This is a genomic window from Photorhabdus heterorhabditis (assembly GCF_001280945.1).
GTDB classification, from domain to species: Bacteria; Pseudomonadota; Gammaproteobacteria; order Enterobacterales; family Enterobacteriaceae; genus Photorhabdus; species Photorhabdus heterorhabditis.
On the sequence record NZ_LJCS01000004.1, the window covers coordinates 57,672 to 142,364 of the forward strand.

The 84,693-nt window shown below is 42.0% G+C and carries 77 protein-coding genes, 1 tRNA gene, 3 pseudogenes and 1 riboswitch; of the genes and pseudogenes, 30 read left to right on the plus strand and 51 right to left on the minus strand.

Annotated elements, in window-relative coordinates; translation table 11 throughout:
* Positions 1-14 precede the first annotated feature (14 nt).
* The 3 genes from AM629_RS02755 to AM629_RS02765 all read left to right on the plus strand — a co-directional run bounded on the left by AM629_RS02755 (position 15) and on the right by AM629_RS02765 (position 3,577).
* The gene (locus AM629_RS02755; protein WP_054475931.1) at positions 15-2,093 is read left to right on the plus strand and encodes an ABC transporter permease; all 2,079 of its coding nucleotides are present in this window, start codon (positions 15-17) and stop codon (positions 2,091-2,093) included.
* Positions 2,094-2,108: 15 nt separating this feature from the next.
* Positions 2,109-3,164 (plus strand): ferric ABC transporter ATP-binding protein, encoded by a 1,056-nt coding sequence (gene fbpC, locus AM629_RS02760; RefSeq protein ID WP_054475934.1) that lies wholly within the window; start codon positions 2,109-2,111, stop codon positions 3,162-3,164.
* 206 nt (positions 3,165-3,370) lie between these two features.
* A complete protein-coding gene (locus AM629_RS02765) occupies positions 3,371-3,577 on the plus strand; it encodes a hypothetical protein (RefSeq protein WP_054475936.1) in 207 nt (68 codons plus the stop codon).
* Between the two features lie 268 nt (positions 3,578-3,845).
* Here AM629_RS02765 and AM629_RS02770 read toward each other — a convergent pair whose 3' ends face one another.
* Positions 3,846-4,466, minus strand: a complete 621-nt coding sequence (locus AM629_RS02770; RefSeq protein ID WP_054475938.1) for a TetR/AcrR family transcriptional regulator — start codon at positions 4,464-4,466, stop codon at positions 3,846-3,848.
* A gap of 235 nt (positions 4,467-4,701) precedes the next feature.
* Between AM629_RS02770 and AM629_RS02775 the strand changes: the two genes are divergently transcribed.
* Together AM629_RS02775 and AM629_RS02780 are read left to right on the plus strand one after the other, a co-directional pair.
* Complete coding sequence (locus tag AM629_RS02775) at positions 4,702-5,922, plus strand: Tm-1-like ATP-binding domain-containing protein (RefSeq protein ID WP_054475940.1); 1,221 nt, start codon at positions 4,702-4,704, stop codon at positions 5,920-5,922.
* A gap of 480 nt (positions 5,923-6,402) precedes the next feature.
* Positions 6,403-6,834: a bleomycin resistance protein gene (locus AM629_RS02780; protein ID WP_054475942.1), complete on the plus strand. Its 432-nt coding sequence runs from the start codon at positions 6,403-6,405 to the stop codon at positions 6,832-6,834.
* Between the two features lie 139 nt (positions 6,835-6,973).
* Here AM629_RS02780 and AM629_RS23195 read toward each other — a convergent pair.
* The 8 genes and pseudogenes from AM629_RS23195 to AM629_RS21780 form a co-directional block, all read right to left on the minus strand.
* A pseudogene (locus AM629_RS23195) lies at positions 6,974-7,075 on the minus strand (aromatic amino acid transport family protein); the annotation flags it as partial.
* A 20-nt stretch (positions 7,076-7,095) separates the two neighbouring features.
* Complete coding sequence (locus AM629_RS02785; RefSeq protein ID WP_054475943.1) at positions 7,096-8,532, minus strand: carboxypeptidase M32; 1,437 nt, start codon at positions 8,530-8,532, stop codon at positions 7,096-7,098.
* Positions 8,529-9,407 (minus strand): DMT family transporter, encoded by an 879-nt coding sequence (locus AM629_RS02790; RefSeq protein WP_054475944.1) that lies wholly within the window; start codon positions 9,405-9,407, stop codon positions 8,529-8,531. The genes AM629_RS02785 and AM629_RS02790 overlap by 4 nt, the downstream gene beginning before the upstream one ends.
* Positions 9,400-10,071, minus strand: coding sequence for a 2OG-Fe(II) oxygenase family protein (locus AM629_RS02795; RefSeq protein WP_054475945.1), 672 nt, complete (start codon positions 10,069-10,071; stop codon positions 9,400-9,402). The genes AM629_RS02790 and AM629_RS02795 overlap by 8 nt, the downstream gene beginning before the upstream one ends.
* Positions 10,061-10,252, minus strand: coding sequence for a hypothetical protein (locus tag AM629_RS02800; protein WP_054475946.1), 192 nt, complete (start codon positions 10,250-10,252; stop codon positions 10,061-10,063). Before AM629_RS02800 ends, AM629_RS02795 begins: the two co-directional genes overlap by 11 nt.
* Positions 10,249-11,358 carry an ISAs1 family transposase gene (locus tag AM629_RS02805; protein ID WP_054475947.1) on the minus strand — a complete coding sequence of 370 codons (1,110 nt, stop codon included), beginning with the start codon at positions 11,356-11,358 and terminating at the stop codon, positions 10,249-10,251. Before AM629_RS02805 ends, AM629_RS02800 begins: the two co-directional genes overlap by 4 nt.
* A 55-nt stretch (positions 11,359-11,413) precedes the next feature.
* Entirely contained in the window at positions 11,414-12,418 is a 1,005-nt protein-coding gene (locus AM629_RS02810; RefSeq protein WP_083451859.1) for a HesA/MoeB/ThiF family protein, read from the minus strand.
* A 46-nt stretch (positions 12,419-12,464) separates the two neighbouring features.
* Positions 12,465-12,566, minus strand: coding sequence for a pantocin A family RiPP (locus AM629_RS21780; protein WP_071823668.1), 102 nt, complete (start codon positions 12,564-12,566; stop codon positions 12,465-12,467).
* 1,154 nt (positions 12,567-13,720) lie between these two features.
* Between AM629_RS21780 and AM629_RS02815 the strand changes: the two genes are divergently transcribed.
* On the plus strand, positions 13,721-15,061 hold the full coding sequence (locus AM629_RS02815) for an MATE family efflux transporter (RefSeq protein ID WP_054475948.1): 1,341 nt from the start codon (positions 13,721-13,723) through the stop codon (positions 15,059-15,061).
* A 344-nt stretch (positions 15,062-15,405) separates the two neighbouring features.
* Here AM629_RS02815 and AM629_RS02820 read toward each other — a convergent pair whose 3' ends face one another.
* From AM629_RS02820 to AM629_RS02835, 4 genes are all read right to left on the minus strand, one after another.
* On the minus strand, positions 15,406-16,083 hold the full coding sequence (locus AM629_RS02820; protein ID WP_054475949.1) for a DUF799 domain-containing protein: 678 nt from the start codon (positions 16,081-16,083) through the stop codon (positions 15,406-15,408).
* A complete protein-coding gene (locus AM629_RS02825) occupies positions 16,080-16,439 on the minus strand; it encodes a DUF4810 domain-containing protein (protein ID WP_054475952.1) in 360 nt (119 codons plus the stop codon). Before AM629_RS02825 ends, AM629_RS02820 begins: the two co-directional genes overlap by 4 nt.
* Before the next feature lie 21 nt (positions 16,440-16,460).
* Positions 16,461-17,132 carry a CsgG/HfaB family protein gene (locus AM629_RS02830; protein WP_054475954.1) on the minus strand — a complete coding sequence of 224 codons (672 nt, stop codon included), beginning with the start codon at positions 17,130-17,132 and terminating at the stop codon, positions 16,461-16,463.
* Positions 17,133-17,699: 567 nt separating this feature from the next.
* On the minus strand, positions 17,700-18,008 hold the full coding sequence (locus AM629_RS02835) for a hypothetical protein (protein ID WP_054475956.1): 309 nt from the start codon (positions 18,006-18,008) through the stop codon (positions 17,700-17,702).
* A 724-nt stretch (positions 18,009-18,732) separates the two neighbouring features.
* Between AM629_RS02835 and fdnG the strand changes: the two genes are divergently transcribed.
* The 7 genes and pseudogenes from fdnG (at position 18,733) to AM629_RS02865 (ending at position 26,256) form a co-directional block, all read left to right on the plus strand.
* Complete coding sequence (fdnG, locus tag AM629_RS02840) at positions 18,733-21,780, plus strand: formate dehydrogenase-N subunit alpha (RefSeq protein ID WP_072161793.1); 3,048 nt, start codon at positions 18,733-18,735, stop codon at positions 21,778-21,780.
* An 18-nt stretch (positions 21,781-21,798) separates the two neighbouring features.
* Positions 21,799-22,722, plus strand: coding sequence for a formate dehydrogenase subunit beta (gene fdxH / locus AM629_RS02845; protein WP_054475958.1), 924 nt, complete (start codon positions 21,799-21,801; stop codon positions 22,720-22,722).
* Positions 22,719-23,363 carry a formate dehydrogenase cytochrome b556 subunit gene (gene fdoI / locus AM629_RS02850; protein ID WP_054475960.1) on the plus strand — a complete coding sequence of 215 codons (645 nt, stop codon included), beginning with the start codon at positions 22,719-22,721 and terminating at the stop codon, positions 23,361-23,363. The genes fdxH and fdoI overlap by 4 nt, the downstream gene beginning before the upstream one ends.
* 578 nt (positions 23,364-23,941) lie before the next feature.
* Entirely contained in the window at positions 23,942-25,264 is a 1,323-nt protein-coding gene (locus AM629_RS02855; RefSeq protein ID WP_054475962.1) for an SLC5/6 family protein, read from the plus strand.
* Positions 25,265-25,370: 106 nt separating this feature from the next.
* A complete protein-coding gene (locus AM629_RS21795) occupies positions 25,371-25,517 on the plus strand; it encodes a type II toxin-antitoxin system RelE/ParE family toxin (RefSeq protein WP_268794954.1) in 147 nt (48 codons plus the stop codon).
* Positions 25,518-25,534: 17 nt separating this feature from the next.
* Positions 25,535-25,789 (plus strand): annotated as a pseudogene (locus tag AM629_RS25100) (helix-turn-helix domain-containing protein).
* A gap of 197 nt (positions 25,790-25,986) precedes the next feature.
* Entirely contained in the window at positions 25,987-26,256 is a 270-nt protein-coding gene (locus AM629_RS02865) for a type II toxin-antitoxin system RelB/DinJ family antitoxin (protein ID WP_054475964.1), read from the plus strand.
* Between the two features lie 306 nt (positions 26,257-26,562).
* Here the strand turns inward: AM629_RS02865 and AM629_RS02870 are convergent, their stop codons facing one another.
* From AM629_RS02870 to AM629_RS02915, 10 genes are all read right to left on the minus strand, one after another.
* Positions 26,563-26,862, minus strand: coding sequence for a helix-turn-helix domain-containing protein (locus AM629_RS02870; RefSeq protein WP_235525384.1), 300 nt, complete (start codon positions 26,860-26,862; stop codon positions 26,563-26,565).
* Between the two features lie 36 nt (positions 26,863-26,898).
* Entirely contained in the window at positions 26,899-27,714 is an 816-nt protein-coding gene (locus tag AM629_RS02875; protein ID WP_054475965.1) for an MrpH family fimbial adhesin, read from the minus strand.
* 24 nt (positions 27,715-27,738) lie between these two features.
* Positions 27,739-28,284 (minus strand): fimbrial protein, encoded by a 546-nt coding sequence (locus AM629_RS02880; RefSeq protein WP_054475968.1) that lies wholly within the window; start codon positions 28,282-28,284, stop codon positions 27,739-27,741.
* Between the two features lie 11 nt (positions 28,285-28,295).
* Positions 28,296-28,787, minus strand: coding sequence for a fimbrial protein (locus tag AM629_RS02885; protein ID WP_054475971.1), 492 nt, complete (start codon positions 28,785-28,787; stop codon positions 28,296-28,298).
* Between the two features lie 13 nt (positions 28,788-28,800).
* The gene (locus AM629_RS02890; protein WP_054475973.1) at positions 28,801-29,367 is read right to left on the minus strand and encodes a fimbrial protein; all 567 of its coding nucleotides are present in this window, start codon (positions 29,365-29,367) and stop codon (positions 28,801-28,803) included.
* Positions 29,360-29,953, minus strand: a complete 594-nt coding sequence (locus AM629_RS02895) for a fimbrial protein (RefSeq protein WP_054475975.1) — start codon at positions 29,951-29,953, stop codon at positions 29,360-29,362. The genes AM629_RS02890 and AM629_RS02895 overlap by 8 nt, the downstream gene beginning before the upstream one ends.
* Positions 29,954-29,974: 21 nt before the next feature.
* Positions 29,975-30,724, minus strand: coding sequence for a fimbria/pilus periplasmic chaperone (locus tag AM629_RS02900; protein WP_054475978.1), 750 nt, complete (start codon positions 30,722-30,724; stop codon positions 29,975-29,977).
* A gap of 37 nt (positions 30,725-30,761) precedes the next feature.
* A complete protein-coding gene (locus AM629_RS02905) occupies positions 30,762-33,368 on the minus strand; it encodes an outer membrane usher protein (RefSeq protein ID WP_054475980.1) in 2,607 nt (868 codons plus the stop codon).
* Positions 33,369-33,387: 19 nt separating this feature from the next.
* The gene (locus AM629_RS02910; RefSeq protein WP_054475981.1) at positions 33,388-33,939 is read right to left on the minus strand and encodes a fimbrial protein; all 552 of its coding nucleotides are present in this window, start codon (positions 33,937-33,939) and stop codon (positions 33,388-33,390) included.
* Between the two features lie 77 nt (positions 33,940-34,016).
* A complete protein-coding gene (locus AM629_RS02915) occupies positions 34,017-34,556 on the minus strand; it encodes a fimbrial protein (protein WP_054475983.1) in 540 nt (179 codons plus the stop codon).
* 685 nt (positions 34,557-35,241) lie between these two features.
* On the opposite strand from AM629_RS02915, the gene AM629_RS02920 reads away from it, so the two are divergent.
* Positions 35,242-35,817 (plus strand): tyrosine-type DNA invertase, encoded by a 576-nt coding sequence (locus AM629_RS02920; RefSeq protein WP_054475985.1) that lies wholly within the window; start codon positions 35,242-35,244, stop codon positions 35,815-35,817.
* 676 nt (positions 35,818-36,493) lie between these two features.
* Here AM629_RS02920 and AM629_RS02925 read toward each other — a convergent pair.
* On the minus strand, positions 36,494-38,071 hold the full coding sequence (locus AM629_RS02925) for a sulfatase-like hydrolase/transferase (RefSeq protein WP_054475987.1): 1,578 nt from the start codon (positions 38,069-38,071) through the stop codon (positions 36,494-36,496).
* Positions 38,072-38,947: 876 nt separating this feature from the next.
* Here AM629_RS02925 and AM629_RS02930 point away from each other — a divergent pair.
* Complete coding sequence (locus AM629_RS02930) at positions 38,948-39,145, plus strand: hypothetical protein (RefSeq protein WP_152911962.1); 198 nt, start codon at positions 38,948-38,950, stop codon at positions 39,143-39,145.
* A gap of 10 nt (positions 39,146-39,155) precedes the next feature.
* Complete coding sequence (locus AM629_RS02935; protein ID WP_054475990.1) at positions 39,156-39,764, plus strand: plasmid pRiA4b ORF-3 family protein; 609 nt, start codon at positions 39,156-39,158, stop codon at positions 39,762-39,764.
* Positions 39,765-40,298: 534 nt separating this feature from the next.
* On the opposite strand, the gene sspB is transcribed toward AM629_RS02935, so the two are convergent.
* The 5 genes from sspB to zapE all read right to left on the minus strand — a co-directional run bounded on the left by sspB (position 40,299) and on the right by zapE (position 43,974).
* Complete coding sequence (gene sspB / locus AM629_RS02940; RefSeq protein ID WP_054475992.1) at positions 40,299-40,814, minus strand: ClpXP protease specificity-enhancing factor; 516 nt, start codon at positions 40,812-40,814, stop codon at positions 40,299-40,301.
* Positions 40,815-40,818: 4 nt separating this feature from the next.
* The gene (gene sspA / locus AM629_RS02945; protein ID WP_054475993.1) at positions 40,819-41,460 is read right to left on the minus strand and encodes a stringent starvation protein SspA; all 642 of its coding nucleotides are present in this window, start codon (positions 41,458-41,460) and stop codon (positions 40,819-40,821) included.
* Between the two features lie 296 nt (positions 41,461-41,756).
* On the minus strand, positions 41,757-42,149 hold the full coding sequence (gene rpsI / locus AM629_RS02950) for a 30S ribosomal protein S9 (RefSeq protein ID WP_015835738.1): 393 nt from the start codon (positions 42,147-42,149) through the stop codon (positions 41,757-41,759).
* A 15-nt stretch (positions 42,150-42,164) separates the two neighbouring features.
* Positions 42,165-42,593 carry a 50S ribosomal protein L13 gene (rplM, locus tag AM629_RS02955; RefSeq protein WP_011148147.1) on the minus strand — a complete coding sequence of 143 codons (429 nt, stop codon included), beginning with the start codon at positions 42,591-42,593 and terminating at the stop codon, positions 42,165-42,167.
* Between the two features lie 250 nt (positions 42,594-42,843).
* Positions 42,844-43,974: a cell division protein ZapE gene (gene zapE, locus AM629_RS02960; protein ID WP_054475994.1), complete on the minus strand. Its 1,131-nt coding sequence runs from the start codon at positions 43,972-43,974 to the stop codon at positions 42,844-42,846.
* Between the two features lie 220 nt (positions 43,975-44,194).
* Between zapE and zapG the strand changes: the two genes are divergently transcribed.
* Together zapG and degQ are read left to right on the plus strand one after the other, a co-directional pair.
* Positions 44,195-44,599 carry a Z-ring associated protein ZapG gene (gene zapG, locus AM629_RS02965; RefSeq protein ID WP_054475995.1) on the plus strand — a complete coding sequence of 135 codons (405 nt, stop codon included), beginning with the start codon at positions 44,195-44,197 and terminating at the stop codon, positions 44,597-44,599.
* A 477-nt stretch (positions 44,600-45,076) separates the two neighbouring features.
* The gene (gene degQ / locus AM629_RS02970) at positions 45,077-46,453 is read left to right on the plus strand and encodes a serine endoprotease DegQ (protein ID WP_054475997.1); all 1,377 of its coding nucleotides are present in this window, start codon (positions 45,077-45,079) and stop codon (positions 46,451-46,453) included.
* 297 nt (positions 46,454-46,750) lie between these two features.
* Here the strand turns inward: degQ and AM629_RS23865 are convergent, their stop codons facing one another.
* Positions 46,751-46,927: a hypothetical protein gene (locus AM629_RS23865; RefSeq protein ID WP_161804205.1), complete on the minus strand. Its 177-nt coding sequence runs from the start codon at positions 46,925-46,927 to the stop codon at positions 46,751-46,753.
* 299 nt (positions 46,928-47,226) lie between these two features.
* Between AM629_RS23865 and degS the strand changes: the two genes are divergently transcribed.
* Positions 47,227-48,285: an outer membrane-stress sensor serine endopeptidase DegS gene (gene degS / locus AM629_RS02975; protein WP_054475999.1), complete on the plus strand. Its 1,059-nt coding sequence runs from the start codon at positions 47,227-47,229 to the stop codon at positions 48,283-48,285.
* A gap of 391 nt (positions 48,286-48,676) precedes the next feature.
* On the opposite strand, the gene ftsP is transcribed toward degS, so the two are convergent.
* The 8 genes from ftsP to nudF all read right to left on the minus strand — a co-directional run bounded on the left by ftsP (position 48,677) and on the right by nudF (position 58,660).
* The gene (ftsP, locus tag AM629_RS02980) at positions 48,677-50,092 is read right to left on the minus strand and encodes a cell division protein FtsP (RefSeq protein WP_054476000.1); all 1,416 of its coding nucleotides are present in this window, start codon (positions 50,090-50,092) and stop codon (positions 48,677-48,679) included.
* A gap of 249 nt (positions 50,093-50,341) precedes the next feature.
* Entirely contained in the window at positions 50,342-50,539 is a 198-nt protein-coding gene (locus AM629_RS02985; protein ID WP_054476003.1) for a hypothetical protein, read from the minus strand.
* A 656-nt stretch (positions 50,540-51,195) separates the two neighbouring features.
* Positions 51,196-51,924 carry a 1-acylglycerol-3-phosphate O-acyltransferase gene (locus tag AM629_RS02990; protein ID WP_054476068.1) on the minus strand — a complete coding sequence of 243 codons (729 nt, stop codon included), beginning with the start codon at positions 51,922-51,924 and terminating at the stop codon, positions 51,196-51,198.
* Positions 51,925-52,082: 158 nt separating this feature from the next.
* Positions 52,083-54,329 (minus strand): DNA topoisomerase IV subunit A, encoded by a 2,247-nt coding sequence (gene parC, locus AM629_RS02995; RefSeq protein WP_054476005.1) that lies wholly within the window; start codon positions 54,327-54,329, stop codon positions 52,083-52,085.
* A gap of 42 nt (positions 54,330-54,371) precedes the next feature.
* The gene (gene parE, locus AM629_RS03000; protein ID WP_054476007.1) at positions 54,372-56,267 is read right to left on the minus strand and encodes a DNA topoisomerase IV subunit B; all 1,896 of its coding nucleotides are present in this window, start codon (positions 56,265-56,267) and stop codon (positions 54,372-54,374) included.
* Between the two features lie 72 nt (positions 56,268-56,339).
* Positions 56,340-56,948 carry an esterase YqiA gene (gene yqiA, locus AM629_RS03005; protein ID WP_054476010.1) on the minus strand — a complete coding sequence of 203 codons (609 nt, stop codon included), beginning with the start codon at positions 56,946-56,948 and terminating at the stop codon, positions 56,340-56,342.
* 131 nt (positions 56,949-57,079) lie between these two features.
* A complete protein-coding gene (cpdA, locus tag AM629_RS03010; protein WP_054476012.1) occupies positions 57,080-57,919 on the minus strand; it encodes a 3',5'-cyclic-AMP phosphodiesterase in 840 nt (279 codons plus the stop codon).
* Positions 57,920-58,018: 99 nt separating this feature from the next.
* Positions 58,019-58,660, minus strand: coding sequence for an ADP-ribose diphosphatase (nudF, locus tag AM629_RS03015; protein ID WP_054476014.1), 642 nt, complete (start codon positions 58,658-58,660; stop codon positions 58,019-58,021).
* A 218-nt stretch (positions 58,661-58,878) separates the two neighbouring features.
* Here nudF and tolC point away from each other — a divergent pair, with 218 nt between their 5' ends.
* Positions 58,879-60,252: an outer membrane channel protein TolC gene (gene tolC, locus AM629_RS03020; RefSeq protein WP_054476017.1), complete on the plus strand. Its 1,374-nt coding sequence runs from the start codon at positions 58,879-58,881 to the stop codon at positions 60,250-60,252.
* 119 nt (positions 60,253-60,371) lie between these two features.
* On the opposite strand, the gene AM629_RS03025 is transcribed toward tolC, so the two are convergent.
* Positions 60,372-60,668 (minus strand): DUF2628 domain-containing protein, encoded by a 297-nt coding sequence (locus AM629_RS03025; protein WP_235525385.1) that lies wholly within the window; start codon positions 60,666-60,668, stop codon positions 60,372-60,374.
* Between the two features lie 523 nt (positions 60,669-61,191).
* Here AM629_RS03025 and AM629_RS03030 point away from each other — a divergent pair.
* Together AM629_RS03030 and AM629_RS03035 are read left to right on the plus strand one after the other, a co-directional pair.
* A complete protein-coding gene (locus AM629_RS03030; RefSeq protein ID WP_054476018.1) occupies positions 61,192-61,884 on the plus strand; it encodes a DUF1190 family protein in 693 nt (230 codons plus the stop codon).
* Positions 61,885-61,890: 6 nt separating this feature from the next.
* Positions 61,891-63,051 carry a glutathionylspermidine synthase family protein gene (locus AM629_RS03035; RefSeq protein ID WP_054476021.1) on the plus strand — a complete coding sequence of 387 codons (1,161 nt, stop codon included), beginning with the start codon at positions 61,891-61,893 and terminating at the stop codon, positions 63,049-63,051.
* 402 nt (positions 63,052-63,453) lie between these two features.
* On the opposite strand, the gene ygiD is transcribed toward AM629_RS03035, so the two are convergent.
* Together ygiD and ribB are read right to left on the minus strand one after the other, a co-directional pair.
* Complete coding sequence (ygiD, locus tag AM629_RS03040) at positions 63,454-64,239, minus strand: 4,5-DOPA-extradiol-dioxygenase (protein WP_054476022.1); 786 nt, start codon at positions 64,237-64,239, stop codon at positions 63,454-63,456.
* 193 nt (positions 64,240-64,432) lie between these two features.
* Positions 64,433-65,086, minus strand: coding sequence for a 3,4-dihydroxy-2-butanone-4-phosphate synthase (ribB, locus tag AM629_RS03045; protein WP_054476024.1), 654 nt, complete (start codon positions 65,084-65,086; stop codon positions 64,433-64,435).
* A gap of 134 nt (positions 65,087-65,220) precedes the next feature.
* A riboswitch (FMN riboswitch) is annotated at positions 65,221-65,396 on the minus strand.
* Positions 65,397-65,531: 135 nt separating this feature from the next.
* Here ribB and ubiK point away from each other — a divergent pair.
* Positions 65,532-65,819 (plus strand): ubiquinone biosynthesis accessory factor UbiK, encoded by a 288-nt coding sequence (ubiK, locus tag AM629_RS03050; protein ID WP_054476026.1) that lies wholly within the window; start codon positions 65,532-65,534, stop codon positions 65,817-65,819.
* Positions 65,820-66,753: 934 nt separating this feature from the next.
* Here the strand turns inward: ubiK and hldE are convergent.
* The 5 genes from hldE to AM629_RS03075 all read right to left on the minus strand — a co-directional run bounded on the left by hldE (position 66,754) and on the right by AM629_RS03075 (position 73,588).
* Complete coding sequence (hldE, locus tag AM629_RS03055) at positions 66,754-68,178, minus strand: bifunctional D-glycero-beta-D-manno-heptose-7-phosphate kinase/D-glycero-beta-D-manno-heptose 1-phosphate adenylyltransferase HldE (protein WP_054476028.1); 1,425 nt, start codon at positions 68,176-68,178, stop codon at positions 66,754-66,756.
* Between the two features lie 95 nt (positions 68,179-68,273).
* Positions 68,274-71,117, minus strand: a complete 2,844-nt coding sequence (gene glnE, locus AM629_RS03060) for a bifunctional [glutamate--ammonia ligase]-adenylyl-L-tyrosine phosphorylase/[glutamate--ammonia-ligase] adenylyltransferase (RefSeq protein WP_054476030.1) — start codon at positions 71,115-71,117, stop codon at positions 68,274-68,276.
* Positions 71,118-71,133: 16 nt separating this feature from the next.
* The gene (locus AM629_RS03065) at positions 71,134-72,084 is read right to left on the minus strand and encodes a CYTH domain-containing protein (RefSeq protein ID WP_054476032.1); all 951 of its coding nucleotides are present in this window, start codon (positions 72,082-72,084) and stop codon (positions 71,134-71,136) included.
* 284 nt (positions 72,085-72,368) lie between these two features.
* Positions 72,369-73,109, minus strand: coding sequence for an NADPH-dependent oxidoreductase (locus AM629_RS03070; RefSeq protein WP_054476033.1), 741 nt, complete (start codon positions 73,107-73,109; stop codon positions 72,369-72,371).
* A gap of 167 nt (positions 73,110-73,276) precedes the next feature.
* Positions 73,277-73,588 (minus strand): hypothetical protein, encoded by a 312-nt coding sequence (locus AM629_RS03075; protein WP_054476035.1) that lies wholly within the window; start codon positions 73,586-73,588, stop codon positions 73,277-73,279.
* A 24-nt stretch (positions 73,589-73,612) separates the two neighbouring features.
* Here AM629_RS03075 and AM629_RS03080 point away from each other — a divergent pair, with 24 nt between their 5' ends.
* Both AM629_RS03080 and AM629_RS03085 read left to right on the plus strand, forming a co-directional pair.
* On the plus strand, positions 73,613-74,233 hold the full coding sequence (locus AM629_RS03080; protein ID WP_054476037.1) for a TIGR04211 family SH3 domain-containing protein: 621 nt from the start codon (positions 73,613-73,615) through the stop codon (positions 74,231-74,233).
* A 14-nt stretch (positions 74,234-74,247) separates the two neighbouring features.
* Positions 74,248-75,474, plus strand: coding sequence for a multifunctional CCA addition/repair protein (locus AM629_RS03085; RefSeq protein WP_054476039.1), 1,227 nt, complete (start codon positions 74,248-74,250; stop codon positions 75,472-75,474).
* Positions 75,475-75,569: 95 nt separating this feature from the next.
* On the opposite strand, the gene bacA is transcribed toward AM629_RS03085, so the two are convergent.
* The gene (gene bacA / locus AM629_RS03090) at positions 75,570-76,388 is read right to left on the minus strand and encodes an undecaprenyl-diphosphate phosphatase (protein ID WP_054476041.1); all 819 of its coding nucleotides are present in this window, start codon (positions 76,386-76,388) and stop codon (positions 75,570-75,572) included.
* A gap of 177 nt (positions 76,389-76,565) precedes the next feature.
* Entirely contained in the window at positions 76,566-76,916 is a 351-nt protein-coding gene (gene folB / locus AM629_RS03095; RefSeq protein WP_152911964.1) for a bifunctional dihydroneopterin aldolase/7,8-dihydroneopterin epimerase, read from the minus strand.
* 107 nt (positions 76,917-77,023) lie between these two features.
* Between folB and plsY the strand changes: the two genes are divergently transcribed.
* A complete protein-coding gene (plsY, locus tag AM629_RS03100; RefSeq protein ID WP_054476045.1) occupies positions 77,024-77,680 on the plus strand; it encodes a glycerol-3-phosphate 1-O-acyltransferase PlsY in 657 nt (218 codons plus the stop codon).
* A 71-nt stretch (positions 77,681-77,751) separates the two neighbouring features.
* Here plsY and tsaD read toward each other — a convergent pair whose 3' ends face one another.
* A complete protein-coding gene (gene tsaD / locus AM629_RS03105; protein WP_054476047.1) occupies positions 77,752-78,765 on the minus strand; it encodes a tRNA (adenosine(37)-N6)-threonylcarbamoyltransferase complex transferase subunit TsaD in 1,014 nt (337 codons plus the stop codon).
* A gap of 302 nt (positions 78,766-79,067) precedes the next feature.
* Between tsaD and rpsU the strand changes: the two genes are divergently transcribed.
* The 3 genes from rpsU (at position 79,068) to rpoD (ending at position 83,167) form a co-directional block, all read left to right on the plus strand.
* Complete coding sequence (gene rpsU / locus AM629_RS03110) at positions 79,068-79,283, plus strand: 30S ribosomal protein S21 (RefSeq protein WP_001144069.1); 216 nt, start codon at positions 79,068-79,070, stop codon at positions 79,281-79,283.
* A gap of 121 nt (positions 79,284-79,404) precedes the next feature.
* Positions 79,405-81,150 (plus strand): DNA primase, encoded by a 1,746-nt coding sequence (gene dnaG, locus AM629_RS03115; RefSeq protein WP_054476049.1) that lies wholly within the window; start codon positions 79,405-79,407, stop codon positions 81,148-81,150.
* Between the two features lie 172 nt (positions 81,151-81,322).
* The gene (rpoD, locus tag AM629_RS03120) at positions 81,323-83,167 is read left to right on the plus strand and encodes an RNA polymerase sigma factor RpoD (protein ID WP_054476051.1); all 1,845 of its coding nucleotides are present in this window, start codon (positions 81,323-81,325) and stop codon (positions 83,165-83,167) included.
* Between the two features lie 76 nt (positions 83,168-83,243).
* Here the strand turns inward: rpoD and AM629_RS03125 are convergent, their stop codons facing one another.
* Positions 83,244-84,008, minus strand: a complete 765-nt coding sequence (locus tag AM629_RS03125; protein WP_054476052.1) for a GNAT family N-acetyltransferase — start codon at positions 84,006-84,008, stop codon at positions 83,244-83,246.
* A 242-nt stretch (positions 84,009-84,250) separates the two neighbouring features.
* Between AM629_RS03125 and AM629_RS03130 the strand changes: the two genes are divergently transcribed.
* Positions 84,251-84,327: transfer RNA gene (locus AM629_RS03130), tRNA-Ile, on the plus strand.
* A gap of 252 nt (positions 84,328-84,579) precedes the next feature.
* Here the strand turns inward: AM629_RS03130 and AM629_RS23200 are convergent.
* Positions 84,580-84,693 (minus strand): annotated as a pseudogene (locus AM629_RS23200) (IS5/IS1182 family transposase); the annotation flags it as partial.

Sequence of the window (84,693 nt, forward strand, 5' to 3'; positions counted from 1 at the left end):
AAAAGAGGGAAATTATGTCTCACACTTTTATTTTGCCTATCAGACAGAAGCGGGATGCTGTGTTCTGGTGGATTGCCCTGGCGTGGTTGTCTTTCGCCCTTTTACCATCATGGAGCCTGGACTACGGCCTCTTCGATTCTACTCAAGATGAAATTCTCTCCTCCTATGGCTGGAACGGATTAAACCTTAGCTTACTGTGGTTCCTGTTACCGTCAGTACTGCTGCTGCGCCCACTGATACCAGCAAACTGTAATCAGCGTAACCGCCACTATTTCGATGCGGGTTATGCCTTATTATGTGCCTTGTTGGTCATTATCAGTGCGGCCCTTATCGGACGTGGACTAGGCTACTCTACAATTATCCTGTTTATCTCACTAGGCGCGATTATCACTCTGGCCCTGACTCGCCTTGAATGGCTAGGAGGGGACAGTTTTGTCATTGGCTCACTGGTCACCGTTGTTGCCCTGATCGGCGTATTTATTCTTTATCCAAGTATCGCCATTTTTATTCCGATGTTTACCGATGATGCCGGTCAGTTTGCTCCGTTCGCTTTTATATCGATACTGGAGCAGCCACATATTATTCAGGTTATCACGAACTCTATTTTGCTCTCTGTGTCCGTTGCTATAGGCTGTACTTTCTTTGGTCTGGTGCTGGCAATTTACACCTCCAGAATTGCCCGCCGCTCCGCTATTATTGGCCGGGTATTCTCTATTTTGCCCATCGTCACACCACCCTTTGTTGTTGGTTTAGGTGTCACATTGATGATGGGCCGCTCCGGTTACATTACTGAGTTTATGGCAACCTGGCTCGGCCTGACCAACACCAATTGGCTGTATGGTTTTACCGGTATCTGGCTGGCTCAGGTACTGGCTTTTACGCCAATGGCATTTATGATCCTTGATGGTGCCATCAAAACCATCCATCCCTCGCAGGAAGAAGCCTCCTATACCTTGCGCGCCAATCGTTATCAGACTTTTTTTAATGTATTCATACCACTGCTGAAACCAGCACTGGCGAACGCTTTCCTGATTGTGATTGTTCAATCACTAGCAGATTTTAGTAACCCACTGGTGCTGGGGGGTAGTTTTGATGTACTGGCAACTCAAATTTATTTCTATATCACCGGCTCTCAACTTGACTATCAAGCTGCTAGTACTCTCGGCGCTTCGCTTCTGGTTTTCTCTCTGCTGATATTCTGCGTCCAGTATATGTGGATTGGTAAACGCTCCTATGTCACAGTTTCCGGCAAATCCTATCGTGGTGATGTACAACCGTTGCCAAATTCGCTGGTTTGGGGTGTCTGTACCATCCTGTTTATCTGGGTTGTATTCAACATTCTGTTATACGGCAGCATCTTCTACGGCAGTTTCACCGTCAACTGGGGAGTAGATTACACCCTGACTTTGGACAACTTTATTAAGCTGTTCGGTCAAGGAATGCATGACGGCGCATGGCCTTCATTACTGGATACCCTGCTCTACGCCGGTATCGCTGCCCCCATCACCGCGATCTTGGGTTTGCTGATTGCTTATATTGTTGTGCGGCAGGAATTCCGTGGTAAGAAAACTATTGAATTCACTACCATGCTGTGCTTTGCCGTACCAGGCACGGTTGCAGGGGTTTCCTACATTCTGGCCTTCAATGATTCACCTTTTTATCTCACCGGAACCGCAGCTATTGTCATCATCTCCATGACTATGCGAAACGTACCGGTAGGTATCCGTGCCGGTATTGCCGGTCTTGGGCAGATTGACAAATCATTGGATGAAGCCTCGCTGAGCCTGCGAGCCGGATCGATGAGAACCATTTTCCATATTCTGTTGCCGCTACTGCGCCCGGCAATTCTATCAGCACTGATTTACAGCTTTGTCCGTGCCATTACCACCGTCAGCGCTATTGTATTCTTAGTCACACCTGATACCCGTGTAGCAACCGCTTATATTCTGAACCGGGTGGAAGATGGTGAATATGGGGTTGCTATCGCTTATGGCTCTATCCTGATTGTGGTCATGCTGGCCATTATTTTCCTATTTGACTATTTGATTGGTGAAGCTCGGGTTTCTCGTTCTAAAGCCAAAAATGCACAGTAATCACGGAGTAAGGACATGACACAACAAAATTTTGTCGAACTGAAAAATGTAACTAAACGGTTCGGTAGCAACACCGTGATCGATAATCTGGAGCTATCTATCCCGCAAGGGCATATGGTCACACTGTTGGGGCCGTCTGGTTGCGGTAAAACCACCGTATTGCGTTTAGTTGCCGGGCTGGAAAAACCCAGCGAAGGCAAAATTTTCATTGATGGTGAAAACGTTACAGATCGTTCTATTCAGCAACGAGATATCTGTATGGTATTCCAGTCCTACGCCCTGTTTCCGCATATGTCGCTGGGAGAAAATATTGGCTACGGTTTAAAAATGCTGGGGAGACCTAAAGCGGAGATACGTGAACGGGTTAAGGAAGCACTGGAATTGGTCGATCTGGATGGTTTTGAAGATCGTTATGTTGATCAAATCTCCGGCGGACAACAACAGCGTATTGCCCTTGCTCGCGCCTTAATCCTTAAGCCCAAAGTACTGCTTTTCGATGAACCACTGAGTAACCTTGATGCTAACCTACGCCGCAGTATGCGTGAGAAAATCCGCGAATTACAGCAACAATTTAACATCACCTCGCTATATGTTACTCATGATCAAAGTGAAGCATTTGCGGTTTCCGATACCGTGTTGGTGATGAATAAAGGCAAAATCATGCAAATTGGCGCACCACAAACGCTATATCGCCAGCCAGCATCTGAGTTTATGGCGAGTTTCATGGGAGATGCCAATATCTTTCCTGCGACTTTGGGCGCTGACTATGTGGAAATTTTCCATTATCGCCTGCCACGACCGGAAAACTTTACCAGCACTCAACAATCAGTAACGGTAGGTGTCAGGCCAGAAGCTGTGACTCTAAGTCATCACGGGCATGCAAGCCAGCTCTGCACCATCAGCCATGTGGCTTACATGGGGCCACAATATGAAGTGACTGTAGACTGGCAAGATCAAACTTTGCTACTACAAATCAATGCCACCCAATTGCAACCTAATGTTGGCGATAATTACTATCTGGAAATTCATCCATTTGGGATGTTTATTTTGGCAGAGAAAAGTAACTGTTAATTTGATTGTAAAAAACCCTGACTTTCAGATCAGAAGGCCGCCATACGGCGGCCTTGGCCCTCAAGAATGCTTTTCGATTACCAAATTCTGGTCGCTCACACCGATGTATTGGCTTGGCTTAAAGAACCCGTGTTCATAATTTTCTTTGCTAGTATTAATAGTATTATTAACCTTGGCAGACCTGATTAAATAAGAGGAGTAAGCGCGTGGAATGGGTGATTGGTGGAATAATTTTATTGTTGATTCTTGGCGCGATCTTTAAACCAAGTAGATGTGATATTTGTAATGTTAATTTCAAAAGAAAATATTACACGTGGGAAATTGAAGGTAAAAAACAGCATTTATGTCCTAACTGTAATAGCAAAATGGACAGAAAAATTAGCTCTAGAAAATTTAAAGATAGGTTTGGTTAATTATTCAATATATTATTTTTTTCAGCCACCTAAGTGATTTTCGACACAAACCAACCAAATGACACCAGCAGATACTGACGTCACTTTTTATAGGTTTATTGCTGAAAGTGACGTCATAAAAAATCCATAATCGGACCCGCATATCATCGTATACAGGGATATTTTGCATAGGGATCACCATCAATTAGATGAAATATAAACAAAATATCCACTATAAAATAATTCGTCAATAATAAGACGTTGTTACTCAACAATTTATCATAGATAACTATAACTCAGAGTCTCTGTACGCCTGATTAATAATGGCTTTTGCCATCCATTTAGTGATTTCAATAACTTTTGCGTCATCCATATGCCAGATATCTTTCATCACCAAAAAAACTTCGGAACCATAAATCAGGGAAAAAGAACGAATGACGTTTTCCAGAGTGTCCGGTGGAAAATGCCTTTTTAATGGTTCAACAACCATCGAAAGGATCTCTTTACGGTGCCCACGAACCAATTTCTTTTCCTGTTTATCCTCAGATGAACGCCCCTGAGCCCATTGCTGTAATGAAACTAAAAGAGCGGCTCTCAATGCACCTTCATGTTGGAACATCCGGGGATAGGCAAAATCCAATAATTCAATAATCCGCTCCTCCGTATTTTCACTAGAAGGCTTCCAAGTGAGGATCGGCCCAAGGCTAGCACTAACGATTGCATCAATTAAATCGCTTTGCGTCGGAAAATAGCGGTATGCCGTTGCTCTGGAAACCCCTGCATGTATTGCCAATTCGGAAACTGAAGGTATCGCTCTCTGCTCAAAAAGTTCCAATGCAGCATTTATCAGCAATGTATAAGTTTTTTTCCGAGTACCAGTAAAATGAGGTTTAGTATTCGAGTCCATCATTGCCACAACTCTTTCACAATAAGATTCTCTATATCAGCGTATGGTTAAAATATTTTTTCGACATCATCACTCTACTTAATTACCTACAAAACGCCCAAATTGATTCAATTTATTTACAAATAAAATGAGATGATAGTCTCAATTTGATGATATAACAGTGATACTCAAGTCTCATATTGACTATAATCTGTCCATAAGTTAGTCGCCAGCACCAAGGGAAACATTCATAATTATAATGAAAAATAACCACGGCTATATTTATATTGCCACCATTTTTGATACCAAGAGTGCAGAAATCTTCTACGTCAGGGATCTGATAGAAAAAACTGGCCTTGCCGTTCGCACTGTGGACTTGACGACTAAACCTGGCCCACTGGAAAGAGGCGCGGATATTACTTCACTAACAGTAGCAGAGCATCATCCACAAGGCAAAGAAGCCGTTTTCTGTGGTGATCGGGGTAAAGCAATTTCCGCAATGGCAATTGCCTTTAAAACTTTTTTATCAAGACAAACTGATATTTTAGCTATTCTGGGGCTAGGGGGTTCTGGTGGGACAGCCCTGATTACACCCGCCATGCAGTCTTTACCTATAGGTATACCAAAACTTATGGTTTCTACCATGGCTTCCGGTAATGTTTCTGGGTATGTTGGGGTTAGTGATATCGCTATGCTGTATTCAGTCACTGATGTATCTGGCCTTAACCGTATCTCTCGTCAGGTATTAAAAAATGCGGCCAACCAAATTGCTGGCGCAGTTTATTTTCATGAAGAGAGCAATATCGAAGATAAGCCTGCTATTGGCCTGACAATGTTTGGTGTGACAACACCTTGTATACAGTTGCTGACCAAAGAGCTGGAACAGCAATATGACTGTTTGGTTTTCCATGCAACCGGCAGCGGTGGCAAAACCATGGAAAAACTGGCCGAAAGTCGCTTACTTAACAGTCTGCTTGATATAACCACAACTGAAGTCTGTGACTATTTATTTGGCGGTATTCTGGCCTGTGATGTTGACCGATTGAGTGCAATAGCCCGCACAAAAATACCTTATATTGGTTCTTGCGGGGCGTTAGATATGGTGAATTTTGGTCATCCGAATACTATTCCGGGACACTATAAAAACAGACAATTTTACCGTCATAATCCCCATGTAACATTAATGCGCACCACACCAGAAGAGAATTATCAAATGGGAATTTGGATCGCTGAAAAACTTAATCAGTGCGAAGGAAAAGTGAAATTTATTATTCCTGAAGGTGGTTTTTCTGCTCTGGATATTGAAGATGGACCATTCTGGAACCCTGAAGCGACTCAAGCATTTATCAACGCTTTCGAGTCTACATTTATAGAAATAGAAAATAGACAACTGATTAAAAGTTCTCATCACGTGAATTCATCTGAATTTTGCCAACAAGTGATCAGCGAATATCAGCAAATGATGAATTCAGTTGTATAGATAGTCCAGAATTGAAACAGGAGGAAAACTTAATGAACCAAAATACTGACGATAATGCCAGTACAGAAGCGGTATTGACACTGAAAGATTATGTACAACTAATTAATGACTAGGCAAAAAGTTGCCAAAATAGGGCATTCTGATGCTATTGTTCTATTAGCCGCGATTTCTACGGCACGTCTGTCGAGTAATCGCACTAAAAGAGTAAAAGTAGCCAAATACTCGTGTTCCAAAGGGAAGCCACAAGAACTTCCTGTTAATAATCGAGTCATAACATATTGGAAGATAACAAACTAAATTAAAATATAAATATACCTGCTTTGTTTTCTTCCTTTCGGAGCATATTTCCGTCAACACCAGGCTCCTGCGGCCCCCACCGCAGGAGTTTTTTTATGGATATACAGGCAATTAAAACTTGATAAGATATGGATAGTGGCATTCAGTACACCAAACAGCAGAATCAAAACTCAGGAATAGCGTATGGATCAAAATGAACCTTATTGGAATCGTATGGTTCCAGAACTTACCGTTACTAATTTTTCTCTATCTCTGGATTTTTACCAAAGAATTCTCGGCTTCCGGTTACTTATTCGTCGAGATAAACCAGACTTTGCATATTTAGAATTAGGCGAAGCACAACTCATGCTTGAAGCACTACATGATGATGGCTGGAACATAGCACCATTAAATTATCCTCTAGGAAGAGGGGTGAATTTTCAGATTGAAGTCGATGATTTGACTCCTTTATTGAACAGCTTAAAAGCTAATTCGATAAAACTATACCGAGAAGTTAAAGATAATCATTATCATATTAATGAAGTACTGGCATGCCAACGAGAATTTCTGGTGCAAGATCCCGATGGTTATCTACTACGATTCAGCCAATTTATAGAAAATATAATGACATATTGAACATAATATTCTGCTACACCGGATAATCTCCTCACTTTTTCCAATATATAATATTTCGCTTCGCTCTCAATGAGAATTTAGGGGAGAATTCCGCAGTTTTGTTAAAACTCCCCAATTTAGTCTCATCGGATTACAAGCAATCAGCCAAATAATCAAATATCCCAAGAGTAACACCAGGAAATGAACTGGCGATGGCAAAGTTAAAACATAGGGTCAACAATAGATTCAGTGCCCTCCTGTTATCAACCCTACATTTTCTTATTAAATATTCTCATATTTAGCGATAATCATGTCTCTTGCGTATAATGTACTTATTTTCTCTTCTGTACCAGATTCGATTATATCAACAGGTGAAAAAAAGGCGCCTTTTAACCAAATGTTTTTTCTTAGCCAAAGAAGAGTATCTTCGTAGTTTAAATCACCTATTTTTTTATATATCTGTGATGCATATATATAACCGAGCATATAGCATGGGAAATAACCAAAAAAACCTGCGGCCCAATGGATATCCTGCATACATCCATTTTTATGATCTTTCCCTGAACTTATACCTAATAATTTAAGAGAAAGTTCATCCCATAATTCAGGTATATCATTAACCGTTATATTTTTATTAATCAAATCTTTCTCAATTAAATAACGTAAATAAATATGCTGCAAGTAATGTATTTCATCTGTATTTATCCTGGTTTCATTAGGTTTTAATTGCAGCAAGTGTTTTCTTATACTACTAGCTGATATATTTAATCCGTATTTCACTGTTTTTTTTGATAAATAATTAATAAAAGAATCAGAATAACCATAACACATTTCAAAGAATAAACTCTGACTTTCATGTATTCCAATAGAACAAGGATAAGATACAGGCATGCCTAAAAATTCATTAGGAAGATTCCTTTCATATAGAGAGTGTCCAAATTCATGTAAAGAAGCATAGATTCCACCCATGAAATTAGAATCTGAATATCTATTCGTGATTCTTATATCATCTCTGGTTCCACCACAAAAAGGATGAGCGCTGACATCTAATCTCCCTCTGGAAAAATCAAATCCTAGTTCAGAAAGCATCTCTTTATTTATCTTTATTTGCGTTCTAATTGGAATTTTCTGATTTACATTCCTATTTAATGAGTTTGATTTAAACCGTTCTGCTAAACCAGGTAGCCACATCTGAATCTCTTCAAAAAGATTATCTAACATATCCGTCTTCATCATTGGCTCATACTCGTTCAATAATGATTCATAGGGGCTGGTACCTGAAGCTTCAGATAAAATATCGGCTTTTTCTCTTATTAATTCGACTAATTGTGTCAAATCTTTTGAAAACCCTTGCCAATTATTTATTTCTTTATTTTTAACCCATGAATATTCACACTGACAGGTAATCTTCTTTATTTCTTTTACTAAGGAAATAGGAAGTAGTCGCTTTTGTTCAATTTCCTTTTTAGCCGAGAGAAGAGCCATTATTGTGATATTATCCAGATTATCATCTAAGAGTAATTTTTCTACCGCATCAAAAATAACTTGTGATGTCTTTTTTTCATGAATAATTAATTCTGCCTCTGAAAGCGCTTCTGCCCTTGCTAAGAAGCTATTCTCAGGCATCATAGTAGTTTGATCCCAATAACATATATCCATCAAATGTTCGATATTATATATTGAACGATAGTATTCTTTTATATCAGATAATTCCCTCATTTCTTTTTCCCTATAAATGCTATTATGACACTGGAAAATATAAACAACATGCCAATAAACATATTGCGAGTTATTGATTCATTTAGAAAATAATAGGATATCAACACACTAAATATAGGCGATATAAGTGCAGAATAAGCGGTTAACTCTGCGCCACCACGTTCTATCATGTAAAACCATAAAATATAAACAAGAACACCACTCGCTATCCCCATATATAGAATAGGTATAAAAATATGGGTAACTGCCTGAAAAAACTCACCATTAAAATTAAATATATTAAGGTTTGTAGATAAAAATGGCGTTATAATTATCATTAATAAAAATGAAACAATATTTTGATATAAAACCTTGGAAAATATATCTAACTGAGTGGGTATTTTTTCTGATAAAAAAGTTCCTAATGCCCATGCGAAGGCACTGACTAATATGATGCACTCACCAAAGCTTATTTCTCTTAAGGATATGAATATCAAAACGCCTAATATACAAAGTATAGACACAGTAATTGATCTAAAACTGATTCTTCTGCTACTTATCATTGTCAGAAAAGAGGTAATAGCAGGCATTGTGTATATAAGCACAGATGCTTTCACAGAATCTGTATATTTTAGTGATATGTTATTTAAAACAGGCACCAAGAAAACATTTAAAATACCCAGAGGTATACAAAATAACAGATCATAAAAATTCGGTTTTTTTTTATATAAAATCAAAACCAGAAAAATCAATATTAATACGGATGTAATCGTTGAGTAAAAACGAAAAGGCCATACCCCAATTTGCTCAATAGCTATTTTTGAAATAGGGAATCCGCCTCCCCATAACATTGCTATTAGGATTGCGGAAGAAAGTACTTTTTTATTTCTAGTCATATCTAACCACCAAGGCCATTCTCCTTTTTTTACTCTCAGCGGTCACCATAGACACAAAATGAGGTATTTCCTTTTCACTGGTATCGAAAATCAATGTCGTCAAATTATATGGAACTAATGTATCCGTGATAAATTTACGCTCATTATCCAGAATAACCGTTAATCCTCCATGGTTTGGATTCCAATTATCAGTCAAATTTATTACTATGCCAAAACTTTCTCCCGGGTCACAATGCGTCGTTAAAAAATCTCCTTTATCAAATCTGTTTAAATATAATAAAGCCATTTTCTTTATCTCTCTGCCTGTTATTGATGTAAGAAATGACTTGAATTTTTCGCTATCTACTATGTTTTTTATCTCAGAAAAACAGGTTATTTTTTCACTCCTGTCATTATCAGGAAGTCGCCTGAAAGAAAATGAAAAAATACCATTATTATAATCTTCAATTGAAATTGATTTTTCCCTTTCAATTTCCTCTATACTATTCTCACTCAAATAAAAATCATGCTCTCCATACCTATTCTTTATAATATAAGACCACGCACTGTCACTAATTGAATTAAAATTATCTGAAAAAAAAGCAAACTCAGGAAAAAATTCATCTATTGAAAAACTCACATAGCCTTTATTCTTAAATGCTGAGTACAGATCTTTAATTTTCATCAAATATGTACTCCTCTCTGGTTTTAAAATCTCTAAGCGAGATATAAAGCTTTTTACCGACAAGAGCAGGTTCATCATATCCAGTGATTATTTTTACTACCTGATCAGCAACCAACCCAGACATTGCAGCTAATGATGGTGCACTTTGCCAGGGCACGAGCATACTTTGACTGCTATTCATCCAAAGAAAACTCTTGCCCGATAATCATCACACCAACTCGCTTTTTTAAGCTTGTTCCTTTGACTCGGTGCTCCGCAATCGCATTGTTTGACCAGATTCAGGACGATACGACGGAATAATGCCAGATTTTCAACGGCACCATCCAGGACAATTCGTGAATCGTCTTCTTTAAAGACCACATCAAGAATATAGTGCTGGCTATTTTCAATCCGCCAATGCTGACGAATGTAATATCCCAATGATTTATGCCTGGGCGAAAGGGAACTCACATAATAAGACGTGTCCACCGTTCCTTTGCCATTTTGTGTCCGGTGACGTTCTACTGCGATAATGCTACGAATGGTCGGCCATTTCTCTATTAATTCTGGCGTGAATTGAGGCTTTAACTGAAACACATAACGCTCTTCACGCCGGCCATGGGCTTCTTGCTTGACTTCCGTGATAATTTTTTCTTTACCGGCATCAAACACCGCCTGAAATTGCGATTGGACGGCTTCCCACAGATGAGGCTGATTTTTCTTCACCTGAACCACAACATGGGCTTTCTTTTCGCTGATTTTTTCCAGCGTTTGGCGCTGACAATGCAAGGCATCCAGTGTGACGATACTGCCTTTCAGGTCAAGGATATCCAACATCTGCCGCACAATACTGATTTCCCCGTTTTTCGTGGCGGTGGCTTTCTGGCTCAGGACTAATCCTTGCTCCGTATCATATGCAGTGACCAGTTGGACGGCGTTTTTCTTTTCATTACGGTAGGCGTGTCGCAGCACTTTTCCATCGAAGGCAATGACCGGTTTCCCTCCCTGTTCACGTTGTTCATTGATCCAGTTGAGTAAAGCCTCCAACAGCGAATCAAGTTCAATAGCGCGCACGATCCTGGCAACCGTGTGTCGGCGTGGTATTCCATTGGGAAAGGGGCGATATTTTTTCAGCCACTTAATTTTGGCTCGACCATAAGTTTCAATATCTTGCCAACCTTCAGCGCCAGCCAGAATGGCGCTGATGACAAGAAAAATAACATCAATCAGCTCGTATTGACGATTGATGTCAGAACGAGTTTCTTTCACAACGGTTAAATGTTCAATCAGGGTTTGGTTCGGATTCATGGGCGAGTATTAAAAAGAAAAATAAGGATAATTAGATCATGTAATTACGATTCATTCAAGGGGGATAAAAAAGTATGCTCGCACCCTGTGCACTTTGCCACGCATTAACCTTTCTATTACCGTCTAAGAATTGTTGCTTCATCCTCGCTTCCTGGAATTTCTTTACATCATTATTTTCACTATAAAATTGCTTTTTAATGCTTTTCTTGGCATCAAAATAAGTCTTCTCTTGCCCATTATTTAAATAAATTGGCCCAACGGATATCTCGAAAGGATCACCTCCCAGTTCTATGACGGGTATATTTTTATTACAAGCCAATTCATGTACTATTCCTTCAACCGTATTTTTCCTGAAATAACCCAGGCTGGCCCATGCAAGTAAAACTAAATCAACACCATCCAACATCTCTTTAAGTCTATTTTCATCTGTTGTAGCAAACTCAAAATACTTTTCTACATTCGTGTATTTATTGTGCCTTTTTATCCCCTCCTCAGCCGCATCGACTTTATTTTTTCCAATATCATCAAAAGTATAAAGAACTTGCCTGTTCAAGTTAGATAATTCAACATCATCTCCATCAACAATTCTTAACGTTCCCACACCAGCTAACGCTAATTGCAATGAACACCAGGTTCCCCATCCCCCCATACCAAGAACTAAAATTCTACTTTCTTTTAATCTTTCTTGATACTTTATAGAATTTATATTCTCGTTATCTATTAAAGAATATTGAAGAAGTTGCCTGTCGTATAACTCAATTTCCTGTGATGTAAGAATATCTGAGAATATTGCGTTATCTTCAATAAGCCCAAATGAATTTAATTTTTCAATAAAATTGACGATTTCATGCTCATTTATTTTATACCCCATATGTGAAATTTCTTTTATTATTCTTGGGATCGTATGAAAACCATCAAGTTTAGATAAAACAACTTTCACCCATTCTGGCGGATTTTTAATAATTTGAGATTTCTTAGGCACTTCACCTATACAAATATCACCATCATCAGAAAGGATGATGTGATGAGAGCGCTTAATTAACGGCTTAGTAATTCTCATATTAATTTCCTACAAAAGCCGCCATTAGGCGGCTTTTATCTAGTTCTTATTCGAGTTCAATGGATTCTTCTTCAGTGTACATAGCTTTTTCTTCGCTGATAGAAGAGATACGTTCTTCGAGTTCTACGAAAGACATTTCTTGATTCATGGTATATACCTCAATTAGATTATTACGTTATGTTTCCCAGTGTTAACCATTTAATTACAACTAGCTAACAAACAAATTAATAATATAAAAATAATTAAAGTCAAGAATTTTTCTTAAACTCTAGAAAAAATATCAAGCTATGATAGTTTCTTTTCAAAAAACATGATAATTTATAAAGAGTTATATGATACTAAGCTATTTAAGTCATTCTAATAATTACAAATAGTAATCATCAAAATGACAAATGGTTTTTGAAAAAAATAATTTCATTAAATAAGTTATTTCCATTTAATATTAAAAAAAGCATTAACAGTCTAAATAATAAATCTATTTGTAATTTCTTAAAAATATATTTGAAACTGACTTCCTATCCTATTGGGTATTTTTATTTATCTTTATTATCAGGGGTAAATATAATAAGAAATCAAACTGGCTGGGACAATTACGCCGATTTTAGGATTGATTTATACCCGATAGATTTCAAGATGGATCGCGACGAATGGTCATAAATAACTGGCGTTGTAATCTGTTTATCATCATATCACCTCGCTAAATGGTACATTTTTATTTCCGTATACTCCGCTCCTTGAATCAATTGCAGAACAAAATTTAATCACACCTATTTTTTTATTATCTTGTTGATGATACGTTTAAATTACAATTAAAATTTCATGAAATTATTTAGATAAATTTAACTATAAATACCCTTCGAATAAAATTTAATAAAACGGTCAAACATAACAACATCAAAAGAGATAACAAGATAATAATTCAATCACAGATTGAATAAATCTATCTGATATACATATCGCCAAACATGAGCAATTGATTAAAAAAATTATATAAATGATATTTTATAATGAAAAAATTTAACTTATCTATTAATTTAAACATTCACTTAAGTATTTAACACTATAATATGGAACTAAATATTTCACTATCATCTGACTTAAATCTCCTTGCAAGTAAATAGTGGCGGTATCTCAATCATAAGTATACACATCAGCAAACTATTTTATGGCTACAAGCACATTATCTTTATTCCCTTACTGTTAACCATTGAATAAACCATGTAGAATAGATGAATATTTTCTGAGTACGCCGCATCTTAAGAAACAATTAATTTTACCTTTTTCAATCAGCAGGTTTTTCAAATGCATCAAACCGATGTTACTGAGCGTTCGCTCTTTTCATTAAGCTGGCCAATTTTTATTGATATTCTTCTCCATCTGGTCACTTTATTAATTAACACCTACATGGTGAGCCATGTTTCTACTTCTTACCTAGCCGCTATGGCAGTTGGTAATCAAGTATTTGACCTGTTTATCACTATCTTCAATTTTATCAGCGTCGGTTGCAGTGTCGTTATTGCTCAGTACATTGGTGCAGGCAAACGTGATAAAGCCAGTCAGGCAATCCATATTTCTATTGCATTTAACTTCTTGCTTGGGTTCACTTGTGCGCTGATTACTATCTTCTTAGGCTATAAGATCCTACATATCATGAACATGCCTGAGCATCTAATGAAAGATGGTTTTAGCTATCTGCACATTCTGGGTATTTGTCTGATCCCTGAAGCGATTTCGATTATTCTGGCAGCTTGCCTGCGAGTTTATGGGAAATCCAAAGTAGCCATGTATGTCACGTTGATTGCTAATTTGCTGACTGTACTGGGTAATATGATTGTCCTGTATGGCTTCTTCGGGTTGCCTAAATATGGTCTGGAAGGTGTCGCCTGGTCTACGGTCTTTGGCCGGATTGTTGCTGTGATCTTGTTATTCTGTCTGCTCAGTTACGGCTTGCGGATTAAATTTACGCTGTCGGGTTTCCTACTCTGGTCAAAGAGTATGTTGGGTAAAATCTTACATGTCGGTTTACCCGCTGCGGGCGAAAACGTTGTGTGGATCTTACAATATATGGCTGCCATAGCCTTTATTGGCTTGATGGGTGAAACCGCACTGGCAGCACAAACGCTCTACTTCCAACTATCGCTGTTTGTTATGTTATTTGGTATCTCCATCAGCATTGGTAATGAAATCATGGTCGGCCATCTGGTCGGTGCCAAACGGTTTGAAGACGCTTATATTCGTGGCCTCAACAGCCTGAAAATTGGCTGTATCGTGACCGTTGGTGTTGTCACCGCTTTCTGGCTGTTCAGAATACCGATCTTGCATTTTCTAACGCAAGACGAATCCATTATCAAACTTTTATTGCCATTATTCTTACTGTCTGTATTTATGGAGCCTATCCGTACTGCAAATATCGTTATGGTAAACGCATTGCGCGCATCCGGTGATGCCCGTTTCCCGTTATATACTGCCATGTTCTTTATGTGGTGTGTGGCTATTCCGGTGGGATATTTTCTTGGGATCAAGATGGAAATGGGTATCTTAGGTATTTGGATCGGTTTCTTCTGTGATGAATGGCTCCGTGGGTTCATTAATACATGGCGTTGGAAATCCAAAAAATGGCAAACCAAACGATTAGATATTTAATCAACAATCACTAATCATCAAAAAACAATAAAAAAATAATGGTGATAAGAAGCAGGATGTTGCTAACTGCTCATTATCACCATTTATACCCGTTATCTTTCAAGTTGCCTCTTTGTTGGCTGCTCTCACCCCCGGTCACATCGTTATCTATACCCTTCATCTTTCAAGCTGCTGCTTTGTTGGCTGTGTTCACTTACCCCAGTCACAGAGTTATCTATGCTCCTGGGGATGCGTTCTCTTGCCGCCGCCCTGCAACTTGAAATCTATTGGGTATAGGCTCCCGGGGATTCGTTCCCTTGTGCCGTCGCGATCCATCTTGAAATCCATTGGGTATATACATTTAATTAGCGGTTATTAGCAGTTAAATGTTCTTCTTTACCATAATGCTCTGAACGTGGTCCATAGAGTAAACCTCGGTTACCACCCGCTGTCAGTAGGCGATAACTTGTAATACCCGCAATTTCATGACCTTTATCCGTAATGGTATTCGCGATTTGTGAAATTACCGCTGACACTAACATTCCAATAAGATTACTATTTGAATTATTTTGATTTTCAGTCGATGAAGCGACAGCCCGGCCACTCCACAGTTGCTTGCCACTACGCAGGTCCACCAACTTGGCTGAAGCGGTTACCCGGGTATCACTGTTAATAATCTGATATTGCGTACCGTATTCTTCAATATCCAGATAGAGCGCTGAATCTGCACCAAAAATTTCATGCAGTTTTTTATAACTGATATTTTGAGCATCCTGCCCCACTGTCACGCCATTTTGCTGCAATGTTTCTTCCACAACAGCAACCGGTAAAACATAGTAGCCAGATTCTGCCAGTGGATAAGTCACTTGAGAAATCAGGCTGTGCCCTGCCTTAACTTCCAGAGATTTATTTACCGCCGGCAATACTAGAATAGATTTTGGTTTGCTCTCTTTAAATGCAGTGTAGTCATAAGGGACAGATTTACTACACCCTGTTAGCACAAATGCAGCTAATAAACTTAACGCCACAAGAACACGGTTCATTGCATAGTTCCTTTATTTTTACTTAATAAAAAGTCCATAAATAGCGCTGATTCAGGAAACAATGTTTTCTCTGCTTCAAACTGATGGAACGCTTCTGAAACACGACCGGTCTTGCTATAGAGCAAACCCATCTGTGCATGCAACCCAGGCGGTACTGGTTTAGCTTTCGCTTTCGCTTTTTCAATTACTTGCTGCAAAGCCTGTAGTTGCTCGTCAAATCCCATCTTGTCCTGCTGATAATACTGATAAATTGTAGGTTCGTATTGACCCCACTCATAAATCGTTTTTGGTTGATTGACACAACCTACCAGGACCGTCGCGGCCAGTAATAAGCCCATTTTTTTCATTAATATCATGAGAATATATCCCTAAATTTCTTAATTAGATGGCTTCCATGCACCGGTTTCAATGCTTTCAACCAGGCTATTTACCGCTTCACGAATTGCCAAATCCAGCACTTTACCATTCAGAGTAGAATCATAGCTGGCAGTACCACCGAAACCGATAATTTCACGGTTAGATAATTTATACTCACCAGCCCCAGCTACAGAGAAAACCACTTCAGATGTTTCCACATTCACGACATTCAGCATGACTTTTGAATAAGCCACTTGGGATTTACCCCGTCCGAGCAGGCCCCATAACTGATGATCACCAACTTCTTTGCGGCCAAATTCAGTCACATCTCCGGTAATGACGTAGTTAGCCCCTTTCAGTTTCTGCGACTTGCCTTGTAAGCCCGCTTCGGCTCTCAGCTCTTTCATATTGGTACGTTCCAGAACTGTAAAGCGTCCGGTCTGCTGTAAGTGCGTGATTAAAATCGTTTTAGATTGATTACCCAGACGATCAACGCCATCAGAAAAAATCCCGTTTTGATAACTGGAACGATTTTCAAACTTACCGATAGCAATTGGGCTACGAACGCCTTGATATACCGTGTTATAAGAATTAACTTTCTGTACTTGAACGGTATTGGAAGATTCAGTTGCACACCCGGCTAATATTGCTGAAGCCAAACAAATTGAAGATAAAACCAATTTACCTTGCATAAAAACCTATTCCTGCATAAAAAATTATTCGTCTATCTACCTGATCTCAACGATAAGATGAAAAAACTGGCAGATAACATTTCCACTAAAATTCATTTACATCAGAAATTATTATGAATAAGCTGGTGCTGTGTGACCAGCACTTTATGCCAAAACAGTGAAAAAACATCTGTTATATCACATTTTTATTAATTACTTTTATTCACTTAGTGGATAAACTCACATTAACTTAAATTTCAATATCAATATTTCATCAATATTGATATTATTAATTAAACTATTCGCATCTAATGCCACAAATATCTGTTTATTAATGAATGAATATCGTTCAAGAATAACCAGTTAATTAAGTTAAATACGTAAAAAAGCATTTTTCAACATGTAATAACATAATCGAGACAAATATGAATAAGGGAAAATCGTTATCCAATTTGATTTCACTATCTCCACTTATGAAAAATGCGGTATATACACATAAGCCTCTGACAAAAACCACCAGAGGCTTAGAATTTTTTTAAACATCCTTTCTCTCCGCCGTCTAATACATTATTTTTGCTAGTTACCCGGCTACTTCTTGCATAGATTGAGAGAGGCTTCTGGATTCAGCCAATAGTCATCCCCGAAGATACTTTCAATGTACTGCCCGACAAACGACCAAATGGATTCATACCAAAGTACTGAATCACCAGCTTTTTCAGTCGTGAGATCCGCATCGAGGAGATACCATCCCCTGATAATTTGCTTGAAATAGCCTTTCTTGACGAGAAGAGTACGTTGCTTATCCGTGATTGATTTGGAACTGAGCACATTGCCCACAGCTGCATCACTCGCCGCTTTCAGGGCTTCTGCTAACCTTTCGTTTCCAGTTTTTGCCATATTTCCCCCGTCAGATACTCAATAATTAGTTTTTATGAGAATGCAAAATTAGTTTTTACGCGATTACATTTATAGCTTTTACGAGCTTGCATTTCTATCTGTTGTGCCAACCTCAAGTAAACAAAGAGTTTATTGAGTACACGGGTCACCGAACTGATGAAAGCATCCCCAGGAGCATAGATAACTCTGTGACTGGGGTAAGTGAACGCAGCCAACCAAGCAGCAACTTGAAGGATGAAGGGTATAGATAAGAAATCGGGAACTATGTTGCCATACCATATCAATCCGTAAGCTGATTAATATCTATCCTGAACGAAATCAACGAATAATTTTGAATATTACGAATACGGGCACAAATAAATTATCGCGGTTTAATTTCTACCAAATCAAATATTAATTAAGGAAAAAATTAATCCGGTTCAAATATACCACCATCTTATTATCAATAATTCCGTAACATAATAATAAAATAATTTTAATATCATTTTTGATTTTGAAACAAAATTACCCATATTTAGCAACAAAATACTCTTTATGATAATATGGATAATAATAACCTCAGGTAGTTTATAACTCATCAATGCAGTGGGTTCTCCTCGATACCCAGGAATGTTTTGAATGAAAAACGAGCCGGGCTATGAAAACAATTTCGCCTTATTCATCAAGGTGTTATTGCATCAGAAGTAAAGCAATGTCGTCATTCAAAAAATAAAGGAGAAGACCGATGCAGGTCAGCAGAAGAAGTTTCTTCAAGATCTGTGCAGGTGGTATGGCGGGAACAACAGCCGCCGCGCTGGGATTTGCTCCATCCATTGCGCTGGCTGAAACTCGCCAGTACAAGCTACTGCGCTCACGTGAAATTCGTAATAACTGCACTTATTGCTCTGTTGGCTGTGGCATTCTGATGTACAGCCTGGGTGATGGTGCGAAAAACGCCAAAGAAAGCATTTTTCACATCGAAGGTGATCCGGATCACCCAGTCAGCCGTGGCTCTCTGTGTCCGAAAGGTGCCGGAGTGCTTGACTATATTCGCAGTAAAAACCGCCTGCAATACCCCGAATACCGGGCTCCGGGTTCTGATAAATGGCAACGTATCAGTTGGCATGAAGCCATTGAACGGATTGCTCGTTTGATTAAAGATGACCGTGACGCCAATTTTATTGAGAAAAACGAAAATAATGTCACCGTCAACCGCTGGCTGACAACCGGTATGCTCTGCTCCTCTGCCGCCAGCAATGAAACCGGTATCCTCGATCAGAAATTCACCCGCGCAATGGGCATGATCGCTATTGATTGTCAGGCGCGTCTTTGCCACGGCCCAACAGTATCTGCGCTGGCGCCAACGTTTGGCCGTGGTGCCATGACCAATAACTGGGTTGATATTAAAAACGCTAACGTTGTCCTGATCATGGGCGGAAACGCAGCTGAAGCGCATCCAGTCGGGTTCAAGTGGGTTATTGAAGCCAAAATTAAAAACAACGCCCAAGTGATTGTGGTTGATCCACGTTTCAATCGCAGTGCTGCGGTAGCGGATTTCTACGCGCCAATTCGTGCCGGTTCAGATACCGCTTTCTTACTGGGCGTGATCCGCTATTTGATAGAGAATAATGCTATCCAATCTGAGTATGTTAAAGCTTACACCAACGCCAGTTTAATCATTCATCAAGATTATCAATTCGAAGATGGCCTATTCAGTGGCTTTGATCAAACCACCAAAAGCTACGACAAATCCTCATGGCATTACGAAACCGATGAGCAAGGCTATGCAAAACGAGATGACACACTATCTCATCCACGTTGTGTATGGAACTTACTAAAAAATCACGTTGAACGTTATACTCCAGAACAGGTTTCCAGCCTGTGTGGGACTTCAAAAGAAGATTTCCTCTACATCTGTTCCCAACTGGCAAGTACCGCAGTCACCAACCGCACCGCAACCATTCTCTACGCACTTGGTTGGACTCACCATACTGGCGGCGCTCAAATTATCCGCGCGGCTGCTATGGTACAACTACTGTTAGGTAACGTAGGAATGCCGGGCGGCGGTGTAAATGCATTACGTGGTCACTCCAATATTCAGGGCTACAGTGACCTCGGTTTACTGTCTCTTAACTTACCCGGCTATCTGCCTTTACCAAGTGAAAAACAGGAGAATCTCACAACCTATCTGGCACAAACAACGCCGAAAACCATCGTGCCAAATCAAGTTAATTACTGGAAAAATACGCCGAATTTCTTTATCAGTTTATTGAAAAGCTTCTGGGGGGAGCACGCCACAGCAGAAAATGACTGGGGTTATGACTGGCTCCCAAAATGGGACAGAAGCTACGATATCATGACACAAGCTGAGTTGATGGCTCAGGGTAAAATGAATGGCTACATTGTCCAAGGTTTTAACCCTCTAGCGGCATTCCCAGATAAAAACAAGTCCAGTAAGGCACTATCAAAACTGAAATATCTGGTCGTGATCGATCCGTTGGTCACAGAGTCATCTAACTTCTGGCAAAATCACGGCGAGATGAATGATGTCAATCCAACTGATATTCAGACCGAAGTTTTCCGTCTGCCCTCCTCCTGTTTTGCAGAAGAAAACGGATCAATTGCTAACTCAGGTCGCTGGCTACAATGGCACTGGGCCGGCGCACAACCACCGGGAGAAGCGCTGCACGACGGTAAAATTCTTGGCAAGTTGTTGCTACGTCTGCGTGAACTCTACCGAGCAGAAGGTGGCGCTTACCCTGAACCGATCATGAATCTGTCATGGGATTATCAAGATCCTGAAGATCCAAAACCAGAAGAAGTTGCCCGTGAAGCCAATGGTAAAGCCTTAGCAGATATTAAAGATGAAAACGGCAATATCATGCTGAAAAAAGGCCAGCAACTTTCCAGTTTCTCTCAACTAAAAAATGATGGCACCACCGCCAGTTTCTGCTGGGTCTACACCGGTTGCTGGACCGAAGAAGGCAACCAAATGGCACGCCGCGATAATTCAGATCCCTCTGGACTGGGTTGTACTCCGGGTTGGGCCTGGGCATGGCCGCAAAACCGCAGAGTGCTCTACAATCGTGCATCGGTTGATCCACAGGGCAAACCGTGGGACCCAAATCGTCAGTTAATCAAATGGGATGGTAATAAATGGGATGGCTTTGACATTGTTGATTACAGCAATGCCGCACCGGGAACCCATGTCGGACCGTTTATTATGCAGCCAGAAGGGGTCGCTCGCTTATTCTCCATTGATAAAATGGCTGATGGCCCTTTTCCTGAACATTACGAACCCATTGAATCACCTATCGGCACAAATCCACTTCATCCAAATGTTATCTCTAACCCGGTTGCGCGGATCTTTCATTCTGATGTCGCTTATATGGGAGAAGCCAATGAATTTCCTTATGTTGCAACCACTTACTCCATTACCGAATTGTTCCGTCACTGGACAAAACATGCCCAGCTTAATGCCGTAGTTCAGCCCGAACAGTTTATTGAAATCGGTGAAAAGCTGGCGGCAGAAAAAGGCATTATTCAGGGGGATGAAGTCAAAGTGTCTTCCAAACGCGGTTTTATCAAAGCTAAAGCCGTTGTTACCAAACGAATCCAGCAACTGACTATTAATGGTCAGCCAGTTGAAACCATTGGTATTCCTTGCCACTGGGGTTTTGCCGGGGCAACCCGCAAAGGTTTTCTAGCCAATACGCTTACACCTTCCGTGGGTGATGCCAATGCACATACACCGGAATACAAAGCGTTTTTAGTGAATGTGGAAAAGGTATAACAGGAGCGAAAATTAACCATGCAATCTCAAGACATTATTCGTAAATCCGCCACCCATTCCTTCACTCCAGCCCCTCGTGTCCGCGATCATCAGGAACAAGTGGCAAAACTGATCGATGTCACCACCTGCATTGGCTGTAAAGCCTGTCAGGTGGCCTGTTCAGAATGGAACGATATCCGTGATGAAGTGGGTTTTAACGTCGGTGTTTATGATAATCCTACCGATCTGACGGCTAAATCCTGGACCGTGATGCGCTTCTCTGAAGTGGAAGAACACGGCAAACTGGAGTGGTTGATCCGTAAAGATGGCTGTATGCACTGCGCTGATCCGGGTTGTTTAAAAGCCTGCCCGTCAGAAGGTGCCATTATTCAATATGCTAACGGCATTGTGGACTTCCAATCAGAACACTGTATTGGCTGTGGTTATTGTATCGCAGGCTGTCCGTTCAACGTGCCGCGAATCAATAAAGAGGATAACCGAGCATACAAATGTACCTTATGTGTTGACCGGGTCGGTGTTGGTCAGGAACCCGCCTGTGTGAAAACCTGCCCAACTGGGGCCATCCATTTCGGCACCAAAGAAATGATGAAAGATCTGGCATCCGAACGGGTCACTGAATTGAAAAGTCGTGGTTATCAGAATGCCGGTTTATACGATCCTGCTGGCGTTGGAGGAACTCATGTGATGTATGTTTTACATCACGCAGATAAGCCACAGCTTTATCATGGCCTGCCTGATAATCCAACCATCAGCCCAACCGTGACTTTCTGGAAAGGCATCTGGAAACCACTGGCCGCCGTGGGTTTTGCCGCCACCTTCGCCGCTAGCATTTTCCACTATGTTGGTATTGGCCCAAACCGCACCAGCGAAGAAGACGAAGAACGTGCTCGTCAGGATGATGAAGCGCCTGAGAAATCCACTCATGGGGAGGAACAGAGATGAAAAAGAGGCAGAATGTTATTCTCCGCCACTCACCCATTGAGCGAGTAAATCACTGGGCGGTAGTGCTCTGTTTTCTATTTACTGGGATCAGTGGGTTAGGATTCTTTTTCCCATCTTTTAACTGGTTGATGAATATCTTCGGTTCGCCCCAGTTAGCTCGGATACTGCATCCATTCATCGGATCAGTCATGTTTTTCTTATTTACTTTTATGTTTTTCAGATATTTCAAACATAACTTTATCGACAAAGAGGATATTGTTTGGCTAAAAAACATTCACAAAATCATCAGGAATGAGGAAGCTGGCGATATCGGTCAGTACAATCTGGGTCAGAAAGGGATCTACTGGTCTATCAGCATCTGCCTGATCTTACTGGCAATCAGTGGTGTGATCATCTGGCGTCCCTATTTTGCTGATTTCTTCTCTATCCCGCTGATCCGGCTTGCGCTTCTGATCCATTCTCTGGCTGGCGTTGGCCTGATCCTGCTTATTCTGATACATGCCTATGCCGCGTTTTGGGTGAAAGGCTCTATCAGGGCAATGGTTGAAGGCTGGGTAACTCGCGGCTGGGCGAAAAAACATCATCCTCGCTGGTACAGAGAAATTCGTCAGAAAGAGCAACAGGAAGAGAAAAATCCTTAACGCATTTTTCTGCTGAATTTACATGAACCATGCTATTTGAATAACCAATAGCGATATTCCGGCATGGTTCTTTTATCTGCAAAGTTGACATCCGCTGAAGGACGGGGTTTTACGGCTCATTGGATAAAGGTAGTGAAAAGCTTCGATATTTTACATTTAATCAATATAAATAATTATTTTATTCTGTTATATTCCTGTCTCGCCTATTTAACGTAATAACTTCACCATTATTCTTTTACAATTACTTGTTTTTTTCACTTAAATTTTCCTTTTCGCTGTCTATCAGACAATGAAAAGAAATGAAAATCAATTAATTACAATACTTCACTATGCAATATATGCTATTAAAAAACGATTTCTATTTTTCGCACATAGCTGGTCAATTACTCTGTAAAGGTAAAATGATTTCCATCTATCTTCTTAACAATGCTAAATAAGAAAGAGATTTATCTGCATAGTGAACTACCATCCAGATATAATGAAAAACCTGCAAAAAATAAGGTTGCTGCATCACATCATGCAGCATCTCTTCCCCATAACACCTACATTTTTAACGGAAATAATAAGCGAGAGCCATTATGGAAACGGCAAAAAATAATCATGCCATTATCTCAGATTCCCCCGCAGCAAAACGGGCAAACATGACCGAAAGTGAATGGCGAACAGCCATCAAGTTCGACAATATTGATGTTGGCTGGGTCATCATGAGCATCGGCATGGCAATTGGTGCAGGTATTGTATTCCTGCCGGTTCAAGTCGGCTTGATGGGATTATGGGTTTTCCTGCTGTCATCAGTGATTGGTTATCCGGCAATGTATCTGTTCCAACGACTGTTTATCAATACGTTGGCGGAATCCCCTGAATGTAAAGATTACCCCAGCGTTATCAGTGGTTATCTCGGTAAAAACTGGGGTATTCTGCTAGGTGCACTCTACTTCGTGATGCTGGTGATTTGGATGTTTGTTTACTCAACAGCCATCACCAATGACAGCGCTTCCTATTTGCAGACTTTTGGTGTCACGGAAGGTCTGTTGTCTGACAATCCACTCTACGGGCTGGTATTGATTTGTATTCTGGTAGCCCTCTCATCCCTTGGGGAACGGCTGCTGTTCAAATTATCCAGCGTTATGGTGCTGTCTAAACTGTTTGTTGTCGCAGCATTAGGCTTATCCATGATCGGTATGTGGCACTTATATAATGTCGGCGCACTGCCTCCACTAGGAACGCTGATAAAACAGGCAATCATTACACTGCCATTTACCCTGACTTCTATTCTGTTTATTCAGACCTTAAGCCCAATGGTTATCTCTTACCGCCATCACGAGAAAAATCATGAAGTCGCCCGTTACAAGGCATTAAGAGCGATGAATATCGCCTTTGGTGTCCTGTTCTGTACGGTCTTCTTCTATGCAGTTTCATTCACCTTAGCAATGGGACATGATGAAGCCGTTCAAGCTTATGAGCAAAATATCTCCGCTCTGGCGATTGCCGCAAAATTCTTACCCGGTGGCTGGGTAACGGTTATCAGTGTCTTACTGAATATCTTTGCTGTCATGACCGCTTTCTTTGGTGTCTACTTGGGTTTCCGCGAAGCGACCCAAGGCATCGTTATGAATATTCTGGCGCGTATCATGCCAACAGAAAAAATCAATGAAAACTGGGTACAAAAAGGCATCATGGTTTTCGCTATTCTGCTGGCCTGGGGAGCGATCATCCTCAATGCACCGGTACTGAGTTTCACTTCCATCTGTAGCCCAATTTTCGGTATGGTCGGTTGTTTAATCCCAGCTTATTTGGTCTACAAAGTGCCAATGTTGCATAAATATAAAGGCGTTTCTCTGATCCTGATTATTTTCACTGGATTTTTATTATGTATCTCACCATTACTGGCATTTTCCTAAATTGAAATAAAGGCAAAACGCAGTCTGATAACAGGCTGCGCTTTCTAAATTGGTTTGATTACGATTAGAGTCACGAAGTGCGAAGGTAGGGGAGGATGTCAAAGGGATATACCGTGTTATGTACATCGATAAGTTTGAGGAAGCTGTTTGTGTTCTTCACTGTTTTGTGAAGAAAACTCAAACAACACGCCATCAAGATATTGAACTAGCAAAAAATCAACTCAATGCATTAATAAAGGAGTGTAATCAATGAATAAGCAATATACCAGTATGTGGGATGCACTCGAAGATACGCAACAACTAGCTGAAAATATGAAAGTTCGCTCACAGTTGGCGAGAGAATTATCTGCTCACATCAAGAAAAAGGGATTGAATCAAACAGAAGCAGCAAAACTGTTAAATGTCACTTAACCTCGCGTTTCAGATCTAATTAACGGCAAAATTAATTTATTTAGCATTGATACATTGATCAATATGATTGTCACAATGGGTTTACACATATCAAACATTGAAATTTCAGAATAAATTGCAGCTTATTAAGAAAAAAAGATCCAATAACACCGTTCAAAATTATTATCCAAAAAACCGTCTGATGCAATTCTTTAACCCTTAAATATTGAGCCAACGGGCAAACAACTATGAGTTTATTCGGAAAACAAGAAACAGTTGAATTCAAGTTTATTAGCGGACACAATGTGCCCACAACATAACAGGAGGATATTATGCAAACAAGTATTAAGACACGAATCTCCGAAGAATTGAAAAGCAATGCTACGACTGTCCTGCATGATTGTGGCCTCACTGTCAGCAGTGCCATCCGTCTATTCTTAGAGCAAGTTGTACAATATCAAGGATTACCCTTTGAAATTAAACGACATCCTTCTGCTAAAACGCTGACAGCCTTACTAGAAGCCAAGGAACTGGAGGTAAAAGCAGAACATCGTTATCACTCCATAGAATCTATGCTCAAAGGACTGAATGATAAGCAATAAGCGAAATAAATTACCCCGTCGGGTAGAATATACACCCAATAGATTTCAAGTTGCAGGGCGGCGGCAAGTGAACGCAGCCAACAAAGCAGCAGCTTGAAAGATGAAGGGTATAAATATGCTCTTCAATAATATAGGTCAATACCTAGAACCTAGTTCATAAAGATAAGATTAACAGATAAAAACGAACTATTTATTTCTAGAGATGGCATCACTAATTAATAAAAAAATATGAAAGTGACCGTTCCATCGGTCACGCAACTCAATCATAAACCCGTTTATACATCCTCCTATTTAAGCTGTTATCAATTAACAACCAAATTTACCCAATGTTGCTTCCGCAATCGGGATATATTGGTCTGTTAATTTATTAATATTAATCTTGGTTACAGGGGAACAACAATCAAGGAAAAACCAGTTTATCGGTGTATCCAATATTGAAGCTATCTGCACCAAGTGGGATAAATTAATTCGGTTTATCCCCCTCTCATAACGTGAAAGTTGTTGTTGGCTAATACCGATTTGTCCTGCCAATTTTACTGCGGTCATACCTAATTCTTTCCTTCTTTTCTGAATACGCTTCCCTACTAATAGATGATCTTGTTTCATTTTCAACCCAGCCTTTAACTTAAAAAAACACCCCATTTATGGCATTGCCAAAATAATTGCTCCTGATCCTGAGAATGGTCCGGCTTCCACTCTGCCGTTTTTCTGTAAAATCGATTTCACGGTAACGGGTACAGTTCCTCCAGCCGGTACAAAAATAGGGACGCCTTGTTCGCCTTTCCGGTCATTTAATAATAATTGAGCTTTCAAGCTCCCATCACCTCTCAAAGGTACAACGCCCCGATCTGGCCCAGTCGCGGTCACGACAATATTCATATCCCGATTACAAGTGACATTGATATTTTCAGATCGGGTTGCACCTTCCAATTTTGCTTCATCAATGTTGCCGTAGTTAAGTTCAACTGATCCTTCGCTGACCTGACAAAAACCAATCGGCGGGGGCGCAACACCACATAAAGAGCCAGGCAACAGCCTTCCCCTAAAACCATTACGATCTGTTTCATAAAATAGCCCGACACATTCCTGGTGAGACTGAATCGCCGGACCAACATGTTTTGCAATCCCAGTGATCGGAAAACTTGTTTGTTTCAATATCACCTGCTGGACTTGTTTCATTGTCCGGTATCTTTCTACTCGAATATTGAATAGTCTAAATGGCTGCCCTGAATAACCATTTACACTATGACGATGGTTAACAGATATCCAACAGGCAGCATAGCCATAACAAGGATTCGGCGTAAAATCGTCTTCTTCATCCCAGCGTTCAATGACAAAGGTATAATATGCATTCGTCGGAATACCTTCAGATTTAGTGATATACGAAAATATTGACGCCACAGCCTCTGATGAGAACAGCGATAAAAGCACCAAACAAACAGGGAATAACTTTTTCATTTAAGTTACCTAATAATAGTGCAATTAGTCATAATCCAGATTAAACGTTGCAACAGCATGAAATGCACCACGTTTAATCGTCTGGTTGGCGATTGCAGTCGGTTCAGCCTGTACATACGCTCTCAATATAATCAAGGTGTTACCCTCTTTTAGCGGATATGTGTCCCCTTCTTTATTCAGCGGCAACCGTTTGCCTTCAGCTGTTTCCATACCAATAGCAATCCCGGAAGCCTGACTACCCGCTCCTAACGCTAATAAACCCGGCAACTGTGTATTCTCTGTGCCACTGAATGTCAGCTTAATAGATTTCCCTACGCTGATATCGCATCCAAATAGCCTTAGCTGAAAAGGCTCGCTATTAGTCCGGCCATGCTGGTACAAGTATTTTTCGGCAATGGTTCCAAAATCGAGTTTGATGTCTTCATCACCCGCTTGAATCGTGCATGGCTCTTCAACTAATGCACCATAAAAACGCATATTATCCGCCGCCTGTACCGCCTGATTGCAGTAGACCGTGGTAGCAATAACCATAAAACCAACGCGCAACACGAATAACTTAAAATATTTCATTGGCTTTCCTTTCACTGGTATTCCGCCAGTAATGTCGCCGTTACTTCAAACGCCCCTTCCGGCAATGCACTTCCCGGTTTTTTCACAGGTACAGCCTGTATTACCGGCTGTTTCTGTGATGTCACTGGAATACGCTTGTTAAGCGTGAATGCTTTGCCATCCAGAGTCAGACGGATGCCCAAATTAGTGATATTGGTTTTCAAGGCGGCATCATCAAATGAGGTTTGTGGTCCAATCACTGTCAACCCTAAACTCCAGCCAAAGGTATTAGGCACACAGACCAATTGATAATTCACTGGCTGGGTATAATTCACCCCATCCACCTTATGTATTCCAACATTGTGACCAAAATAAACATCAATCATATTGCCGTCATTAATAACGCAAGGGGGTGGTTCAAGTAATGTGCCATGAAACCACATATTATCTGTTGCCTGCCCCGGCATTACACTGATCAAACCTAGGCAAACAGTCCAAAAAGCACGATAAATCAAGTGATTCATCCGTATCTCCTGTTCACTGGTACTCAACCATCATCGTGGCTCCAGCGCCAAAACTGCCGCCTTTCAATACCGCAGTCATCTCTTTTACTGGCACCGCATGGAGTTCAGGAAAATTGGGATAAGTAAATTTCATCCAATCATTCACAGGTAATTTCCGTCCGTTATGAATAACAGCAACCCCAAGCCCAGCCTGATTAGTTTTTAGTGCGGTCCGATCAAAACTGGCAGTGTTGCCCGATATCATCATTTTCATGGCATTGGCCGGCATCTTTTCGCACGTCACCGTGTATTTAACTGGCTTCATGTAATTGACCCCATCAATCTGGGTAATCATCACTTCACCAAAATCCACATCAATGGTATTACCATTATTTATCTCACAAGGTGGCGGAGCGATAACAACCCCATAAATGTTGACCGGCGTTTTACCTGAAGGATCATTCATCGGTATTGCCGCTACATTTATCCTTTTTGTCGGTAAATCAGCCTGAGCACTGACACTTAACAAACCACCAAGCAGTAATATGCTCAGTTTTTTATGTCGGTAATACGGTCTTTTTATTCGCGGAAACCTAATCATAATTCACCCTGAAATCAACAACTGCCCGGTATTGTCCGATTCCCAGTGCTCTCGGCGTCCGTACCGGCGTCACGTAATATTCCAGACTATCCTGTCCCGCTGCGACAAAACGCGGGCGCCCCCGTTCCCCCAACCGGATATCATTATTCTCACTATCCGTTATCTGTAACCCCAGCCCGGAAATCCCCATCACTCGCACCAGATGAGGATAATCCCGATCCGCTGGTGCCACAAAACTCACCGTCACCACCGGCTGCAAATGACTCCACGTCAGATTACCGGTCCGTGTATCACGCACGGCTCCTTTGGTCTGCAAACAGTCACGGAACTTCAATGTAAATGGTATCGATGTGCCTTTATCCCCTGGTCGGCGTAAATCACTATTCGGCGTCATCCCCAGATTCACTTCCTGCCATTCAGAGGTCATCTCGAGATGACATGCTGCCTCAGTCAGCATACCAAACACATGTAATTCACCATGGTGACCATTTAGATCCACTGCCCGCTTATCCACCGCTTGACTCACCGTCACGGGTATCAGCAGAATTGCCAACGCCAGCACACAGCCAGTCCGTGTTATGTTCATGGTCCCTCCCCGCTTCGCCCATCACGACGAACGCTTAGCCACCTGACAATGGTCCCCGGCACAACTAAAAGTCAGTTGTGGTCGGCCTCCATAATCATTGATATACGTTAACACTGGCGCACTCCCCAGTACCCTCGCACTACCGCTCAACACCGCACTGCTTTTGGGGGCCACCATCAACGGCTGAAAACCTGTCACGGTCTGTCCCTTAAGTTGGTTCGACGCATCCACTACGGTAATGTAATACGGTGTCGGGTTATTTACCTGATACTGGTCACCCTGCCGCGTTAGTGTCATTTTCTCCTGCCATGGGTTATCCAGAACGACGCGGCTAGCAAAAATCGCTTTTGGTCGGTAGAACAGTTTTATCCGGGTTTGCAACGCAATCTGTAATGTGTTCGGTTTCTTGCTACGTGGCGGAATCTCACGCAGATTAAAATAAAACAGACTCTCCCGATCCTGTGGTAACTGTACGGTTGTTGGCAATGACTGTATTTTCACCTGGCTCCTCGCTCCCGGCTCCACCCGCTGTACTGGCGGTGTCACCACTAACGGACCATTGATTTTGTTGCCCTGTTCATCCTCTATCCAACCCTGAGCCAAATACGGCAACTCTTTGTTCTGGTTGCTAATGTCCATACTGGTGGATTTGTCCTCACCATTGAACACTATCCTAGTACGATCCAGCGCAATGGCTGCCATTGCTTCACTGATCACTGATAGACTCAGGACCGCGATCGTTGCTGCATTTATCATGTTCTTCAATTTCATGCTCAAGTACTCATTCTCAAAATATGTCATTTCAGAATTAGTTAAGGGTCGCCGCCATCAGCTCTGGTGACGACGACACGGTATTCGTACTGTAGTCGTTATTACCGCTGGTCAATTGACACAGCAACAACAACGAAGCCATTTCTTCTACCGCCGGTAACTTGGGTGGCAACTCAATCACACATTGCAACTCACCATCCCAGCGCACATCCAGCTTCTCACCCGGATTTATCCCACTCAGGTAAGTACTCCCGCCATCATTGACGATACCAATTTCCCGTTTATCCTTATTCAGCACTGTTGCACCAAACGGTGGCGTATTCCCATCTGACAGACGGATCAATCCCATTGCCTTCTCCCCAGATATCACCTGGAATTTACGGTAGCCAATTGCGCCTTCCGTCAGTGTTGCCTGTTGTACTGAACGTATTGCCTCCACATTGTCGGGCAGTTTGTTCAAATCAATGCTCGCACTGTTGCGGTAGTAGTTATTCACATCAGGGATCACCGCCTTACCGAACATATTGGTATGGGCTATCGCGCCAAAACCTTTCACCGGTACGCCCCCCACACCCTCAGTATCCACCATTAAGCGAGTCGTCCCCGGCATATTGATGCGGTGCAGTGCCGCTCCTTCCGTTGTGGCGGTCACTCCTCCCTGAACAGAAAGTGCTGCCGTGGTGTAATGTCCATCCTGATAACTCGCACTTGTCGTCAATTGGGCGTGGTCACCGTAATGAGTGACGTAACCGTTAGCCACCGCCTTGCCGTCAATACTGGTACCTGCCGCTAAACGATAGTTATTGTTCTCATTAATCCGCCCGTAATAACCAACAGTGTTGGAATTACCTCTCCGATTAACCATTGCGTTATAGCTGATAGTTCCTGAATGTCCCCACGGCAAGGACAACGTCAAATACATGCCATCGTCATTCTTACCTTCATATTTATTACGATAAGCAGACAGATTCAGGTTAATATTCTTAAAGGTTCCAATAGCAAAATAGCGCGATACAGATAAGTTATAGCGATCATTATTCGGCCGATTCCAGTAAGTCTGATGGCTGTAGTTCAGGTAGGTGCTGATATCCAAAGCTGTGAACTGTTTATTCAGCATGATGCTATAGAGCTCTTTTCCACTCTCCGCATCACCATCGTGATAACGGCGATCCATATATTGACTCATGCTCATGAAATCACGCTCCGAGAAGCGATAACCAGCAAAAGTCACCTGGCTGTCGTACTCCTCAAAACGTTTGGAATAACTCAGGCGATAAGACCCTCCTATCAGAGTTTGATCCTCATCCGGTAAATGAGCGCGGGATTGCGTGACGTCAAAGGAAAGTGCACCAAAGGCCATCAGATCACGCCCTAGCCCCAACGACAATGCGTTATAATCTCCAGCCCCCAATATCCCGCCATACAGTGACCAACCATTGTTTATCCCCCAGGAAAATTCCCCGACACCAAAACCCTGGCCCTCACTATGGTGCTTCCAATTGGTCGGCTTACCCGCTGCCAGTTTGTACTGCACCCGGCCCGGACGAGTCAGATAAGGAATATTTGCCGTATCAATCTGAAATTCCTGTACACCGCCATCCTGCTCTTCCACTCGCACATCCAGTTTGCCACTGACCGCATTATTGATATCCTGAATACGGAATGGACCCGGCGCAACCTGAGTCTCATACAGCACCCGCCCTTGTTGACGAATAGTTACTTTGGCATTCGTCTTCGCCACACCTGTCACCTCCGGTGCATAACCCCGTAGGTTCGGTGGCAACATATTGTCATCAGTGACTAAACTCACCCCGGTAAAACGGAAGCTGTCAAAAATACCTGAATTGAGATAATCCTCACCCAGCGTCAGCTTGGCCTGCAAATGGGGTATTGCCCGGTACATGTAGTAACGGCTCCAGTCCCAATTCTTCTCTGTGCTACCTGCCCGGCCAGTGACGTGGTTATATTGTGCCTGCCAGTCTGCCCGCAAACGCCATGCCCCAAGGTTTATTCCAGTTGTACCATTGGCGCTAACATTCTGATTTTTGTTTCCCTTAGCCAGTTTGGATACTTGAGCGTTGACGTTGTAATCAAACAACATCCCCAATATTCCCTCATCCCAACGTGACGGCGGGTCCCAATCTGACGAGCTGTATTCAAGATAAGCCTGCGGTACGCTCAGATATAACGTATCGCTGCCCAAGTCTCCACGCGCCATCATGCCGGGTAGCGTTTTAATCTCCAGGCATTGATTGTTATTCCACCAAGTAATCTTTGATTCCCACTCCGCTTTCAACCCCAGTTGTTTCACCAAATCAGGCGATAGACATGCCACACTCTCTCTCAGATCATCTGGTGGTGCCATAAAAGTCACCGGCATCTCCGACAGTTCACTTTTATTCAGACGTACCATCATCTGGTAATCCCCTGGCATGATGTAACCAGCACGGGAAAATTCTTTTAAATCAATTCGCGAACGATCCTGAACATCTAATACATCCGTATTAAATTCAATTTCTTCTTCCGCATACGCAACATGCGTACCCATCAGAGCGAACAATACCAAAACAGTAAGAGATTTCAGTACACACCGAACCGAGACCACCTTGTCATATTCAGCGGTCAAACCCAAAAACAAAGCCATAACATTCTCTGATCGGTGATTAGTAATAATCCAGTCTGAACCGAACGGTGGTTCGATACTGCCCCGCCTGCAATAACTGGTGATTACCCACCAAACGCATCGCGTAATTAAGAGTCATGTGCCCTTCCTGTAAAACTCCAACCGGTAGTGGAGTTCCGGGATAAGCCTGATTGCCCTGTATATCCGTAATTTGCAACGCTACACCTTGTGTCACACCGTATAACCGGAAATTGTTGCCATCCGGCACACCATCAAACGTCACCTGAAAGTGGCGCCAATCTGGTTTATCCGATGTAGCAGAAGTGAATACACAGTTAATCAGGCGGATGGAAAAGGGACGCTCCGGCCCCTGTCCATCACGTATCACCCGACTTACAGGAATAGTGGCCAACTCAATCGTCTGGTCACGACTACCTGCATCAATCGCACAGGCCGTATCAATGATGGCTCCTTGCATGCTAACGCGGCCATACCCTTGCGTTCCTTGTAGAACAGTCACTTCAGCTGCACCAACAATGCAAGAAAACATTAGCAAGCAGGGCACCACAACGACGGCAACATATTGGTTCATGATATTTCTCCAGCTAAACTCAATACCTTTGATTAGGAAACGCTTATTCCCTGTAAGCGTTTCCATGCATGAAAGAGTTATTGATAAGTCAGTTGGAAATTGGCAATGCCAGTGAATTCACCGGGAACTACTGCATCAGGTGAGGTATCTCCCTGAAGATAAGCAGCAAAGTTGAGATCATTATTACCATCGTACAGCGCTATAGCTGGCGAAGGTGTGCCCAGTTTAATCTTATTCCCGCCTGCATCAGTGATCGCAATACCTGCACCTTTAGCAGTCCCTTCGATACCCAACAGGCCATCACCACCAGCTATACGGGATTTAGCACCAACAAATGTCGTTGTTACTGTACTTATGGTATCGGTAGTACAGTTTTCTAAAGAAATTTTGAACGACTTAGAGGAAGAACGGCCACCGCCTTTCAAAGCTGCGTTGGAAATAGCGCCCATTGGTACAACCTGATCAACCGTTTCCGGTGTGATAGAACAAGGTGCATCAATGATAGAACCCGTAAAAGTCACAGTTCCATGACCTTGACTAGGATTAGCTGCATTAACAGAACCCGCAGCTAAAACCACACCCAATCCCAGAGCCATAACCAATTTATTCAATTTCATGTAAGTTAATTCCTTGAATTTAAGGATAAAACACCTATAACCATAAAAAAATAGCAGTGCAGGATTTCAATTCCATGCACTCGATATCCAGCGCAAAATAGGGTTTCAAAATCTCTGATTAATATTTTTTAAAACCAAACAAAATGCACCAAACTGTTATATTTGGTTAAAAATACTAAACATTAATAATAATTAAAAATAATTATCCAAAATTTAATTAAACTTTGAATTTATAATCTGAGTCATTAACTAATACCTGATTGAATTTAGATGAACCAACTATTTTTTTACAATCAATAAATCATAAAACATGAAAAATAGTAAAAAATACTGAAAAAACTCTCTATATTATAAATAGTTAAATATTGGCAATCTGGCATTACACAAAATTTGACTTAAGAGGTGGTTTTGTAGGAACATATTTACAGTTTGGTGCATTCTGTTTAGTTTCTTTTTATTACCTAATAATTTCCAAATATATAATTACAAAGCTTACAAGCTGATATTTTCTATTAAAAAATGACTATTTATGACTATCTAAAAACGGTATTTATAGATTTTGTCCAAAATAAATAGAATTACCAGCCAATAATTTTATAAAAGTTCTATCAACTGATATATTCCGGTAGATTAATATTATTTTCTACCCATAACTATTTGCTCAAATTTCACAGGAACTATTTTCATGAAGAAGCGTAAATTCTTAACCAGACATGAAATTGATGCGATTTTAGAAAAAGCACGTCAGGGTCGTCATGCTGAACGGGATTACTGCATGTTACTCATGTGCTTCATTCATGGGTTTAGAGTCAGTGAGCTATGCAATCTAACACTATCCGATCTTGATCTTAGCTCGGAAATTATTCATGTCAGGCGATTAAAAGGGGGATTATCAACAATACACCCATTAGTACCAGAAGAGCTTAATGCATTAAATCAATGGCTTAACATCAGAAAGAGCTGGCGAGAATCAAATACATCGTGGGTCTTTTTATCACAAAAATCAGGCGCTATTTCACGCCAACAAGTTTATGGTTTATTAAAGCGCTATGGCAGGCAAGCATTAATCAGTATTTCACCTCATCCACATATGTTAAGACATGCCTGCGGTTATGCTCTCGCTGATCTGGGAAGGGATACACGCCTTATTCAAGATTATCTCGGTCACCGCAATATATCCCATACCGTTATTTATACAGCAAGCAATGTAAAACGATTTTCCAGAATATGGGAAGTTCCTGCAAAAGGGCTACTCGATTAAAATATCTAATTTTGATAAAAGACATTGTAATACTAGCGGTTATTTATTTTAAAATCCAAAAATATCATTTGATTATTAAAAATCCTCGTCCATATATTGATGAGGATTTTTCCATTCTCCAATATAATTATTAACATTATTAAGCACTATTTCTTATAAAGAATTTTAGAATAAATTTTTTAGAAATTAACAGATGATGTTATTATATAAAAATGTATATTTAACATATATGCCCAATAGATTTAAAATTGCAGCGCGGCGGCAAGTGAACGCATCCCCAGGAGCATAGATAACGATGTGACTGGGGTAAGTGAAAACAACCAACAAAGCAGCAACTTGAAAGATGACGGGTATATAATTAAATTAATAATCAATCTACATTCTCTCAGGATGTGGATAGATCGCTGGTTACAATAAGGACAATCACCACAAGCAACTAAAGGAAATGCATATTTTCTCGCCATGAGTATGGATATTGGCTAATTACTGAGATAACAAGAAAAAACAGCACAAATGGATTAGCGATTAAAAAACATGAGAATGATAAGGGAATTTACTCTCCCTGATTTTTCCTCAGGGAGAGGATGCTCTTATTCCATTCAATTTCACCGAGCAGTCAAATAATTAATGATAAAACTATCACTATCATGACTATTAAAAATTATTTATAAATAGACTAATGAGTCTTTTTCGATGAGAATTGCACATCTAGGAAATCCTCACCTAATTTATCATAATTTTTCACTTCACCTTTAAATGTAATAATATTATCTTGCCCACTACATTTCCCATTAGAAAGCATATTACAATCACTAGGAATATTCTTTTCTCTTATTCCAAGCCATTGAGAAAATAACGTCAGAAAATGTAACCCACTTCTCTGCTCCGTTATTTCTTCACGGTGATGGTAATCGCTGCCGGTGATAAAAAGTGGCACCTGAAAACTCTGTTTGTTTCTATCATTATGCGTCAGATTTTCCTGCTCTGTCCCTTTATCGATATAAGAAAGCCCGTGATCTGAAAAATACATCATAGTCCATTTAGAATGATGATGATTAGCCTCTGACGCAATTTCAGAAAGAAGATTGTCTGTATTATCGATACTTTTTACATAACAAGAAATTTCTTCTGACTGCAAAAATAGATCATATTTTCCATTCGTTCTGACGCACGCTTGAGGGTGAGACCCCATCAAATGAATAACAATAAATTTTTTCTTTTCCTCTGACGTTAACGCTTTTTTTATATAAGGCATTAACTTATCATCAGGTAAATAACGCCGATCATCAGAACTTCCACTTTTAAGGAAATTAAAGCTATCTGCCTGTTGCCCAATTAAAGCAACCGGAGAGTCAAAAGCACTCTTTATACCTTGGTTAGATATCCAATAGGTATAAAAGCCCGCTTTCTTTGCCAGCGTTATGATACTGTTGTTTAAATCGATGCTATTGTCGTTTCTTAAAGCCAGTGAATTCGTTAAAGATAGCTGAGTCGATGCCGCTGAAGAGATATAATTTGTAAATATTTTAGCATTGGCTTTATTCAGCCACGGCGTATTATTATAAGGGAAACCATATGTATTCATAAAATCTTTTCTGACACTTTCCCCAATCACCATGATATATGTTTCATATTTATTTTTTTCTACAATAGGCTGCCAGGAGTCTTTCTGTTTTATTATTTCAGCAAATTTGACTCTTTCTGAATTAACCTCATTATAGCTCTCAACTATATCACTAAAAAACCTAACTTCCGGTAATCCAGAGGCTAATAGATTAAAATCCGGATCGAAATCAGACTGGATATATCCTCTTACCGGTGACCAGAAAGCGGATAAAACAAAAAACAGGGAAAGAAATCCTACATGACTCTTCTTCAATGTTACTTTTACCTTTAGAGATAAAAGCATTAAAATCATGGTTACTAATACAACTAAATATGTAAACAAAGGAAGCCCACTGATAAATTCAATAGTCTCATTTTTATTAGTATATATTAAAGACCCTATTGAATTTATATCAGGATAACCATAAGTCAATCCTACTGGAGAATAAATCACCCCAATTAATCCAATAGCAAATATAAAGGTATAATATATTAAATAGCTAAAATTGGATAACAATATTAAGATTGAAAAAGCACTGAATACATATATTAATTTTAATTGATAGCCAAGGCTTAAATGAGCCAGCGTGATAAAACCAAATAGGCACATCAAAATGAAAGTTTCTCGAATTTTCTTACTCAACGGCATATTAACTCGTTTCCTTACTCTACGGAGAAAACACTAAAGCATTAATGATTATATCTTATCAAGATGGGTTATTTTGCGAAATGAGAATACCTTTAACTAATTAACTATCACCCTACATGAGATCAATTCCACCCATATTTTTATTCAACAAATCATGTTCCAAATTTCATCTATTCTTTAGATAACCTTAAGCAACATCACTCAAGCTTCTACACGAAAAGGTTAAGCGAACACATAAAAACACCCCACTAATCTACTATAATTTCGTTAACGATTACCCTAAGTAGAATATAAAATTTACAATAATTAATCTTCAATATTTGATTAACAAGATGTAAATGATATGCATTTTTTTATTAATAGCAAGAACATTAAGATATTCCAGTCCCGATCATGAAAACCGAAATGAATACCCGATTAATCATGCCACTCGCGGTCAAAGGCAAAACAGAGTTGATCCACAGATTAAAAAGTTAATATCATAATTAACCATAGTAAGAAATACGTCATTCTTTAAAGAATACTTTATCTACTTCAGTAAAATGAAGAGAAAAAAATTATAACCCAAATTATATATCCAATAGATTTCAAGTTGCAGCGCGGCGGCAAGAAAACGCATCCCCAGGAGCAGCATAGATAACGATGTGACTGGGGTAAGTGAACGCAGCCAACAAAGCAACAACTTGAAAGATGAAGGGTATATACTGAGCCATATTTAACTATCTGATAGTAAACTAGGATGTCCATCGCTTTCCTAGCTGATGACAATAACAACTGGAATATCTCTCCTTTCTACGACATTATATATAGCCCATCACGCCATAATGAACATATGACAGCCTTCAACGGCTGCGGCTCAAAAATAACAAAAAAATAATGGAATTAATGGCAGGTCAAGCCGGATTATCTGGGGTAAAAGCAATTATCAATATAGCTACTGAAATTTATGACATCACCAAAGACTTTCATAAGGAAGCTAAAACTGTCGGTATTCCGACAGTTTTAACTAAAAAGATTCAACGAAATATTGACAACAGATGGAACACGTTGAAAGAATCATTCCGAAACCCTTAGGAGATAAGTAATGAACGAGAAATTCTATCAGTTAAAAATTACCCTCATAGATTCACAACCCGCTATCTGGCGACGATTTGTCGTTCCTGCCTCGATTCCACTCGACAGACTGCATGATACGATACAAATCGTGATGGGATGGCAAGATAGCCACTTACATGAATTTCGTATTGGCAAGCAGCGGCTAACGGAAATGCCAGAAGAGCCATCTGATGGAAAGGAAGAAGGTTTATATCGCCTGATGGATTTAATTAAACAAAAAGGCAGAACGTTTAGCTATATTTATGATTTTGGCGATAATTGGGAGCATGAAATTATCTTAGAAAACAGTAATTATCCTGAGAATAATCTTCCTCTTCCTATCTATTGTCTGGATGGCGCACGCGCCTGCCCTCTTGAAGATACCGGAGGTGTTTATGGATATGAGAATTTAATTGAAATACTCAATGATCCTTCCCACGATGAATATGAGGAAACACTGCAATGGGTAAATGAATTACTTGATTTGTCTGAAAGTGGGCATTTCAACCCTGAGCTATTCTCGCCAGACTATATTAATGCCTTTTTAGCACTTTATTATCGTTGGTCACGCGATCGCTACCAACCCTTGTGGGACTGAAAAATTTCAGATGAATGACTATTACGGACCTTGGTGCTTAATTTGAGCGGCTTTTTCTCATGGAACAGATAATATATTGAGTGCAGTTTCGCTGGCGTTCCAAATTAACCCCTGGCAAACTGCACAGGTCTTTACACCAGAGCAAGATTTAACTCATTTTACATGGTTAATTTGGTTATAAAAAAACCAAATAAAACTTAAAAACTTCCATTTTAATTATCTGATTTAATTCAATGATAATATTATTAAATAAAATGATTTTCTAAGATATTATAAAATGGGGTTGAACAAAATAGTTTATACCCTTCATCTTTCAAGCTGCTGCTTTGTTGGCTGCACTCGGTCACATAGTTACCTATGCTCCCGGGGATTCACTCCCTTGCCGTCGCGATGCATCTTGAAATCCATAGGGTATACAGGCAATAATATACATTAAAAAATCCGATGATAAATAATCACCGGATTTTAATCTTTTCATGAGGACAGTTATGAATATATCGCCATTAAGCGACACACCTACCGTCTTTTAATTGATTATTTAACTACCCGTAAAGTAGGGCGCCCTCTTGTCGGTTTTGGTGGCTCATCATCAGGTGAAGTTCCACTATCACCTTCAGCATCACTAGAGGTATCAGTAACGAGTACCAAGTTATCTGTCGCAGATGCAGAGGTACCAATCTCATTTTTATCTGAAGCAGACTCAAAAAGATATTCATCGTTATAAGCTGCTTCAGGCTCAAACATCATTCCCGCCCCATTCTCACGGCTATAAATAGCAATAACCGCCGCCATCGGTACATAAACCTGACGTGGAACACCGCCGAAACGGGCATTGAAGCGCACTTCATCATTAGCTAATTCAAGATTACCAACAGCTCTCGGTGCTATATTCAGCACAATCTGCCCATCACGAGCATATTCCATCGGCACATTAACTCCACATAAAGTTACGTCTACAGCCAGATATGGAGTCATATTATTATCTAGTAGCCACTCGTAATGAGCACGTAACAAATAAGGGCGACGGGGAGACATTCGAGACAGCTCCATAAAATCAATTCCTGGATTGCAAGCGCATTTCGCGTTCAACTTCTGTTAATGAAGCCAAGAATGCATCACGTTCAAAAACACGCTGCATATAAATTTGTAAATCTTTAGTGCCAGAACTTGGCAAATCTATACCCAGTACAGGTAAACGCCACAATAAAGGGGCAAGATAGCAGTCAACCAAACTGAATTCTTCACTCATAAAGAATGGCATTTCTTTAAATATTGGTGCCACTGCTAGCAATTCTTCTGCTAATCGTTTACGAGCAGTATTAACTTCCTGAGAATTACCTTTCTCAATAGTGTGCATCAAGGAATACCAGTCTCTTTCAATACGGTGCATCATCAAACGGCTGGAGCCACGGGCAACCGGATACACTGGCATTAATGGTGGGTGAGGAAAACGCTCGTCCAGATATTCCATAATGATGCGGGAATCATATAGCGTTAGCTCACGATCAACCAAAGTAGGAACTGTCTGATAAGGATTCAGATCGATAAGGTCCTGTGGTAGATTACCTTCCTCAACCTGCTCAACTTCAACACTGACACCTTTCTCCGCCAGTACAATTCGCACTTGATGGCTAAAAATGTCGGCCGGGCCTGAAAACAGAGTCATCACCGAACGTTTGTTGGCAGCGACAGCCATGAAAACCTCCAAGTTTATCTAAAAAAAGAACGAATAGTCCCACTCTATAAACGACTATTCCTGCTCATTCATTCTCACCCTTTATGTTTCTGCGCCGCAACTGTAGATACGGGATGCACTACTCAACACAATTATCATCGTTCAGGATAGTAGGCAGATAAATGGATGAGGCAAAAGTTGGCACTAGTCTACCAGATTTTGTACATTTTGGGGGAAGTGTATGGATAATATTAAGTAAAAAAACCCGCCATTAAAGACGGGTTTGAACATTAACTCATTGCCATAAAGGCCAAAAATTAACGTTTGGAGAACTGTGGACGGCGACGTGCTTTACGCAGACCCACTTTCTTACGTTCAACTTCACGAGCATCGCGAGTAACGAAGCCAGCTTTACGAAGATCAGAACGCAGAGTTTCGTCGTATGCCATCAGTGCACGGGTGATGCCGTGACGGATTGCACCCGCCTGACCAGAAATACCACCACCTTTAACAGTGATGTACAGATCCAGTTTATTCAACATATCAACCAGCTCTAATGGTTGACGAACAACCATGCGCGCTGTCTCGCGACCGAAGTAAACTTCGAGGCTGCGTTTGTTGATTACGATGTTACCGCTACCCGGCTTAATGAAGACGCGTGCGGAAGAGCTTTTGCGGCGACCAGTGCCGTAGTATTGATTTTCAGCCATTGCCTATGATCCCGATTAAATGTCCAGAACTTGCGGTTGCTGTGCCGCATGGTTGTGCTCGCTACCTGCGTAAACTTTCAGCTTACGGTACATTGCACGGCCCAGTGGCCCTTTTGGCAGCATGCCTTTAACCGCGATTTCAATTACACGCTCAGGACGGCGGGCAATCATCTCTTCAAAGGTCGCTTGCTTGATACCACCGATGTGGCCAGTGTGGTGATAATAGATTTTATCAGAACGCTTATTGCCAGTTACAGCAACTTTTTCTGCGTTAACGATGATGATGTAATCACCAGTATCAACATGCGGAGTGTATTCCGCTTTATGCTTGCCGCGTAGACGACGAGCCACTTCAGTTGCAAGACGGCCTAAAGTTTTGCCATCTGCGTCAACAACATACCAGTCGCGTTTTACGGTTTCTGGTTTAGCTGTAAAAGTTTTCATTAAAGCTTACCCAATAAATAAGTTACACGTTGGTGAACACTCAAGGTTCAAAAACTGCCGAGGTTCACACGACTTTTGTCCAGCAAACCTACCCCTTCGAATAGCCTATGCCGGCACTATGCAAGTTTTTGGGAAAAAAAACGTTGCTGTAACGTGGGGTCGCAAGATTATAGAGAAGTCATAAATAAAAATCGACCCCAATTTAAATATTTACATCAGCTTTCATTCCGTACACAAGGTAAACCCAGAATTAAGGCAAATGAGGTAATTTCAGATATTCTTCACTTTGCATTTCCTGCAAACGAGACAGGCAACGCTGGTATTCGAAAGTTAGCAAAACACCTTGGTAAATTTGCGCCATCGGCACCTGAGCATTGATGATAAGTTTTACCCGCCGTTCATAGAATTCATCAACGAGGGCAAGAAAACGACGGGCTGCGTTTTCATTACCAGACATGATTACCGGAACCTGATATAACAAAACGGTGTGATAAAGTTTTGATAAAACAATATAATCCATCTGGCTGCGCGCATCTTCACACAACACTTTGAATCCAATTGCCAGTACACCATCCGCGCTACGAATTGCTGGCATTTGCCGGTGGTTAATTTCTAGCACCGGTGCTTGCTCACTGCTTTTTCCCACTAAACGGATAAACATTTGATCCATAGCCCGTTCGTTATCTTTATTTAACGGCGTAAAATAGAGATGAGCCTGTGTTAAAGTTCGCAGCCGGTAATCAATACCCGCATCCACATTCATTACATCACAATATTTCTTAATCTGTTCAATAGCCGGTAAGAAACGAGCCCGCTGTAAGCCATTACGATAAAGCCCATCAGGATGAATATTGGATGTTGCAACCAAGGTGATCCCTCTTACAAACAGAGCTTCCAATAATGTTCCAAGAATCATGGCATCAGTAATATCGGAGACGAAAAATTCATCAAAACAGAGTACGTCTGTTTCTGTTTTAAAACCATCAGCCACAATATCCAGAGGATTTTCATGTCCCTGTAATTCTTTTAGCTCTTCATGCACTCGCAACATAAAACGATGAAAATGCAACCGCAGTTTCCTCTTACCCGGTAAACTCTGGTAAAACATATCCATTAGCCAAGTTTTTCCCCGGCCAACGCCCCCCCACATATAAAGACCTTGAACGGGTATGCAAGTTGTTGGAATCTGTTTCCCTAATAACTTACTCAGACGCCCTTTCAGACCTTGTCGCTTGGTTGGATTACCGGAAAAAGCATTAGCCAGAGCATAGTGAATGACATCCAATTGAGTAACGGCCAGACGCTGGACATCATCTGGTTGGTATTCACCCTCAGCAAGGGCTTTTTGATAGAATGATGAAGGGGTAATCGATGATGACATGACAATAACAATCCTTAAAAAATAATCGCCCGTTTTTTGTCGTTTTTATGATTCAGATTGACCTTATTACCTGATCAATTGTCTACAATAGAGTCAAAATAAGATCTACAAACAATATGTAAATCATGATCAATATTCCACTCTGACTAGATTAACGGTTATAGTGACGATAATTAAGTGAAACATTCTGCTGAACAACGATGTTGATGAAGGAGTAGCTATGACTTGGGAGTACGCACTGATTGGATTGGTAGTTGGTTTTGTTATCGGGGCGCTGGTAATGCGCTTTGGTAATACTAAGCTGCGCCAGCAGGAAGCCTTACAAACTGAACTGGAGAATAATAAATCAGAACTGGAAGAATACCGTAAAGAATTAGTCGGCCATTTTGCTCACAGTGCAGAATTACTCGACAATATGGCCCGCGATTACCGCCAGCTGTATCAACATATGGTTAAAAGTTCTCATGAACTGATGCCGAATATGCCAGTACAAGAAAATCCATTTAGTTATCGACTGACTGAATCAGAAGCAGATAATGATCAAGCTCCGGTTAAAATGCCACCAAGAGATTACTCTGATGGTGCTTCCGGTTTATTCCGTCCAATTAATGACAAAAACCAGTAACTACTTCTGCTGTGGCATAAAACATGCCACAGCAGAAACTTCAAATGCAAAATCTATTACCCATTCACAAGAAGTTTTGTTTTTTTATTCCTCAATCATGTAAATACCTGTAAAAAAATGTACTAACTCTGTTTACCAGATGAACTTTACTTAATAATTAAGAGTCATAAAGTAATCGCGGCAACTTGCCCAAGTTAACTTATAGAGCTTGTCTTAATAGGTGTAATTGTTGCAAGCCATTCTTATGAATGAACAGTGAACACGGACAGCACGGAAAAACCGGAGTGTACACGTAGTACGTGGGGATGACTCACTTCGCTCACCCTTCGGTCCGCACCACAGCGAGTTCAAAAGCTAAAGCTTTTGTCTGAGCACTGCCCAAGTTCACTTAGTTATTACAAAGAAGGGCAAATAAAATAGCCCTATTGGGATAGGCAGTTAGCCTTCTGGCTTAGGTATACAAGAGAACCAAATTAGATGAAAAGAAAAAACTTATTCCTCAGTGCGTTAGCAATCAGTATCGGATTGTCTGTCATGGCTGTTCCAGCCGTCAGTAACGCCGCTTTACCCTCTGTTATCGCTGGTCAGGAGTTGCCAAGCCTCGCACCGATGCTTGAGAAAGTACTGCCTGCCGTTGTCAGTGTGCATGTTTCCGGTACACAGGTACAACAAGAACAGAATATACCTGAAGAGTTCAAGTTCTTCTTCGGTCCAAATTTACCGATGGGCCGTGAAAGTACCCGCCCATTTCAAGGACTTGGATCAGGTGTTATCATTGACGCCGCTAAAGGTTATATATTAACCAACAATCATGTTATTGATAACGCAGATAAAATTCGTGTGCAATTGAATGATGGACGTGAATATGAAGCCAGATTGTTAGGCCGCGATCCTCAGACAGATATCGCCTTACTGCAACTGAAAGATGCTAAGAATTTAACTGCCATTACTATGGCCGATTCCGATAAACTCCGAGTGGGTGATTTTGCTGTCGCAGTCGGTAATCCATTCGGCCTTGGTCAAACCGCGACTTCAGGAATTATCTCTGCGTTAGGACGTAGCGGCCTGAATCTGGAAGGACTAGAGAATTTCATCCAAACTGATGCGTCTATTAACCGTGGTAATTCCGGTGGTGCACTAGTTAATTTGAATGGCGAATTGATTGGTATCAACACCGCAATTCTGGCCCCAGGCGGTGGTAACATTGGGATCGGCTTTGCTATCCCAAGTAATATGGTAAAAACCCTAAGTGAGCAACTTATCGCTCATGGTGAAGTCAAACGCGGTATTCTTGGTATTAAAGGTACCGAAATGAATTCCGATATCGCCAAGGCATTTAATATTGATGCTCAGCGCGGCGCATTTGTCAGTGAAGTATTACCAAAATCCTCAGCGGCGAAAGCAGGTATTAAATCTGGCGATATCTTGGTTTCCGTTGATGGTAAGAAGATCAATAGCTTTGCTGAGCTGAAGGCAAAAATTGGCACGACTGTACCAGGTAAAGAAATTAAAATTGGTCTATTACGTAAAGGTAAACCAATGGAAGTTTCCGTTATTCTAGAAAACAGTGAAGGCCAAACAACCAAAGCAGGAAACCTGACTCTTGCTCTGCAAGGTGCAACCCTGAGTAATGGTGAAGTAAAAGGTACTTACGGTGTGAAAATCGATAGTGTCATGCAAAATTCACCTGCTGCAATGTCTGGTTTACAGAAAAATGATCTGATTGTTGGGATTAATGATGAACGCGTACAGAATATTAATGAGTTACGCAAAGTCATTGATGCTAAACCTCCAGTAATAGCACTGAATATTCTTCGCGGTGAAGAAAGTATCTATCTGTTATTGAGAAATTAATATTTTTAGGCTGAAAAGTTCGGTCTAATTCCAGCATAAGACACAGCGTAATGTTGTGTCTTATGCCGCTAACAAACCTATTAAAAAAATGAGGGATATTTTCGCATCATCGAAAATTCCAGATAACATGTTGGCGGTTGATTTGCTTTCTCTAATATAAATTAACCTATACCCAATAGATTTCAAGATGGATCGCGACGGCAAGGGAGCGAATCCCCGGGAGCATAGATAACTATGTGACTGGGGTGAGTGAGTGCAGCCAACAAAGAGGCAACTTGAAAGATAACAGGTATATTCTTATTTATCTTTTTTCTTGAGGTACATAAGCATTAACAAAACCAATTTTTCATTTTTATTGATAGCCTTATGAGCAGCAGGATTTAAGCTATGACTAAAAGTCATTATTTTAACTTCCGGTTTTAATCGACATAAAGTTTTAACAGTTTTTACCCGCTGCAAAAAATCCTTAATCATTTCGGTTTCATCTTTAATGATTAAGCAGCTATTTATCACGTTCAGACGTGATTTAAACTGAGTCAGTCGGGATTTTCGGGGTAAAAAAGCGCTAAACCGTAAGGTTAAAGGCCGTAAAAACCCATCTAAATGATAGAAAAATGCGATCAGTACAAACTTTCTCGTTTTATCATTGATAAAAACTCAACAGTGATAATCAAAACACTAAAAGCCCGTAATCCGAAATACCGTGTAATGCTGTATCTGTTAATTTCTATGCTATCCTGCAATGACTCATTAACTCACTCTGAATAATACCCATGATTGCCAAATTGCTACGTTCTGCTTTTTTAGGATTACTTGTAGCTGTAATTTTGCTGCTTACCGTTCCATCGTTGCGCCCTACCGGGTTGATATCTGCAATCACCAGCAACAGTAATGACGAAGTTCCATTCAGTTTTAATAAAGGTGTCCGCCGAGCAGCGCCGGCTGTGGTTAACGTCTACAGCAGCAATATGGGAAGTTTTTCTCATCAAGGCCGGGAAAATCATACCCTTGGCTCTGGCGTTATTATGAGTGATAGAGGCTACATTCTTACTAATAAACACGTCATCAATAACGCAGGACAAATTATTGTTGCACTACAAAACGGCCATTTTTATGAAGCCCTGATTGTAGGTTCTGACAGCCTAACAGATCTTGCAGTCTTGAAAATTGATGCCGAAAACCTGCCTGTCATTACTATCAATCCAAATAGAGTGGCCCATGTAGGAGATGTCGTTCTGGCCATTGGTAACCCTTACAATCTGGGGCAAACTATTACTCAGGGGATTATTAGCGCCACTGGCCGCGTTGGATTAAGCCCTACCCGACGCCAAAACTTTCTCCAAACCGATGCTTCTATTAATCAGGGTAACTCTGGCGGTGCATTGATTAATACCACTGGAGAACTAGTGGGTATTAATACATTATCATTCGACAAAAGTGAAAATGGTGAAACCCCAGAAGGACTGGGTTTTGCTATTCCTACTGAACTCGCCACCAAGATTATGCAGAAACTTATCCGTGACGGACGGGTTATCCGAGGTTTTATTGGCATAACGTCACAGGAGCTTCCACATATTCGCTCTTCTAACGGCAATATCAATCAGATTCAGGGGCTACGGGTATTTCAGGTGACCCTAAATGGACCCGCGCAAAAAGTCGGTATTAAAGTAGGTGATATTATTACCAGTGTAAATAACAAACCGGCTATTTCAGCGGCTGAAACAATGGATCAAGTAGCTGAAATACGTCCCGGTAGTGTCGTTCCTGTCACTTTACTGCGTAATGGGAAATTGCTATCACTGCGAGTAACTATTGAAGAATATGCTGAATAGTAACTGTGCTCCCCGCCTTGATGTTGTGAGATGAAATGTCCGAAACTGGCATGCTCAGGTGTAATACCATGACAGACAAAGATACATCCCAACTCCAAACGTGCCAGCCGTTCAAAATCTCTAAGGGAAGTTATTCCCTTTATGATGCTTCATCATAGAACGTGGGGAATATGCAGCCCTGTCTGATGAAACGTAATGGTACCCGAAAAGTGCCCGATCCTGCTCATCAAGCATATCGGAAACAATGAATGCCATGCATTCTCCCACTTGCTTCCAGTAGTCATGAAGAGAAAGTTTTTAGGCCGGTACAGACAGGTGCTGAGCTGAGACAAACTGACGCCCGGTATGTATGGAAAACATCAGTTGCCACAAGGATTTACGGGGCATGATGCTAATTGACGGGCATGGTCACTAACTGCCCAACAGAACCGCGATCTGCCATTTCCAGGATCTGACTGTAATACAAAAACGGGAAGTGCTCATAAGATGGCTGGTTCATATAAACCAACAATTCCACCCGACCATCAACCCAGACAGTATCTTTCCAGCCATAATCCTGCGGTTGTGGTATCGCCCCATTGTTGCTAATAACTTTAAACTGTACACCTTCAATATGAAACGGTTGTGGGGAGAATGCATTCACGATCCAGCGCTCCCATGTCCCTTGTTGGCTGGTAATATCTACCCGGTTCATATCCCACAACACACCGTTAATTCCTGGTGTATTATCATCAAGATAAATTTCGCGGTTACGGATTGCGTTGGAAACCTGCATAGAATCATCGACCAGACGGGATGGTAGTTCATCAGTCACCAAAGATAACAAACCTGTCGCCTTAATGGTCAGAACAGTAGTAGAAATCAACATAGTAGATGGTTCAAACAACCCACGCAGCCGGTCAAGTACACCAGCTGATTCGCCAGCCGTAACAGAAATCTCATCCCCTTTGGACATATCGATCAATACTTCCCGTCGCTCGCCGGGCGCAATGGACATTTGTTGAATAGATACGGGTGAAGGTAACAATCCCAAATCAGTACCTATCATATAGAAAGGACGACCATCACTGATTTGTAACTGATATCGGCGAGCATTGGATGCATTCAGTAAACGCAGACGAATCCAACCACGGGATACTTCAATAAAAGGATTTTGTACGCCATTAACCAACAAAGTATTACCAATAAATCCACCAGCAGCTGGCCGATATTCAGGAACACCAAAGTTATCCAGTCGTTTATCCTGGAGAATAACCGGGAAATCATTAACACCATAATGTTTTGGCAATGGTAAATTACGGCTGGTTTCATCTTCCACCAGCCACATCCCGGCCAAGCCGTTATAAACATGTGGCGCCATCCGGTTAGGCGTATTGGCATGATACCAGCAGGTTGCCGCCGACTGACGAATGGGAAGTACAGGAGACCAGTCAGCTCCCGGAGAAATCTGACGAGCAACGCCTCCAGTCAGAGTACCCGGTAATTGCAATCCACTGACCGTCATCGAAACTGGTTCAGTTAACCGATTACTGTATATCAGTTTCACATCATCATTTTTATGAACCCGTACAGTCGGACCAAGATATTGACCATTAATTCCCCATACACTGGTTTTGTATTGCCCATCAAAAGTCCAGTGTGCTTTTTGTAAAGTCAGAAATAGTGGCTGTCCACCACGGGACTCCAATAAAGGGGGAACCGGCAAAGCAGTTTGCTGATTTTTGCTGGCCCGAACTATAAAAGGAGCAGCTCCGATACACATTGCCAAGCCTGATCCCTGAATAAATTGGCGCCGACTAAATGACATATTTTCTCCGCGATAAACACAATAGAACTCCGGGTGTTATGTACCTCACTTTGCAATCACCCACCACGGAAGCTAATAACCCATTACCGAAGTTATTAAAGTTTATTGTCCTTTTGATTGCGCTTAACAAAAACATTATTTACCAAAAGCTCATCATATCGCGAACACGAAACGAATTCTAAAACTATCTGAATGCATTACACAAATCGGTCCCAGTGAGTAAACCGTTATACCTGCCGGGAGTTTTACCTATCGATGAGCTAACTGGCAATACTTTTCAAAGTTGACAAACCGGATTGAATCTCTGTTGATGTTTTTATGTTTGAATACCCGGGAGCTTGCTGACAGGGATTTATCGAAACACCATTTCCAAGCGCCATGTAAATCTTTCAGTTTCTGCTGGAGATTATCTGCGTACGCCCCGCCATCTCGGTTCTCTTCTTCCATTAGGTTACCCTTCTGTTCAATTCAAAAACAGAGGGGAATTTCTCACTGGTTTCAAGCAGGAGTTTCGTCTCGGCCAACCCATAATTAAAGTAGAGTGCCCAATTAATGAAATCGCCGTCCGTCCCACAAGAATAACTTATTTACTAAATATAAAATATTATTAATATTTCAAGCCAGCAATGCTGGCTTTCTTTTTAGAATAGATGTAATACTAATTTAAATCAGATTTTTTTGCTTTAACGTTATTTTTGTTACTTCATTTATACCCAACGGATTTCAAGATGCATCGAGATGGCAAGGGAGCTAATCCCCGGGAGCATAGAGAACTATGTCATAGAGAACTATGTGACCAGGGTGAGTGAGTGCAGCCAACCAAGAGGCAACTTGAAAGATAACGGGTATAAATAATATTTATATAAATCCTCCTTCATCACCCAAGCATAACGTTCAAAATAATCATTAATGATTATTTTGGTATTTTTAGCACAGCAATTAAAAATAAGGTAAATCATATATCCCCATCTGAAATAATTATATCAAAATTAGGCTCCATAACGATATTCGCCTTATCCCTTTCTTCTCCCGCCTTATGTCGGCGGGAGTACCCTTTCGAAGGAAAAGATAGCAAACCAAATAACCTATTATAAATACGTATTCTATTTCCTTATTACCTCTAATTCCTTATCCAGCTTTTCTATTTTAGCCTTCATCACCTGATGACAATACTCGGCCAATTCACGCACTTGCTCTTTGGTATACCCAGAGGTATCAATTGGTGGCAGCATTTCAACAATGACAGTACCATTATTCCAGCGATTTAACTTAATATTGCCATTAGCAATGGAAGAGACACAGACAGGAACAATAGGAACTCCCGCAGCAATAGCAGCATGGAAAGCCCCCGTTTTAAACGGCAATAAACCCCGGCCACGGCTACGTGTTCCTTCCGGAAACATCCAGACAGAGATACGGCGTTTTTGAATCTGTTCCACCACTTGAGTAATCGTGCCGTGTGCTTTAGCACGATTATTACGATCAATCAGAATATTACCTGTCAGCCAATATAACTGACCAAAAAAGGGGATCAGCACCAAGCTTCTTTTACCCACTGTCACGGTGCTCGGCTGGACCGCGTTAGACATGGTTATCATGTCATAGTTGTTCTGGTGGTTGCCAATATAGATACTCGGCCCATAATTCTTGGCTTCGGCAGGAATACGCTCAATTATTTTGATGCCAAATACTTTCGACAATCGACCAAACATATGACCAAATACCATGACATGGTGTGGATTACGCGGTCTAAATACGCAGTAAATACCCCCCAATACACACACTAAAATCGAAAACAAAATAACAATAATGCCACGAATAATCGCTAACATAGCCGCCTCTTGTTTAACGGGCCTCACCCGGCCCGTTAAGGTTTTATTTAATCCAAATTTAGAGTCCATCCCAATCAGGCTATTTTATTTGCCATTCTTTAGTCATAAAGGGCAAGAATCAAACTGCCTGTAACAATAACGCCTATTGGGATAAGACGTTAAGCAGAAGGTGGTGTATCAATCTGAACTCGCTCAATACGTTGCAACCCACGAGGTAGGGATGTTCCCTTACGCCCACGTTCTGCCCGGAATTTCTGAAGATCTTCAGGGCGCAATGTCAGTTTACGTTTACCAAAGTAAAGTGTCATAGACGATTGTGGTGGTAATATAAACAACCAACCCAACCGCTCATCTCCTGCCCCCGCCTGAACAGAAATTATTTTATTCCCTTTCCCTTTCGAAAGCTGGGGTAGATCTGCAACTGGGAACATTAACATGCGGCCTGCGCTAGTAATTGCCAACAACATATCATCCTGCGGGTTATTTATTTCCAGCGGCGCTATAACGTTAGCATTTTCTGGCAATGTAATCAGTGCCTTACCTGCCCGGTTTTTGGCTACTAAATCACTAAAATTACAAATAAAACCGTAACCGGCATCAGATGCCATCAAGAATTTCTGCTCATCAGGCGCCATCAATACATGTTCTACCGTTGCTCCCGCTGGCAGGGTCAATTTCCCCGTGAGTGGCTCTCCCTGACCTCTGGCAGAAGGCAGATCCCGAGGATCAAGTGAATAACTGCGCCCCGTCGTATCAATAAAGACAACCGGCTGATTACTTTTACCACGAGCTGCGCCACGGAAGCTGTCTCCTGCTTTGTAATTTAGCCCAGTCGGATCGATATCATGACCTTTCGCACTGCGCACCCAACCCATTTCTGACAGTACAATTGTCACCGGCTCAGAAGGCGTAATGTCGTGCTCACTCATAGCCTTAGCTTCATCACGTTCTCTCATTGGAGAACGACGCTCATCACCGTAAGTTGCTGCATCAGCAATGATCTCTTTCTTCAGCAATGTGTTTAACTTGCGCTCAGAACCCAAAATTGCCTGTAACTTATCACGCTCTTTTGCCAATTCATCCTGCTCGCCACGGATTTTCATCTCTTCCAGTTTAGCTAAGTGGCGCAATTTCAGTTCAAGAATAGCTTCTGTCTGAGTCTCACTTAAACCAAAACGCGCCATTAACATCGGTTTTGGCTCATCCTCATTACGGATAATATTAATGACTTCATCAATATTGAGGAATGCAATCAATAAGCCTTCCAGCACATGTAAGCGCTTAAGAACTTTTGCCAAACGATGATTCAAGCGTTTACGAACAGTTTCCCGGCGGAATATCAGCCATTCAGACAAGATCTCGACTAAACCTTTTACTGTCGGACGATTATCCAATCCGATCATATTCAGGTTGACGCGATAACTCTTTTCTAGATCTGTTGTCGCAAACAGATGATTCATCACCTGTTCCAAATCAACCCGGTTTGTACGAGGGACAATAACCAGACGAGTTGGGTTTTCATGATCAGATTCATCACGTAAATCATCAACCATTGGCAACTTTTTAGCGCGCATCTGGCTGGCGATCTGCTCCAATATTTTAGCCCCAGAAACCTGATGCGGTAGCGCAGTGATGACCACATTGCCATCTTCTTTTGACCAAACAGCACGCATCCGCACTGAACCACGGCCATTTTTATAAATTTTGCGAATATCTTCGTGAGAAGTGATGATCTCTGCTTCAGTCGGATAATCAGGACCTTTGACATGCTCCATCAACTCATCAAGAGTACTTTGTGGTTTATCCAACAGCGTTACTAGTGCATTAGCCACTTCACGGGCATTATGAGGCGGAATATCTGTCGCCATACCCACCGCAATACCTGTCGTACCATTGAGCAAAATGTTTGGCAGACGCGCCGGCAGCATTTTAGGTTCCTGCAACGTGCCATCAAAGTTTGGTACCCAGTCAACGGTGCCGTGTCCTAACTCAGTCAGCAGTAATTCTGCATATTTGGACAAACGAGACTCGGTATAACGCATAGCTGCAAAAGATTTAGGATCATCCGGCGCGCCCCAGTTCCCTTGTCCATCCACCAGTGGATAACGGTAAGAGAATGGCTGCGCCATCAGCACCATAGCTTCATAACAAGCGCCGTCACCATGCGGATGGTATTTACCCAGCACATCCCCCACAGTACGAGCAGACTTCTTAAATTTGGCGGTATTGTTCAGCCCCAGTTCTGACATGGCATAAACAATACGGCGCTGAACCGGTTTCAAACCGTCACCGATAAAAGGCAGCGCCCTGTCCATGATGACGTACATGGAGTAATTTAGGTAGGCGGTTTCAGTAAATGAGCGAAGCGGTAAACGCTCCACGCCATCATGAGTTATCTCACTCATTCATCATTTCCTCAGAATCTTTTTTGACTATCCCTGTGGGCATTACACTTCAATTTCCACAGTATCACCTTTCTCTTGCAGCCAATTACGGCGATCTTCTGAACGCTTCTTCGCCAGAAGCATGTCCATCATAGAGAAGGTTTCCTGGTAGTTTTCATCATCGATAGTCAACTGCACCAGACGACGGGTATTTGGGTCTAATGTCGTTTCACGTAATTGTAGTGGGTTCATCTCCCCCAATCCTTTAAAACGCTGCACGTTGGGTTTACCCCGTTTGCGGCTCAGGCGATCCAGTACCGCACTTTTTTCTTCTTCATCCAGTGCGTAATACACTTCTTTGCCCAGATCGATACGATATAAAGGTGGCATTGCCATATAAACATGGCCATTTTTAACCAATGTTGGAAAGTGACGAACAAACAGTGCACATAGCAGCGTTGCAATATGCAACCCATCTGAGTCTGCATCCGCCAAAATACAGATTTTACCATAGCGTAACTGGCTGAGATCGCTACTATCCGGGTCGATGCCAATAGCAACTGAGATATCATGGACTTCCTGTGATGCCAATACTTCATCAGAAGAGACTTCCCAGGTATTCAGGATTTTCCCTTTCAGTGGCATGATAGCTTGATATTCACGATCGCGAGCCTGTTTTGCAGAGCCGCCCGCAGAATCCCCTTCCACCAGAAACAGTTCAGTGAAATTCAGATCCTGTGATGTACAATCAGCCAATTTTCCCGGCAATGCAGGGCCACTGGTCAATTTTTTGCGCACAACTTTTTTGGCTGCGCGCATTCTGCGCTGTGCACTGGCGATTGCCAATTCAGCCAATTGCTCTGCTTCCTGGACATTCTGGTTTAACCACAAACTGAAAGCATCTTTGACAACACCAGAAACAAAGGCAGCAGATTGGCGGGAAGATAGACGTTCTTTAGTCTGACCAGCGAATTGCGGGTCTTGCATTTTTACAGACAGAACATAGGCACAACGGTCCCAAATATCATCTGCTGAAAGTTTCACTCCGCGCGGCAGGATATTACGGAATTCACAAAATTCACGCATGGCATCCAGTAACCCCTGACGCAACCCATTTACGTGGGTACCTCCCTGCATAGTCGGGATCAGGTTGACATAACTTTCAGTCAGCAGTTCTCCCCCTTCCGGCAGCCAGAGCAGCGCCCAGTCAATCGCTTCAGTTTCACCGCTGAAAGTACCGACAAAAGGGGCCACCGGTAATGTTATCAGGCCATTAACAGCGGCCATCAGGTAGTCAGTCAGGCCATCGGCATAGCACCATTTTTGTTCGGTATCGTTAATTTTGTCTTTAAAGACAATTTCTACTCCCGGACACAAAACCGCTTTCGCTTTCAATAAATGGGTCAGACGAGAAGCAGAGAAACGTGGACTGTCAAAGAAGCTTCCATCAGGCCAAAAGTGAACACTGGTACCCGTGTTACGTTTACCACAACTGCCAATCACCGCTAATTCCTGTACTTTATCGCCATTCTCAAACGCTATCTGATAAACCTGACTACTACGGCGGACGGTGACTTCAATTCGTTTGGACAAGGCGTTAACAACAGAGATCCCCACACCGTGAAGACCACCGGAAAACTGATAGTTTTTATTGGAAAATTTACCACCGGCATGTAAGCGGCTCAGGATCAATTCAACTGCTGAAACCCCTTCTTCAGGATGAATATCAACCGGCATACCACGGCCATCATCAATGACCTCCAGTGACTGATCGCCGTGAAGGATCACTTCAATATATTTAGCGTGCCCAGCCAAAGCTTCATCCACGCTGTTATCGATCACTTCCTGAGCCAAATGGTTCGGACGGGTTGTATCAGTGTACATTCCCGGACGACGGCGAACCGGCTCCAGGCCACTGAGGACTTCAATGGCATCTGCGTTGTAACTAGATTGAGTCATGTTGTAATTCTGTTGGTTGCTTCGTGATTAAAGGGCTAATCAGTTTTGTATACTGTTGATAATACCAGTCGTTTAAACATTTTTGGCAAGTTTTTTCTCACCATCACTGGAAAACCCAAGAAAATTGATGATTTGCGGGAAATAGTGTTCAAACCCGATAAAGGCGTGATTACCACCAGATTCAATAGTTTGCTTGCACAATACGAGATAGGCAACGGCCTGACGGTAATCCAACACCTCATCCCCAGTTTGCTGCAATAACCAGATAAGATCCGGTGATTCCAACGGTTCAATATGCATGACTTTGAGGTCATGTATATGGCGCGGCTCCAAAGTATACCGTTGTTTAGTATAGGGGTTAACATTTTCCCCAAGATAATTCCGCAATAGCTCAAACGGGCGAACGGCTGGATTGACAACAACAGCGGGTAAGCTGAAACATTGTGAAAGCCATATTGCCAGGTAACCACCGAGAGAAGAACCCACAATACCCACATCATTCCCGGCATGTTCTATCACCAGATTTTCCAGCAATTCAGCCGCGTCTTCAGGATAAGGCGGCAACTGAGGCACCAGCATTTCGATTTCGGGATGATGCCGATGTAGCCACTCTTTCAAGGCGTTTGCTTTTACCGACTGTGGGGAACTATTAAAACCATGCAGATAAAGTAATATTGACATCAGGCAGTGCCCCTCGATTGTGCGTGAACGCCGCTGGTCACTACGCTCCTGTGCAACAAGACACAAACTGTGAGGCTTGGCAGACCAAATAAACAGAGAGTAACACAGCAGTATAAGGAGACAAACACAACCTAATACCCGTCCGACTCTAAATCAGGACAAAATTCATTGCTCTCTAGTCTGTAGACCTGAGTTGTCAAACCAAATTCGCCTTTATCATTAACAGATAGCTCGAGATAACGCCATCCCGGAGCAACAGTATCAAGCATAAAATTAGTACAATGTGGCTTGAACTGCACACATGTTGATGGTGTTGCCATCATGCGAATACTATTCCAATCAAGGTCGATCTCCTGATGTATATGCCCGCACAGCATTGCTTTAACCTGCGAATACCCTCGCAAATATTGCGCCAGAATATGTGAGTTACGCAAACTATGCTGATCCAACCAAGTACAACCTGATGGCAATGGATGATGATGAAGCAGAATCACAGCATAACGTTCAGGATACTCATCCAGACACTTTTTCATCCACTCTAGCTGATATTCCGACAACTCTCCGTGAGGAACACCCTGTACCTGACTGTCAAGCATCAGAAGCTGCCAGTATTTACCGACCAAAATCTGTTTTGATGGAGAGATGCCCGCAGCCGCCAATGCATCCACCATAGCGGGTTGATAATCATGATTACCTGGTAACCAGACACAAGGTGCCGGCAAACGGGCAATACCATCAGCAAAATGCTGATAAGCTTCCAGCGTCTGATCCTGAGCCAAATCACCCGTAGCAACGATCAAATCAATCTCAGTATTTTGTGCGAGAATGGCATCCAGTACCGAGTGATAACTACGATAAGTATTAATACCCAACAAAGTATCTTCTTTGCCAGCAAAAAGATGCGTATCTGTTATTTGCAATATTTTGGCTGTGGTTCCCTCTACCACAGGCAATTCAAACAGGCTTTCCAAATGGTTTCCTTGTCCTATAAGTCATTGGCGAACATCATAACTCGTTTTAACACAAGAGATCTGCTGACTGGAACACACTTCCCTTTTTTAGGTTAAAAATTAGGAATTATCCGAATTCCACTCTCTTTTTAACTTTTCATGGTGCAATGCCAGCCATTGTATTGCAATAACTGAAGCGGCATTATCAATAATTCCTTCTTCCATCCACTGATAAGCCTGTTCACGGCTGACCACATGCACCCGGATATCTTCATGTTCCCCCGATAATCCATGAATACCGGCAGCCGTCGTCGCATCCACTTCACCGACCATCACAGAAATACGTTCAGTTGTTCCTCCTGGGCTGGAGAGATAACTCAATACGGGTTTACAGCGTTTAACTTCAATTCCTGCCTCTTCCATCGCTTCACGACGCACCACATGCTCGACATCTTCACCGTCTTCAATCATACCGGCAACAATTTCCAACAGCCATGGTGTTGCTTTAGTCTCTATTGCCGGAATTCGTATCTGTTCTATCAGTACAACCTCATCACGGAGTGGATCATAAGGTAACAGAGCACCAGCATGCCCACGTTCAAAAACTTCGCGGCTGACCTCTTCACTCCAGCCTCCAGCAAACAGACGATGACGGAAGCGGTAATTGGTTAATTTAAAGAACCCTTTGTACAAGCTTTTTTTCGCTATAATTTCCACATCCTGTTTATCTAACATGACTGACATTAACGACTTTTTATTCATAAAAATCTCCTAAATACTTTCTTAATTGCTAGCCACTAAATGATATTAATCAAGCAGAGTTAAAAAATTCATCCTTTGGTGGTGTAAAGTTAAACTAAATTAAGGCAATATGGCACAAATGGCTACCTTTGACTGATAGCATTCTCTGCTAGAATCAGTGACATTTCGTTTTTCATCAAGGCAACTAAGCAAAATAGCTGTGCAATAAAGGAATTAAAATGAAGAAACTGCTCTCCCTTTTAATCGCTATGAGCCTAGCGGGATTTAGCTCAGCCAGTCAGGCTGAAGATCTTTTGCAGGTTTATAAGCAAGCAAAAGAAAGTAACCCTGAGCTACGTAAATCAATGGCTGAACGTAATGCAGCTTTTGAAAAAATTAATGAATCCCGTAGTCCATTATTACCTCAACTGGGGTTAAATACGGGATATACCTATAACAGCGGTTACCGCGATACACGTAACCAAGAAAGTAATACATTGAGTACGACACTTAAGTTGACTCAAACCATTTTTGATATGTCTAAATGGCGCCAGTTGAACTTACAAGAAAAAACGGCGGGTATTGCTGATGTTACCTATCAAAGCAGTGAACAAAAACTGATTCTAGATAGTGCAACAGCTTACTTCAAGGTACTACGTACTATTGATTCCCTCTCTTATATTGAAGCGCAGAAAGCGGCAATTTACCGTCAGCTGGATCAAACCACTCAACGTTTTAATGTCGGTCTGGTCGCCATTACTGATGTCCAAAACGCTCGTGCTAACTACGATAGAGTATTAGCTGATGAGGTTGTCGGTCGTAATGAGCTGGACAATGCATTGGAGGGACTGCGTCTGGTAACGGGTACTTATTACCCTCAGTTAGCCTCGCTGAATATTGATCGTTTCAAAACACAGAAACCAGAAGCGGTGGATATTCTGCTAAAGGAGGCAGAAAAACGTAATCTCAGCCTGCTGTCAGCCCGTTTAGGCCAAGATCTGGCTCGTGAGAAAATCAAAGTGGAGCAATCCGGTCATATGCCAGTCATTGAGCTAGGCGCCTCTACTGGTGTATCAAACAGCCAATTTCATGGCACAAACAAAACAAATAACTATAGCGGCGAAAACAGCGTTGGCCTGACACTCAGCCTACCAATTTACAGCGGTGGGGCAACCAATTCCCGCGTTGAACAGGCACAATACGGTTTTGTCAGCGCCAGCGAACAACTAGAAAACATCTATCGTAATGTTGTACAGGTTGTCCGTTCCTCTTTTAACAACATATCTGCCTCTATCAGTAGTATCAACGCTTTCAAGCAGGTTGTTGTTTCCGCGCAAAGCTCACTGGATGCAATGGAAGCAGGTTATCAAGTCGGTACACGTACTATTGTTGATGTGTTGGATGCAACGACAAAATTATATGATGCCAAGCAAAAGCTATCCAATGCCCGCTATGATTATCTGATTAATCAACTGAATATTAAGCACGCTCTTGGCACATTAAATGAGAATGATTTAGCTGTCCTGAATAATACGTTGGGCAAACAGCTCTCAACCTCAGCCAACAATATTGTTCAAGAAACAGCTGCACCAGTAACATCTGGCCGTAATTGATTCAGTTATTCATCTTTAATAATAAACAGCCCGCCATCAAGCGGGCTATTTTTTCTTATCAACGACAATTTTCTCTGAAAGAAAATCCGATATTTATCTTAATACAAAGCCTATATAAATCAGAAAAACCCTTCGAATGGATTCCAGCTCTGGCTATTCACTGTTTCTTTCAGATAATAGGCATAGTTAGCCATCATGCTCCATATTGCCGCAAAAGCACAATTAACCCCGGTGCTAACAGCAAAAGAGAGTTCACTTTCAATGCTCCCCAATATCATCATCACAACAACAGCAATTCCAAGTAAAGCCAGATTTTTCCGCCATAAACCTAAAACAAAAAAGTAAATAAAACCAAAAAAGAAGGCGATAAAATTCATATTTAACAGAATACGACGCATAGGTGATTCTGCTTTCATAGCAGCTTTATGCTCAGGAGATTTAGGGGCACCATGCTGTTAAAAAATGCAAAACGTGTCTGCCATTTTTCTGAATATTGACTTTTATCCATACTACTTCATTCCTTAATTAAAATAGAAAATACAACACGAACGTTACAATAACATTTTGTCATTAATTTAAGGTTATATTCCAGAAATTACCTGCTGGAGTTATCACAGAGGACAATGCAATTAGTAGATTCATTTACATAATAACCATACTCGTTTAATTATCCTTAATTTACCAGAAATTATACTGATAAGATTAATACTAAAAAATATCAATGACATCACTGATTTTCAAAATTAGCATATCTATTTCACAATATTCATAGCCAGATTAAGCGGAATACCCAATAATCAATATCCAGGAATCCCTTTATCAGGCAAAAAAATAAGGCTATCAACCGAAGGTTTATGCTTTAATTTTGTTCATCTTTCCCCTATCCTTAAGACTATTTCATTAAAGAATCACAGACACCTAAAATCTGGATATACGACTATGACAATAAAGCGAACCAAAAACATTAACCACAGCGCATTCCGTAAAGCCTGGCGTAGTTATCGCCTGGCTCCTGTGGCAATAGCTGTCAGTGCAGTTTTCATGTTATCTGCCTGTGAACAGAGTGATGAAACTGTCTCTCTTTACATGAATGCAGATGATTGCTCCCAAGCAAATCCATCACAGAGTGAGCAATGTACCCTTACTTATAATAATGCTTTGAAAGAAGCAGAAAAAACAGCCCCTAAATATGCAACCAAAGAAGACTGTATTGCTGAATTTGGTGAAGCACAATGCACTCAAGCTCCTGCACAAGCGGGGCCCGGCACAACCACCAATGGTGAAGCACAGGCTCAGCAACAACAAAGCGGCAGCTTCTGGATGCCTTTGATGGCCGGTTACATGATGGGACGTCTGATGGGCGGCGGTGCAGCAGCTCCATCACAACCACTGTTTAGCTCCAAATCCGCAGCCAGCCCGGCAAACGGTAAATTTGTTGATGCGACAGGAAAAAGCTATGGCCCTGCAACCGCAGGGGGTCGCACCATGACAGTCCCTAAAACCGCAATGGCACCAAAACCAGCAACAACGACAACCATTACCCGTGGCGGCTTCGGTGATTCTGTTGCCAAACAGTCAACCATGCAACGTAGTTCCTCTTCAGGTTCTACTTCCCGTTCAATGGGAGGCTAATCACGGATGAAACGTATTGCTATTACCGAACGCCCGGATTGGCGCGAAAAGGCGACAGAATATGGCTTTAATTTTCACACCATGTATGACGAGCCATATTGGTGTGAAGATGCTTATTACCAATTTTCTCTCGCCCAAATTGAAGAAATCGAGAATACCACTGCCGAACTGCATCAGATGTGTTTGCAGGTGGTAGAAAAAGTCGTCGATAGTGAAGAATTACTGGCTAAGTTTCAGATCCCAAAACATTGCTGGGATTTTGTCCGCAGCTCCTGGATTACCAGCCAACCATCACTCTATTCCCGATTGGATTTAGCTTACGATGGTAAAAACCCAGCAAAGCTATTGGAAAATAATGCAGATACACCAACTTCGTTGTATGAATCCGCCTTTTTCCAATGGGTATGGTTGGAAGATCAGATGAATGCCGGGCTGCTACCGGAGAACGCCGATCAATTCAACAGCATGCAAGAACAACTAATTGAGCGCTTTGCTCAATTACGTGATGAACATGGTTTTGGCTTACTGCACATGGCCTGTTGTCAGGATACGGAAGAAGATCGCGGTACCATTCAGTATCTACAGGATTGTGCACTGGAAGCGGGTGTGCCGACTGAATTCCTGTTTATTGAAGATATCGGTCTGGGCGAGAAAGGCCAGTTTACTGATCTGAAAGACCAGGTGATCAGCAATCTGTTCAAACTCTATCCTTGGGAATTGATGTTCCGTGAGATTTTCGCCACCAAACTGGAAGATGCTGGCGTCCGCTGGCTGGAGCCGGCTTGGAAGAGCATTATCTCCAACAAAGCACTATTGCCAATGTTGTGGAAGATGTTCCCGAATCACCCAAACCTACTGCCCGCTTATTTTGCTAATGACAACTATCCTGCAATGGACAGCTATGTTATTAAGCCGCTGTTTTCACGGGAAGGAGCTAATATCCGTATCATTGAGAATGGTAAAGAAATTGCCAGTGTTGATGGTCCTTACGGTAAAGAAGGGATGATCGTACAGCAATTCCATACACTACCAAAATTCGGTGACAGTTATACGCTAATTGGCAGCTGGCTGATAAACGAGCAGCCTTGTGGTATTGGTTTGCGTGAAGACCGTGAATTGATAACGCAAGATTTATCCCGTTTCTACCCGCATATTATTCTGGATTAATTCCCAGCCGGGAGGAATTAAGGAAGATAGTAAAACACCGAAAATTCCTCCCTTAAACATCCAATAAAGAAACTTTGTACCTTTATAAATTGCCAAAAAGGTAAATAATTCTGATATATCAGAGCCCTCTATTGCTGATATCTGCACAAGCAAGCTTGATCTCCCGTAATACACACGTCTGCCAACTTACGTCAACTTTCATCCCCATGCTAAGAACTGACTCAAAATCAAAAATATATTACGGGGTCTGGTAAAAAGCATAAATTATTAATAATGAAATTCTGGATTCAGTCATGGTTGTAGCCCTTTCCACAGACAACGTGGCGATAACCTCACCACCGGAAATCTCAACTAAAGGGCAGAAAGCCTTCGCCGAATACAATAACCAAAAAAGTTGATTATTCAACCAACCTGCACAGACAACATACTCAGCGAACCGGATTCAATGCCATCAATGGGAATAGAAACCACTTCTTTTCTATCCCACGCCCCCATAACATACAGCAATGGTAAAAAATGTTCAGGAGACGGATTGGATAACTGGCCGTCTTCTCTGTCCAATGCATGAATCAAAGGATAAGGCTGTTCATAGCTGGTAAGGTTATCACACACATAATGGTTAAATGCTTCTGCCCAAGGATACGGTTCCGCATTATGCTCTTGCCGCTTCATAGCATGAAGATTGTGTACAACATTACCGCTTCCCAAAATCAAAACACCTTCATCTCGCAAAGCAGCCAACTTTTTTCCTAATTCATAGTGATATGTCGCAGGTTTAGCATCATCTATACTGAGTTGAACTACAGGAATATTTGCCTGAGGATACATCTTAATCAGAATGCCCCAAATCCCGTGATCCAATCCCCACTGATGACGATCTGCATAAACCTCCACAGGTTCCAGCATTTCCTGCACTAAAGCGGCCAATTCCGGTGATCCCTTAGCCGGGTACTGAGTTTCATGCAACTCTTGTGGAAAACCACGAAAATCATGGATAGTCTTCGGCTGAGTCATGGCGGTTACAGCTGTGCCATTGGTATACCAATGCGCAGAAATCGCCAAAATAGCCCTAGGTACAGGCAGTCTTTCACCAAGTTCACGCCACACATTGGTATAGCGATTTTCTTCCAGTACATTCATTGGACTGCCATGACCAACAAACAGTGCCGGCATTCTGGAAATATTCATAACGACCTCTCAAACAAATATATGTAATTTTAATACTTGCAGACAGGTTACGCTTTTAAGATAGGTAAAACAGTGTGCCAAAAGTGATGAAGTTATTCAAAAAAACTGAAAACCACAGCTTAGATAAACTGTGGTTCTGGGAAATATACGCGGTTATAACTGATATTTCATCTGGTTATCGAACGATCATACTTCAGCAAGCTTTCTGATCCATTGATTGACGATAAGCGACCAAATCTTCAATAGTTACCACTGGCATATTATGCAGCTTCGCAAATTGCACCACTTCAGGAGTACGAGCCATTGAACCATCATCATTGGTCAATTCACACAACACACCTACTGGTTTGAAACCGGCTAAGCTGACTAAATCAACTGTCGCTTCAGTATGCCCCTGACGAGCTAAAACACCGCCCGGCTGAGCGCGCAGCGGGAAAACATGCCCCGGACGATTCAAATCACTGGGTTTCGCATTATCTGCAATCGCTGCACGAACCGTCGTGATACGGTCCGCCGCAGACACCCCCGTTGTCACCCCGCAGACCGCCTCAATGGTTACGGTGAAAGCAGTCTGGAACGGGCTGGAGTTATTTTGCACCATCATTGGCAATTGCAATTGCTGACGGCGTTCTTCTGTCAGGCACAAACAGACAATCCCACTACCATGACGAATAGTAAGTGCCATCTGCTCTACCGTCATGGTCTCGGCCGCAAAAATAATGTCACCTTCATTTTCACGATCTTCATTATCCAGCACCATCACACCCCGGCCATCACGTAAAGCGTCAATAGCGCATTCAACACGTTCTAATGATGTGCCGTATTCAGAAAGTAGCGTCTGATTCATGGTAAAAAACCTCATTAATATTTTATGGATTACCAGAATCAGGGCAGTCTTGAGGAGTTCTCGCCATGGACACACCATAACATGATGAAATGCCATAGCCGAAACAACAGACGAGCACAAAGCCCGACAGATGCCGTTATTCTCTCCCATCCGGACTATAACCGTCGGCTCCAGAATTACACTGGATCTGCTGACCTCCGCCTTATCATAAAGATAACTACAAGCGGAGCGCTCGCGGGCTTCACCATGGCCTACAAAAATGGCCTAGTGTTACCGCCGGTGGGGACTTTCACCCCGCCCTGAGATAAGCTAACGAACTATAACGCTAATATTTACCGGGAGCAATCAACAAAATCAGATGTGAAACCTCGCTCACAATGCCTTGTGGTTTTGCCATCTGGTATTACACTATTCAGAAATTATCTATGCCATCAAAGGACGTATCATGCTTAATCCCAAAAAAATTGAACAAATTGCCCGCCAGATCCAAGATTCTCTACCAAAAGGAGTAAAAGAGTTTGGGGGCGATATAGAGAAAAAATTGCGGATGATTTTGCAATCTCAGCTTGGCAAACTTGATTTAGTTAACCGTGAAGAATTTGATATTCAAACTCAGGTTCTATTGCGTACTCGTGAAAAATTAACTGCAATGGAAAAACGTTTAAGTGAACTTGAAGCGAAACTGGAAGATAAAAATGCACTATCCGCTGATAATGCGGAAAAAAAAGAGTAGAGTGCGTAATATCAGGGTAAATCCAATACTTATACCCAATAGATTTCAAGTTGCAGCGCGGCGGCAAGAGAACGCATCCCCAGGAGCATAGATAACGATGTGACTGGGGTAAGTGAACGCAGCCAACAAAGCCGCAGCTTGAAAGATGAAGGGTATAGATAACTCTGTGACTGGGGTGAGTGAGTGCAGCTAACAAAGAGGCAACTTGAAAGATAACAGGTATATATTAGATTAGCCTCTTGCGTCATTACCATTCTATTAAAAGGTGACTGTTAAAGCGGTCACCGAACTTAAATAAAAATGCTCACCAAGTATATCGCCAGCCCAAATACTCCTGATTAATATTTTAAAATCTTAATATCCCTGTGGAGGTTTACGGCAATAAAATAATTTTCTCTATTACTATCCATTGATAGCTATCAATTAGAAATCTAATGTGATTTACTTCACATTTTTATCTTATTCATATTATCAATATCATCATTTTGTTGTCCTAAAAATAAGAGGGGGGAATTTTTACTATTAATCTCGATTTTACCGAGTAGAGGTTGTTTATATTCCCTTAAATACTAGGAATTATTTTCCATTTTCATTTTTCACTGTAAGAACAAGCTGGAAATATCTTTATATTCAGAGCCACCAAGATAAAACACCAGCTTAATAACATGAAGAAGCGTTTAACAATATGGATGGATTAGTCTTCTCCTGCCAGATTAGCGAATTATCCCAAACCACTTTTCAGGTATCGAAGTTTGAATTAATTGTGGTTGCCCAACCGTCGCCTGCCGATTAAAAGCGCGAGCATAAATATTAAATACCAAAGTCCTTAATTGAATACTCACAAAACTATGCCGCTGGAGTATTCTATTTTTCACTCCAATCGGCATACTCTTACCAGTACCTTATTTCTCAGCAAATTCTATTAAAGAATCATTCACTGTTTTTTAATTGCCTTAATGATATTAGTTGTTGAAATACCGTCTTCAAAATTCAGCACCTTGACTTCACCACCAGCCACCAAAACCTCTTCACTACCAGCAATCTCTTCAGGTTTATAATCACCACCTTTAACCAATACATCCGGCAAAACACCAGCAATCAAACGGCGCGGTGTATCTTCTTCAAACGGAACGACCCAATCCACAGCGCCTAGCGCAGATAACACGATCATACGTTGTTCCAATGGATTGACAGGGCGACTTTCACCTTTCAAGCGTTTAGTTGATGCATCACTGTTAACGGCAACAATTAACCGATCGCCTAACTTACGAGCATTTTCCAGATAAGAGACATGGCCTGCATGCAGAATGTCAAAACAACCATTGGTCATCACGATTCTTTCTCCGCGCTGACGAGCATCAGCAACGGCCTGTTTAAGCTGAAATTCAGTCATGACACCGAAACCTGTTTCAGCACGGCCACGTACAGCATTTTCCAATTCAATTGGCGAAACCGTTGAAGTCCCCAGTTTGCCAACTACAACGCCCGCAGCCGCATTCGCCAGGAAACAAGCTTCATTCAGTGGTCTTCCCGCTGCAATCGCAGTGGCTAACACACCAATAACCGTATCGCCAGCGCCAGTAACATCAAAAACTTCCTGCGCCTGAGTCGGCAAATGCAGCGGTGGTTGATCAACGCTCAGCAAACTCATTCCTTGCTCAGAACGTGTGATCAGTAATGCCTGAAGATCCAGATCCTTAACCAGCTTAGTGCCCTTCGCAACCAGTTCATCGTCATCTTTGCAGCAACCCACTACGGCTTCAAATTCGGACAGATTTGGCGTTAGCAACGTTGCTCCTCGATAGCGTTCAAAATCACTACCCTTTGGATCAATTAGCACCGGAACTTTGGCAGCGTTTGCCAGTTTGATCATGCTCTGAACTTGACTCAACGCACCTTTAGCATAGTCAGATAAAACCACAGCTCCAATATGGGGTAACGCCTGTTCAATACGTTCAAGCATCGGCTGCGCATCGACGTTACCGAAACCTTCTTCGAAATCCAGACGGATTAATTGCTGATTACGGGAAAGTACCCTCAGCTTAGTAATTGTCGGATGGGTTGGCACAGCAACAAAATCACAGCGCACCTTAACACTGCTCAATTTTTCATTCAGCGCACGCGCTGCATCGTCAACCCCAGTCAACCCTACCAGATGTGAATTCGCCCCAAGAGCAGCAATATTCATAGCAACGTTGGCCGCCCCTCCCGGACGTTCCTCAATGGTATTTACTTTTACTACAGGCACTGGCGCTTCCGGTGAAATCCGGCTGGTTGGCCCATACCAATAGCGGTCTAACATCACATCACCGACAACTAAAACGCCTGCATGGTGAAAATCCGGGAGTGTTACTTTCATCCCTTGCTCCAAATATCAGATATTAACTGGTGCCAAATATTACCATAAGCCCAGAAAATGCCAGTAAAATCCGTACACAAAACCGGTATCACCCGTTATTGCTCACCCAACCACTGTTGCCAGCTATAACGTACTTGTTCCTGTTGCCGGCTGAAACAATCAACTGATATCTGGCTGGAAAGCTCCTGCAACGCCAGATGATGCAATTCATCACGCATGGAAATATAAGCCTGAGTCAATGAGGCGGCTTCATCCTCATCCATAATTCCATAAGCTGCCATCAATTCGAAAATTCGCACATTATCTGACCAATGCGTCAATCGTTCATTCTCAGATGCGTAGCGTAGTACCAGATACTGAGCAATAAATTCGATATCCGTGATCCCGCCTGGATCAGCTTTAATGTCAAATCGATCTGAATGGTCACTACCTAAATGCTTATGCATTTTCTCTCGCATTTCCCTGACCTGCTGACATAACAAAGCCGGTTCTCGTCGCGTACATAACGTCTGGTGACGTACTCGAGCAAAATCCTGATGCAAGTTTTCATCACCAAATACCATACGGGCACGTACCAATGCCTGATGTTCCCAAGTCCATGCTTCATTTTTTTGGTAATCAGCAAACGCTTCGATGGTACTGACCAACATTCCTGACTCGCCAGAAGGCCGTAAACGGACATCCACATCGTACAAAACACCGGAAGAGGTTCGGGCACTAAACAGATGCATGATTCGTTGAGCAAGACGCAAATAAAATTGCCGGGCATCAATTGACCGATCGCCATCAGTCATCACATCCATCGGGCAATCAAGTAGGAAAACCAAATCAAGATCGGAACTATAGCCCAGTTCCCAACCACCGAGTTTGCCATAGCCAATCACAGCAAACCCTAACCCTTTACGCTGGCTCAGATGTGATGGAACACCATAGCGCTTTACCATTTGGCTCCATGCCTGTTGAACTACGGCTTCAATAATCGCCTCTGCCAGATAAGTCAAATGATCACTCACTTTCATCACTGGCAGCACGCCGGTAATATCTTCCGCAGCAATCCTCAGCAATTGCGCCTGTTTAAACTGACGAAGAACCTCTAACTGTTGTTCTTCATCATCTTCAGGTATTCGCAATAAATATTGCCGTAGTTCATCTTTATAAGCATTCAATGGCAACGGCTTATACAGAAATTGTGGATCAAGCAACTCATCCAGTAACAATGGATGGCGGGAAAGCTGAGTAGCAATCATCGGTGAAGCCGCACACAGCCGGATAACATGTGTCAATACGGCTTCCGATTCCAGCATTAATTCCAGATAAGTTGTACGGCTGACAATACTTAGCAACAGCGGAATAATCCGTTCCAGTACCGTATTGGCATCTTGCCGTAAACAAATTTTTGCCAACAAACGCGGCATTAGATGATCAAGTACATCACGACCACGGGGGCCAATGGTTCTTTTGCCCACATCATGACGGTATAGAGAAATGGCGTGCAATATTTGCTGTGCAACCAATTCATCCAAATGCGGAACCAGTACTATTAATTCCTTTTTTTCAAGGTGCTCCAGCCACAGACTCTTAAATGGCACATAACAGGGTTCTTCTTCACTATTATTACTGTCATCACCAATTAATTGCGTAAAAATAACCCGAACGGCTCCCATCTTGCTGTTTAATTCAATAATCAAATCATCCCAACTTTCAAATTTCATACCCCACGCCAGTCGCGAACGGTTCAGCTTATCTTCTGGCAGAGTCTGAGTTTGCTGATCATTGATTGACTGTAAAAGATTTTCCAATCGCCGCAGAAATAGGTAACTATCAGCAAGTTGTTTAATCTGTAATGGTTGTAAAAGCTCCAAATCTTCTATTACTCGAAGGGTAGGTAACAACGCCTGAGATTGCAGACACAATTCACGACCACCACGAATAAGCTGAAATACCTGAGTGATAAATTCAATTTCACGAATACCACCAGCACCCAGTTTGATATTATCTTTCAAGCCACGGCGACGAACTTCTCGTTCAATCATTCCTTTCATATTTCTCAGGGATTGAATCACACTGAAATCGATATAACGGCGAAAAATAAACGGCCTCAACATCTGACGTAATTCTTCGCAATATGATTCACTGCCCGATCCCATAATGCGCGCTTTAACCATTGCATAACGTTCCCAGTCACGCCCCTGCTCTTGATAGTAATCTTCTAGCGCTGCGAAACTGAATACCAGCGGGCCGCTGTCACCGAATGGACGCAAACGCATATCAACCCGATACACAAAACCATCCACTGTTTGCTGATCGAGTACTTTGATAAGACGCTGTCCCAAACGGGTAAAAAACTGAGAATTATCCATTTCACGGCGGCCACCTCGGGTAATCCCGTTTTCAGGATAGACAAAAATCAGATCAATATCGGAAGAGAAATTCAGCTCACCCCCTCCGAGTTTTCCCATACCGAGAATTAACAGTGGTTGCAGTTCACCTTGTTGATTACAAGGCGTTCCCCAATCCTGACAACAACGCTGATACAACCAGTCACGGGCAGCAACAATCAGCGTCTCAGCCAGCACACTGAGCTGTTGCAAAGTCCCCTGAGTGGTACTGCCATACAACGCTTGTAACCAAGCAATTCTGATCAGAATTTTGTTACGAAACTGACGTAAAACCCGCATCAAGGTATTTTCATCTTCTGCTGATGAAAGTAACCGTTGCAACCATTCAACGTATCGTTGCCATTCCTGCGTTTCAGGTGGATTCTGACGGATTTCAGCTAACCATTCAGGGTGAATCTGCAAATGTTCAGCAACAAAATCACTCAGTGACAACACTGCCTGCTCATGCGGAGCAAAAGGTTCAATAGATAAAGCCAATTCTTGGAAATGCTCAGTCACACTCTGTAATTGAGCCAAAAGCGGGGTTGAAAGTGGCAACATAGAGAATTCCTGTTATTCAAGCAGAGAGATTTACTAACCACATAGTCAGCGCCAACTTACATTGCAAATAAACTGAGCTGTAACACAGAGTTTCGGCCTCTGTTTCCACTTCTGATAATTTTTGCTCAATAGCAGTTAATTGATCATCCAACTGCTCCAACCGACCTGCTGGCTTGCTAAGACATTTAATCGTCTGCTGAACCAATGTAAGTACTTGCTTCAAACCATCCCGACCTTCTGATAAGCCTGATGACCAGCATTCTTCCTGATCTTGCCAGTGGCTCAATATTGATGAAAGCACAGATGATAATGGCTGTTGCATATCAATTTCTGTCGGTACAGGAGACGAAATTACCCTCGGTTTTCCCTGAGCTAACTGATAACCCCGGGCAGCTTTACTTTTATTTCCCTGCCGCAAACCGTCTGATTTTGCCAGCTCAAATGCCAGCGCGAATACATCAGCAATGGTTCCTCGTTTCAATTCCAGTTCAAACTCACAGATTGGTACTTTGCGGCCTGCCGCGATAATTTCTCCCTGATCAAACACCACTTCAATCTCACTCTGCCCGTAAGTGATTACCCACTTTTCACGCATAAAGTCAGTGCTGAATAAAGCATGCAAGCGGGATTGTAATTCTTTCACATCACAGTTTTCAGGCCAAATATGCGGTGGAAACAGAGTCAGAGCCAGTTCCGGCTTTACCAACGGCACATCATATTCTGGCCTCTGATGCAATCCACCAATGACTTTACCGGCTGTTTTGATCGTCATTTCATATTGGTCATCAAAACCACGAATACGCAGCCCCATATCAAGACGACGAAGTTGGTTATCTGGTGTTTCAAAATAGATATTGGTCAGTTTCTGAGGTGCAAAATAGTGATGAGGAAATAATGATAATTGCTGACGGATAACAGGGATAGCTAGTGGTTTAGCGGTAAGTTTTAATTCAATTTCTACACTCATATCTGCACCATTGATGACAATCTTTGATTATTATCTTACCCCGATTTCACTTTTCTTTGCGACATACGCTATTTTCGTCAAGATGTTAAAATCCAAGAAAGTTGCGTTTGTTACTTATTATACGCACAGACTGGTTATACGCACAGACTGGTGACTATTCTGAATACGATGATTAAAACTAAAGGAAGCCTTTAGATGTGACTTTCCATCAACCAGCTTCCAATACAAAATACATTCGAGACAGCTACTTTTTTGTTCTGTTATTTCTCAAGCACCAATTTTATCTATTGGTCCAGTTTAAAACCCTGTTGCTGAATAGCAGAAAGTACTTCCGGGTAATAGATATTTTGGTAATAACTGGCAGTATTCATGCTCCAATTACTACCGTCATTGCGATCGATACGTTGCCAGTGTTCCATTAATGTTTTGTTGTACTGTTCAATTGCTCCCGGTAATACTTCACAATGATAATATTCTTCGTGACAGAAACTGTTGAGAGGCAAACGCGGTTTCTGCTGTGCAGGAATATCAACATAGCCAATCACCAGACCAGCCACCGGGAAAGTGAGTTCCGGCAATTGCAGAAGCTCGATTATCGCCTTTGGATTCCTGCGAATACCCCCAATTGGCACGACACCCAGACCGTGAGAGCGAGCTGCGGTCATTAGTGCTCCTAATGCGATACCAACATCAGTTGAGCCAGAAATTAGGCTTTCAATACTTTGATGCGCGATCTGCTGTTTACCGCTCATCTCTATGCCGAAGCGTGTTTTATGCATATCCAGTACTACGGTAATAAATACCGGCGCCTGGGCGATCCACGGCTGACCACCGGCCAACTCAGCGATTCTCGCTCGATGATGGGCATCACGGATAACGATCAGTGACACTTGTTGCGAGTTCACCGAAGTCGGAGCAAGATGTGCAGCTTCGATGATGCTGGCAAGAATGTTTTCAGCAATCGGTTTATCGAGATAACTGCGTTCACTGCGGTGCGAAGTGAGTAATTCAATTGTCTGATTCATAATAGTTCTGTGAGTAGGTTAACTGAGGCTTACGTAAATATACAATGACGTTATGCGCTATAAGAATATTGCCAGTAATTAGCGCGGCAGCACAATGCACGTTCATGTACATGTCTTGTCCATCTTAAAGAATCAAAAATATTACATGATCTTATAAGTTGCTGTCATTATTCATAAGCGGCAAACAACATTGCCAGAAGCAAAGTAGGCATAATATTTCCTTCTCGGTGCAACTCTCGGAAAAGGATAGCTGTTGTTGTGACTGTTCCTCGTCCTACCGAGGGTTTACAGCGGATTTTGCCAAGTGAGAAAATTAAAATTTTCTCTTTTCTGAAAGTTATGATAGTAATTGGCAGAATGTGCTTTGTTAAACAAACAACCAGTAAGCCCTGTATTCGACCTGTTAGATAGCTTTTCTTTTGGTTTACTGTTTGCTCCAGCAAACTTAACTCTTTACTATCAAATCCTAAACTCACCATAGATAAAGGACAGTTGAAATTACAATGCGAAAACTACCTTTACTTTTTACAGCGTTATTAAGCCTAGGTTTTTCTCTTACTACCCACGCTGAAGAAAAACGCTATGTATCCGATGAGTTATCTACCTACACTCACGCAGGTCCGGGTAACAAGTATCGGATTGCCGGCACACTGAATGCTGGTGATGAAGTCACATTAATGAGCATCAACCGAGATAGCAATTACGCGCAAGTAAAGGACGATAAAGGCCGTCTTGTCTGGCTGCCAGTTAACCAGCTCAGTAATAAACCGAGTTTACGGATTCGTCTTCCTGAAATGGAGCAGGAAATAAAGCTACTCACTGATAAGTTAGCCAATATAGACAGTAGCTGGAATCAACGTACTGCCGATATGCAGCAGAAAGTTGCAAACAGCAGTGACATTATGACTGGGCTAAAAAAAGAAAATGAACAGTTGAAAAATAAACTGATCGTGGCAGAAAAAAAACTCGATGTAGCAAATCTGCAACTTGATGACAAGCAACGCAATATCATTCTGCAATGGTTTATGTATGGCGGCGGTGTTGCAGGTGCTGGCTTAATTTTAGGATTGTTATTGCCACATATGCTCCCGCGTCGTAAACGCAATGACCGCTGGATGAATTGATAAGGAATATTGCAGTGAGAATCTATCTGGTTGGCGGTGCAGTACGTGACCGCCTGCTAAACCTTCCTGTGAAAGAACGGGATTGGGTTGTGGTTGGCGGAACACCAGAAGAGCTATTATCCCAAGGATATCAGCAAGTTGGTAAAGATTTCCCCGTATTCTTACATCCCAAAACTCATGAGGAGTATGCACTGGCGCGTACTGAGAGAAAATCTGGCTTGGGATATACAGGTTTTACCTGTTATGCCGCGCCAGATGTCACCCTAGAAGACGATTTGCTGCGCCGTGATATAACAATTAATGCAATTACTCAAACGCCTGATGGCGAATTTATCGATCCTTATCATGGCATTGATGACTTAAATAATCGTATCTTGCGCCATGTTTCTGATGCTTTTTCTGAAGATCCACTAAGGGTATTACGAGTAGCCCGTTTTGCTGCACGTTTCGCACATTTAGGGTTTACTATCGCACCAGAAACACAAACCTTAATGTCAAATATGGCAACCAACGGAGAGTTATCAGTACTCACACCGGAGCGTGTCTGGAAAGAAACAGAAAAAGCCCTTTCTACTCATTCCCCGCAAGTTTTCTTTCAGATTTTACGTGACTGCGGCGCGCTGGCTGTACTGTTCCCTGAAATTGATAATCTGTTTGGTGTTCCGGCCCCAGAAAAATGGCACCCTGAGATTGATACCGGTATTCATACGTTGATGGTGCTAAAAGTTGCAGCAGAGCTGACAAATGAAGTGGATAGCCGTTTTGCTGCGCTATGTCATGATCTCGGTAAAGCACTGACACCACCTGAACAGTGGCCTCATCATTACGGACATGGTCCAGCAGGCATTAAGTTAGTGGATCAGTTGTGCCAACGTCTGCGTGTTCCTAATTCTGCCCGTGATTTGGCAAAACTGGCCGCTCAGTATCATGATTTGGTACATACCGTTGATCAATTACGGCCAAAAACATTACTTAGGTTATTTGATTCTGTTGATGCATGGCGTAAACCTCAACGGATAGAGCAGTTAATTATTACCAGTAAAGCAGATGCACGGGGCCGTACCGGTTTTGAAAATACCCCCTATCCTCAAGGTAATTATCTGCGGCAGGCATTTAAGGTTGCCAGCCAAGTTCAGGTGAAAAATATTGTCGCCAGCGGATTGCGTGGCGCTGATATTGGTAATGAGTTACGACGTCAACGTCAGCAAGCACTGGCTGAATGGAAACAACAGCAAAGTTAGCGCCGTTGTTTGGAGGATCGAGATACTCTGTACTTCCCCTAATATCGAACTTTGGATGATATCTGAATGAGATCGATATCAGGGGATATCATTCACTACATAAATACCCAGTAAACGGCGGCAGCTACAATAAAACGGTAGATAGCAAACGGGATAAAAGAAATACGTTTAATCAATGTCAGAAAGGTTTTAATTGCTATCAACGCAACAATAAATGCAGTAACAAAACCAACAGCAAACATTGGGATATCAGAGACAGTCAAAAAATGCAGGCTCTTATAGAGATCCAGCCCACTCGCCCCCATCATCATTGGCACCGCCAGAATAAAGGAGAATTCTGATGCAGTATAACGGTTAACCCCCATCAGCATTCCACCAGAAATTGTCGCTCCTGAGCGGGAGAATCCCGGCCATAATGCCAGACACTGGAAACAACCAATCATAAAAGCCTGGCGATAAGTAATATCATCCAGCCCTTCTGCCGTCGGTGTCTTAGGTTTCAGGATTTCTGCTGTAATTAACAACACACCACCAATAACCAAGGCATACATAACGCTTTGCGGGTTAAACAGTGACTTGATAGTATCGTGGAACAGCAACCCAAGCGTCACCGCAGGCAACATTGCCAGAATAATGTGGCTCAATTTCAGTTTGCCGTTGGTTTTACCTTCACGAGGAACTTCACCAAAGTGAATACCAATTAACCCAAACAGGCGACGCCAAAATACAACCACCACGGCAAGAATAGATCCAAGCTGAATAATCACCTCAAATGTCTCAGCTTTATCACCAGTAAACCCCAGTAAGTGGCCAACAATAATCATATGACCGGTAGAGGAAACAGGAAGAAATTCAGTCAGCCCTTCAACAACACCAAGAATAAATGCATGAAACAAGGTAGAAAGGTCAGTCATATAGAGAAGTCGCACTCCATTAACAAATATCCGAAACGGCAACCTAGAGTAACCCGGCTGCCATTTTCCCATTGTCATTAATCAAATTGACATATTATTAAACTTGGCAATACTGCATGCCAGATTATGGCAGGAATATTGACAACAATATGACAACTGAATTCACTGCTGCTCAGACTATTTTTTTCTTTCAATAATAACACCGACTTGACGAGCCTGTGCCACAGCCCCCGGTTTACTGACTTTTACCCGTATCCATGGTGAATTAAAGCGGTTTAACAGCAGCTCAGCCACCTCTTCGGCCACTCTTTCAACCAGAGCAAAATTCTGATTTCCTACATGGTTGATAACCGCTTCACTAACTTTAGCGTAATCCAGACAATGTTCAACATTATCACTGGAAGATGCGCGTTTGTTATCCCATCCCATTTCGATATCGAACACTAACTTCTGCTTAACAGTCTGTTCCCAGTCATAAACACCAATTGTAGTGATGACAACTAATTCCTCAATAAATACGATATCCATCACGTCGCTTTCCTGTTTTTTCAACTTGCCGGATACCACTTCCGACTAAATATGCGTATTATCCATGGTTAAGCTAAGAAAACGACCATTATTATTGGAGAGACATTATGAGTGTTATCGCGCTTGGTATGATTACCTTCGCGTATCTTTGCGGTTCGATCTCCAGCGCAATACTGATCTGCCGTCTGGCTGGGCTACCTGATCCACGTCAGCATGGCTCAGGCAATCCAGGAGCGACAAACGTATTGCGGATTGGTGGCCGTAGTACCGCGGCAATAGTACTGATTTTTGATGTTCTGAAAGGAATGATCCCAGTCTGGCTGGCTTATCAGCTTAATGTATCCCCTTTCTATTTGGGGATTACGGCAATAGCCGCTTGTCTCGGTCACATTTACCCAATCTTTTTCCATTTTAAAGGTGGTAAGGGTGTTGCAACTGCTTTTGGTGCTATTGCGGCCATTGGCTGGGATCTGACGGGTTTGATGACTGGTACTTGGCTGCTGACAGTCTTACTGAGTGGTTACTCCTCTTTAGGTGCAATTGTCAGTGCCCTGATAGCTCCTTTCTATGTTTGGTGGTTTAAACCTGAATTTACTTTTCCAGTTGCCATGCTCTGCTGTCTGGTGCTACTACGTCACCATGATAATATTCAACGCCTTTGGCGCGGCCAGGAAAGCCGCATCTGGAACAAGTTGAAAAAGAAAAAAGAGATGACTGAACAAGAAAAAATCCAGGCAAAGAATGAAGAAGGAAAAGAAGATTAACAACAGATCTGCATAAAAAACCAGTAACTGACCGAATTACTGGTTTTTTATTTCCATTATATAAAGAAGGATTACAACGCAGGTAATTCAGACAAAGGCCAACGTGCTTTAACAGTCACTCCAAGAGAGTCACTCACTCCCCCTTTCAAACGGATCATACCGGCAAGCGCAATCATGGCCCCATTATCTGTACAGAATTCTGGACGTGCATAAAATACTTCCCCCTCCAGCTTGGTCATGACCTCTTCCATTCTAGCGCGCAACGTACGATTAGCACTGACACCACCAGCCATTACCAGCCGTTTGAATCCGGTCTGCTCAAGCGCCCTTTTACATTTGATCGCTAATGTATCAACTACCGCATCTTCAAAAGCACGAGCAATATCCGCTCTGGTCTGCTCATCATTGCTGTTGTTATGGATAGTATTAGACGCAAAAGTCTTCAGCCCGGAAAAACTGAAATCCAGCCCAGGACGATCGGTCATCGGACGAGGAAACACAAAACGCCCTGATTCCCCTTTCTGAGCCATATTGGAAAGTAGCGGCCCACCCGGATAGTCCAATCCCAATAATTTAGCTGTCTTATCAAATGCCTCACCAGCCGCATCATCTATTGATTCGCCAAGCAGCTCATATTTACCGATACCCGTCACGCTAATAAGCTGAGTATGACCACCAGACACTAACAAAGCCACAAACGGAAATTCAGGACTGTTATCTTCCAGCATCGGAGCCAGTAAATGCCCTTCCATATGATGCACCGGAACAGCTGGAACATCCCAGGCAAACGCCAGAGAACGGCCGATAGTCGCCCCTACCAGCAATGCACCGACCAGACCAGGACCTGCCGTATAAGCAACTGCATCAATATCTTTACTTGTTAATTTTGCTTCTTTCAAAGCAGCCTGAATTAGGGGAACTGTTTTGCGGATATGGTCACGTGAAGCCAGTTCAGGCACGACACCGCCGTAATCAGCATGTAGTTTAATCTGACTATATAATTGATTTGCCAATAAACCGGCTTTACCGTCATAAATTGCGATTCCGGTTTCATCGCAAGACGTTTCTATACCTAAAACTCGCATTACACTACCTATAATCCACGGAAGAGAGCCAGTTTATCATTAATGAGATAATTTGCGTGGTTTACGTGCTGACTATTTTAACTGTTTAGTCTATAATCAGCGCCCTACGTGAATTTCCTGTGTGGTTATCGTCAATATTACAGAACTGATTTGCAAATCTCATTGCAGGTCGCTATGTAATGTTGTTTCAATTTGCTGCGGCGCTTTACAAAGCCGTATCCATTGAAGTAAAATTCCGCACCATTTTAAGATGGCTGGCATATCACGCCAGCAAAACCGATTTCTATTGAGGTGAGAGGCACATGCCGGTAATTAAAGTACGTGAAAACGAGCCATTCGACGTAGCACTGCGTCGCTTCAAACGTTCCTGCGAAAAAGCAGGTGTGTTAGCAGAAGTTCGCCGTCGTGAATTCTATGAAAAACCAACGACTGAACGTAAACGCGCTAAAGCTTCTGCTGTAAAACGTCACGCTAAGAAGCTGGCTCGCGAAAACGCACGCCGCACTCGTCTGTACTAATCCTTGCGGTTCACCCGCACAGTGGTTAAATTTGCAGACAATAGTAGTTGCAGATAAAGGCCGTGCTTTCCAAAAGGAAGCGCGGCTTATTGTCGTTCATCAACAGGCGTAAAAAGGGCTTATGGCTGGACGAATTCCACGCGTATTTATCAATGACTTATTAGCTCGTACCGATATCATCGAGTTGATCGATGTTCGTGTACCACTTAAAAAACAGGGTAAAAATTACCACGCGTGCTGTCCGTTTCATAACGAAAAAACGCCTTCGTTTACTGTTAATGGCGATAAACAGTTTTATCATTGCTTTGGTTGTGGAGCTCATGGCAACGCCATCGACTTTCTGATGAATTACGACAGACTTGAATTTGTTGAATCCATCGAAGAATTGGCAGCCATGCACGGTCTGGAAGTACCTTATGAATCAGGTTCTGGCAGCAGTCAGATAGAACGCCACCAAAGACAAAATCTTTATCAACTGATGGATAAGCTCAACAGCTTCTATCAGAATTCATTAAATACCTCCGCTGCACAACAAGCCCGGCAGTATCTGGCTCAACGCGGACTTAGTGAAGAAATTATCCACCGTTTCTCGATTGGTTTTGCTCCCGCTGGTTGGGATAACACCTTGAAACGGTTTGTCCATAACGCGGAAGAACGTCAACAATTGAATGATGCTGGCATGTTAGTCGCAAATGACAATGGCCGCACTTATGACCGTTTCCGCGAACGAGTGATGTTTCCAATCCGTGACCGCAGAGGACGCGTGATTGCATTTGGTGGACGAGTTCTGGGAGATGCACTCCCGAAATACCTCAACTCGCCAGAAACTGATATTTTTCATAAAGGCCGCCAGCTATACGGCCTTTACGAAGCACAACAAAACCACAATGAGCTTTCACAGTTATTAGTTGTTGAAGGTTACATGGATGTGGTGGCGCTGGCGCAATTTGGTATTGATTATGCGGTTGCCTCATTAGGTACTTCGACAACATCGGAACATATTCAGTTACTTTTCCGCGCTACCGATAACATTATCTGTTGTTACGATGGGGATAGAGCCGGGCGCGATGCTGCATGGCGAGCGTTGGAAACGGCACTTCCTTATCTAAATGATGGTAGGCAGTTACGTTTTATGTTTTTGCCTGATGGTGAAGATCCTGATTCACTGGTCCGTAAAGAAGGCCGTAAAGCATTTGAACAAAGAATGGAACAGTCTCATACACTGTCCGAATTTTTATTCGAATCATTATTGCCACAAGTTGATTTAAGTAGTCCAGAAGGAAAAACCAAGCTCAGCTCACTTTCCGTACCATTGATCAACCAGATTCCGGGAGAAACTTTACGTCTCTATATGAGACAAGAACTCGGTAATATGATAGGTATTCCCGATGCAGTACAGTTGGAACGTTTATTACCACAGCGTCTGGAAAACGGGAATAATTATCAGATGCCACAGCTAAAACCGACAACTATGCGTATACTTATAGGACTGTTGGTGCAAAACCCACACTTAGCCGCTTTAGTTCCCCCTCTACAGGGAATTATGCAGGCCAAGATTGCAGGCTTACCATTATTTATGGAACTTGTAGAGGTTTGCCTTACTCAGCCAGGGCTGACAACTGGACAACTGCTAGAGCAATATCGGGATACTAAATTTAGTAAACAACTTGAAAAATTAGCTGCATGGAACGATATACAAGTAGAAGAGATAGCAGAAAATACATTTCGTGACGCATTGGATCACCTCGTCGATTCTGCGTTAGAAGAGCGCTTAGACATTCTTATCGCTAGAGCAAGAACTGAAGGTCTGACACCGGAAGAGCGTGAAGAAGTCCGCTTGATTAATGAGTCCCGTGCCAGAAAGTAGACACTGAATTCACGGCTTAAATGCCGCATTTAAGTAGGGAAAAAACCCTACGTTTTGCCACTATTAAGTGGGCAGTGGCAATATAATGAAAATGCCCCTAAATGTTATTGTTGGCAGATTAGTTTCGCCGACCGACACCAACCCAAATACTCTGAAGTGTGGATACCGTCTTATGGAGCAAAACCCGCAGTCACAGCTAAAGCTACTTGTCACCCGTGGTAAGGAGCAAGGCTATCTGACCTATGCTGAGGTCAATGACCATCTGCCGGAAGATATCGTCGATTCCGATCAGATCGAAGATATCATCCAGATGATCAATGACATGGGCATTCAGGTAATGGAAGAAGCACCTGATGCCGATGATCTGATGCTAGCAGAAACTACTAACGACACAGATGAAGACGCGGTGGAAGCTGCTGCACAAGTCCTGTCTAGTGTTGAATCTGAAATCGGCCGTACCACCGACCCAGTACGTATGTACATGCGTGAAATGGGTACCGTTGAATTATTGACCCGGGAAGGTGAAATTGACATTGCTAAACGCATTGAAGATGGCATCAATCAGGTACAATGCTCTGTTGCTGAATATCCTGAAGCAATTACCTATTTATTGGAACAGTACGACCGCGTAGAAGCAGGTGAAGCTCGCCTGTCAGATCTAATTACTGGTTTCGTTGACCCGAACGCAGAAGAAGACCTCGCACCTACCGCAACTCACGTTGGTTCTGAGCTCCCACAAGAAGAACTTGATGACGATGATGATGAAGACGATGAAGACAGCGACGACGATAGCGATGATGACAACAGCATTGATCCGGAATTAGCTCGTCAGAAATTCCAGGAATTGAACGAACAGTATGAAATCACCCGCCAGGAAATTAAGAAAAATGGCCGCAGCCATCCAAATACTGCTGCCGAAATCTTAAAACTGTCAGAAGTTTTCAAACAGTTCCGTCTGGTACCAAAACAGTTTGACTACTTGGTTAACAACATGCGTTCTATGATGGATCGCGTTCGTCTTCAAGAACGCCAAATCATGAAAATGTGTGTTGAGCAGTGCAAAATGCCGAAGAAGAACTTCATCACTTTATTCTCCGGTAATGAAACCAGTGACATCTGGTTCACCGCTGCAAAAGCAATGAACAAACCATGGTCTGAAAAGTTACTTGAGATTGAGGAAGAAGTACAACGTAGCCTGCAAAGACTTCGTCAGATTGAAGAAGAAACCGGTTTAACTATTGAACAGGTGAAAGATATCAACCGGCGAATGTCCATCGGTGAAGCAAAAGCCCGCCGAGCGAAAAAAGAGATGGTTGAAGCTAACTTACGTCTGGTTATCTCAATTGCCAAAAAATATACCAACCGAGGTCTGCAATTCCTGGATTTAATCCAGGAAGGAAATATCGGTCTGATGAAAGCGGTTGATAAATTTGAATATCGTCGTGGTTACAAGTTCTCAACTTACGCTACATGGTGGATACGTCAGGCAATCACACGTTCTATTGCCGACCAAGCTCGTACCATTCGTATTCCCGTTCACATGATTGAGACAATTAACAAACTCAATCGTATTTCTCGCCAGATGTTGCAAGAAATGGGGCGTGAACCGACACCGGAAGAACTGGCAGAACGCATGTTAATGCCGGAAGACAAGATCCGTAAAGTACTGAAAATTGCCAAAGAACCTATCTCAATGGAAACTCCGATTGGTGATGATGAAGATTCACATCTGGGTGATTTTATTGAAGATACAACGCTGGAATTACCGCTAGATTCTGCGACTTCAGAAAGCCTGCGTTCAGCAACCCACGATGTTCTGGCTGGCCTGACCGCTCGTGAGGCAAAAGTACTGCGGATGCGTTTCGGTATCGATATGAATACTGACCATACACTGGAAGAAGTTGGTAAACAGTTTGACGTTACCCGTGAACGTATTCGTCAGATCGAGGCGAAAGCACTACGTAAACTGCGTCATCCAAGCCGCTCTGAAGTTCTGCGTAGTTTCCTTGATGAATAATCAGAAATTTTAGTCACGCTGATTGAAAAGCGTCTGTTCCGGCAGACGCTTTGTTTTTTTACACACAATACCAATGTCAATCGCGATAAAAACTCTGATAATCAAACAATGGAGTAAAACCGAGACGTCGATACAAAGAAGCACCAACAGATGAAGCTTCCAGGTAACAAACTACCGCACCATTAATCTTCGCCTCATTTAGAGCATATTTTATCAATGCAGTTGCATATCCTTTTCCCTGCATCTCCACAACCGTACCAATATCATCCAGACGAGCCATATTATCCAATATTGATAAAGTCAAAGAACAAACAGGATTACCATCTATGTACAGCGCATAATGTTTTAATTCTTTTCCTGCTTCAATTGCCATCTGATGCCGTTCCTGATATTGCCTGATGACATTATATTCCTCAGATGCAAAAGCACTCTCAAGCGGAATAGACCAATCCTGCAAAACAGCATCAACACATCGAATATCGTGATTGACGGGTTCACTATGCCACTCAGACATATTTAATTGCATAGCGGTGGTCTTTCCACCAATAACAAGATTGGCTTGCTGGATATCTTGCTGAACACGCTGAACTTCATCCTCAACAAAAACAATACCAAAAGGTAACCCAGTATGTTCTAAGAATTTAATACCTGAACGTAGAGCATCACTTATGTCAACACATCCTTTTGTCACCAACAAAAAATTAAAAATATCCACTTCGATCCCCGTCACATATACCCGCACATACTCGTTTATGTGTTGAGAGAATTGACTAATAGACGAGAAAAAGTAGTTTTCTATCTGGTGATAAGAAGAAGCAGAAGGAAGATGTTTATTATTCATATAATCACCCATAAAAATACATTGATTATCGTGATCATAATATAACCAACAACACAAAATATCTTATTAAAAATTAAATCGATAACTTATAAAAACGTTAAATTAGCCGTAAAAAAAGCCAATATATATCGTTAACCTCTTTTACTACTTAATAAAAACTTAATTTTGTATACAAAGTGGTCATATAAATTTATAGATCTAGACCGCAAGCAAAACTGTACGTATAATCCCTTCCATCCAACGGCCCCTTAGCTCAGTTGGTTAGAGCAGGCGACTCATAATCGCTTGGTCACTGGTTCAAGTCCAGTAGGGGCCACCAGATTTTCTCTGTAAAAACAGATAGACCACTCAAGCAGGAGTGGTTTTTTTATGTCTTTCAGTCAGTGCTCCCTTTTTGTCCCCTGAAAAAATTTTCATATCCCTGTTGTGCCATTATTCATACACAATGAAGATTATTTTTTGACCGAGCGAACCAAACGCGAAAAAAATTTTCTGCCAATAAAAATATATTTACTTAACTTAGCTGATTTCAATTTTCTAATAGCCACAAGACCGCGCTAGGTAGTGTCCCTTAATTATATAATCTCCGGCAAAAGAGTCGAATACAGCCTAATTTCACCATCGACAGATAGTTTCGTGCTGTTTTTTCATAGCGTGTTGCAATACGTCGATTACCTTTCAAAAA

Bases quoted from the DNA above. Each gene is read 5' to 3' on its own strand.
- folB (WP_152911964.1), bottom strand. From the start codon at position 76,916: ATGGATATCGTATTTATTGAGGAATTAGTTGTCATCACTACAATTGGT.
- AM629_RS03075 (WP_054476035.1), bottom strand. From the start codon at position 73,588: ATGGTGAGTTTAGGATTTGATAGTAAAGAGTTAAGTTTGCTGGAGCAA.
- glnE (WP_054476030.1), bottom strand. From the start codon at position 71,117: ATGTTGCCACTTTCAACCCCGCTTTTGGCTCAATTACAGAGTGTGACT.
- ygiD (WP_054476022.1), bottom strand. From the start codon at position 64,239: ATGAATATTTCCAGAATGCCGGCACTGTTTGTTGGTCATGGCAGTCCA.
- AM629_RS02790 (WP_054475944.1), bottom strand. From the start codon at position 9,407: ATGACTAGAAATAAAAAAGTACTTTCTTCCGCAATCCTAATAGCAATG.
- sspA (WP_054475993.1), bottom strand. From the start codon at position 41,460: ATGGCTGTCGCTGCCAACAAACGTTCGGTGATGACTCTGTTTTCAGGC.
- fdxH (WP_054475958.1), top strand. From the start codon at position 21,799: ATGCAATCTCAAGACATTATTCGTAAATCCGCCACCCATTCCTTCACT.
- fdnG (WP_072161793.1), top strand. From the start codon at position 18,733: ATGCAGGTCAGCAGAAGAAGTTTCTTCAAGATCTGTGCAGGTGGTATG.
- zapG (WP_054475995.1), top strand. From the start codon at position 44,195: ATGACTTGGGAGTACGCACTGATTGGATTGGTAGTTGGTTTTGTTATC.
- AM629_RS03080 (WP_054476037.1), top strand. From the start codon at position 73,613: ATGCGAAAACTACCTTTACTTTTTACAGCGTTATTAAGCCTAGGTTTT.
- AM629_RS02910 (WP_054475981.1), bottom strand. From the start codon at position 33,939: ATGAACCAATATGTTGCCGTCGTTGTGGTGCCCTGCTTGCTAATGTTT.
- nudF (WP_054476014.1), bottom strand. From the start codon at position 58,660: ATGAATAAAAAGTCGTTAATGTCAGTCATGTTAGATAAACAGGATGTG.
- rpsU (WP_001144069.1), top strand. From the start codon at position 79,068: ATGCCGGTAATTAAAGTACGTGAAAACGAGCCATTCGACGTAGCACTG.
- AM629_RS03035 (WP_054476021.1), top strand. From the start codon at position 61,891: ATGAAACGTATTGCTATTACCGAACGCCCGGATTGGCGCGAAAAGGCG.
- AM629_RS02900 (WP_054475978.1), bottom strand. From the start codon at position 30,724: ATGAAATTGAAGAACATGATAAATGCAGCAACGATCGCGGTCCTGAGT.
- degQ (WP_054475997.1), top strand. From the start codon at position 45,077: ATGAAAAGAAAAAACTTATTCCTCAGTGCGTTAGCAATCAGTATCGGA.
- parC (WP_054476005.1), bottom strand. From the start codon at position 54,329: ATGAGTGAGATAACTCATGATGGCGTGGAGCGTTTACCGCTTCGCTCA.
- AM629_RS03070 (WP_054476033.1), bottom strand. From the start codon at position 73,109: ATGAATCAGACAATTGAATTACTCACTTCGCACCGCAGTGAACGCAGT.
- AM629_RS02985 (WP_054476003.1), bottom strand. From the start codon at position 50,539: ATGGAAGAAGAGAACCGAGATGGCGGGGCGTACGCAGATAATCTCCAG.
- AM629_RS02770 (WP_054475938.1), bottom strand. From the start codon at position 4,466: ATGATGGACTCGAATACTAAACCTCATTTTACTGGTACTCGGAAAAAA.
- AM629_RS03030 (WP_054476018.1), top strand. From the start codon at position 61,192: ATGACAATAAAGCGAACCAAAAACATTAACCACAGCGCATTCCGTAAA.
- fbpC (WP_054475934.1), top strand. From the start codon at position 2,109: ATGACACAACAAAATTTTGTCGAACTGAAAAATGTAACTAAACGGTTC.
- AM629_RS23865 (WP_161804205.1), bottom strand. From the start codon at position 46,927: ATGATTAAGGATTTTTTGCAGCGGGTAAAAACTGTTAAAACTTTATGT.
- AM629_RS03065 (WP_054476032.1), bottom strand. From the start codon at position 72,084: ATGAGTGTAGAAATTGAATTAAAACTTACCGCTAAACCACTAGCTATC.
- AM629_RS02855 (WP_054475962.1), top strand. From the start codon at position 23,942: ATGGAAACGGCAAAAAATAATCATGCCATTATCTCAGATTCCCCCGCA.
- AM629_RS02795 (WP_054475945.1), bottom strand. From the start codon at position 10,071: ATGAAAATTAAAGATCTGTACTCAGCATTTAAGAATAAAGGCTATGTG.
- AM629_RS02920 (WP_054475985.1), top strand. From the start codon at position 35,242: ATGAAGAAGCGTAAATTCTTAACCAGACATGAAATTGATGCGATTTTA.
- AM629_RS02885 (WP_054475971.1), bottom strand. From the start codon at position 28,787: ATGAATCACTTGATTTATCGTGCTTTTTGGACTGTTTGCCTAGGTTTG.
- AM629_RS02990 (WP_054476068.1), bottom strand. From the start codon at position 51,924: ATGTTAGCGATTATTCGTGGCATTATTGTTATTTTGTTTTCGATTTTA.
- hldE (WP_054476028.1), bottom strand. From the start codon at position 68,178: ATGAAAGTAACACTCCCGGATTTTCACCATGCAGGCGTTTTAGTTGTC.
- AM629_RS02755 (WP_054475931.1), top strand. From the start codon at position 15: ATGTCTCACACTTTTATTTTGCCTATCAGACAGAAGCGGGATGCTGTG.
- AM629_RS02925 (WP_054475987.1), bottom strand. From the start codon at position 38,071: ATGCCGTTGAGTAAGAAAATTCGAGAAACTTTCATTTTGATGTGCCTA.
- AM629_RS02935 (WP_054475990.1), top strand. From the start codon at position 39,156: ATGAACGAGAAATTCTATCAGTTAAAAATTACCCTCATAGATTCACAA.
- AM629_RS02905 (WP_054475980.1), bottom strand. From the start codon at position 33,368: ATGGCTTTGTTTTTGGGTTTGACCGCTGAATATGACAAGGTGGTCTCG.
- ftsP (WP_054476000.1), bottom strand. From the start codon at position 50,092: ATGTCATTTAGTCGGCGCCAATTTATTCAGGGATCAGGCTTGGCAATG.
- AM629_RS02800 (WP_054475946.1), bottom strand. From the start codon at position 10,252: ATGAATAGCAGTCAAAGTATGCTCGTGCCCTGGCAAAGTGCACCATCA.
- tsaD (WP_054476047.1), bottom strand. From the start codon at position 78,765: ATGCGAGTTTTAGGTATAGAAACGTCTTGCGATGAAACCGGAATCGCA.
- yqiA (WP_054476010.1), bottom strand. From the start codon at position 56,948: ATGTCAATATTACTTTATCTGCATGGTTTTAATAGTTCCCCACAGTCG.
- AM629_RS02805 (WP_054475947.1), bottom strand. From the start codon at position 11,358: ATGAATCCGAACCAAACCCTGATTGAACATTTAACCGTTGTGAAAGAA.
- AM629_RS02785 (WP_054475943.1), bottom strand. From the start codon at position 8,532: ATGAGGGAATTATCTGATATAAAAGAATACTATCGTTCAATATATAAT.
- AM629_RS02775 (WP_054475940.1), top strand. From the start codon at position 4,702: ATGAAAAATAACCACGGCTATATTTATATTGCCACCATTTTTGATACC.
- AM629_RS02815 (WP_054475948.1), top strand. From the start codon at position 13,721: ATGCATCAAACCGATGTTACTGAGCGTTCGCTCTTTTCATTAAGCTGG.
- AM629_RS02875 (WP_054475965.1), bottom strand. From the start codon at position 27,714: ATGAAAAAGTTATTCCCTGTTTGTTTGGTGCTTTTATCGCTGTTCTCA.
- AM629_RS02820 (WP_054475949.1), bottom strand. From the start codon at position 16,083: ATGAACCGTGTTCTTGTGGCGTTAAGTTTATTAGCTGCATTTGTGCTA.
- zapE (WP_054475994.1), bottom strand. From the start codon at position 43,974: ATGTCATCATCGATTACCCCTTCATCATTCTATCAAAAAGCCCTTGCT.
- AM629_RS02915 (WP_054475983.1), bottom strand. From the start codon at position 34,556: ATGAAATTGAATAAATTGGTTATGGCTCTGGGATTGGGTGTGGTTTTA.
- AM629_RS02895 (WP_054475975.1), bottom strand. From the start codon at position 29,953: ATGAACATAACACGGACTGGCTGTGTGCTGGCGTTGGCAATTCTGCTG.
- rpsI (WP_015835738.1), bottom strand. From the start codon at position 42,149: ATGGCTGAAAATCAATACTACGGCACTGGTCGCCGCAAAAGCTCTTCC.
- degS (WP_054475999.1), top strand. From the start codon at position 47,227: ATGATTGCCAAATTGCTACGTTCTGCTTTTTTAGGATTACTTGTAGCT.
- ubiK (WP_054476026.1), top strand. From the start codon at position 65,532: ATGCTTAATCCCAAAAAAATTGAACAAATTGCCCGCCAGATCCAAGAT.
- parE (WP_054476007.1), bottom strand. From the start codon at position 56,267: ATGACTCAATCTAGTTACAACGCAGATGCCATTGAAGTCCTCAGTGGC.
- AM629_RS02835 (WP_054475956.1), bottom strand. From the start codon at position 18,008: ATGGCAAAAACTGGAAACGAAAGGTTAGCAGAAGCCCTGAAAGCGGCG.
- tolC (WP_054476017.1), top strand. From the start codon at position 58,879: ATGAAGAAACTGCTCTCCCTTTTAATCGCTATGAGCCTAGCGGGATTT.
- AM629_RS21780 (WP_071823668.1), bottom strand. From the start codon at position 12,566: ATGAATCAAGAAATGTCTTTCGTAGAACTCGAAGAACGTATCTCTTCT.
- ribB (WP_054476024.1), bottom strand. From the start codon at position 65,086: ATGAATCAGACGCTACTTTCTGAATACGGCACATCATTAGAACGTGTT.
- AM629_RS02780 (WP_054475942.1), top strand. From the start codon at position 6,403: ATGGATCAAAATGAACCTTATTGGAATCGTATGGTTCCAGAACTTACC.
- AM629_RS02810 (WP_083451859.1), bottom strand. From the start codon at position 12,418: ATGAGAATTACTAAGCCGTTAATTAAGCGCTCTCATCACATCATCCTT.
- dnaG (WP_054476049.1), top strand. From the start codon at position 79,405: ATGGCTGGACGAATTCCACGCGTATTTATCAATGACTTATTAGCTCGT.
- AM629_RS02865 (WP_054475964.1), top strand. From the start codon at position 25,987: ATGCAAACAAGTATTAAGACACGAATCTCCGAAGAATTGAAAAGCAAT.
- AM629_RS02930 (WP_152911962.1), top strand. From the start codon at position 38,948: ATGGAATTAATGGCAGGTCAAGCCGGATTATCTGGGGTAAAAGCAATT.
- AM629_RS02825 (WP_054475952.1), bottom strand. From the start codon at position 16,439: ATGATATTAATGAAAAAAATGGGCTTATTACTGGCCGCGACGGTCCTG.
- plsY (WP_054476045.1), top strand. From the start codon at position 77,024: ATGAGTGTTATCGCGCTTGGTATGATTACCTTCGCGTATCTTTGCGGT.
- AM629_RS03025 (WP_235525385.1), bottom strand. From the start codon at position 60,668: ATGAAAGCAGAATCACCTATGCGTCGTATTCTGTTAAATATGAATTTT.
- fdoI (WP_054475960.1), top strand. From the start codon at position 22,719: ATGAAAAAGAGGCAGAATGTTATTCTCCGCCACTCACCCATTGAGCGA.
- AM629_RS02830 (WP_054475954.1), bottom strand. From the start codon at position 17,132: ATGCAAGGTAAATTGGTTTTATCTTCAATTTGTTTGGCTTCAGCAATA.
- rpoD (WP_054476051.1), top strand. From the start codon at position 81,323: ATGGAGCAAAACCCGCAGTCACAGCTAAAGCTACTTGTCACCCGTGGT.
- AM629_RS02880 (WP_054475968.1), bottom strand. From the start codon at position 28,284: ATGAAATATTTTAAGTTATTCGTGTTGCGCGTTGGTTTTATGGTTATT.
- AM629_RS02890 (WP_054475973.1), bottom strand. From the start codon at position 29,367: ATGATTAGGTTTCCGCGAATAAAAAGACCGTATTACCGACATAAAAAA.
- sspB (WP_054475992.1), bottom strand. From the start codon at position 40,814: ATGGAGCTGTCTCGAATGTCTCCCCGTCGCCCTTATTTGTTACGTGCT.
- AM629_RS03125 (WP_054476052.1), bottom strand. From the start codon at position 84,008: ATGAATAATAAACATCTTCCTTCTGCTTCTTCTTATCACCAGATAGAA.
- bacA (WP_054476041.1), bottom strand. From the start codon at position 76,388: ATGACTGACCTTTCTACCTTGTTTCATGCATTTATTCTTGGTGTTGTT.
- rplM (WP_011148147.1), bottom strand. From the start codon at position 42,593: ATGAAAACTTTTACAGCTAAACCAGAAACCGTAAAACGCGACTGGTAT.
- AM629_RS02870 (WP_235525384.1), bottom strand. From the start codon at position 26,862: ATGAAACAAGATCATCTATTAGTAGGGAAGCGTATTCAGAAAAGAAGG.